Annotated in this window: 102 protein-coding genes (2 of these 102 running past the window's edge); 20 read left to right on the forward strand and 82 right to left on the reverse strand. The window is 50.1% G+C overall.

Translation table 11 applies throughout. The features are described from left to right. From CLFS41_RS17405 to CLFS41_RS17435, 7 genes are all read right to left on the reverse strand, one after another. Positions 1-1,472, reverse strand: partial view of an L-fucose isomerase gene (locus CLFS41_RS17405; protein WP_045092991.1) — the 5' portion only. Its footprint begins 322 nt before the window's first position; 1,472 of the gene's 1,794 nt are visible here — the first part of the coding sequence; it begins with the start codon at positions 1,470-1,472; the stop codon falls past the left edge of the window. 13 nt (positions 1,473-1,485) lie between these two features. Beyond that, positions 1,486-1,944 (reverse strand): YhcH/YjgK/YiaL family protein, encoded by a 459-nt coding sequence (locus CLFS41_RS17410; RefSeq protein ID WP_045092992.1) that lies wholly within the window; start codon positions 1,942-1,944, stop codon positions 1,486-1,488. A 1-nt stretch (position 1,945) separates the two neighbouring features. Beyond that, positions 1,946-5,038 carry a glycosyl hydrolase gene (locus CLFS41_RS17415; protein WP_082082621.1) on the reverse strand — a complete coding sequence of 1,031 codons (3,093 nt, stop codon included), beginning with the start codon at positions 5,036-5,038 and terminating at the stop codon, positions 1,946-1,948. A gap of 43 nt (positions 5,039-5,081) precedes the next feature. Further along, positions 5,082-6,368, reverse strand: a complete 1,287-nt coding sequence (locus tag CLFS41_RS17420) for a TRAP transporter large permease (protein WP_045092993.1) — start codon at positions 6,366-6,368, stop codon at positions 5,082-5,084. Between the two features lies 1 nt (position 6,369). After that, positions 6,370-6,867 (reverse strand): TRAP transporter small permease subunit, encoded by a 498-nt coding sequence (locus tag CLFS41_RS17425; protein WP_007861784.1) that lies wholly within the window; start codon positions 6,865-6,867, stop codon positions 6,370-6,372. Between the two features lie 83 nt (positions 6,868-6,950). Continuing rightward, positions 6,951-8,054 (reverse strand): sialic acid TRAP transporter substrate-binding protein SiaP, encoded by a 1,104-nt coding sequence (locus tag CLFS41_RS17430; protein WP_007861786.1) that lies wholly within the window; start codon positions 8,052-8,054, stop codon positions 6,951-6,953. A 39-nt stretch (positions 8,055-8,093) separates the two neighbouring features. Continuing rightward, on the reverse strand, positions 8,094-9,014 hold the full coding sequence (locus tag CLFS41_RS17435) for a dihydrodipicolinate synthase family protein (protein ID WP_007861788.1): 921 nt from the start codon (positions 9,012-9,014) through the stop codon (positions 8,094-8,096). Between the two features lie 166 nt (positions 9,015-9,180). Here CLFS41_RS17435 and CLFS41_RS29080 point away from each other — a divergent pair, with 166 nt between their 5' ends. Then, on the forward strand, positions 9,181-10,107 hold the full coding sequence (locus tag CLFS41_RS29080) for an AraC family transcriptional regulator (RefSeq protein ID WP_007861790.1): 927 nt from the start codon (positions 9,181-9,183) through the stop codon (positions 10,105-10,107). A 182-nt stretch (positions 10,108-10,289) separates the two neighbouring features. Here the strand turns inward: CLFS41_RS29080 and CLFS41_RS17445 are convergent, their stop codons facing one another. After that, positions 10,290-11,900, reverse strand: coding sequence for a mannitol dehydrogenase family protein (locus CLFS41_RS17445; protein WP_007861792.1), 1,611 nt, complete (start codon positions 11,898-11,900; stop codon positions 10,290-10,292). A 260-nt stretch (positions 11,901-12,160) separates the two neighbouring features. Here CLFS41_RS17445 and CLFS41_RS17450 point away from each other — a divergent pair, with 260 nt between their 5' ends. Then, positions 12,161-13,183: a zinc-binding alcohol dehydrogenase family protein gene (locus CLFS41_RS17450; RefSeq protein ID WP_007861793.1), complete on the forward strand. Its 1,023-nt coding sequence runs from the start codon at positions 12,161-12,163 to the stop codon at positions 13,181-13,183. Positions 13,184-13,231: 48 nt separating this feature from the next. Beyond that, positions 13,232-13,906: a GntR family transcriptional regulator gene (locus CLFS41_RS17455; RefSeq protein WP_045092994.1), complete on the forward strand. Its 675-nt coding sequence runs from the start codon at positions 13,232-13,234 to the stop codon at positions 13,904-13,906. Positions 13,907-13,939: 33 nt separating this feature from the next. On the opposite strand, the gene CLFS41_RS17460 is transcribed toward CLFS41_RS17455, so the two are convergent. From CLFS41_RS17460 to CLFS41_RS17495, 8 genes are all read right to left on the reverse strand, one after another. After that, a complete protein-coding gene (locus CLFS41_RS17460) occupies positions 13,940-14,272 on the reverse strand; it encodes a CGGC domain-containing protein (RefSeq protein ID WP_007861796.1) in 333 nt (110 codons plus the stop codon). After that, entirely contained in the window at positions 14,269-15,027 is a 759-nt protein-coding gene (locus CLFS41_RS17465; RefSeq protein WP_007861798.1) for a hypothetical protein, read from the reverse strand. Before CLFS41_RS17465 ends, CLFS41_RS17460 begins: the two co-directional genes overlap by 4 nt. Before the next feature lie 100 nt (positions 15,028-15,127). Then, positions 15,128-16,150, reverse strand: coding sequence for a zinc-binding alcohol dehydrogenase family protein (locus CLFS41_RS17470; protein ID WP_045093066.1), 1,023 nt, complete (start codon positions 16,148-16,150; stop codon positions 15,128-15,130). A gap of 28 nt (positions 16,151-16,178) precedes the next feature. Then, on the reverse strand, positions 16,179-17,072 hold the full coding sequence (locus CLFS41_RS17475) for an SDR family NAD(P)-dependent oxidoreductase (protein WP_007861801.1): 894 nt from the start codon (positions 17,070-17,072) through the stop codon (positions 16,179-16,181). 28 nt (positions 17,073-17,100) lie between these two features. Continuing rightward, positions 17,101-18,372, reverse strand: a complete 1,272-nt coding sequence (locus tag CLFS41_RS17480) for a TRAP transporter large permease (RefSeq protein WP_007861803.1) — start codon at positions 18,370-18,372, stop codon at positions 17,101-17,103. 3 nt (positions 18,373-18,375) lie between these two features. Continuing rightward, entirely contained in the window at positions 18,376-18,855 is a 480-nt protein-coding gene (locus CLFS41_RS17485) for a TRAP transporter small permease subunit (protein WP_007861805.1), read from the reverse strand. Positions 18,856-18,943: 88 nt separating this feature from the next. Next, entirely contained in the window at positions 18,944-20,035 is a 1,092-nt protein-coding gene (locus tag CLFS41_RS17490) for a TRAP transporter substrate-binding protein (protein ID WP_007861807.1), read from the reverse strand. Between the two features lie 38 nt (positions 20,036-20,073). Next, positions 20,074-20,757, reverse strand: a complete 684-nt coding sequence (locus tag CLFS41_RS17495) for a ribulose-phosphate 3-epimerase (RefSeq protein ID WP_227162123.1) — start codon at positions 20,755-20,757, stop codon at positions 20,074-20,076. Between the two features lie 465 nt (positions 20,758-21,222). Between CLFS41_RS17495 and CLFS41_RS17500 the strand changes: the two genes are divergently transcribed. Further along, the gene (locus CLFS41_RS17500; RefSeq protein ID WP_007861809.1) at positions 21,223-21,903 is read left to right on the forward strand and encodes a GntR family transcriptional regulator; all 681 of its coding nucleotides are present in this window, start codon (positions 21,223-21,225) and stop codon (positions 21,901-21,903) included. A 115-nt stretch (positions 21,904-22,018) separates the two neighbouring features. On the opposite strand, the gene CLFS41_RS17505 is transcribed toward CLFS41_RS17500, so the two are convergent. From CLFS41_RS17505 to CLFS41_RS17535, 7 genes are all read right to left on the reverse strand, one after another. Beyond that, positions 22,019-22,861 carry a class II fructose-bisphosphate aldolase gene (locus CLFS41_RS17505; RefSeq protein ID WP_007861810.1) on the reverse strand — a complete coding sequence of 281 codons (843 nt, stop codon included), beginning with the start codon at positions 22,859-22,861 and terminating at the stop codon, positions 22,019-22,021. A 12-nt stretch (positions 22,862-22,873) separates the two neighbouring features. Further along, complete coding sequence (locus CLFS41_RS17510; protein WP_045092995.1) at positions 22,874-23,194, reverse strand: hypothetical protein; 321 nt, start codon at positions 23,192-23,194, stop codon at positions 22,874-22,876. A 30-nt stretch (positions 23,195-23,224) separates the two neighbouring features. Continuing rightward, positions 23,225-24,223, reverse strand: coding sequence for a dihydroxyacetone kinase subunit DhaK (locus CLFS41_RS17515; protein ID WP_007861812.1), 999 nt, complete (start codon positions 24,221-24,223; stop codon positions 23,225-23,227). A gap of 16 nt (positions 24,224-24,239) precedes the next feature. Beyond that, complete coding sequence (locus CLFS41_RS17520) at positions 24,240-24,860, reverse strand: DAK2 domain-containing protein (RefSeq protein WP_007861814.1); 621 nt, start codon at positions 24,858-24,860, stop codon at positions 24,240-24,242. 216 nt (positions 24,861-25,076) lie between these two features. Further along, positions 25,077-26,024 (reverse strand): sugar-binding domain-containing protein, encoded by a 948-nt coding sequence (locus CLFS41_RS17525; RefSeq protein ID WP_045092996.1) that lies wholly within the window; start codon positions 26,022-26,024, stop codon positions 25,077-25,079. Positions 26,025-26,030: 6 nt separating this feature from the next. After that, positions 26,031-26,465 (reverse strand): DUF2809 domain-containing protein, encoded by a 435-nt coding sequence (locus CLFS41_RS17530; protein ID WP_161797494.1) that lies wholly within the window; start codon positions 26,463-26,465, stop codon positions 26,031-26,033. Positions 26,466-26,512: 47 nt separating this feature from the next. Continuing rightward, a complete protein-coding gene (locus tag CLFS41_RS17535) occupies positions 26,513-27,919 on the reverse strand; it encodes a deoxyguanosinetriphosphate triphosphohydrolase (protein WP_045092997.1) in 1,407 nt (468 codons plus the stop codon). 360 nt (positions 27,920-28,279) lie between these two features. Here CLFS41_RS17535 and CLFS41_RS17540 point away from each other — a divergent pair, with 360 nt between their 5' ends. The 3 genes from CLFS41_RS17540 to zwf all read left to right on the forward strand — a co-directional run bounded on the left by CLFS41_RS17540 (position 28,280) and on the right by zwf (position 32,145). Further along, a complete protein-coding gene (locus CLFS41_RS17540) occupies positions 28,280-29,251 on the forward strand; it encodes a beta-propeller fold lactonase family protein (RefSeq protein ID WP_007861818.1) in 972 nt (323 codons plus the stop codon). A gap of 91 nt (positions 29,252-29,342) precedes the next feature. Then, complete coding sequence (gene gndA / locus CLFS41_RS17545; protein WP_007861819.1) at positions 29,343-30,761, forward strand: NADP-dependent phosphogluconate dehydrogenase; 1,419 nt, start codon at positions 29,343-29,345, stop codon at positions 30,759-30,761. Next, on the forward strand, positions 30,751-32,145 hold the full coding sequence (gene zwf, locus CLFS41_RS17550; protein ID WP_045092998.1) for a glucose-6-phosphate dehydrogenase: 1,395 nt from the start codon (positions 30,751-30,753) through the stop codon (positions 32,143-32,145). The genes gndA and zwf overlap by 11 nt, the downstream gene beginning before the upstream one ends. 23 nt (positions 32,146-32,168) lie before the next feature. Here the strand turns inward: zwf and CLFS41_RS17555 are convergent, their stop codons facing one another. From CLFS41_RS17555 to CLFS41_RS17565, 3 genes are read right to left on the reverse strand one after another with little or no spacing between them, the layout of a single operon-like run. Beyond that, positions 32,169-33,497, reverse strand: coding sequence for an MATE family efflux transporter (locus tag CLFS41_RS17555; RefSeq protein ID WP_007861822.1), 1,329 nt, complete (start codon positions 33,495-33,497; stop codon positions 32,169-32,171). A gap of 1 nt (position 33,498) precedes the next feature. Beyond that, positions 33,499-34,206 carry a gamma-glutamyl-gamma-aminobutyrate hydrolase family protein gene (locus CLFS41_RS17560; RefSeq protein WP_045092999.1) on the reverse strand — a complete coding sequence of 236 codons (708 nt, stop codon included), beginning with the start codon at positions 34,204-34,206 and terminating at the stop codon, positions 33,499-33,501. A 22-nt stretch (positions 34,207-34,228) separates the two neighbouring features. Further along, positions 34,229-35,047: a hypothetical protein gene (locus CLFS41_RS17565; protein WP_347468593.1), complete on the reverse strand. Its 819-nt coding sequence runs from the start codon at positions 35,045-35,047 to the stop codon at positions 34,229-34,231. A 265-nt stretch (positions 35,048-35,312) separates the two neighbouring features. Here CLFS41_RS17565 and CLFS41_RS17570 point away from each other — a divergent pair, with 265 nt between their 5' ends. Then, on the forward strand, positions 35,313-35,942 hold the full coding sequence (locus tag CLFS41_RS17570) for a flavin reductase (RefSeq protein WP_045093001.1): 630 nt from the start codon (positions 35,313-35,315) through the stop codon (positions 35,940-35,942). Between the two features lie 161 nt (positions 35,943-36,103). On the opposite strand, the gene CLFS41_RS17575 is transcribed toward CLFS41_RS17570, so the two are convergent. The 12 genes from CLFS41_RS17575 to CLFS41_RS17625 form a co-directional block, all read right to left on the reverse strand. Next, positions 36,104-36,838 (reverse strand): ElyC/SanA/YdcF family protein, encoded by a 735-nt coding sequence (locus CLFS41_RS17575; protein ID WP_045093002.1) that lies wholly within the window; start codon positions 36,836-36,838, stop codon positions 36,104-36,106. A 116-nt stretch (positions 36,839-36,954) separates the two neighbouring features. Further along, positions 36,955-37,323 (reverse strand): RidA family protein, encoded by a 369-nt coding sequence (locus CLFS41_RS17580; protein ID WP_007861832.1) that lies wholly within the window; start codon positions 37,321-37,323, stop codon positions 36,955-36,957. Positions 37,324-37,475: 152 nt separating this feature from the next. Then, complete coding sequence (locus tag CLFS41_RS17585) at positions 37,476-38,765, reverse strand: CCA tRNA nucleotidyltransferase (RefSeq protein WP_045093003.1); 1,290 nt, start codon at positions 38,763-38,765, stop codon at positions 37,476-37,478. A 148-nt stretch (positions 38,766-38,913) separates the two neighbouring features. Then, positions 38,914-40,272: a D-serine ammonia-lyase gene (locus CLFS41_RS17590; protein ID WP_045093004.1), complete on the reverse strand. Its 1,359-nt coding sequence runs from the start codon at positions 40,270-40,272 to the stop codon at positions 38,914-38,916. Positions 40,273-40,354: 82 nt separating this feature from the next. Then, entirely contained in the window at positions 40,355-41,119 is a 765-nt protein-coding gene (locus tag CLFS41_RS17595) for an alpha/beta fold hydrolase (protein ID WP_045093005.1), read from the reverse strand. A gap of 18 nt (positions 41,120-41,137) precedes the next feature. Beyond that, on the reverse strand, positions 41,138-42,589 hold the full coding sequence (locus CLFS41_RS17600; RefSeq protein ID WP_045093006.1) for a Na+/H+ antiporter NhaC family protein: 1,452 nt from the start codon (positions 42,587-42,589) through the stop codon (positions 41,138-41,140). A 217-nt stretch (positions 42,590-42,806) separates the two neighbouring features. Continuing rightward, a complete protein-coding gene (locus tag CLFS41_RS17605; protein ID WP_082082623.1) occupies positions 42,807-43,361 on the reverse strand; it encodes a cupin domain-containing protein in 555 nt (184 codons plus the stop codon). A gap of 218 nt (positions 43,362-43,579) precedes the next feature. Next, entirely contained in the window at positions 43,580-45,019 is a 1,440-nt protein-coding gene (gene proS, locus CLFS41_RS17610; RefSeq protein ID WP_045093007.1) for a proline--tRNA ligase, read from the reverse strand. 35 nt (positions 45,020-45,054) lie between these two features. Continuing rightward, positions 45,055-45,234, reverse strand: a complete 180-nt coding sequence (locus CLFS41_RS30115; protein WP_147329427.1) for a hypothetical protein — start codon at positions 45,232-45,234, stop codon at positions 45,055-45,057. Between the two features lie 319 nt (positions 45,235-45,553). Then, positions 45,554-46,627 carry an AI-2E family transporter gene (locus tag CLFS41_RS17615; protein WP_045093008.1) on the reverse strand — a complete coding sequence of 358 codons (1,074 nt, stop codon included), beginning with the start codon at positions 46,625-46,627 and terminating at the stop codon, positions 45,554-45,556. 109 nt (positions 46,628-46,736) lie between these two features. Continuing rightward, complete coding sequence (gene ilvD / locus CLFS41_RS17620) at positions 46,737-48,452, reverse strand: dihydroxy-acid dehydratase (RefSeq protein ID WP_347468613.1); 1,716 nt, start codon at positions 48,450-48,452, stop codon at positions 46,737-46,739. A gap of 301 nt (positions 48,453-48,753) precedes the next feature. After that, on the reverse strand, positions 48,754-49,449 hold the full coding sequence (locus tag CLFS41_RS17625) for a FadR/GntR family transcriptional regulator (protein WP_007861845.1): 696 nt from the start codon (positions 49,447-49,449) through the stop codon (positions 48,754-48,756). 270 nt (positions 49,450-49,719) lie between these two features. On the opposite strand from CLFS41_RS17625, the gene CLFS41_RS17630 reads away from it, so the two are divergent. Continuing rightward, positions 49,720-52,125: an ATP-binding protein gene (locus CLFS41_RS17630; RefSeq protein ID WP_045093010.1), complete on the forward strand. Its 2,406-nt coding sequence runs from the start codon at positions 49,720-49,722 to the stop codon at positions 52,123-52,125. A gap of 74 nt (positions 52,126-52,199) precedes the next feature. Here CLFS41_RS17630 and CLFS41_RS17635 read toward each other — a convergent pair whose 3' ends face one another. Further along, positions 52,200-52,748 (reverse strand): nitroreductase family protein, encoded by a 549-nt coding sequence (locus CLFS41_RS17635; protein WP_007861851.1) that lies wholly within the window; start codon positions 52,746-52,748, stop codon positions 52,200-52,202. A gap of 120 nt (positions 52,749-52,868) precedes the next feature. Here CLFS41_RS17635 and CLFS41_RS17640 point away from each other — a divergent pair, with 120 nt between their 5' ends. Then, complete coding sequence (locus CLFS41_RS17640) at positions 52,869-53,183, forward strand: helix-turn-helix domain-containing protein (protein WP_007861852.1); 315 nt, start codon at positions 52,869-52,871, stop codon at positions 53,181-53,183. A 436-nt stretch (positions 53,184-53,619) separates the two neighbouring features. On the opposite strand, the gene guaA is transcribed toward CLFS41_RS17640, so the two are convergent. The 7 genes from guaA to CLFS41_RS17675 form a co-directional block, all read right to left on the reverse strand. After that, positions 53,620-54,918: a glutamine-hydrolyzing GMP synthase gene (gene guaA / locus CLFS41_RS17645; protein ID WP_045093011.1), complete on the reverse strand. Its 1,299-nt coding sequence runs from the start codon at positions 54,916-54,918 to the stop codon at positions 53,620-53,622. A 162-nt stretch (positions 54,919-55,080) separates the two neighbouring features. Then, entirely contained in the window at positions 55,081-55,686 is a 606-nt protein-coding gene (locus CLFS41_RS17650; protein ID WP_007861855.1) for a cytidylate kinase-like family protein, read from the reverse strand. An 89-nt stretch (positions 55,687-55,775) separates the two neighbouring features. After that, complete coding sequence (locus CLFS41_RS17655; protein WP_045093012.1) at positions 55,776-58,385, reverse strand: cation-translocating P-type ATPase; 2,610 nt, start codon at positions 58,383-58,385, stop codon at positions 55,776-55,778. A gap of 309 nt (positions 58,386-58,694) precedes the next feature. Beyond that, positions 58,695-59,306, reverse strand: a complete 612-nt coding sequence (locus tag CLFS41_RS17660) for a 5-formyltetrahydrofolate cyclo-ligase (RefSeq protein ID WP_007861857.1) — start codon at positions 59,304-59,306, stop codon at positions 58,695-58,697. 121 nt (positions 59,307-59,427) lie between these two features. Next, complete coding sequence (locus CLFS41_RS17665; RefSeq protein ID WP_045093013.1) at positions 59,428-59,769, reverse strand: ArsC family transcriptional regulator; 342 nt, start codon at positions 59,767-59,769, stop codon at positions 59,428-59,430. Positions 59,770-59,881: 112 nt separating this feature from the next. Beyond that, positions 59,882-60,991, reverse strand: coding sequence for a 16S rRNA (cytosine(1402)-N(4))-methyltransferase RsmH (gene rsmH, locus CLFS41_RS17670; protein ID WP_045093014.1), 1,110 nt, complete (start codon positions 60,989-60,991; stop codon positions 59,882-59,884). Positions 60,992-61,058: 67 nt separating this feature from the next. Further along, positions 61,059-61,670, reverse strand: a complete 612-nt coding sequence (locus tag CLFS41_RS17675) for a hypothetical protein (protein ID WP_045093015.1) — start codon at positions 61,668-61,670, stop codon at positions 61,059-61,061. Between the two features lie 141 nt (positions 61,671-61,811). Between CLFS41_RS17675 and CLFS41_RS17680 the strand changes: the two genes are divergently transcribed. The 4 genes from CLFS41_RS17680 to CLFS41_RS17695 all read left to right on the forward strand — a co-directional run bounded on the left by CLFS41_RS17680 (position 61,812) and on the right by CLFS41_RS17695 (position 66,687). Next, positions 61,812-63,368 carry an ABC-F family ATP-binding cassette domain-containing protein gene (locus CLFS41_RS17680; protein WP_045093016.1) on the forward strand — a complete coding sequence of 519 codons (1,557 nt, stop codon included), beginning with the start codon at positions 61,812-61,814 and terminating at the stop codon, positions 63,366-63,368. 208 nt (positions 63,369-63,576) lie between these two features. Further along, positions 63,577-64,623: an LCP family protein gene (locus tag CLFS41_RS17685; RefSeq protein WP_045093017.1), complete on the forward strand. Its 1,047-nt coding sequence runs from the start codon at positions 63,577-63,579 to the stop codon at positions 64,621-64,623. Positions 64,624-64,636: 13 nt separating this feature from the next. Continuing rightward, positions 64,637-65,365 carry a LytTR family DNA-binding domain-containing protein gene (locus CLFS41_RS17690; RefSeq protein ID WP_045093018.1) on the forward strand — a complete coding sequence of 243 codons (729 nt, stop codon included), beginning with the start codon at positions 64,637-64,639 and terminating at the stop codon, positions 65,363-65,365. Next, positions 65,362-66,687, forward strand: a complete 1,326-nt coding sequence (locus CLFS41_RS17695) for a sensor histidine kinase (RefSeq protein WP_045093019.1) — start codon at positions 65,362-65,364, stop codon at positions 66,685-66,687. The genes CLFS41_RS17690 and CLFS41_RS17695 overlap by 4 nt, the downstream gene beginning before the upstream one ends. Before the next feature lie 48 nt (positions 66,688-66,735). On the opposite strand, the gene CLFS41_RS17700 is transcribed toward CLFS41_RS17695, so the two are convergent. From CLFS41_RS17700 to CLFS41_RS17735, 8 genes are read right to left on the reverse strand one after another with little or no spacing between them, the layout of a single operon-like run. Next, positions 66,736-67,500: an RluA family pseudouridine synthase gene (locus CLFS41_RS17700; RefSeq protein ID WP_045093020.1), complete on the reverse strand. Its 765-nt coding sequence runs from the start codon at positions 67,498-67,500 to the stop codon at positions 66,736-66,738. A 36-nt stretch (positions 67,501-67,536) separates the two neighbouring features. Further along, positions 67,537-69,303 carry a histidine kinase gene (locus tag CLFS41_RS17705; protein ID WP_045093021.1) on the reverse strand — a complete coding sequence of 589 codons (1,767 nt, stop codon included), beginning with the start codon at positions 69,301-69,303 and terminating at the stop codon, positions 67,537-67,539. 2 nt (positions 69,304-69,305) lie between these two features. Then, the gene (locus tag CLFS41_RS17710) at positions 69,306-70,772 is read right to left on the reverse strand and encodes a response regulator (RefSeq protein WP_007861887.1); all 1,467 of its coding nucleotides are present in this window, start codon (positions 70,770-70,772) and stop codon (positions 69,306-69,308) included. Positions 70,773-70,801: 29 nt separating this feature from the next. Beyond that, positions 70,802-71,653 carry a carbohydrate ABC transporter permease gene (locus CLFS41_RS17715; protein WP_007861888.1) on the reverse strand — a complete coding sequence of 284 codons (852 nt, stop codon included), beginning with the start codon at positions 71,651-71,653 and terminating at the stop codon, positions 70,802-70,804. Next, positions 71,650-72,519 carry a sugar ABC transporter permease gene (locus CLFS41_RS17720; protein ID WP_045093022.1) on the reverse strand — a complete coding sequence of 290 codons (870 nt, stop codon included), beginning with the start codon at positions 72,517-72,519 and terminating at the stop codon, positions 71,650-71,652. The genes CLFS41_RS17715 and CLFS41_RS17720 overlap by 4 nt, the downstream gene beginning before the upstream one ends. A 23-nt stretch (positions 72,520-72,542) precedes the next feature. Beyond that, entirely contained in the window at positions 72,543-73,547 is a 1,005-nt protein-coding gene (locus CLFS41_RS17725) for an aldo/keto reductase (protein WP_045093023.1), read from the reverse strand. 30 nt (positions 73,548-73,577) lie between these two features. Next, positions 73,578-74,531 (reverse strand): uroporphyrinogen decarboxylase family protein, encoded by a 954-nt coding sequence (locus CLFS41_RS17730; protein WP_045093024.1) that lies wholly within the window; start codon positions 74,529-74,531, stop codon positions 73,578-73,580. Between the two features lie 23 nt (positions 74,532-74,554). Continuing rightward, entirely contained in the window at positions 74,555-75,985 is a 1,431-nt protein-coding gene (locus CLFS41_RS17735; RefSeq protein ID WP_007861894.1) for an extracellular solute-binding protein, read from the reverse strand. Positions 75,986-76,454: 469 nt separating this feature from the next. On the opposite strand from CLFS41_RS17735, the gene CLFS41_RS17740 reads away from it, so the two are divergent. Next, positions 76,455-77,126, forward strand: coding sequence for a hemolysin III family protein (locus tag CLFS41_RS17740; protein ID WP_007861896.1), 672 nt, complete (start codon positions 76,455-76,457; stop codon positions 77,124-77,126). A 185-nt stretch (positions 77,127-77,311) separates the two neighbouring features. On the opposite strand, the gene CLFS41_RS17745 is transcribed toward CLFS41_RS17740, so the two are convergent. From CLFS41_RS17745 to CLFS41_RS17785, 9 genes are all read right to left on the reverse strand, one after another. Further along, positions 77,312-77,581, reverse strand: a complete 270-nt coding sequence (locus tag CLFS41_RS17745) for a GIY-YIG nuclease family protein (RefSeq protein WP_040416006.1) — start codon at positions 77,579-77,581, stop codon at positions 77,312-77,314. 255 nt (positions 77,582-77,836) lie between these two features. Further along, positions 77,837-78,745, reverse strand: coding sequence for a TPM domain-containing protein (locus CLFS41_RS17750; RefSeq protein WP_082082624.1), 909 nt, complete (start codon positions 78,743-78,745; stop codon positions 77,837-77,839). A gap of 2 nt (positions 78,746-78,747) precedes the next feature. Beyond that, entirely contained in the window at positions 78,748-79,821 is a 1,074-nt protein-coding gene (locus CLFS41_RS17755; RefSeq protein ID WP_045093025.1) for a hypothetical protein, read from the reverse strand. 44 nt (positions 79,822-79,865) lie between these two features. After that, complete coding sequence (locus CLFS41_RS17760) at positions 79,866-81,182, reverse strand: SPFH domain-containing protein (protein WP_045093026.1); 1,317 nt, start codon at positions 81,180-81,182, stop codon at positions 79,866-79,868. After that, positions 81,169-82,107 (reverse strand): ABC transporter permease subunit, encoded by a 939-nt coding sequence (locus tag CLFS41_RS17765; protein ID WP_007861902.1) that lies wholly within the window; start codon positions 82,105-82,107, stop codon positions 81,169-81,171. The genes CLFS41_RS17760 and CLFS41_RS17765 overlap by 14 nt, the downstream gene beginning before the upstream one ends. Continuing rightward, positions 82,085-83,047, reverse strand: coding sequence for an ABC transporter ATP-binding protein (locus tag CLFS41_RS17770; protein ID WP_007861904.1), 963 nt, complete (start codon positions 83,045-83,047; stop codon positions 82,085-82,087). The genes CLFS41_RS17765 and CLFS41_RS17770 overlap by 23 nt, the downstream gene beginning before the upstream one ends. Beyond that, the gene (locus CLFS41_RS17775; protein ID WP_045093027.1) at positions 83,047-85,623 is read right to left on the reverse strand and encodes a DUF4350 domain-containing protein; all 2,577 of its coding nucleotides are present in this window, start codon (positions 85,621-85,623) and stop codon (positions 83,047-83,049) included. The genes CLFS41_RS17770 and CLFS41_RS17775 overlap by 1 nt, the downstream gene beginning before the upstream one ends. 71 nt (positions 85,624-85,694) lie before the next feature. Then, positions 85,695-86,831 carry a HAMP domain-containing sensor histidine kinase gene (locus CLFS41_RS17780; protein WP_007861908.1) on the reverse strand — a complete coding sequence of 379 codons (1,137 nt, stop codon included), beginning with the start codon at positions 86,829-86,831 and terminating at the stop codon, positions 85,695-85,697. After that, positions 86,821-87,525 (reverse strand): response regulator transcription factor, encoded by a 705-nt coding sequence (locus tag CLFS41_RS17785; RefSeq protein WP_007861910.1) that lies wholly within the window; start codon positions 87,523-87,525, stop codon positions 86,821-86,823. Before CLFS41_RS17785 ends, CLFS41_RS17780 begins: the two co-directional genes overlap by 11 nt. Before the next feature lie 306 nt (positions 87,526-87,831). On the opposite strand from CLFS41_RS17785, the gene CLFS41_RS17790 reads away from it, so the two are divergent. Then, entirely contained in the window at positions 87,832-88,665 is an 834-nt protein-coding gene (locus CLFS41_RS17790) for an MBL fold metallo-hydrolase (protein ID WP_242856888.1), read from the forward strand. A 105-nt stretch (positions 88,666-88,770) separates the two neighbouring features. Here CLFS41_RS17790 and CLFS41_RS17795 read toward each other — a convergent pair whose 3' ends face one another. From CLFS41_RS17795 to CLFS41_RS17845, 11 genes are all read right to left on the reverse strand, one after another. Next, positions 88,771-90,291 (reverse strand): amino acid adenylation domain-containing protein, encoded by a 1,521-nt coding sequence (locus tag CLFS41_RS17795; protein ID WP_045093029.1) that lies wholly within the window; start codon positions 90,289-90,291, stop codon positions 88,771-88,773. Next, positions 90,272-91,282, reverse strand: coding sequence for an electron transfer flavoprotein subunit alpha/FixB family protein (locus CLFS41_RS17800; protein ID WP_045093030.1), 1,011 nt, complete (start codon positions 91,280-91,282; stop codon positions 90,272-90,274). Before CLFS41_RS17800 ends, CLFS41_RS17795 begins: the two co-directional genes overlap by 20 nt. Before the next feature lie 21 nt (positions 91,283-91,303). Then, positions 91,304-92,089: an electron transfer flavoprotein subunit beta gene (gene etfB / locus CLFS41_RS17805; protein WP_007861918.1), complete on the reverse strand. Its 786-nt coding sequence runs from the start codon at positions 92,087-92,089 to the stop codon at positions 91,304-91,306. Positions 92,090-92,108: 19 nt separating this feature from the next. Further along, a complete protein-coding gene (locus CLFS41_RS17810; RefSeq protein WP_045093031.1) occupies positions 92,109-93,242 on the reverse strand; it encodes an acyl-CoA dehydrogenase family protein in 1,134 nt (377 codons plus the stop codon). 34 nt (positions 93,243-93,276) lie between these two features. After that, positions 93,277-93,822 carry a hypothetical protein gene (locus CLFS41_RS30445; protein WP_007861922.1) on the reverse strand — a complete coding sequence of 182 codons (546 nt, stop codon included), beginning with the start codon at positions 93,820-93,822 and terminating at the stop codon, positions 93,277-93,279. A gap of 222 nt (positions 93,823-94,044) precedes the next feature. Then, positions 94,045-95,466, reverse strand: a complete 1,422-nt coding sequence (locus tag CLFS41_RS17820; protein WP_045093032.1) for a sigma-54-dependent Fis family transcriptional regulator — start codon at positions 95,464-95,466, stop codon at positions 94,045-94,047. Between the two features lie 213 nt (positions 95,467-95,679). Beyond that, positions 95,680-96,516 (reverse strand): SDR family oxidoreductase, encoded by an 837-nt coding sequence (locus CLFS41_RS17825; protein WP_045093033.1) that lies wholly within the window; start codon positions 96,514-96,516, stop codon positions 95,680-95,682. A gap of 15 nt (positions 96,517-96,531) precedes the next feature. Next, positions 96,532-97,242: a hypothetical protein gene (locus tag CLFS41_RS17830; protein ID WP_007861928.1), complete on the reverse strand. Its 711-nt coding sequence runs from the start codon at positions 97,240-97,242 to the stop codon at positions 96,532-96,534. Between the two features lie 10 nt (positions 97,243-97,252). Continuing rightward, positions 97,253-97,993, reverse strand: coding sequence for a DUF5058 family protein (locus CLFS41_RS17835; RefSeq protein WP_007861929.1), 741 nt, complete (start codon positions 97,991-97,993; stop codon positions 97,253-97,255). Between the two features lie 59 nt (positions 97,994-98,052). Further along, positions 98,053-99,342 (reverse strand): CoA transferase, encoded by a 1,290-nt coding sequence (locus tag CLFS41_RS17840; RefSeq protein ID WP_007861931.1) that lies wholly within the window; start codon positions 99,340-99,342, stop codon positions 98,053-98,055. A 245-nt stretch (positions 99,343-99,587) separates the two neighbouring features. Next, a complete protein-coding gene (locus tag CLFS41_RS17845; RefSeq protein WP_045093034.1) occupies positions 99,588-100,232 on the reverse strand; it encodes a DUF6198 family protein in 645 nt (214 codons plus the stop codon). Positions 100,233-100,509: 277 nt separating this feature from the next. Between CLFS41_RS17845 and CLFS41_RS17850 the strand changes: the two genes are divergently transcribed. The 4 genes from CLFS41_RS17850 to CLFS41_RS17865 all read left to right on the forward strand — a co-directional run bounded on the left by CLFS41_RS17850 (position 100,510) and on the right by CLFS41_RS17865 (position 105,300). Continuing rightward, entirely contained in the window at positions 100,510-102,126 is a 1,617-nt protein-coding gene (locus CLFS41_RS17850) for a 4-hydroxyphenylacetate 3-hydroxylase N-terminal domain-containing protein (protein WP_045093035.1), read from the forward strand. A gap of 35 nt (positions 102,127-102,161) precedes the next feature. Beyond that, positions 102,162-103,781, forward strand: coding sequence for a 4-hydroxyphenylacetate 3-hydroxylase N-terminal domain-containing protein (locus tag CLFS41_RS17855; RefSeq protein ID WP_045093036.1), 1,620 nt, complete (start codon positions 102,162-102,164; stop codon positions 103,779-103,781). A 60-nt stretch (positions 103,782-103,841) separates the two neighbouring features. Then, positions 103,842-104,165 (forward strand): NifU family protein, encoded by a 324-nt coding sequence (locus CLFS41_RS17860; protein WP_007861938.1) that lies wholly within the window; start codon positions 103,842-103,844, stop codon positions 104,163-104,165. 169 nt (positions 104,166-104,334) lie between these two features. After that, positions 104,335-105,300 (forward strand): nitronate monooxygenase, encoded by a 966-nt coding sequence (locus tag CLFS41_RS17865; protein WP_052665800.1) that lies wholly within the window; start codon positions 104,335-104,337, stop codon positions 105,298-105,300. 152 nt (positions 105,301-105,452) lie between these two features. Here the strand turns inward: CLFS41_RS17865 and CLFS41_RS17870 are convergent, their stop codons facing one another. From CLFS41_RS17870 to CLFS41_RS17905, 8 genes are all read right to left on the reverse strand, one after another. Next, complete coding sequence (locus CLFS41_RS17870; RefSeq protein ID WP_007861942.1) at positions 105,453-107,717, reverse strand: RNA degradosome polyphosphate kinase; 2,265 nt, start codon at positions 107,715-107,717, stop codon at positions 105,453-105,455. Positions 107,718-107,719: 2 nt separating this feature from the next. Continuing rightward, complete coding sequence (locus CLFS41_RS17875) at positions 107,720-109,285, reverse strand: exopolyphosphatase (protein WP_007861944.1); 1,566 nt, start codon at positions 109,283-109,285, stop codon at positions 107,720-107,722. A 95-nt stretch (positions 109,286-109,380) separates the two neighbouring features. Then, positions 109,381-110,658: an ATP-binding protein gene (locus CLFS41_RS17880; protein ID WP_007861945.1), complete on the reverse strand. Its 1,278-nt coding sequence runs from the start codon at positions 110,656-110,658 to the stop codon at positions 109,381-109,383. Between the two features lie 56 nt (positions 110,659-110,714). Further along, on the reverse strand, positions 110,715-111,851 hold the full coding sequence (locus CLFS41_RS17885) for a bifunctional chorismate mutase/prephenate dehydratase (RefSeq protein ID WP_007861948.1): 1,137 nt from the start codon (positions 111,849-111,851) through the stop codon (positions 110,715-110,717). 84 nt (positions 111,852-111,935) lie between these two features. Then, positions 111,936-112,697 carry a lysophospholipid acyltransferase family protein gene (locus tag CLFS41_RS17890; protein ID WP_007861949.1) on the reverse strand — a complete coding sequence of 254 codons (762 nt, stop codon included), beginning with the start codon at positions 112,695-112,697 and terminating at the stop codon, positions 111,936-111,938. 206 nt (positions 112,698-112,903) lie between these two features. After that, a complete protein-coding gene (locus CLFS41_RS17895; protein ID WP_007861951.1) occupies positions 112,904-113,407 on the reverse strand; it encodes a hypothetical protein in 504 nt (167 codons plus the stop codon). Positions 113,408-113,536: 129 nt separating this feature from the next. After that, positions 113,537-115,069 carry a cardiolipin synthase gene (cls, locus tag CLFS41_RS17900; protein ID WP_007861953.1) on the reverse strand — a complete coding sequence of 511 codons (1,533 nt, stop codon included), beginning with the start codon at positions 115,067-115,069 and terminating at the stop codon, positions 113,537-113,539. A 37-nt stretch (positions 115,070-115,106) separates the two neighbouring features. After that, positions 115,107-115,343, reverse strand: the 3' portion of a protein-coding gene (locus CLFS41_RS17905) for a prepilin-type N-terminal cleavage/methylation domain-containing protein (protein WP_242849205.1). 210 nt of this gene lie beyond the right edge of the window; only the last 237 of its 447 coding nucleotides appear in the window; the start codon falls outside the window, past its right edge; the stop codon is at positions 115,107-115,109.

Consider the following 115,343-nt stretch of genomic DNA (forward strand, 5'->3'; position numbering starts at 1 on the left):
GGAAGCTCCACGCTCCATCCTTCTGCAATCTGTACCACCGGACCGATCCCTTTTATTATGTTCAGCCGGATCATGGTCATAGGCATCTCGCATTTAGTCTCAAAGCGTGAAGAATAGCCTCCTCCCCGGAAGTATCCCAGATCCGCCTCACACCAGGTTGTGGCCTTCAGGCAGGCATCCACGTCCTCCTTTGACATTTCCCAGAAAGGTTTGATCACCGGTTTTCCCGATCCATCCCTTGCCTCTGCGCATGCATCCAGACAGCAGGCCCCGGAATTGATCAGATGGATGAAACCGTCAGCCTCCTTTGCATGTCCTTCCAGTTCATATCCCGTAACCCGTCTGACCCCATCCCCCGACCAGCAGGTGCGCACATCGGCAAACATCTGGGCGCGGTTTGTCAGAAGTTTTAAGAACAGCATACTGGCCCCGTTTAACGTATCATTTTCTGTGGCCAGGATATACGGTTCGCGGGCTCCGTTCCAGTCAAAGGAGGAGTTGAGGATCGCTTCCGGGAAATCCGTATTGGGAAGATAATCCGTCCACTGCCTCTGCCCCTGAAAACCGGCTGCCAGTGCATTGTGGCCCAGCATCTCCTCTGAACAGCCCTGTGCAAGTCTTTTGTTTCCGTTCATCAGATCCTTGATTACCAGGGCGCATTTCACTGTAAATTCCCAGTTTTTCTCCTTCTGCTCCCTGGTATGCCTTGCATGTTCCGGATTCTTGTCAAACCCTTCCGGGCACTTTTCCTTGGTCCATGCCAGGGCCTTCTCATATTCCTTCTGATCGTAGATCTCCAGTTCGATCCGGCGCAGCACCTCTACCTCATCCACGGATTCCACCCTCATACCCAGATATTCCTCAAAAAAGTCAGGGTCAATGGCGGAACCGGAAATACCCATGCAGGCAGCGCCGATCTGCAGGTAGGATTTTCCTCTCATGGTGGCTGCGGCCACTGCGGCACGTCCGAAACGCAGAAGCTTCTCCTGCACGTCCCTTGGGATCTCTGTGTCATCCGCATCCTGTACATCCTTCCCATAGATTCCAAAAGCGGGCAGCCCCTTTCTCCCGTATCCGGCCAGCACAGAGGCCAGATAAACGGCCCCGGGGCGCTCTGTGGCATTCAGGCCCCACACACCTTTGATCGTCATGGGGTCCATATCCATGGTCTCGGACCCGTAACACCAGCAGGGGGTTACGGAAAGGGTAATATCCACCCCTTCCTTTTTGAACTTCTCCGCACATGCAGCGCTCTCCGCCACACGTCCAATGGTCTGGTCCGCAATGATCACTCTCACCGGACTGCCGTCCGTATATTTTAAATTCGTTTCCAGCAGCTGCTTTGCCGCCTGGGCCATTGCCATGGTCTGTCCCTCAAGGGAGCCCCTCACATCCAGAATCCCCTTTCTGGCATCTATGATGGGACGGATGCCGATCACCGGGTAATCTCCTATCAATCTCTTTTCCGACATTACATATCCTCCTTTAGATCATTTTAATTTTAAATACCACCTTTATCACATCACAGCTGTTCAGATACGTTATGCAGGGCATATGGGCGTCCTGGGGTTCGTAGTATCCGAACATTCCGCTTTTTAAGACATCCGCACCGCTGTCCCTTCTGGGTTCATAAAAGAGGATGTCTTCCTCCGGAGTACGGTCCTCCGCAAGCACCAGTTCCTCCACACGGTCCGTATAGATCATCTCTTCCCCTTTGTGGATATACTGCAGGTCCGCGTATTTTTTATGTGATTCCATGCGTGAAGAATCCTTGTCCCTGGTATGGTACTTCTGGACAAGGGCAATGAGTGTGTCCTCCCTCAGCACATACCGTCCTTCCTCCAACTCCTGCATATCCAGCGCTTTGATAAACTCCTCAATTTCCTTTTGGTATTTTTCAAGCTGCGGATAGCTTCCCAGGTTTTCAATTTTATCAGTCACCATCTTACACCTCATATAATGTTATTTGTTCCATCAGCCCGTAGGGTTCCAGCACATAGCCGCTGCAGTGGTACATTCCTTCTGTCCGGAAATCCTTCCAGCTGATCCTGGTGCAGCCGGTGTATGCCTGATGGAAAGGACCAAACATGTTTCTGGGGCTTCCCACCACCTCAATATCCAGATGGTTTTCCTTTTCCCCCAGATGATCCGTAATATCCAGATCCCTGTAGCACTTGCCCATGAGATATCCTGCCTTTTTACCGTTTACCAGTATTCCTGCCAGTGTTCCCCTGTATTGGCCCAGATGGAGTATGATCCGTTTGCTGTCTTTCATTTTCCCCGGCAGGTCAAAATGGTAGACCATGCTGCCTGCATAATGGTAATATCCCTGGAAACACCAGTCTCCAAAATGGATCCGTTCCGGTTCTGCGGTAATGGCTCTCTGTGGATTCACACCAAAATCACCTATGATATAACTGTCTTCCAGTTCCACCTTCCGGCCGTATTTCCCGGTTATCTCAAGGATGTTTTTTCCGGTTTTTAATCCATTCAGCCGAATCTTTTTCATATCACGGTCCATAAAATATCCGTCTGCCAATTCACATCCCATACCGTTGCAGGTTACCAAATAGCCCTCCGGCTTTTCGATCACCCCATAACATACCGTTTCCGGCAGGGCTTCCACTGAAAACTCAAACCGCAGGGCAAATGCAGTACCGTCCGTTTTGCAGGGATCATTGATCCACATGTATCTTTGGGGCGCTCCGTTGTAATATACCTGCTGCATGTTAAGCTGTTCCCTGATCCGGCGCTGGGCCTGCCACACCTCCATTTCATCCGACCACTCTCCATGGTCCAGGCAATAGCGGCAACGGTCCAGGGTCAGTACATTGGGAGCGGTCCGGGAAAACGCCGCCTCCGGCCCCAGTGCGGCAAAAACAGGATCCGTATAATGGGGATGGCGGTATGGAAATGCCTGTTTCCCCTCTTTGGGCGCTTCTTTGGTATGGATCAGATAGATCCTGCTCATGGCGGGGCGGAATGTATCCACAAACGCCATGCCGGCGCCGGATCGTTCCACCTCTTTTTCCCACTTTTCCCCGGTCCATAAATCTAACACTTCCACTTTGCCCCGGACTGATAAGGAAAACGTGACGGGATGTTCCCCCTCCCGGTCATGATTGACCGCAAACACCAGGTATCCGTCCTCTGTTTTCCTCAGCATGGTAAGGATCTGCGTATCCTCCCCGCCCTCCTTTTTTTCCACCCGCACTTCCCTGGGCTGTACCTGTTCCAGTACTCCTAACAGTTCTTCAAAGGATGTGCACCTGAAAATGGGCGCGTTTCCAAATACATGTTCCGCCAGACAGCCGGGCCTTCCCTCAATCATGCGCGGAAATGCTCCCACCCAGATGAGACGGCCTCCCGCCTTTACAAATCCTTCCAAAAGATCCACTGTGGTCTTAAACAGGGACAAAACCCCGGGCACCACCACTGTGTCATACCTGCGGATGCCCACCCGCAGCATTTTGTTGTCAACCGATGCATTTTCCCCCAGGATGATCTCATCTCCAAAATCAAAATCCCAGTGGGCTCCCAACAGCATGTTTGCCAGCCGGTTATACTCCTCACCCAAGCGGTTCAGATCCGTAATATGGCTGTCCAGCCATCCCATATTCATCTCTATGTGGTCCAGATCCTCCTCCGGGCTGCTTTTACACATGGTCCACAGCGAGGTAATGGGATGAAGTACCAAAACATGCCTTACCACCTCCCCCGTGGTGACACATGCGGACAGGCGGGCAAAATATGTTTCCATCAGATGGTTGTGCTCCCACCAGGTTGTCTGGTAGTTAAACACAGGAGGATAATCCCTTTTCCTGCATCCTGTGATGGAATACTGGGCCAGATGCTGGCACCTTCTGGTCACTCCCATTACAAACTGCCAGTCTCCCAGCCACTTCTGACCCTCGAAGGTGAACTCCCACCCCGTACAGCCATAAGTCTCTGAGAGAACCATGGTGCGTCCATATTGGTTCGCCACACTGGTGCACTGCTTTACGGTGAGATACTCCCGGGTCTGTTCCCCCAGGATATCGATCCCCGGGCAATGCATGAACCGGTACAAAGGCATGGCCGCGCCGCAGACCCGGATGTTATAGCCCAGATCATTTTCATACAGCACATGCCCTGTCATGGACAGGCTGTTTTCATCGCACCACTGATACAGCTGCTTCATGTAACTCTCGGAGAAAAGCTCCGTGACCGTGCGCCAGTAATCGTGGCGGATCCTGCTGCTCTCCTTGCCTTCTATAAACAGATAGGGCAGATATTCCATGGGGCTGTAACCCCTTTTTTCCTCAAATACCCGGGGGAAATCTTCCGTCCACACAAGCCAGGGCCGTCCCTTTGTAAATACACTGAAAAAATCACAGCAGTTGGGCTCGTCTGTGAAAAAACCTTTGATCCGTTTTCCAAATTCTGCTCCAAACCGCTGCTTATACCGGCCGTGGGTCATTTGTATAAATTCACTCACCGCCTGGGGGTTCAGGTTATCCGTGGGGGCGTATCCGTTGTACCATTCGCTGGCGCCGGAACGCTCCATCCTCAGGACCAGGACCATCCCCTCCACCACGTTGTCATAGATTCCCAGGATCTTCCCGTCCACAGCTGCTTCTTCCCCGGAAAGCCCCAGGCTTCCGGCCTCTTTACAGGGCAGGATCTCCGGGGGCAGGATCTCCAGGGTAAGTCCCTTGGCGGCGTATTGGTCCGGATTCCTGCGGCTGACCATTCCCCCGGCAGAACCGGAGGGCCACTTATCCTCATCATAGATCCAGACCTCCAGATCCTCCTCCGATGCCTTGTCCACGCACAGTGCCAGCGCATCCATCCATTCCCCGGAGAGGTATGGGGTCTCCAGCCCCTCTCTGGAATGGACAAAGAAACCGCCCATTCCTTCTTTCTTCATCTCACCGATCTGAAACTCCAGATTCTCCCGGTCAAGGAAGGCGTTCCACCCCCAAAAGGGGGCGCTCCTGAACTCTTTGTCCGGATGTTCCCATTGAGCCAGGAGCGTATGTAAGTCTGCTATCTTCATCTGCGTTATGCCTCCCAGGCTTTATTTCCAAACATCTGTCCATTTACATAAATGTATTTGGAATAAACAGTATGATATCGGGTACATAGGTCACAAGGAACAGCAATCCGATCATGATCAGCACCATGGGCAGGATCTCCCTTATGACACCGGCGATCCTGGTTTTCCCCAGTCCGGCTACAATAAACAGCAGCATGCCAAAGGGCGGGGTGGATAGCCCGATCATCATATTCAGGCAGATCACAACGCCAAAGTGGACCAGGTCGATCCCAAACGCCTTAACCAGCGGAAGCACCATGGGGACAAATACCAGCTGGATCGTACTCACATCCAGCACACAGCCCAGGAGCAAAAATACAATGTTGACCACAAACAGGAAAATGTATTTGTTGTCCGTGATTCCTGTAACAACCGTTGCCACAGCTGCCGGAACCTGCTCCAGTGAAATGATATAGGAGAACAGCATGGAGGTTCCGCACAAAAGCGCCAGGGCAGCTGTATTGGCAGCGGATTTCCTGATGATACCAATCAGTTTCTTAAGACCAAGGGTACGGTAGATCAGCAGGGAGATAAGAAGGGCGTAGGCGGAGGCGATGGCGCCGGCTTCCGTGGGTGTGCACACGCCTGTATAGATGCCTCCCAGAAGAAGAATAACTGTAAACAGGGCCGGAAACGCAATAATGGTGGCTTTCCCAAACTGGCGCAGGGTCATCACCACACCGGCAGGATAATTGCGCTTGTGGGAAATGTATGCCACATAGATCATCAGTAAAACTGCCAGCAGTACCCCCGGAACCATGCCTCCCATAAAAAGCTTGCCCACCGATGCCCCGGACAGCATGGCGTAAATGACCATGGGAATGGACGGCGGGAAAATGGGTCCGATGGTGGCGGACGCCGCGGTAATGGCGCAGCTGAACTCCGGGTCATACCCCTCTTTTTTCATCTGCTCGATCTCCATCAGGCCGATGCCGGAAGCATCCGCTATGGCCGATCCTGTCATTCCCGAGAAGATAAGGGAGATAAATACGTTGACCTGGGCCGTACCGCCCTTCAGGCGCCCCAGCAGGCCGTTGCAGAATGAAAACAGTTTGTCGGTGACCTCCCCCTCGTTAAGCACATTGGCCATAAAGATAAACAGGGGAGCCGCCAGCATGGTATAATTGGAAAACATATTTCCGGTTATGACGGTAAATACCTGCCCCACCTTATCAGGCGCTGCAAGCAGATAATAGGTAATTGACGCTGCAAGCATGGAAAATGATACCGGCATACGGATAATGAAACAAATTGCAAGTACAACAAATAACATGATAATAGGAATATTCATTTTATGCCGCCCCTTCCTTGATCTGCTTATAATCCTTTACGGTTTTTACGATATTGATGACAGTGCGCACGATCACCTCTGCCAGCATGTACACAAAGGGAGCGAATACCACTGTGTAGGGCAGTTTAAGCACTCCTGTCACCATCTGCCTGCCCAGCAGGGCCTGTACGCACGGGACAAAACAAAACAGCAGAAGGGCCAGCAGGAAAATGTTATAGACCATTTTGCACATGAATTGCCCAAAAGGCTTTAATGTATCGTAGACCAGTCCAAACACTACGTGTTCGTCCGCTTCAATTGCCTTACCCACGCCGAAAAACATGGTCCACATATATCCCAGAACGGACACTTCATAACTCCAGGTCACCGCGCTTCTGAAAAAATACCTGGAACAGATGGAGATCATAAATGTGATGAATATCATTATAAACGATATGCTGGGCACAACGATCCCCATGAAATCCACCACGGCTTTTCCCGCCTTTTTCAAGTTATCCAAAATAAATCCTCCTTTCACAAACAGGGAATAGGTATGGCCTACTCCCTGCCTATCAGCACATGGTCAGAAATCAGCACAGCTTCCTAGTTGGCCATTGCCTGGATCCTGTCATACAGATCCATATCCCATGTTTCCGTCTGTTCCGGATGGTTTGTATAGTAAGCCTGAACCTTTTCCTTAAACTCCACCAGGTCAGGGTATGTGATGGTACAGCCCTTTTCCTCAAGGAAGGCAATGTCCTTTTCCTCCTCCTCAATCCTGGCATCATCATTTACGCTTCTTGCGTATTCCATGGCCTCTGTCACCGCTGCCTTCTGTGCATCGGTCATGCTGTTCCAGGTATCCGTATTGATACAGGGAAGAATGGAATCGATCACATGATTGGTGATGGCTATATAGGGCGCCACCTCATAGAACGCGGCGCTGACATCCGTGGGAAGGGGATTCTCCTGGGCATCCACTGCGCCTGTCTGCAGCGCGGTATACAGTTCGGAAAAGGAAAGAGGGGTGGGGTTGGCTCCCAGGGCCTCGCCCAGGTTCAGCCAAGTCTCGGAGTTGGGCATCCTGAGCAGTATCCCGCTCATATCCTCGTAGGTGTTGATCTCTTTATTTCTTGTATTCACCACACGGCTTCCCAGATAAAAAGCGGACATTGGGATACAGTTGATCTGGCTCTGGATGTTTCCAAAGATCTCCTCCCCAAGCTCTCCGTTCAGCGTATTGGTCATATGGTCATAGGAACTCCAGAAATACCCCGATGCCACCATGGAGCACCATTCCAGGCCCGACTGTGTGGCCAGTGTGGGGAAGGATATGTAGGCCAGATCCGCATCCCCGGACAGCAGGGCATCAAATTCATTCTCAGATGAGAACAGAGTACCGTCTGAGTATGTTTTACAGGTGACGGAGCCTCCGGACAGTTCCTTTACCTTTTCTGCAAATGCCGTCATGGCAATGGTATGGGAATCGCCTGTCACGGACACTGAGGTAAAGATCAAATCCACGGACGGATCCGCCGAGGCGTCCGCCGTCCCCTGGGAACCGGCTTGTCCCTCTGATTCCTTTGACGCATCAGCCGCCGGCGCCTGGGCCGGTGCTGTCTCTTTTCCTGAACTGCCTGAGCAGCCTGTTAAAGCGCCTGCTGCCAGTGATGCTGAAAGTACCATTGCTATCAATCTCTTCTTCATAAATGTAATCCTCCTATACATTTCCATTGTTAACGTGACTTATACTCCAAAAAACCTGTTCCTGTACACCTGTGTAATGGCATGAAACTGTTCAATCTCCATCCTCTTGCTCTCTGTCAGAAGGGATGCATCCTTTGATCGGGTCACCAGGCTCATATCCACGCCCTCCAGCTGCATGTGATACTTACAGTTGACAGGGTAAACCTGGCACTCCACCATGGAGGCGGCTCCCAGGAAATCCATGAGCTCCTTTGCCCGCTCCGGTTCCTTATGGTAATTGCTGCACATCCATGCATACAGATCCCCATGGAAGTTGGCCATGACTCCAGAATATCCTGCGCACCCCATTTTCAGGCTTTCCAACAGGGTTGCCGCATTGGCGTTAAAGATCTTAAGAGCGGTTCCCTTTACTGCCTCACACTTTGCCTTCAGCTGTTTCAGGTCACAGCATGTATCCTTTAAGAACGCAAATTTTCCTGTCTGGGCGCACCACCTTAATAATTCAGGGGAGAGCAGGCGCTTATAGGGGGCCGGGCATTCGTAAACCCCAAAGCTGTCAGCCTCAACATGGTCCAGCAGATATTCAATGTTCTTTTTTGCTATGTCCTCACTCTCCCCCTCCTTTGCAAACTGGTTTGAGATAAACACATAAGACTCCGCCCCCGCATCAATGATCGCCTGGGCTTCCCGTACCTGATCCTCCATCTTTTCAGCCACATGTCCGGAGGCAATGACACCCATATGCTTTGGTGTATTACGGATCACAAACCTTGCCAGCTCTAACCGCTCCTCCTTATCCAGGAAAAACATCTCGCTGGACTGGCAAACCGCGAAAATTCCTGTTACATTCATCCTCTCATACCACTGGATGATCCTCAGGACCGCATCATAATCAACCTTGTTGTCGGCAGTGAAAGGCGTGATCATGACCGGCCATACGCCACTTGCTATTTCTTTCATCTCATTCCTCCATTTTGATTTTTTATGTCAGACATAGTATAATGTTTTTAGGTTTGAATTGCATCCAATATAATATCTAGTACTATTTCATACTTTTTGTGAACTGGATCAAATTCTTATTGTGTTTTCAGAAATAGTCTCACTAAAGCAAAGGAGGGTCCCAACAATGCCTGAAATTTTTGATGATTACTGCTGGCAGAAGCATAAGCAGGTCATAACACGGGAAAAGCATCATATTCCAGGCCTGGCGAACTTTGCCCACTGGCGTATGAATTCATCCATCCCCCCAAGCCCCACCCATTACCACTCGGATATATGGGAAATCCACTGTATGATCAAAGGAAAGAGGATTTCCTTTTTAGAACAGATGGATGGACGTGTCTCCTACACCATCACCGGAAACGAAGCCTTTATCACCTTCCCCTATGAACTCCATGGGAACGGCAACCTGCCCCAGATGCCCTGTGAGTTTTACGCGTTCCAGATCGATATGAAGGAGCGCAATAACCTTCTCTGTCTGAACAAGGAGTACAGCAACGCTCTCTGTGACTATCTGCTTTCCATCAAGCACCGCCATCTGCAGATGTCAACCACCGAAATCCAGCTCATACGCATGGCCTTCAACTTATTTTCCAGTGAAAATATACAGGATGTGAGAAACGGGGTTTTATTTTTAAGCTGTTTCCTCTCCAATCTGTGCTATATGCTTCCAGTGGAAAAAGGAGCGATCCATCCCTTTAACCCTAACATCCAGCAATCCATTGATTACATCCGGGAAAACATCAGCAGGTCCCTGTCCCTTCAGGAACTGGCTGAAGCCTCAGGCTATTCCCTGTCCAGGTTTAAGACAAAATTTAAGGAGGAGGTGGGCATCACCCCCAATGAATATATCCTGCTCCAGAAAATGGAACAGGCCAAGCACATGCTGGAAACCAGCGATATCCAGATCACAAAGCTGGCTTACGAACTGGGCTTTTCCTCCAGCAATTATTTTTCCTCAGTTTTCAAAAAGCTGTTAAACTGTAATCCAATGGAATATAGAAAGAATTTTAACTCTTATCTGCAAAACTATGCCTCCAAACATACACTGTAAAACGTGGTATGGAAAGTGCAGCAATAATATAAAAGGAAGAAACGGCAAAAAAACGGCCCGGCAGAACGCCCGGACCGCAGAATGCAGACAAACTAATTTTTGTTTTAGGGTTCGAGGGGAAAGCCCCTCGGACTGATTTCCTTATGGTGTATGCCTATAATATTTCCCTATGGTATCTGAAACTATCCAACATACTTCTTAAGTGTGGCTCTCACAGCCCCCGGGCCTGCAATCTCCTCCTGGAACATTGCCTCCACCGTCTCGCCGATGCCGGCCTCATAAAGGTCGATTCCAAAGATATTGGCATTGGAAAGGATGGGCTTTAACTGTCCCGTGTAGGACTCAGGCGTTCCAACCTGGATTCCCTTTAACGCAGCTGTCAGCTCAGGCACCATGGGATCGGCTGAAAGCTCAAATGCATTGCCCTCATCATCCACTGCCAGCAGATACCTGCACCAGCCCGCAAGGGCCAGGGGAATGGCCTTCAGCTTCTTTGCATCGCCATACTTTTCAACATAAGCCTTGATGGTCTCGCCATAGCGGATCCCAACCTTTTGTGAGGTGTCAGTGGCGATCCTCTGTGGCGTATCAGGCATAAAGGGGTTGGGGATCCTCACATTGATGACTTCATTTACAAAGTCTTCAGGGGACAGGATGCCGGGGTCTGTCACAACAGGCATTCCCTCCACCGGACCGATCTCATGGACCAGCCTGTTCAGCTGCTCATCCTTCATCTCATCCGCGATCAAGGTATATCCCAGCACGCAGCCGTATACGGCCAGAGCTGTGTGAAGAGGGTTCAGGCAGGTGGTTACCTTCATCCGCTCCACCTTGTTGACCGTATCCCTGTCAGTCATATATACGCCGGCCTTTTCCAGGGCAGGCCTGCCATTGGGGAACTTGTCCTCGATCACCAGGTACTGAGGTCCCTCTGCGTTTACAAATGGAGCAATATAAGTCTTCTTGGAGGTGATGACCGGGGCCATATCCTCCACACCGGCCTTCTCCAACTCAGCGCATACGGAATCCGCGGGGCGTGGGGTGATCTTATCGATCATGGACCAGGGGAAGGAAACCTGGTTCTCATCAGAGAGATAGGCAATGAATCCGTCCTCCACATATCCCTTCTGGTTCCATTCCTTTGCCATGGTAAGGATGGAGCTTTGAAGCTTCTCACCATTGTGGGAGCAGTTATCCATGGATACCACTGCCAGCGGAGCCTTGCATGCCTTATATCTCTCATATAAGAGAGCGCATACAACTGCCATGGCAGATACGGCCTTGTCCGGACCATTGTCAATGTCCGCCTGTATAAATGGGAAATAAGTTCCGTCCGATCCCTTCAGGGCATAGCCCTTTTCCGTTATGGTAAAGGAGATCATCTGAAGCACCGGATTGATAAAAATCTCCTTTAAACGGTCCCACTCCTCTTTCACCCCTGACTGGGCCTTCAGGGCCTCGGTAAGAGATCCGATGACCTTCTTGTCCGTGGAACCGTCAGCCTTTAAGGTAACTGCCAGCACCAGGTTATCATAGGGCTTATATATCTGATCAATCACATCAAAATCAAAGGTTTCCACGCAGGTGATGCCCTTGCTGCTCTCCCCGCTCTCGATCAGCCTGTCCGCCAGTCCGCCGATAAATATACGGAAAATGTTCCCTGCTCCAAAGTGCACCCACACAGGCGCCTGCTTTGTCTCTTCCGCCACTGCACGGGTATCGTATTTAGGAAGTCCGATACCGGCTGCTTCCCACAAACTCTTGTCTTTTAATCCTTCCAATGTTAGTTTCATCTGATTACCCTTTCCTTTTGAAATAAGAATATTGATAGATTACAAATAAAGCAAGTCTCACTAGTATGGTAGTATATGGAAGCTTTATTTTCAATATGTAATTTTTCACAATATTTATTATGTATTTTTATGAAAAACGCTCATATTTTTCCATTTTATTTTCCGCCATTGACAATTCCGTCAAGGGGCATTAGTATACTTGTATGGTAGTTGATGTGATGCAATAACACAGAAAATCAATGAATTAAAGGAGAATGATTATGAAAGCCGTACAGATTGTGAAACCCAATGAATTAAAGCTGATCGACATTGAAAAGCCCGTGATCACAGAAAAGGACAATGTTCTTGTTAAGATGACCGCTGCAGGGATCTGCGGTTCCGATGTGGGTATTTATCACGGGACCAACGCGGCAGCCACTTACCCCAGGATCATTGGTCATGAGATGGTGGGCAGGGTCGAGGAAGCGGGCCCTGGCGTAGCCAACCTGAAAGTAGGCGACAGGGTTATCATCAATCAGGTCACCAGCTGCGGGCACTGCTACCCCTGTAAGATCGGCAGAGGAAATGTATGTGACAGCCTGGCTGTACGGGGCGTGCATATTGACGGCGGTTACAGGGAATATATTGCTGTTCCGGAATCAGACTGTTATATCCTTCCTGAATCCCTGTCCGACCAGGATGCTGTCATGATCGAGCCCACCACCATCGGTATCCAGTCCTGCACCAGAGCGGATCTTGAAAAGGACGACCTGCTGCTGATCTATGGTTCCGGCGCCCTGGGCAGCTCTATCTTAAAGATCGCACGCCTTCTCTGCGACCACATCATTGTTGCCGATGTGGTGGATGATAAGCTGGAAGCGGCAAAGGCCAACGGAGCCACCCACACCATCAACGTGCTGAAGGAAAACCTGATCGAAAAAGTAAAGGAATACACCTATGGCCACGGCGCCACTGTATCCATCGATGCGGTGTGCAACAAGGATTCCCTGATCAATCTGCTCCAGGCCACAGGCAATGCGGGCCGCGTTATGACCATGGGCTTTTCCACTGCTCCCACAGAGATCAACCAGTTCCTGATCACCTCCAAAGAGCTGGACGTTAGAGGCTCCAGGCTTCAGAACAAAATGTTCGGCAAAGCCATTGAGCTGGTAAATGAGGGCAAGCTGGACCTTACAAACTCCATCTCCCACACCTTCCCCCTGACCAAAGCCCAGGAAGCGTTTGACTTTGTGGACAGCCACGACCCATCCATCCGCAAGATCGTACTGACCTTTGATTTTTAAAATAATGGAAATGAACCAGAATATGTAATAGATCAGCGAGGATATGATATGGAACTATTAGACAGGCAGCCATCTGAAAACGCGCGCTCCTATGCGCTGCGTGTTCTTCTGTACAACATCATCACCCTTGAACTGGCGCCGGGCAGCGCTGTCAGCGAAAACGAGCTCTCCCTTTTGTTAAAGCTTTCCCGCACTCCGGTGCGGGAGGCCCTTATTGAGCTGAGTAAAATGGGCCTGGTGGACATACAGCCCCAGCGCGGCAGCTACATTGCCAAAATTGACTACGAACTCATTGAGGAGTCCCGTTTCATGCGCCTGGTGTTGGAGAACGCGGTGTTAAAGCTTGTGTGCGAAGGCATTTCCCAGGAATATGAGACATTGCTGAAAGCAAACCTGGAGGATGAGATACGGTATCTGAACGCAGTCGACTATACCCGGCTGTTTGAACTGGACACGGACTTTCACAGGCTGTTATTCCTGTCCGTGGGCAAGGGACGCACCTACGAGGTCATCCATTCCCAGATGGTGCATTTTGACCGGCTCAGGGCCTTGTCCCTGAAATCCCTTAAGCCGGATAAGATCGTGGAGGACCATGAAAATATCCTGTATGCCATTGGCCGCCGCGACAGCGAACTGGCCGAAATGCTCATGACCCGGCACCTTACAAGGCACCGGGTGGAAAAATCAGAACTGGTGAAGCGTTATCCCGGCTACTTTGCGTGAACCGGAACGTTGCCGCGATCCATATTCGGGATCTCAGTGTGTGAAATCCAGATACTTTACCGTATCCGGCAGATCCATCTGTATGACTTCCTTCATTCTTTTTGCAAAGGGACACGGATATCCAATGGGTGTCCCTTTTTGTATGCAGGATGCAAATACAATGGTATCCGCTCCCCGCTTCACAAGCTCCCGCGCCCTGAGCACGGCCTTTTTCCCCGGACATCCGCCGCAATTGATAAAACCAATGACCTCAATCTCCTCGTCAATTCCCTCAAACGCCCCCTTTTTCTCCCGTATCATCCTGAAATCCGTGGTTCCCGGGCAGTAATCCTCGGTCTGCATACATCTTATGATCCCCGCTTTCATTCCCTTTTCTCCCCCTTACGCGTTTTAGATAACCTTCCCCTTGATGCCCTTTTCTCTTGGATTTTGGCCAGCTTTGCAAGGATCCTGGTCGTATCAGCCACATCCAGGTCCCCTGTTTTAAGGAGCTCCGTGTTTTTCAGATACTCCATAAACTGCTTCTGGGTAAAGACAGAATCAGAAGGGCCGTACAAAAGGTTCACACGTGGATTGGTAAACACGGTTACAATGTTCAGATCCCCGTTGATCCCCTCCTCATCCATGGCAGCGCGCACCAGGTCATACTGCTCCTGGCAGAACACCCGCGGATTGGTGAACATCAGGTCCTTTCCGTTCATATGCTGGTTCCAGGGTTTGGATCCCTCCCCAGGGGTAATGGTGCCTCCGAATCCCACGCAGTGGATGCCCGTCACACCGTGAGGCGCCACCAGGAGAGCCACCAGAAGGGCCGTCTTTCCCTGGTATTCCACCATACCTGGCGCCACAACACTCATACCGTTCTTGCCTGCAAACTTCAAAAGCTGGGAAACAAATATGGTGAGGTCGCCTTGGGTGCCATTCTTCTGTTTTGGCTCCCGGCCCCTGCTTTTCTCCGCAGTCCGCCCCTCTTCCCCCTGCTTTTCCTTCTTCTTGTTAATGCCCAATAACAGCTCCGACATACTCTTTCCTGTCCGTGACTGTATCCTTGGCAGCACGACCAAAAACAGGGCCGCTATTACTGCGATCAATACGATCTGCCCTGTGGAACTATCCTGCATGGTATTACTCCTCTCTCAAAACTTATTTATCAGCCAGTATCTGTTTATTATACCATGTCAGCGGGCAACCAGCAATGTTGGTTTTTAGGTCGTTCCAACCTCAGTCAAATGTGAGGACCACCTTGCCCGCACCGCTGCCCTTATCAGCCAGCACGGCAAATGCCTCCTCGTATTTTTCAGCCGGGAACACATGGGTTATAAGCCGGTCCACCCGGTCCAGGCGGTTTGGAAGCTGTTCCAGCGTTTCCGGGAATTTTTCCATCTGGTGCCTGGTCCCCAGGATGGTGAGTTCCTTTGCATTGACCGCCTTAAAGTCGATTGCAATGGGTGTCTGGCCAAATGTCATGGCCACCAGGCGGCCGGCCGGTGACAGGATCTTTACGGCGTGTTCCAGAAGAGCCGGGATCCCCGCTGCCTCAAACACCACATTGACCCCCTCTCCCTTTGTCACCTCCATGATCAGTGCGTCCAGATCCTCCTTCATGGGATTGACCATGTGATCCGCCCCAAACCCGGCTGCCATGGCAAGCCTGTTTTCATTTGGCTCGGATACGATCACCACCGCTCCCCGGCTCTTAGCCACATCCGCTACGATCAGGCCGATAGGCCCTGCCCCGTGGACCAGGACCACGTCCCCGGGCCTGACATTGCCGCGCCAATTGGACTGGGATCCAATGGTGTAGGGTTCACACAGGGCTGCCTGGACATAACTCATTTTACGTTTATCATATTGGTACACCTGGGACCGCTTTACCACTGCATACTCCCTGAATGTCCCGTCCACAATACATCCCAGAACCTTAAGATCCCTGCACACATTGTGGTGGCCGCTGCGGCAGGCATAACATTTTCCGCAGTATGTAATGGGCTCAAATACCACCCCGTCTCCCACCTTAATATCCTTCACCGCCGTTCCGGCCGCCTCCACTTCTCCGGCCGCCTCATGCCCGATCACCCTTGGGTATACCGCATAAGGATTGCTTCCATGGGCCACATGCACATCGGACCCGCATATCCCCGCGGCACGGATCCGCACCAGGACCTGGTCCGGTTCGGTGATAACAGGCTTCTCTATGTCCAGCATCTCCATGTGGTTTGGTCCAATTACCGTAATTGCTTTCATTTTTCCGTCCTTTCCATCCATTCTGTCCTTAAATACCGGGGCAGGACAGGAATCCTCCGTCCACTGCGATCACCTGCCCCGTAATGTAGCCCGACATATCAGGATCTGCAAAAAACCGCAGCGCTCCCACCAGTTCCCTGGAATCCCCCAGCCTGCCCATGGGCGTGCGGTGGATCACATTGTAGTAGCGCTGGGTGTAGGTTCCGTCAGGATTCACGTACATGTCATGGTTTAAAGGTGTGAGGAAGTATCCGGGAGCAACTGCATTGACCCTTACCTTACCGAATTCATTGGACAGGTAATTGGACAGCCACCGGGTGAACATATCCACGGCAGCCTTGCTGGACGCATAGGCAGGCACCATGCTGAGGGCGTCATAGGCCGCCATGGAGGTGATGTTGATAATGGAATTTCCCTCCACTCCTACAAGGTCCACTGCAAATACCTGGCTGGCGATCACAGTCCCCAGCCAATTCACATTCATGACCCCCATCATCTTTTCAGCGTCAATGTTAAACAGGGTACGGCTCTTTCCCAGCAGTTCCCGGGCAGCTCCCCTGCTGTCCGGGCTGTCCGGATCAGCCTTTGATACCTGCGTATCCATCTCCTCCCCCTGCCTGTATGCTTCCACAGTCGTCTTGGCAAGGGGGTCCTGGATTCCGGCACAGTTGATCAGCACATTGCACTTTCCCAGTTTTTCCCTCACCTCCCGGCGGGCCTGTTCCATGGAATTTTTGTCCACCACATTACAGCGGACCGCAGCCGCAGTCCCGCCCTGTTCCCTGATTTTTGCCGCCACCCTTTGGGCAGCCTCCATATCATAATCCAGCACAGCGATCAGCTTACCGTCTTTGGCAAGCTCCACGGCAAACACACTGCCAAGGCCGCCGCCTGCGCCGGTTATAACAACAACCTGTCCCATTTTCCTCATCCTCCAACTACTTATAGTGTTAATTTAAAATGCTTGGTATCCACAGGGTAAGCTGGGGTACAAATGATACCAGCATCAGTACAAAAAGGCTCGTGGCCAGGAATGGAATCGTGGCCCTGAAAGCCTTAAAAGCAGAAATTTTTCCTATTTGGGCGCCTGTGCACACGCACATGCCCACCGGCGGTGTTGTCAGCCCCAGCATCAGGTTCAGGATCGCCATCAGCGCAAAGTGGACCGGATCCATCCCCACCGCGGTTGCCACTGGAAGCAGTACCGGAAAGGTGATCAGGATCGCCGCAAGGCTTTCCATGAACATACCCACAAACAGCAGCACCACATTGATGAGAAGGATCACCACAATGCGGTTATCCGTGATGCTGAGTATGCTGTTGGCCACCATCTGCGGAATGCGTTCCGCTGTCAGGATATAGGCAAATACATTGGCCAGGCCAATGAGCACGATAATGCTGGCGCAGGCCCTTATATTTTCCCACACAATCCTGGGCACATCCGTGATCTTGATCTCCTTATATACAAAGACTCCTACGATCAGTGCGTATACGCAGGTGACAATGGATGCCTCCGTGGGTGTAAACACACCGGAAAGGATCCCCCCAAGAAGGATGACCGGCATCAACATGGCCCAAATCGCGTCCTTGGTCGTCTGAGCACGCACCTTCCAGTCAGCCCTCTCATGCCTTGGATAATCGCGCTTTACGGAAATGATATAGGTGGGTACACAGAGGGCCAGGCCCAGCAGTATTCCCGGAATGATACCTGCCTGGAACATTTTCCCCACGGAAATACTTACGCAGGAACCAGCTATGACCATGGGCACGCTGGGCGGGATAATGGGACCCACCACCGAAGATGCCGCGGTCACCGCCACGGAAAAATCATCATCATAACCATCCTCCACCATGGCCGGGATCAACATGCTTCCCAGGCTGCACACATCGGCAATGGCGGTGCCGGAAATGCCGGCAAACACCATGCTTGCCACAATGTTTACCAGTGCAAGGCTTCCGCGGAAATGCCCCAGGAAGGAGTTACAGAAATTCAGGATGCGCTTTGTGATCCCTCCCCCGTTCATCAATGCGCCTGCCAGCATAAATCCCGGAATGCAGAGCAGGGTAAAGGAGTCCATGCCGGCATAAAACTTCTGGGCGATGACGGTCAGCGGTATTCCGTTTGCAAACAGATAAAACAGGGATGAAAACCCCAGTGAAAATGCAATGGGCACTCCCAATATCAGCAGTACAAGAAATATGATAAACATCATTGCAACCATATTTTATTCTTCCCCCTTTCCCATTTCCAGGATCTCCCTGATGATTCCGGAGACACAGTATACGGATGTCAGGGCGAATATCCCTACCGGAACCAGGTAGAAGATGCCCATGTTGATCCTCAGTGAAGTGGATACGGTCCTGAGACCTGTTTTCCAGAATATATGGGCCTGTTTTGTGCCTGCCACACCCACAACGCATATGAACACATAATCCAAAATGTTTATGATATGCCTGAACGGGCCATGCATATTGTTTGTCACAATATCGATAACCGCGTACTCGCTGTATTTGATGGCCATGGGCGCACCGAACATAATTGTGTACATAAAAAATAACCTTGTCATTTCGTCTGTCCAGGGAGCCGAGATCCCCGGTGTATACCGTGTGATGACCTGGACCAGAACGCAGATACTTACCAGGCCAAAGGAGAGGGCCGTAAGGTAGTGGAATATCTCATCCAGTATGTCAGTAATTTTCTTCATCGCTATCCCCCGACTGAAATCAAATTTATTAGCTGCGCTTTTATAAAACGCCGCCTGCTGCCCGCAAGCGGCGTCTAAAACCATCCTGTTATTTTGCATTGGCCTCGGACATTTCACAGATCTTCTGATACATATCCCAGAGTTCTGCCCCCTGGTCCTCCAGATAGGACTGGATCACCGGGCTCATGGCTTCCCTGACGGCCTCCCGGTCCACCTCTGTGTTAATTATCATGCCTGCGTCTATACACTTCTGGCGGTAATCATCCTTGTGCTCATAGTAGTAATCATTGGTCCACTGCTGCATTTCCCGGGATGTCTCTTCCAGCCAGCCCTTCATCTCATCATCCAGCCCATTGTAAAGGTCGGCCGAGATCAGATTGAGGATTGTTGAATATACATGGTTTGTCTCATTCACATACGTTTGTACTTCATAAAAGCTGTTGTCATAGATCATGTCATAAGGATTCTCCTGCATCTCCACAACCCCCTGGCTCAATGCGTTAAAGGTCTCTCCCAGGGCAATGGATGAGCACACAGCGCCTGCACTGTTCCACATATTGGTGTGCAGCGTGTTGCCGGACATACGCATCTTTCGTCCGCTCAGGTCAGCGGGGGTGTTGATCGGCACATTGGAAGTCAGCTGGCGGGCGCCGCGCAGCTGATACCACAGCACATGAAAGCCCGCTGTCTCAAAGTCGTTTTTGATGGAAGTTCCGATCTCACTCTCAACCATGTTCTGTACATCTTCCTCCGAGTTGTAAGCCCAGGGCGCTTCCAAAAGAGTGGCGCTGGGCGCATATCCGTTAAAGGATCCTCCGGACATGGTCATATCCGTTGTGCCCACCAGCATACCCGCCAGGGAATCCGCCTCTGAACCGGATGAACTGGAGGGATAGATTTCTACCACAAAGCGTCCGCCTGACTTTTCCTCCAGACGCTTCTTAAACTCGGTCGCCGCCTGCCCCCACGGATGGTCCAGGGATACGGTCAGATCATACTTCAGCTTTACGGTCTCCCCTGCGGCAGCCGCTTCCTTGCTGCCGGCAGCCGCTGCCTGAGTGTCCTTGCCCCCTGCCTCTGCCGCCTGGGTGGCAGGCGTGGCGCCCGAACCCGAACCGCATCCAAAGAGCATACTTGCACTTAATACCACGGAAATGATGACTGCTAATCTTTTTTTCATTCAATGATCCTCCTGTATTTATGTTTGTTTTTACTGTTTTAATAAGCCCGGATCCTGTCTATGCAGGCCGCATAATCCTCCTCCTGGAAAAACAGTTCCTGTTTTCCCAATACAAACCCCTCCACTCCGCAGTTATGGTACAGGTCGCTGATAATCTCCTTTGTGGCTCCCCCATCCAGCAGAAGGTGATAATCAAGTCCATGTTCCTCCCTGTAGCTGTTGAGTTCAATAAACTTCTGACGGGTATAGGGCATAAATTCCCTGCCTGCAAATCCGGGATTTACCGCCATGATCATGACATAATCCGTAATCGGAAGCATATCCTTCACACGTTCCAGCGCGGTACAGGGATTCAGGATAAGACCGGTCTTCTTGCCCTGCATCTGGATCAGCTCAAGGGTGGCGGACGGAATCAGTTCTGATTCCGGGTGGATATAAATGATATCAGCTCCTGCCTGGGCTACCTTTTCTATGTAGTTGTGCGGATTCATGACCATCATATGGCAGTCAATTAATTTGCGGGCCCCCCGGTCCGTAACCCTCCGGATCATCTCCAGTTCACGTACAGACATTCCAAAGTTTGGAACAAATGTCCCATCCATCAGGTCCACATGATAAATATCCATATCCGTGGCATCCAGTTTCTCAACCTCTTCCCTGATATTGTCGATGGCCAGATTTAATATGGACGGACACAATAATTTCGGCCTCATTTCCATCATGATAAGCTCCTTTTTAATGATTCCTTATTTGCGCTCTTAAAATGTATACTAGTATAACATCTGAGGCAAGTATAATACGATGTATATATAAAGTCAATGGGTTTTGTGATTTTTTATGTTTTTTACAACTTTATCTCTCCCTTATAGTGCTATTTTAACATATTTAATTGCTCATCATGTCTTTCACTATAAAATATTTTTAGTTTAACTCCATATTTTTTTACATATTATTACATTTATTTACTAATAATATATTTTATTCCATTCAATCTGGTATACATTTTTTTGAATTTCGGACGACTGTTTCAAATGAAATTTTATGGCATATTTACGTATAACACCAATTTTTAACAGTATAATATATTGAATTATTTGGGGTTATGTTATAGAATGTATACTAGATATTGTCATCTGGATATTACCAAATACCAAAAATATTGATTCATCTGACAGACAGGAGTAACTATGATCGAAACCATTCAGACACCGTCTAACCTTACCCAAATCATTTACCAGCATCTGTGGCATGAGATTGCTTCCCTTCACCTGATGCCGGGAGAAAAGCTCAGCGAGGTTAAACTGGCAAAAGAATTCAACTGCAGCCGTATTCCGGTCCGGGAAGCAGTGCATCTTTTAGCAGCTGAAAACGCACTGGAAGCCCGTCCTCAGAGAGGCAGCTACGTGACCCTGATCAATGTGCAGCAGCTGGAACAAATCCGTTATCTGCGTGAAGCTCTGGAATACAAGATCATGATGGATGGCTACCACACTGGATGTTTTGAATCCATTGTCCCATATCTGGAGTCCCTGGTAGCACGTCAGGAGGAGCTTCTGAATGCATCCGCATATGAACTGGCGTTTCAGCTGGATACGGAATTTCATAAGATATTTTATAATATGACACATAAGGAATTTGTGCTGGAACACACCGGTGAACGGGATATCCACTACATGCGGGCCCGTCTTCTTGCTCTCCGCCTGGAAAATCCCATTATGATGCCCCATCAGCACCGCGCCATTGTGGAATCCATTAAAAACCATGATGAGATCGGACTTCAAAAGGCAATTTATGGTCATCTGAATAATGTGAATATCATGTTTAATACCCTTCAGCCTGATCTGGAGCAGTACATCTGCCGAAATTAAAGACAGACGCCGCGCACAAAAAAACGTATGGTTCCCCGGTTGTTGTCTCCAAGGAACCATACGTTCTATCACATATGCGTTTATTCACTCCATTCCGGCAATGGATCCCATCCCCTCACTCCAGTGCAAACATGGCCATGGCCTTAAGTACGTCCGCCTCCATGGCATCCACTGCCGCCTTGGCCAGGTCATGGAAATACTTCACCTCTTTTTCCTCCAAAAGCTTCTTTACCGCCTTAACGCCTGCGTTTGACATGTAGGAAAAGTAATTGATCTTCCTGATACCGCAGCGGATGGCCTTTTGGGTATCCTCCACGCTGATCCCTGATCCGCCGTGCATTACAAGAGGAATGCCTGTGAGTTCTCTGATCTTTACGATCCGTTCAAAATCCAGGTTGGGCTTGGTGGTATAAAAGCCGTGTACCGTGCCCACGGATGCCGCCAGGGCATCGATCCCCGTATCCTTTACATACCTTGCAGCCAGGTCCGGATCCGTATACGCCTCGCTCACTTCCTTAAGGCCAAATTCCCGCCCCTCATGCCCGGTCACGATCCCGATCTCCGCCTCCACATCCGCGCCCGCTGCCTTTGCCAGGGCCACTACCTCCTTTGTCATACGGACATTTTCCTCATAGGAAAGGGAGGACCCATCGTACATAACAGCGCTGAAACCAATGTCCAGGGCCCGTTTCACATACTCTATATCCTCGCCGTGGTCCAGCATTACACACACGGGTACCTGGGCATCCTTTGCCATACGCACCATAATTGGGCCGATCACGTCAATGGACGTCTCGCACTCATGCAGCTGGGCGTGCTGGATAATAACGGGCTCGTTCCGCTTTTCGGCCGCCCCCAATACTGCCATCAGTATCTCCAGATTAGGTGTGTCAAAGGCTCCGATACAGCACCGGCGGTCCTCTGCATACTGCAGGACCTGATTCATATTGACTAACATCCGGCTATCTCCTTACTTTTCCTCATAAAGTTCAATAATGGCATCATCCCAAATCACAAATGCAAGCCTCACCCCGGGCCCCAGGTCCAGGGGACCAAATATCACCTGCTGTGCCAAGGCCGCATAGTGGTCCAGGTCATCTACCTTATAAGCCACATGAGGCTGCTTGGAAAGGATCTCAGGAAAGGGAGTCCCCTCCTCAAATTTCAGGTATTCGATTTTAAAATCATAGTCATCCACATTGCTGACCCAGAATTTCATGGCCTCGTTATAGGTCATTCCCTCTTTTTTGTTCAGGACCGGAATTCCAATGTGCATATATTCAGCCGCCATATCATATCCTCCTTGGTGCGGACACCTGTATTATTTTTTCATATAAGGGGTGTTGCAGGGTGCATTCCAGTAGTGGAGCAGCTCATCATCCATCCTTGCCATAAACATCTGGAATCCGGCCTGCTCCTGTACTGTCAGCAGCTCACCCACATGGTTGGCAACGATCTCTATATTCTTACCCTTGAGATATTCCACGCATTTGCGGTAAATAATAAACAGTTCCATCAGGGTGGTGGCCCCGGTACCGTTGAGGATCAGCATAACCTTCTCCCCTTCCTTGATATCCAGGTCAGCGATCAGGCCGTCCAGCATGATGACCGCTGTCTCATCCGCTGACTTCATGGGCTGGCGTCCTCCGCCGCCCTCCCCGTGCTGCCCCATGCCGATCTCCATCTCATCCTCACCCAGATCTGCCAGCAGGCTTCCGGTTGCAGGATGGGTCGCACCTGAAACAGCCACTGCCAGGGTGGCCATGTTGTCGGCAAAGCGCTGTGCCACTGCCGCCACCTCTTCCAGGCTCTTGCCCTCGGCGGCAGCCGCTCCCGCTATCTTGTAGGTGGGGATACAGCCAACCAGGCCGCGCCTGTCATCCGCATTGGACCTGGGCGCATTGGCAATGTCCTCCTGGGTCACTACCTTGATCACGTTCAGGCCTTCCTTGGCGCACTTTTTCATGGTCAGGTTGCCGGTCAGCATATCCCCCGCATGGTTCAGTACAATATAAAGTACGCCCTTTCCCTTGTCAGCCAGCTTGATGGCATCCAGGCATGCCTGCGGCCCGGGAGCAGCGAACACATCGCCCACAACCGACACATCCACCATACCCTCCCCCACAAAACCGCTGATGGCCGGCTCATGACCGGAGCCGCCCTGGGTCACAATGGTCACACGGTCCGCCTGGGCCAGCTTGTTATTGATGACCATACGGCTCTCCCCCAGGGAAACAAGATCCTTGTTTGCCAGTACAAAGCCCTCCAAAAGCTCAGGTGTCAGGTTCTCGGGATTGTTAATAAATTTTTTCATTTTCATACATGATACCTCTCTCCTATTTTAATCCGTCACACAGACCGGTGAAGAACAGCGATGTGCTCACTGCACCTGCGTCCGGTGTGCCAATGGTCTGTTCCTTATAGCTTCTGGCCCTTCCGTATTTGGAAATGTACTGTTCGCTCTCCTTTGCTCCCCTGACGGCCGCTTCCTTTGCAGCTTCCAGTATGGACATGATATCGTCCTCCGCCTTCTGCGCGGCTTCCACCGCCGGGATCAGGGCGTCCATCATGGTCTTATCGCCAATGCCCGCAGTGGTGATATCCTCCATGGCGGACTGGCACTCGGTAAACATTTCCTTTAAAGTCTTTGCATCAATGGGCTTACTGCCTTCCAATGGTCCTGAAAGGCCTCCGATCATGGTCCCATACAGGGGACCTGCGCTGCCCCCGCCGATCTCCATGGTGTTGTCCCCCAGGTCCTCGATAAACGTCTCCATGTCGTCATCTTCCCAGGCATTCATGCTTTTTTCCATCAGTCCGGCAATCTTCCCAATGGTTACGCCATGGTCCCCGTCCCCAAACCTGGAATCGATCTCACTGAGATAATCCTTGTTCTCGTTCCACAATTGGGCGATCTTTGTGAACATTTGTATAATCTCCGGTTTGCTTAGTAACATATGTAACCTCCTTTCACGCATTTTTTCCACATTACCCATGATTTTAGATTATCATTTTCTGACATTCTTGTCAATTTAATCTGTCTGCGATTCTATATTTTTAATATACTGCACAAAAAATGCGCAAGTTCTATGACAAACTGCGCATTTTAAGTTACATATGTAACTTTATTTTTCTTACGTATGACACCCGGCGCCGCCTTCCCGGGCCTTTGCCTATTGCTCCAGCATATCCCTTACCACATGCTCCGGGGCAAGGATATGGCCCAAATACCCTGTCTTCAGGGCTCCCCTTAAGGCCTTGGGGCTGGTATTGGCCGAACAGATCCCCACCACATGTTTTACCCGGGCCAGCAGTTCCAGGGGAATCTGTATGGCATAATCCGTCTTTGACCGGATCACGCGGCCTTCCACATCAATATAATAATTGAGGATCCTGCCCACCGCCTTCTGCTTCATCAGCTGGTCGCCGTACCTGGCCTCGGACGCAAAATCCGGCGTGGACGGAAAGTTTCCTATATTCACCAGAGCTACATCCAATTTCTCCCATGCCCGAAGGATCTCATGGTAATGGTCCAATGCCTTCATCAGCTTCAGCTCCTGCTCCGACAGCACGCAGGCGGGCGAATAGATAAATTGGGGCTGGGCCCCGCTGTGCTCCGCTATGGTGCGGACCAGTTCATTGGAGTGATAGTTCTTAAGCCCCACACCGCCGTTTCCGATCAGGGGGCAGACAGCCTGACACACGGGGACAAGGCGGTTTCTCTGCTCAATATGCCTTACCACATCCCCGATCACATGGCCCCATCCGATTCCAAGAGTGCCTTCTCCCAGGTTTTCCAGATAGCGGACAGCCGTCTCAGCCACCGCATCATTGGTGGTATGGTCATTCGGTCCGTCCCGCACCACCACTCCCTCGTAAATGCCGAATTTTCTGCCCACCTGCTCCATCAGGGATATCTGGCCGCTGTCCTTTGCCCCCGGCGCCTGGATGCGGATCGTCACGATCCCCACATCCCTGGCTTCCTTTAAAAGCTTGCTGACCATGGGCCTGGATATGCCGTACCGGACCGCGATCTCACTCTGGGTCCTGTCCTGTTCGTAATACATCCTGGCCACATCCACCAGGCGTTCTATCTTTTTTTCCGATTCTGCAGTACTCATACCCGGTCAGCTCCTGTCTCCCAATCTAATGTCATCCGGATCCCCCTGTTTTGTATCTCTGTATTTTGGTCCTATGTGCTCCATCCATTGCAGGATCAGGCATCCCGCCCCATAGCAGGCAATGTCCTTCCAGTCAAACACAGAACCCAGGATGATCCTGGCCGCTCCGCATCCCTCAAGTCCCAGGATCTCCACCAGGCGGAAATACTGCAGTACCTCCACGCAGACTGCAAACAGGAATACATAGGCCGGCAGATGCCGGATCCCTTCCGGCCGGAAGATCCGCACAAAGCAGTAGACCAGGACCACCACCAGCACATCCCCCATATAAGGCCGCACAAACCGGTCGTGGACCCATATGGCAATCGCCCCTTCTATGAGGAACAGGACCGCAAATGCAGCCATCCAGCGTCCCCTCCCATTTCCCCTGTGTTTCTCCATCACGATCTCCTCTCCGTATGCCAGCGGGACCCAAAAGGCTTTGCCTTCTAAACGATCCCGTTCAGTTCCTGATACATATCCTTGGCATAGCTGTCTGTCATTCCGCAAATATAATCCGTGACCAGCAGCAGGCGCAGATACAGTTTTTCCTCCTCGCTCCTGCCCTTTGAGCAGAGGGAGTATATCTTCTTATAATTATCGGAAATAAGGGAAACCATCTTTCTCTGCACCTGTGTCATGGCCAGGTCCGTATCCCACGGGATCACCCCGTCCACGAACCGGTCCAAAAGGAAGCTAAAGATGGTTTGTGCCGCGATCTCCAGCTTCAGGATGGGCCTGGTATCAAAGGCATACCTGTAGGCAATGTCCCCCAATGCCTCCATCAGTAGCTCCACATCGGTTCCCGCAAACATATCTTTTCCATAGGTACCATCCATGATGGCCCCGTAATGCTCCGTAAAACAGTCCGTTACCCCTGCGATCATCTGTCCCTGGGCGCTTATGATCCAGTTTTGTACCGCATACTGGTCCGGGCCGCTGTAGCCCCGCTCCACACCCTTGTGGTAGCGCTCCTCCAGCCAGGATACGATCTGCCGGTACCGGTCCGTCTGCCTGTCCGCACAGAATCCCTTCAGCTCCGCCAAAAGGCGGTCATAGGAAATGCAGCCCTTTTTCACCGCATCCTCTATATCCGCTGTCTTATATGCAATATCATCCGCCGCTTCCAGAAGAAAGGTGAGGGGATGGCGCCTGCCGCAGGTACCCGTGGACTGCTGCACGTCCTCAAAGTTGTCTTTATCTGCATAGAAATATCCCATTTTCTTGGTCCGGATATCGCCGCTGTCCTTACAGATCTCCAGGGAAGATACCGGATACTTGATAATGGTTCCCAGCAGGGCCTTTGTCAGGTTCATACCGTGCTCATCCACCAAAAAATGCAGCCGCGTAACCACACGGAACGCCTGGGTATTGCCCTCAAAGTTAAAAAAATCAAGGAGCATCTGGGGTTCCAGTATCTGGCTGATGGGTCTTCCCTTAAAATTGAGCCTGCTCAGATTCTGTTTAAACCAGTCCTGAATAGAAGTCTCCCCAAAATGTCCAAAGGGCGGGTTTCCAATGTCATGGATCAGCCCGGCGCACTGAAGTATGTCGCACACAGCGGCCTTGTGTTCAGGCAAAAATGTCTCGTCCTTGATCCTGGTACGGATGCTCTCGGAAATATTCTGTCCCAGGGACTTGGCCAGGGAGGACACCTCCAGGGAGTGGGTAAGCCTTGTCCTCACAAAATCACTCCTGTCCAGCGGAAACACCTGGGTCTTGTCCTGAAGGCGGCGGAAGGAGGCGCTTCCGATGATGCGGTGGTAATCCTTCTCAAACTCCGTGCGCAGGTCTGTGGATGATATTTTTTTATAACTCCGGATTCTGTCATCACAGAGCAGTGTATTCCAGTTCATGGCCTGTCTCCTTTTTGTTTTCTATCTCTATTATCAACAAATTAAGGAAAAATGCAAATAGTATTGGAAAAGAATTTCTAACTTTCCATAAACAGCGGATACCGGTTCTCCCTGCCGCACTCCCCTTCCTTTACCAGCAGCATCTCATCCTCAGGGTAATGCTTTTATTCAGAAAATTTCTCAACAGGACTCCGTGCAAAAGGCACATAACCCTGTAAATATCAGGGAATACTGGATTATCGGCTGAATGTTACATTTTTAATATTTCATTTGGCTCTTGACATATGTTACTGTAACTTTTATAATTACAATTAGTAACTGTAAAGTAATCAGTAACAGATAGCATAGAAAGGATCTCACATGAATAAACTCACCGGTTATCTGGGCACTTACGCCTCACCTGAAAGTCTGGGCATATACCGTTTCTCCCTTGACCTGAAGGATGGCTCCCTGTCCCGGCCCGAACTCTATTATAATGCCCCGGACTGTAAGTACCTGTCCCTGGACGGCACAATGCTGGCCGCCCCGGAGAAAAGAGGCGGCCTTGCAGGGGTCTGCCTGCTGGACATCAGCGCTAAGGAGCCTGTTCTTATAGGGGAAGCCTTCCACGAAACAGCGCCTGCTTGTTATGTAACACAGGATTGCGGACACCTGTACACTGCCAATTACCACGAAGGCTCTGTTCTGGTATATGACAGATCTCCCGAGGGGATCAAGCTGGCAAAGCGTATCCATATTGCACCCAAAGCCGGCTGTCACCAGATTCTCCTCTATGACCATTATATGCTGGTTCCCTGTCTGTTACTTGACTCAGTGAAAATATATGACTGCGACAGGGACTATTCCCTTGTGGGAGAGCTGACATTTCCAAGGGGCACAGGCCCCCGCCATGGAATATTTGATCCCTTCCATCATAGACTGTTCCTGGTCAGCGAACTGAGCAATCAGGTGTTCCTGTACCAGGCAGGAGAAACCGATCCACGGGAAGTATACCCCATCCTGCCCCAGGGAGCAGTATACCGTGACCCCCCTGCATCAGCAGCAGTCCGGTTGTCCCCGGACGGGCGCTTCCTGTATGTATCCACCCGTTTTGCCGACCTGATCACTGTCTATTCCATAGACGGATCCGGACTGCACCAAATCCAGCAGGCCGGCTGCGGCGGGGTCCATCCCCGGGATATCATCCTTACACCGGACGGCAGGTACCTGCTTTCCGTGAACCGTACCAGGGGAGGCCTTGTATGCTTTGGCCTTGACCCTGAAAGCGGACGCATCCTTGGCCTGTGTTCCCGTGTTCCCGCCCCGGAGGCGGTATCCGTGGTGCTTGCATAAGATGCCGCTGCATTGATGGCTGAAAAACAGCCGCAAAGATAGATGCTTGGGAGCCCCCAAGAGTACAAATAAATAATATGGAGGAATTAACATGACAAAGATTGATATTGGAATTATCGGCCTGTCCGTTATGGGGCGCAGCCTTGCCCTTAATATGGCGGACCATGGATTTAAAGTTGGAGGTTACAACCGCAGCGCTGCTGTCACAAAACAGGTGGTACAAGAGCATCCCCATGAGAACCTGGTCCCATTTTATGACCTGGAGGCACTTATATCCTCCCTCACCCCTCCCAGAAGGGTCATGCTGATGATCCAGGCCGGCAAACCTGTGGACGCGGTCATCGGCCAGCTGGCGCCGCTCCTGGAGCAGGGTGACATCATTATGGATGGAGGCAACTCCTTTTACGGGGATACCGTGAGACGGGCCAGGGAATTGGAAGAAAAAGGGATCCACTATCTGGGTGTGGGCATTTCCGGAGGGGAAGAAGGAGCAAGATTCGGTCCATCCATCATGCCCGGAGGCAATGGGGAGGCCTATGAGTCCGTACGTCCCATCCTGGAAGCCATTGCGGCCAGGGCAATGGGAGAACCCTGCTGCGCCTACATCGGGCCGGATGGCGCCGGACATTATGTAAAAATGGTCCACAACGGCATTGAATACGCCGACATGCAGCTGATCGCGGAATCCTATCTTCTCCTGAAATATGTGGGCGGCTTTACCAACGAGGAGCTGGCGGACACCTTCCATTCCTGGGATCAGGGTGAACTGCACAGTTATCTCATCGGCATCACCGCTGATATTTTCAGGGAGCAGGATGACCTGGGCCAGGGCCGGCTCATCGATTCCATCCTGGACAGCGCCAAGCAGAAGGGCACAGGAAGATGGGCCAGCATAGAAGCCTTAAAGCAGGGTGTGGACATCTCCATGATCACCTCCGCCTGCGCGGCCCGCATCATGTCCAACCACCTGGAATCAAGGGAAAAGGCCGCCCGGCTGATCCCTTCCCCTGATCTGCGGATTGCACAGGACAAAAAAGCATTTGCCCACATGGTCCGCGCAGCCTTATATACCGGAAAGATCATCGCATATGCCCAGGGGTTTGCCCTGATGCAGGATGCTTCCAGTCAGTATGGGTGGAATCTGGACTTAGGCAGGATCGCTGCCATTTTCCGGGCCGGATGCATTATCCAGGCCGCCTTCCTGAATGATATCACCCACGCATTTGAGGCAGAGGATAAGCCGGAGAACCTGATATTCGACACCTTTTTCCTGTCCAGGGTCAATGAGCACCAGGACAGCCTGCGCACAGCGGTATCCACAGGCGTGTTAAACGGACTTCCCGTTCCCGCCCTCTGCAACGCGGTATCCTATCTGGATGCGTTCCGGGCAAAGGCTGCAGGAGCCAACCTGATCCAGGCCCAGCGGGACTGTTTTGGCGCCCACACCTATGAAAGGACGGACCGCCAAGGCACATTCCACCACCAATGGAGGAAAACAGATGAAAATTGACACAAATATTACCATTTTCGGCGGCACCGGAGACCTGACGTTCCGCAAGCTTCTTCCCGCGCTGTACACCATGGTTCTCACGGGCAAGCTTCCGAATGCCAGCCGAATCGTCATCATCGGACGCCGGGATTATGACAGCGGCAGCTACCGCAGGGCGGCCAGGGACTGGGTGGAGAAATTCACCCGGCTCCCCTTTAAGGAAGACAGCTTTTTGCAGTTTGCAGAAAAACTGTATTACTATCAAATGAATTTTTCTGATATCAATGCCTACCAGGGCCTGGATGCATATTACAGGGAGCAGGATATTGGTTCCCACATCTTTTATTACGCGGTGGCTCCCCGCTTTTTCAGCGTCATCACCCAGGGACTCAAGGAAGTAAAAGGCTCTGAGAACGGCAAGGTCATCCTGGAAAAACCCTTTGGCGAAAACCTGGCCTCGGCAGCGGCCCTGAACAAGGAACTGGAAGCTCACTTCGGAGCCAGGGGGATCTACCGGATCGACCACTATCTGGGCAAGGAAATGGTCCGCAACATCCAGGCTATCCGGTTTGCGAACCCCATCTTCACAGATGTGTGGAACTCACGTTACATTGAGTCCGTACAGATTTCAGCCCTGGAGGATATGGGCGTGGAGACCCGCGGCGGATACTATGACGCCAGCGGCGCGCTAAAGGACATGGTGCAGAACCATCTGCTGCAGATCCTGTCCATCATGGCCATGGAAGAACCCGGTGAAATGACCCCAAAGGGGCTGCACGATGCCCAGCTGGATGTATTCACATCCCTGCGTCAGGCTGATGAGGAGTCCATCAGCGACATGCTGGTACTTGGCCAGTATGACGGCTACCGGCAGGAACCGCTTGTCAAACCGGATTCCAAAACCGAAACCTTTGCGGCCTTAAAGCTGTTTATTGACAACACCCGCTGGAAAGGGACCCCATTTTATATACGCACGGGCAAAAAGACAGGGATGCGGGAGATTGAACTTTCCGTGATCTTCCGCCGGCCATACGCCCAGGTGGAGCCCAATGTGCTGATCATCAAGATCCAGCCCACCGAGGGCGTCTACCTGCAGTTTAATATCAAGCGGCCCGGGGATACGGACGATATCATTCCCACCAAAATGGACTTTTGCCAGAACTGCAACCTGGTCCATCAGCTTAACACGCCTGAGGCATATGAGCGCCTGATCACTGCCTGCATTAAGGGTGAAAGCTCCTGGTTCTCCCAGTGGGACCAGATCGAACTCTGCTGGAATTATGTGAGCAGGCTGAAGAAGCTGTATTCAGATACGGACCTGCCTTTGTACTCCTATGTTCCGGGAACCCCCGGGCCCGGGGAAGCTGAGAGGATGCTTGGGCAGGGGGAGCATTGGCTTTTGTAGGATTGGATACGCGGCATTCCTTCCTACAGTTCCTTGCGTACCCTCCCGTAATATAAAAATCCAGCCAGATCCGCCAGGATCCATCCAATGGGAACCGAGACCCAGATCCCGGTCACCCCAATGGATGGGACGGATGCCAGCGCATAAGCCAGCGCCACCCTGGTTCCCAGGGAGATCACGGTGAGGACCACGGACATCCCCGGCCTTCTGACAGCCCTGTACAGGCCATACAAAAGGAACAGGCATCCGATGCCCCAATAAAATGCCCCCTCGATCCTGAGATATCCCACGCCCACGGCCAGTATCTCCGTCTCCTGGGGCTGGACAAAGATCAGCATCAGCTGTTTTGCAAATATCCATACAATGGCTGATATAAAAAGACAGAAGGAAATGGATACAATAACCGCGCTTTTGATCCCGGCCTTGATCCTGTCCCGTTTGCCGGCTCCGTAATTTTGGGCTATGAATGTGGAAAAGGCATTTCCAAAGTCCTGCACCGGCATATAGGCAAAGGAATCTATTTTTACAGCTGCCGCAAATGCAGCCATTACCACGGTCCCAAAACTGTTTACAAGGCCCTGCACCATCAGTATGCCGAAGTTCATCACCGACTGCTGGGCGCAGGTAAGAAATGAAAACTGGGATATTTCCCCAAGGACACGGCGGTCCATTCTCATATGGCTTTTTCCGATCCTGAACTCGGGCATTTTTACAAACGTATAGATTCCGATACCGACCCCTGACACAAACTGGGCGATCACCGTTGCCCCGGCCGCGCCCCCAACGCCCCAGTGGAATACCAGGACAAAGACCAGGTCCAGGATTACGTTGAGCACTGCCGCAATGCCTAAAAACACCAGCGGGATAAAGGAATTTCCCACCGCGCGCAAAAGGGATGCAAAAAAATTATACAGGAATACTGCAAATATCCCATAAAATATGATCCACAGATACTCCCGCATCAGGGCATACAGTTCACCCGGCACACACAAAAGCCTCATGATCGGGTCGATGAACAGAAACACACCTGCATTTACCGCCAATGCAACTGCCGCTATCATAACAAAGGAGACAAATATGCTGTTCTTAAGCATATCCGAATTTTTCTCCCCGAACCGGAGGGAAAACACGGCCCCGCTCCCCATACTCAGTCCCAGAAGGATAGAGGTAAGAAATGTCATCAGCGCATAGGCCGCTCCCACGGCAGCCAATGCATTCGCCCCCAGATAACGCCCTACGATCAGGGTATCCGCTATGTTATAAAATTGCTGCAAAAGATTGCCCAATATCATGGGCAGTGCAAACCGCAGCATGGTTCCTGTAATGCTTCCCACTGTCAAGTCTCTATGCATGTCACTTACATCCTTCAACAAATTCTCTGAATATTTTCCCCGAGTCCCGGTCTTCCTGACCCATAAACTCCGGGTGCCACTGAATGGCCTGTATGTATCTCTTATCCCGGGCATAGATTCCTTCCACCAGCCCGTCCTCGGCCACGGCCGAGATTCCCAGTCCAGGCGCCAGCTTTTTGATCCCCTGATGGTGATAACTGTTTACTCCCAGTTCCTCCTTTTCCAGCAGCCGGAAAAGAGGTCCCTCCTCTGTCAGTTTCACCTGATGGCAGGGCCTGTCATAAGGAGGGCACATATGATGCTCTATCTCCTTTGACCCTTGAAACTGTGACGGCAGATCCTGGTACAAGGTTCCTCCCATGAGCACATTGATAAGCTGCAGGCCGCGGCAGATGCCCAGAACTGCCTTATCATCGTTCCATGCCAAATGAAAAATATATGTTTCCAGCTGATCCCTCTGACGGTTGGCAGGGCCGCAAAGGCTGCTTTCCGTCTCGCCGTACAGTTTAGGCGCCACATCATGTCCCCCGGTAAACAGGTAGCCCCTGCACATGCTGTTGATTTGTTCTAAATCTCCCTTTTCCCATGTCAGGGGAAGCATCATGGGAATACCTCCCGCCCGGCGGATTCCCTCCATGTATCCCGGCACCATCCAGATACTGTCTTTTTTATCATCAAACAGGGGTATGACTCCAATTACAGGCTTCATCCGCATTGCCTCCATTCCTTTTTTATGACACTATACCACATTTTTCCATAAAGCAACAGATAAGTTCCCTGTTTGTTTGATTATTAATGGAAATGTCCTCCCTGGCTTTTGCACTCTCCCTGTCTCCTTCCGGATCTTCGCCGCACACGTCCATGCCTATGATCCGGCGGCAGGAGGCGGCCGCACTGATACAGTCCAATAAAACGGAACGTTTTGTACTCCCCTGGTTCCAGTTCGTCCTGGCATGATCCCGGCTCAGCACGTCTTTATCCACGGAAATATACAGGGGAAGGGAGGAGCTGCCCATCTGTTTCTTCCAAAAGCCCAGATCCGTCATATCATCCTCGCTGATCCACACCACCCTGACCTCTGCCATCCCTGATGCCGGCCCCGGCAGCGGCCCTGATGCCGCCCAGCTCTCCCCTGCAATCTCCCTCACGGCCTGGGCAGGCGGCCCTGCCAGCCACACGCGTTTCACCCTGGGATTATGCTCCAGTACTGTTTTGATCCATCCCCCGCAGGACAGGATATCCCCGAACATGGGGAGCTGCATATCCGTATGATGGTCAAACACAAGAAGTTCCATATCTTCCTCCACCTGGTCCAGCCAGATCTTGCTCAGATAATGGTAATTGCCTGAATCCAGGAAATGGATCCCCTCTTTCAGCTGTTTATCCCTGATCCGTTCCCCGATCCGCGCCTCTGCCTCCTCATCACAGTAGCAGTTTGTCCCCAGTATATCCCTGCAGTCGATCCACAGGTGCTGCATGTCCTTATAGAAATCCTCTTTTTCGTACACCCCGGAAAAGTTCATAATAACCAGTTTTTTCCTATTTTTCACGGCAGCCATTATCTCCCTTCTCTTTACTGTTTACATTTCTGCTAAACATGCCATTTTGTGTTAAAAAGATGTTATAATAATAGTAATTATTATTGATTTAATCCATTTTATGTGATATAATATAAACATATACATATTATCAAATGAACGTGGTAAAATCAAACTATACCCTCAACGGACAAGGGGGACACACGCCCCTTGTCCGCTGAGGATAGCAAACAGAATGTACCAAGTGCATCATATCCAAAACAGGAGGGTTATATTTATGGATCCAAAAGCATTTTTCAAATTAAATTATGGGGTTTACATTGTATCCAGCAGTGCTGACGGAAAGGACGGCGGATGCGTGATCAATACCATGGCCCAGGTAACATCATCACCGGCCAGGCTTTCCATTGCGCTGAACAAAAACAATTATACATTGAAGCTGATCGAGACGTCCGGTACATTTTCCGGCGTTGTCCTGTCCGAGGATGTGGAGATGGAGCAGATCAAGCGGTTCGGTTTCCAGTCGGGCAAGAATGTGGATAAGTATGACGGCATTCCCCAGGGACGCGACAGCCTGAGCAATCCATACCCCACCGAAGGGGTCTGCGCCCGTTTTGCCTGCCGCGTGATCTCCACCCTGGATGTGGGGACCCATGTGATCGTCATTGGTGAAGTAGTGGAAGCGGAGGTTATGGATTCTGCCTCCCCATCTCTCACCTACGCCAACTATCATGTAAAGAAAAACGGAACCACACCGCCTAACGCCCCTTCCTACCAGGAGAATACCGAAAAGGCGGCGGGCTACCGCTGCACCGTGTGCGGCTACATCCTGGAGTCAGACACGCTGCCCGATGACTTTATCTGCCCGGTATGCGGCAAGGACGCCAGCTATTTTGTAAAATTATAATATTGCTATATTTTCTTTTACCATATAGATAAAACGGTATGTGCACGGCCTGTGCATTGCTTCGGACCATTACGGACCGGAGCAGACCAATACCCCCATATCCTGCTCCCCAAATATAGCAGGGTATGGGGGTATTTTATGATGAGATAAACGGAAATCCCTTACTCATTCTCCTGGGGAACCGCTGTTGCGGAAACTGCCCGCTTACGGTTCTCATCCTTGTCATTGGTCACATTGCCGTCCCCGCTCACCGGAATGGAGTCTCCAAGGTAGGTGGGTTTTGGCATCACAATGGTGTAGATCAGGTCCTTTGGCCGTGCCAGAAGTTCCCTCACATCCCTCATCCGCTGCCCCCCGTAGGTTCTGGGGTCCGAGGCCACGCCGTAAGCCTCCATGCCCATGGACTGAGCCACATAGAGGGCGCGGTACATATGGTAGCGCTGGGTCACGATCACAATCTTCTTCACCTGGAAAATGTCCCTGGCGCGGTACATGCTCTCATAGGTGGAAAAACCTGCATGGTCCATAAAAATATTCTCAGAGGGAACCGCCCTGTCAATGGCAAACTGTTTCATCAGGTTCACCTCGTCATAGTTGACCTTTCCGTGGTCACCGCTCATGAGAAGTTTGTCCGATACATGTTCATCATAAAGCCGGATCCCCTGATCCAGCCGGTCGCTCAGCATACCCGATGGAGTACCGTCAGGCCTGACGCCGCAGCCCAGCACCATAATACAGTCCACATCCTCCAGTTCCCCGGCCTGGTCCGCGGTCAGGATATACTTTTCCTCTTTGCGGATCATATACAGATTCACCAAAAACATCACCAGGCATCCTGCCAATCCCAAAACCAGCAGCACTCTGACCGTCTTCCTCACAAATGACCTTATCTTCATCCCGCAAGCCTTCCTTTCCCGCCATCTCCCCCGGCATGTTTATATATCAGCAAAGCCGCACTTCCCGTGCATGACTACGGGAAAATGCGGCTTTTATGATCTTATCTGGTAATCCCTTATTTAACAGCGATTGCTTCGATCTCACACAGCACGCCCTTTGGAAGGGTCTTAACAGCCACACAGCTTCTGGCTGGCTTGGAAGTGAAATACTTAGCATATACTTCGTTAAATGCAGCAAAGTCACCCATATCTGCCAGGAAGCAGGTGGTCTTAAATACCTTGTCAAAGCCGCTGCCTGCTGCTTCCAGGATGGCGCCCACATTTTTGCAGCTCTGCTCAGCCTGTGCTGCAATGCCCTCAGGAGTAGTGCCGTCTGCCGGGTTTACAGGAATCTGCCCGGAAGTATAAACCATTCCGTTTACTTCAAATCCCTGAGAATATGGTCCAATTGCGCCTGGTGCTTTTTCTGTACTGATTACGTTCATTGTAAATCCTCCTTAATTTAGGGGAAATGTCCGTACGTTCATATATTCCCCATATTATTATTTTTCATTCTTACGCGTTCACACGAACCCCATAGCCATTATATCCAATTATTGAAAATGTTGCAATAGCTTTGTTATCTATGGCGGATCTGTTATTGCCCGGATCCAAGATACTGCAAAAGAATCTCCCTTGTGTTCCGCTTTGGATCCTCCAGCACAAACTCCAGAAGCCCGGCCAGCGCTGCGCCCACTTCCTTTCCCGGCTTCACGCCCGCCTCCATGATATCGTGTCCGCTGACTGCCAAAGTTTTCAGGCTGATGCAGTCCCCCCGGCAGCGGATCTCCTCCGCCAGCCGGGCAATGAGTTCCAGTTCCTCCCCTGTCTCCGGCCGGGGTTCCCCTGTCTTAAGATCCGGTTCGGCCAGACACATTTTCAGCGACAGCAGATCATCAAACAAATCCGGTTCCATCCGGCTCATCACAACCCGGATCGAATGTTTGTCCGGTGTAATCCTGGTTCCCTGCCAGTGAACAAGGGTCTTTGCCTTGTTTATAGTATCATTATCCAGTTTCAGATCTTTTAGCACGGCCTCCGCATGGTCCGGCGTGCATCTGCGCAGAAAGCCTGCCCAGCGCATGTGCTTTTCAGGAGCAATGGACGCGGGGATCAGGGGAACCCTGCGGTCCGTCCGTTCCACTGCGCTCTGAAAAGAGGCCGGAACCTTTCCGGCTTCCTCTTCTCTCCAGTATGCCCGGTGAAATGCGTCAGACACATAGGAACTGATCCCCGTATCATACACCAGCTCCATATGCCCCGGATGGCTGCTTAAAAGCAGCTTTGTAAGTTCGGTCTGGATACGCTCCTTGCTCACATGGACCATGTTGGGAGCGATCTTCCTGATGGCCTCATAAGTCCTGTCCTCAATTAAAAACCCTAACTGGGCGGAAAAACGGATGGCCCGCAGGATCCTCAGGGCATCCTCTGTAAAGCGGTCCATGGGTTCCCCCACACATCGGATGATCCCTTTCTTCAGGTCCTCCGCACCGCCAAATTCATCCACAAAACCGGTCCGGCTGTTGTATGCCATGGCATTGATCGTGAAGTCCCGGCGCTTTAGATCCTCCGCCAGGTTGGGGGTGAATTCCACATGGTTGGGATGGCGTCCGTCAGAGTACTCCCCGTCAATGCGGTATGTGGTGACCTCATAGCCCTCATTCCCCATCATCACAGTCACAGTGCCGTGCTGGATCCCTGTGTCCACCGTGCGGCGGAACACCTGCTTCACCTGGTCAGGCAGGGCACTGGTGGTGATATCCCAGTCTCCCGGCTCCCGCCCCAGCATCATATCCCTGACACAGCCGCCAACAACATATGCCTCATATCCATATTCATTCAGTTTACCGATGATCTCCTCTGCGGGAGCAGGTATGCTAATCTTCATATTATGGTTCCATTCCTTATAGTTTGTCTCTACCTGCTCTATTTTACCAGCTTTTTATTGCATTTTCCAGTCCGGATTATGCAGCATTTTGCCGTGCATCTTACTGTGTGTCTTGCTGTGCACCTTGCTGTGTGTCTTGCTGTGTGTCTTACTGTGTGTCTTGCTGTGCCCTAAGTTTCCTGCTCTTCTCGTAGTACTGTCTGCGCACATCCTGGGGTACAAGGTTTCCTCCTGTGGCCCAGGCGATGTGAACGGCCTGCGCCATCTGACCCTCAAGTCCGTGTTCCTTCAGGAACTTTCTTCCCTCAGGACTGGAACACAGTTTGGCCGGTCCCTGGAAGGCAGCACAGGAGCTGGGCTCTATGAAGATCCCCTCCTCGTCCATGAGCGCACCCATGAACCGGTACAGATTGTCATCCCCTATGGTAAACTCTCCTGCCAGCATATGTGCAATGGTCTTTCCCACAAATTTGGACGGCCGCCCCACTGCCAGCCCATCCGCCGCAGTCTGACCGGAAAGCCCGATGTCCTGGACACAAATATCATTGTGAAGCCCTGTCATAACCCCCAGAAGCATACATGGGGCCTGCACCGGTTCCTCAAAGAAACAGTATACATGATCCCCAAAAACCTGTTTTAACCCAAATGCCACGCCTCCGGGGGCGCCTCCCACTCCGCAGGGAATGTATACAAACAGAGGATGTTCCCCATCCACCGTCACACCTGTCCCGTCCAGCTGCGTTTTCAGGCGCTTGGCTGCTACGGAGTACCCCAGGAACAGATTCACGGAATTCTCATCATCCACAAAATAGCTCATTGGATCCTCCTTTGCCAATTTCCTCCCCTGTTTTACAGCTTCGCTGTAATCGGAAGCATATTCCATCACGTGGACACCCTTTTGCCGCAGCAGATCCTTTTTCCACTGCTTCGCATCCATGGACATATGTACAGTCACATTATATCCCAGGGCAGCGCTAATGATTCCGATGGACAGCCCCAGATTTCCGGTGGATCCCACATGGATGGAATGCCTGTGAAAAAATTCCCGGAACCGGGGAAGGGCAAATTTCTCATAGTTGTCCTCCCTTGTGATCATTCCCTGCTCCAATGCCAGGTCCTCAGAATGCTTCAGTATTTCATAGATACCGCCTCTTGCCTTTACCGAACCGGCCACTGCCAGGTTGCTGTCCATTTTTAACATCAGACGGCCCTCCAGCCCGGCCCTCCATTGTGTGTTCAGGCAGTCTTTCATTTTACCGATTTCCTTCAGGGGCGATTCGATCAATCCTCCCCACTCCACTGTTTCAGGAAATTCCCTCTCAATAAAAGGGGCAAAACGTGTCCATCTGCGCTCTGCATCATCTATATCATCCACGGAAAGGGTCAGCCCCTCCATGGCAGATTTCGTATCCATCAGGCCTTCATTCATCCATATGACCGCTTTGGCCTGTTCCATATCCTTTATTAAAGGATACTTGTTTTTTAACTCCTGTACATTTACCACCATATCAGATTCGTCCTTTCAATAATACCGGACCGCCCTGAGGCGGGATGCGCCGCAGGGCCGGACCTTTTAATGCAGGGAAAGCCTAATCTCCCATTATATCTTTTACAAACCTTTTTGTATAATCCAAAAGTTCCCTTTGCCAGGATACCCTGTCATAACCATGGGTTGCGCCGGAGATCACATGGCGCACAGCCTTTGGCACTGTCTCCTGATATCTGCGGGAATTATATACCGGCACGTCTTTATCGCCATCTCCCTGTATCAGCCTCAATGGCTTTTTAAAATTCCGTATGGCGGCCAGAGGGTCAATCTGCGGTGCGTCCAGCCCCTCAAAAAATTCATGGGAAACCAAGTCGCCCATAAAGTCCACATCATTTCCCTGAAGTCCTTTTTCAAATAATTCCTCCCCCAGCAGATGGCGGAAATTGGCATAGGGTTCACTGCATGGGCTCCACAGCAAAATACCATCCAACGGAACCTCATTGCACAGCACAGATGTGACAATGCCTCCCATGCTGTAGCCCAGTATCATAAATTTATCCGGCTTCACCTGCTCTTCAATCCAATGCAGGACCACCTTTGTATCTTCAATCTCCCCGTAAATGGTAGTGTAATGGCTGTCCCCTTCGCTGTCCCCTGCGCCCACACAGTCAAAGCGGCAGATGGTATAGCCCTCCTCCTGAAGCTCATGGCCAGCATTCACCATGATGCGGTGAGGCGTTATCTTGTTTCCAAAAAATCCATGTTTATAAAGGATCACTTTCTTCCCCCGCGCAGCCGGGTCCTTGTATTCCAGCAGGCAGACCATATCCTTTCCCCTGCTCTTTAATGTAAATGCCTCAATCATAAATTATTCCCTCCTTTGTCAGTCCTTTGGTTCTTCCTTCACCGGCTCTCCATTCTCTCCCTCAAAAATACGACCCCAACCAATCAGGATTGCAAACAGCATCACAAACCACAGGATGCATGGATAGAAGCAGGTAAAAAGAAATGCGTTAGGAGACAACACTTCCACAAAATCATAGGTTGTGGACAGTGTCTTCATGATTCCCAGCAAAAGCAGTACACTGCCGCCAAAGGGCATGCAGGCGTTAAAGGAATCACACGCCACAGCCAGGAAGTTGGCTCTGCGGTACGGGTGAAGCTTTGCCTTCTGTCCCACTGCATTTACCAGTGGCGATGCGCAGATGTTTGGAATGGTGTTGATCGCACTGATCAGAACGGAGAACACACTGCTGAACAGGAAGATGAGAAGCTCCGCCCCCCTGGTGGTTTTAATGTTCCTGCTGAGATGCTCCACCAGTTCTTCCATATATCCGCTGGAAATGAGCAGGGAACCCATGGAAACTACAACCATCAAAAGAATACACACGCTAAGCATTCCAGCCACGCCGTCCGGAAATGCTCCCATAGCTGCTCCATTTTCAATGCGGAACAGGTCTGAAAATCCAAATAATCCTCCTCCCAAACCTACAGCTACTGCAATGATAATCCCTACAGGAAGGGTAACAAACAGGTTGTTCCCCATAACCGCCATTCCGATAACAATCACAGTGGGGACCAACATAAGAAGTCCGGCAGGATTCTGGTTCTCAGCAAGCAGGGCCGCCGCCACACCAGTGTCCAGTCCCTGTCCCGACTTGGCTCCCCCGAATATGGCATACAGCACAATTGAAATAAGGAACGTGACTATAACGTATTTGGAACGGTCCTTAACAGCGCCGCCGATTTCCGCACTTCCTGACTTTTTTGTGTAAGTCTGGCCTGTGGTAGATACAATGGTCGTGTCTGAGACAGGTGCAATATTATCTCCAAAAATAGCTCCCGATATAATAGCGCCTCCCAGCACTGCAGGATTGCATCCCATAAGGATGCCAACAGGATACAAAATATAACTCATGGCTGCCACGGTACCAAAAGCAGCGCCTGTGGCCAGGGCAAATGTAGCTGAAAATAAAAAGGTTGCCACACAAAAGCCTGCTCCTGATAAATGCAGCTTAACACTGAGCCACACCAGTCCCTCTACCAAATGCCCTGATTTTAGTACAGAGCCATAAATGCCCACTATCAGCCAGATAAGAACCGCTGTCATGGCCATCTTATCCCCCAGGCCTTCCAACACAATGTCCCAGTATCTTGGCTTGTCCTTTACCAGCAGCATACCAACAATAAGACCGATTACACCAGAGGCGATCATCATGTTAAGATCCGCCGCATTGATAAATGATAACCCGATTGTAATCACAATGAATACAATGAAGGGCACCAATGACATCCCATTGCCTCCGTAAAACTCCAATTTTTTAGCCTTTTCCATACCGCTTCTCCTTTCGCTTTTGTTTAATGATTGTTAATTGTAACTTAACCATATATTAATATATACTTTACATTTTGTAAAGTACTTTTTATCTATTTTTTATATTTTTACTATGATATTAGCTATTCAATGTATATATGCAACAAAAAAGCTGCGATCATAGTTAATCACAGCTTAACGCATATTATTATTACATTTTGCTTATATCAACTTGCATTTAAAAACTGGGGGGTGTGATCGCAAATATTACCTGCACAATGGTCCCTCCCTGATTGTTCCACTGATGAGGAGTTAAAGGAGGTATACGGATACTGTCTCCCTCCTCCAGCCGGTAAGGAACCCCGGCAACGGTAATCTCCACACTGCCATTGATGACATATGCCACTTCCTCACCCGCATGTTCCTGAGGATTTCTTCCCGAAGTTAATCCCGGCGGTATGGACATCATACAGAATTCAATGCTTCCCCTTACATCCGGGGTCAAAAGAGTATAAGCCAGATCTGCATCCGGATGTCCGATCGTCTTGTTCTCCCCCCTCCTTACAATCATCTGTACCTGTGGCAGATCCTCCTTAAAAAACTTGAACATGGGCACTTCCAGCGCCTGGGCTATAGCCTTTAGCGTACTTATGGAAGGGTTTACCAAGTCCCTTTCTATCTGGCTGAGCATAGAGGCAGTCATGCCAGCGCGTTTAGCCAGTTCCCGAAGGCTCATGCCTCTCATGTTGCGGAAATCCTGGACTTTTTTTCCTAAGTTAATTTCTTCCATCATTCAATAACTCCCCGTGACTCACTTGTAAAACATTGGTCTTGCTTTATCATATCACAGTTTCCTATTTTATTGTACTATTTATCTATTCTTTAGAACTATCGCCAAAAAGGACATGAGGTATCATTCCCCATGCCCTTCCCTTTGACAATGCCTTTTTCTTAATGCCTGCATCACAATGTCCGCCTTATAAAGTCTGTTTCACAGCATACAGCCAGTCATTAATATGCCCGTCCCCAGTAAACCATCTTCTTGGCAGGTTTTCCGCAGCACACACAGTGGCCGGACAGGCTCTCCTGTACAAATGGCATGCATCTGGAGGTGGCCCCTGTCTCTTCCTTGATCTTATCCTCGCACTCCTGGCATCCGCACCACATGGCCTTTACAAAGCCCGGCTTGCTGTCCACTGTCTTTGCAAACTCATCCCACTCTGTTGCCGCATACGTGTGGGCATCCCTGTGGGCCTTTGCCTTCTCGTACATGGCCTTCTGAATGGTTTCAAGCATTTCTGAAACCTTTGCCTCCAGCTCATCCAGGGAAATAAAGGTCTTTTCATGGGTATCACGGCGTACCAGAACCGCCTGGTTCTTTTCCATATCCTTTGGTCCGATCTCCACACGAAGGGGGATCCCGCGCATCTCGCAATCGGCAAACTTCCAGCCCGGGCTCTTCTCGGAATCATCCGTCTTTACAGAGAAACCAGCCTTCTTAAGGCGGTCCTCCAGTTCAAACGCCTTGTCAAGAACCCCTTCCTTCTGCTGCTGTACCGGCACGATCATCACCTGGACCGGAGCGATTCTGGGAGGAAGCACCAGCCCGTTGTCATCACCGTGTACCATGATCAGGGCGCCGATCATACGTGTGGTCATACCCCAGGATGTCTGGTGTACGTACTTTAGTGTATTGTCCTTGTCCGTGAACTGAATGTCAAAGGCCTTTGCAAATCCATCTCCAAAATTATGGCTGGTCCCTGACTGAAGGGCCTTTCCGTCATGCATCAGAGATTCTATGGTATATGTCGCCTCAGCGCCTGCGAACTTCTCTTTGTCGGTCTTCTGTCCTTTGACCACAGGGATTGCCAGAACTTCCTCGCAGAAATCCGCGTATACGTTCAGCATCTGGATGGTTCTGGCCTCCGCTTCCTCAGCGGTTGCATGGGCCGTATGGCCTTCCTGCCACAAAAATTCCCTGGAGCGCAGGAACGGACGGGTGGTCTTCTCCCAGCGCACAACGGAACACCACTGGTTGTATACCCTTGGCAGGTCACGGTAGGAGTGGATATCCTTTGAATAGAAATCACAGAACAGGGTTTCGGAAGTAGGCCTTACACACATACGCTCCTGGAGGGGCTCCAGACCGCCGTGGGTCACCCACGCAACCTCAGGCGCAAATCCCTCCACATGATCCTTTTCCTTTTCAAGCAGGCTCTCGGGAATAAAGATAGGCATGTATACATTCTGTACACCTGTCTCCTTAAATCTCCGGTCCAGCTCATTCTGGATATTCTCCCAGATTGCATACCCTGCGGGCTTGATCACCATACATCCCTTAACGCTGGCGTAATCGCACAGCTCAGCCTTCTTTACCACATCCGTATACCACTGGGCAAAATCCTCATCCATGGATGTGATGGCTTCCACCATTTTCTTATTGTCTGCCATGACTTTTCTCCTTTTCTTCATCATTGATCAGTTTATCACCTGATCAGCTGGTTCAATGCTTCATTCACTGTTTTACGCAAAAAGAGCCATCCGATCCCATGCATTATATTGTGCAAGGGACCGAATGACTCGGCGGTACCACCCAAGTTAGCGTCCTGTCCATCACTGCCCAGGGTCTGTCCCCGGCAGCCGTTAAACACGAACCGCTCTCTCATAATCCGTTAACGCCGGACTTACGTTGCATTCATCATACAAAGCTCCAGGGCTGGTTGGGCATGTGCTGGCGTAAGGACCTTCCACCGTGAGTCCTCTCTCTGTGACGTGCATCAGGCTTACTATTCCCCTTCAACGCTGTCTGTCATCTATTCATATAACATCATGGTAGGGCGTGTTTAGAACACGCTCCGGATCATTTCTTTCACGTATTGTTGATTTTACGCCAGAAACACTACTTTGTCAATGCTTAAAAGCAAACAATATGCAGGACGTCTCTTATCCCCATCTCTTATCCCCATCTCTTATCTCCATCTTTCATCACCCCATTGGCTCCCTGGTCCATACCTCTACCAGATCCTCCACCAAAAGCAGACCCAGAGGACCCAGTATAAAGCCAAAGAATCCAAACAGTTCCAGCCCCACATACACGGAAGCCAGGGTCTCAAGGGGCGACAGCCCCACCTGTCCGCCCATCATACGCACCTCCATGATCTGGCGGACAAAGTAGCATACCAGATACAGGACCGTGAGAATGACGGCCTGTTTCCAGTCTCCCATGAGCAGTTCCAGCACGGCCCATGGGATCAGAACAGTACCCGTGCCGAATATAGGCAGGGCGTCCAGTATGCCGATCCCAATACCGGCCATGATGTAATAAGGATTTTTGATCAGGAACATTCCCCCGATACACAGTCCGGTGGTTATGAACAGTATAATTCCCTGGCTCCTAAACCACGCCTTGCCTGTCTGTACCAGCCTTCCGCCTATGAGGTTAAACTCCTTTCTGAAGGTGGACTGATCCCTCCTCACCCTCAGATCCTCCATCTCCTGAAGACTTAAGATAGCTGCCAGGAACACCACCAGACTGACAATTGCCCCCTTTGCAAGGCAGCTGATAATGGACAGGGAATTGGTCATAAGAAAGGGCATGGCTGCAGCCTTTCCCGTGTCTACCAGATTATAAAGCATTTCCCCGGCCATGTCCGCCACACAGTCATACCGCAGTCCAAAGGCAGCCTCCACCCGGTGGCAGCTGCCTGTAAGCCATATGTCAAAGCGGTCGATCCACACAGGAAGCCGCATCATGAGCATTTTTCCCTCTGCACACAGCTTCACTGCTCCCAGATACAGTCCTGTTCCCAGGATAGATACCAATATGAGAAATTCCACGCCTCCGATCACTCCAATAGGCATGTGGTATCTCTTTCCCTTCACAGTAACCCTCATCCGGTATGCCAGGAAACGGGCGGACGGGCGAAGGAGCAATGCAAAAATATAACCCACGAAAAAAGGAGCCACGAGGGGCAGCAGGTATTTAAACCCGGCATACACCGCTCCCGTGGTTCCTGTTATGATTAATAATTTCTTCAGTTTCTTACCGGGCTTTTCCATGGACTCACCTGTTTCTGATTCGTACTTCCTTTGTACCCTCTTAGTATGAGCCGATGGTTGGAAAATATACCAGCCACTTTTTTCTAATATTCAATCAAAAGTAACTTCATTAAACCATGTATCCGCCCTTCATAGGGGACACTGCATGTTCAGAGAAGATCTTAAGCACACCCTTTGTATACTTAGGCGGCATTGGCTTCCAGGCTTTCTTTCTCTCTGCCAGGATCCGGCCGATCTCCTCCTTGGGAAGTTCCTCTCCCTTAACGCCAATGATCTCCAGTACCCGGGCCGGGATATCGATGCGGATCAGGTCATCCTCCTCCACCAGGGCAATGGGACCTCCCTGGGCTGCTTCCGGTGACACATGACCGATGGCCGGCCCCTTGGATGCGCCTGAGAACCGTCCGTCCGTGATCAGGGCAATGGTCTTGCCAAGTTCAGGGTCAGAGGAAATAGCCTCTGTGGTATAGAACATTTCCGGCATGCCGGAGCCCTTAGGTCCTTCATAGCGGATGAATACAGCATCCCCCGGCTTGATCCTCTTGGAAATAACAGCCTCAATGGCATCCTCCTCACAGTTAAAGGGCCTTGCCCTGAGAACTGCCTGGAACATTTCCTTTGGAACCGCAGAGTGTTTTACAACAGCCCCTTCCGGCGCAAGGTTGCCCCTTAATATGGCAACGGTCCCGTCTGCTCCAATGGGCTGGTCAAATGTACGGATCACATCCGTGCGCTTTAGCCCCCATTGCTTCAGGTATCCCTCACATTTATCATAAAAACCGTTGTTCTTCAGCTCTTCCAGGTTTTCTCCCAGGGTCTTGCCTGTTACGGTCATCACATCCAGGTGAAGCATGGATTTAATCTCCTCCATCACCGCAGGAACACCGCCTGCATAATAGAAGAACTGAGCCGGCCACTTTCCCGCGGGCCTGATATCCAGCAGATAGTGGGCGCCCCTGTGCATGCGGTCAAAGGTATCCCCATCTATCTCCAGGCCGAACTCGTGGGCAATAGCGGGAATGTGGAGCAGTGAGTTGGTGGAACCGGAAATAGCTGCGTGTACCATGATCGCATTCTCAAATGACTTCATAGTCACAATATCGCTGGCCTTAATGCCTTTTCGTGCCAGCTCCATCACCTGTACCCCTGCCTTATAAGCCATTTCCTTTAAGTCCCCACAGGTGGCCGGCATTAAAGCGGAGCCGGGAAGCATAAGGCCCAGGGCCTCTGCCGTCACCTGCATGGTGGAAGCAGTCCCCATAAATGAACAGGCGCCGCAGGAGGGACATGCATGGTGTTTGTAGTAAGTCAGTTTTTCCTCTGTGATCTCCCCTCTCTGGCACATGGCAGAGTAGGCGCCGATCTGTTCCAGGGTCAGCAGGTCCGGGCCTGCATCCATCACCCCTCCGGTGACAACAATGGATGGCATGTCCAGGCGGCCAAGCCCCATGAGACATGCGGGAACGGATTTATCACAGCTGGCAATAAACACACCGCCGTCAAAACCAGTGGACTTTCCATGTATTTCAATCATATTGGCGATCATATCCCGGTGTGCCAGGGAGTAGTTGATCCCATCATGCCCCTGGGAAATACCATCGCAGATATCCGTGGTAAAATACCGGGCGCCCTTTCCTCCGGCGTCAGCAATCCCTTTCAGTGCCTGGTTTACAAACTGGTCCAGATGAGCGCTTCCCGGATGGCTGTCTCCAAAGGTGCTCTCCACCATGATCTGCGGTTTATCCAGATCCTCAACCGTCCACCCCATTCCAATCTTTAATGGATCATTCTCAGGAGCAAGCGCTCTCACTTTCTGGCTGTTCAATTCCATGATCATACCTCCTCAGTATAATAATTCATCAGATGTTTTCTGGTTTTATAGTAGCATTATTCATTATTTTTTTCAAGTCATCAGACTACATTTCCATTTTTTCATTAAAATATGCCTATTTAGATTGTGCATTTTATACAAACCTCGTAACAGTTCAGGACGGCGTGAACAGTTACCAAACTTCCTTAGAATAAAAAACATCCACAGATAAACTCCCCATTGCCGGCCTTAAGCCGCTCTCAAGGTTTTATCCATAGATGTCATCAGACTGCTTTTTATCACAGCACGTATTTATTTACTGCTTCATCATGTCCTTTATCATATTCCTGTTAAATGTCATATGCATCATCATGGCCGACTTTGCTCCCATGGGATCCCTTTCCGCAATGGCATCGGTCACGGCCCGATGGGTCATGATGGTTTCCTGGGTCAGTTTTCTGTGAGTTACATTTACAAACATCATAACAGCCGTATCAATGATAGGTACCAGCTGTTCCACCACCATATTGCCGGAACACTTTGCCACCGCTGTGTGGAAAGCGATGTCCTCCTCAATATAGTTTTCCCCTGTTTCAATCTTTTGCTCAATGACGGCGCACAGTTCCCTGAGGCGTTCCACATCCCGGGCTGTTGCATTCATGGCAGCCATCTCCGCTATGCCTGGCTCTAATATCATTCGGACATTCACAAGATCCATGGCCAGGGCCATCTTATCCTCCACCGCCCCCAGCCCCAAAGGATCCAGATCCATGGGCGTGGTGCTGACCACGTAAGTACCGGAGCCTCTGCGCACCTCCAGGATTCCTCTTGATATAAGAAGCTTTACCGCTTCCCTGATCGTGCTTCTGCCAACCCCAAACTTTTCCCCCAGTTCAAACTCATTCGGCAGCTTGGCCCCTATGGCAATAGGGGTATTCAGTATGTACTGGTATATCTGTTCCTGAACCTGCTCCGCAAGCAGCTTGCTTTTTAAGTGAGACAGTTCTCCCATAACGTTATGTACCGGTGCAATTACTGCAGCAATCCTTTCCTAGAATATGTTTAAAAATTGTCCCCCGCCGGCTGTACGCCGCAATTTTACATATTCTAAATTCTCTCCAGACTATTGTACCAAAAATTACCCATTGGTACAAGTCCAACCACAATCACCCTCTTTCTATTTTTTCCTGTTGGTTGTATAATGAATGTAATTTATGCACATACAACGGACCGGCCAATGGGCTGTATGTATCAGGCCCTATGATAATGAGGAGAGGCAATTATGTCTGCTGACAATCTGATGAATCTGCTAAATGCGCTGACTGAGACAAGCGTTTATGTCATCGATGAAAGGAACCACCAGCTGCTGTATTTTAACCGGCGATGTAAGGATACCGGGCGCGGGAAAGCTGCCCTTGGAATGAGGTGCAATGAGGTATGGCCCGAGGTATGCGCCAATTGTCCCCTGGATGCCCTGAAGGACGGTCCGTCCAGCCATATTGTATGTTACGACCCCCTGCTGGGATCCACGGTAGATGTTACTGCCAACCGGATCGCATGGGATGGCCGTATCCCCGCCGTGGTGGTGACCGCCACGCCCCACCGCCTTAACTTTGAGGAGGAACAGGGCGTCCATAAGATAAGGCAGATGTATGCCCAAAGCCTTGTGACCGTCTTTGACGAGTGCATCATTGCCAACCTGACCGCGGACTATTATGTAAACTGCCAAAAGGACGCTATGTGGAGCCATATTCCGGAACAGGGGAATTTTGGCGCCGAAAACAGAAAATATGCCCAGAAAACCCTGCATCCCGATGATCTGGAGGCGTTTAACCAGGCGTTTTCCCGGGAAGCAATGATTAAGTTATTCGGGGAAGGAAAAAGACATATTACAAGACGGCTGCGCCGCATACTCAGTGACGGGACCTACCACATGGTAGAATTCTCAGCCGCTCTCCTTGATTCAAAGGAGGACCGGCAGGAGAACCGGGACATTTGGTGTGTCCTGGTCTTCCGGGACATACAGGACGAATTTTTGCTGGAAATACAGCGGAATCTTGAAGTCAGCCAGCTGGCCACAGCTGCCCGGGCTGCCTATCATATGCTGATCGCTGTGAACCTGACCCAGAATACATATAAAATGCTGGAGTACAACCGTTTTCCGGTAAAGCGCCCCGGCAGCCACGGTTGCTTTGATGATCTGATCCAATCTGAATGTGCCACGGTCCATCCGGATTACCGCCAGGAATTCCTGGACAAATTCCTGCGAAGCCATCTGACCCGGACCTTTCTTCAGGGCGAACGCATTGTCTCCATGAAAGTCCCCCATCTGGGTGAGGACGGAATCTATCACTGGAATTTCACCCAGGTAGTGCGGGTGATCAGTCCTTATACGGACGACATCATTGAAATCACTCTTTCCAGGAATATTGATGATGAACGCCGTATGCAGGAGGAAGCCCTGGAAAAAGAGCGTCAGGCCAAACAGCTTCTGGAGGAGGCCCTGGAAAAGGCAAAAAAAGCCAGCCAGGCCAAAAGCGACTTCCTGTCTAAGATGAGCCACGACATCCGCACCCCCATGAACGCAATTGTAGGAATGACCGAGCTGGCCCGCCTCCATGTGGATGAGGAAGAAAAGATACGGGATTACCTTGAAAAAATAGCCAGCTCCGGAGCCCATCTTCTCAGCCTGATCAATGAGGTGCTGGACGTGAGCAAGATTGAAAGCGGCGCCGCGGAACTTGCGGAACGTGAACTTGACCTGAGAAGCCTTGTGATGAATGCGGTGGAAATCGTGCGCATTCCCATGGACAACAAACATCAGACCCTGTCCGTCCATATAGATAAAGAACTTTATCCCCATGTAACAGGGGATGAGATGCGCCTCAAACAGGTACTGGTCAATATCCTTGAAAATGCCTCCAAATACACAGGGGAAAACGGCAGAATCTCCATTTCCCTAAGTGAGATCAAGCCTTTGGACCAGCACGCGGGAACCTACCGCTTTGTTATTGAGGACACGGGCAGCGGAATGAAACCCGAGTATTTAAAGCATATCTTTGAACCCTTCAGCCGGGCGGATGACAGCAGGACCAGTAAAATTCCCGGAACCGGGCTGGGGATGACCATTGTAAAGAATATCATCTCCATGATGGGCGGAGAGATTTCAGTGGAAAGCGAATATGGAAAAGGATCACGATTTATCATAACACTTTACCTGGCCAAATGCGGTACAGGCTATTCCCTGACCCGGAAAAAGGAAATTCCCCCCGTGGAATCCTTCCCTGAATTCCGTGTGCTTTTGGTGGAAGATAATGAGATCAACCGCCAGATCGCGACAGAGATGCTGGAAATGCTGGGCGCCACCGTGGAAATTGCTGTGAACGGGCGCCAGGCCGTGGATGCCGTGTGTTCCCACCCCGCCCTGTACTACGATATCGTGTTCATGGACATACAAATGCCTGTACTGAACGGCTATGATGCCGCCAGGGAGATCCGCAGTTCAGGAATGGAACGCATCAATGAACTCCCCATTATCGCCATGACAGCGGACGCATTTGCCGAGGATGCAAATCGGGCCCATCTGGCCGGTATGGACGGTCATCTGGCCAAGCCTGTTTCCATCGACCAGCTGAAGCAGGCCCTTTCCAGATGTCTTGTTTGGAAGCGGGAAAACCGGGTACAGTAGCTGCACTAACATATTCCGGGGAGATGCGCAGGCGTATGCGGGAGATTTCTGCATGTTGAGGGATACTGTTTTCTTTATTTTAGCCAGGTCACATTGTCAGGTTCCCTCCGCTCATTTACGGAGAGAGGCTGCGCCGGGTAACCTGCCAGTATGCCCACAAGAGGAACATCCCCTTCAGGAATCTGAGCTTTTTCAGCCACTTCATCCTTGGAAAAGGCAATCATAGGGCCCATGATAAAGCATGAACCCAAACCCAGTTCCGTGGCCTCCACAATCATATTCTCCGCCGCACAGGCAGCATTAGCCATTTGAAAACCATGTTCATCATTACCGCCAGGCACTGACAGGACAAACATTACCCCGGCGCCGTAGAGAGGCTGATAGCCCTCTATGGCTGCCTGATTTTCCATGAACCCGTTTCCGGAGTGTTTCATCATATCCAGAGTAATATCATTGATTTCCCGGAGCAGATCCTGATTTTCGATCACAGTGATATGGAACCGGCCAAATACCGGCGCCAGATTACCTGCCCGGATCATGGCCTTTAACTTTTCTTCTTCAATTCTCTCCTCCGTGTAGGACCGCACACTTTTTCTCATTTCAATTGCTTTTAGAATATTCATAAGCAGATCTCCTTTACTTTTTTTCAGTTTATACTTATGATTATAAATAATGGTAAATAAAGTTCAAGTACGCAATTTTTATTAATTTACTAAGCAAAAACTAAGTAAAGGGGTATTATAATGGAAGAGTGTCCTGTAAAGTATGCTTTAGGATTGCTAAACGGAAAATGGAAGCTACGAATCATCTGGGAACTGAACCAGCAGGAAACCATTCGTTTCAATGAGTTACAGAGGCGCCTGACCGGTATCTCCAGCGTCATGCTCTCCAAAAGCCTGGAGGAGCTGGAACAAAGCAAGCTGGTAAACCGGGTACAGTACAATGAGATCCCACCCAGGGTAGAATACTCCCTCACCCCGCTGGGAAAAGCTATCCACCCTGCCCTGAAGGAGTTAGGCCAGTGGGGGGAACAGGCTTATCATACGATCCATCCATGAACTTAGGTCCATTGTAAAGGGCCGTTTGTTCCCTGTTTCTTTCCTGCCAACTGATGACTCCCTGTCAGGGACGAGCGGGCGGAGCAAAGGCAAGGGGTGCTGTTCCCTGGTGCCGACAATGTGCTTAAGCCAACCCATACTCCCCAACGGTTGTATTTTAGAAAAGATGCCATATATCCAATACTGAATACTGGCATCTCACCTGTTAATAACATTGCTTAAAATAAAGGGGATAGGGACGATGAATTGAGAGATGATATTCTATTTGAACAGCGTGTCAGCATCCAAGCTGCAGCCTACACTATTTATTTAGAATTAACACCTAACAATAAGAAACCCCTTACGCCACGAGAATTTCAAGACAAGTTTATTGATAACTGGGAAATTTTCGGGATTACTTTAACGGCTCTACAGCCGGGGAAGTGCTTCTGCGGAATTATTCCCACTCAATCGTAGCCGTTGGCTTCGGACTCAAGTCATAACACACCCGGTTCACATTCTTTACTTCATTTAAGATCCTGTCCGTAATCTTCTGCAGAACCTCATAATCGATCCGCTCAATGCTGGCTGTCATGGCATCCACCGTGTTTACAGCCCGGATGATCACTGGATAATCAAAGCAGCGGGCATTGTCCCTTACGCCCACGGATTTAAAGTCGGGAACAATGGTAAAGTACTGCCATACCTTCTTGTCCAGGCCTGCATTTGCAAATTCCCCGCGGAGGATGGCATCAGATTCCCTGACTGCCTCAAGGCGTTCCCTTGTGATGGCCCCAAGGCAGCGCACGCCCAATCCCGGGCCGGGGAATGGCTGACGGTATACCATGGCATAGGGAAGTCCCAGTTCCAGGCCGCAGGCACGGACCTCGTCCTTAAACAGCTGGCGCAGCGGCTCTACCAGGGTAAAATCCAGGTCCTCGGGAAGGCCGCCCACATTGTGGTGGGACTTGACCACCTTGGCGGTCTTGGTTCCGCTCTCCACAATATCAGGGTAAATGGTCCCCTGTGCCAGGAAATCAATTCCCTCCAGTTTCCTGGCCTCCTCCTCAAACACGCGGATGAACTCGGCGCCAATGATCTTGCGCTTCTGTTCAGGGTCAGCTACTCCGTCCAGTTTTCCAAGGAAACGTTCTGTGGCATCCACATACACAAGGTTGGCCTCCATCTGATCCTTGAACACCTCGATCACGCTCTCAGATTCTCCTTTTCTCATCAGGCCATGATTTACATGGACACAGGTGAGCTGCTTCCCAATGGCTTTGATCAGAAGAGCGGCCACAACAGAACTGTCCACCCCGCCCGAAAGCGCCAGGAGGACCTTCCTGTCTCCCACCTGCTGGCGGATCAGTTCCACCTGGTCAGATATGAAGTTTTTCATATTCCAGTTAGGCTGGGCGCCGCATGTGTCAAAGACAAAGGAGCGGAGCACCTGATCACCATTCTCATCCCAGCTGCCAATGGAACGTTCACAGGCCGCAGGCCCATGACCTGCCGCCATCACGGGATAGCCTGCCCCGTAAATCTCCGGCAGCACGTCAATAGCTGTTCCATCCACTATATTGTTAGGACCTCCATTGATGATGATACCCTTGACATTGGGCAGTGCCTTCAGTTCCTCTGCTGTAATATCGTGGGGATAAATCTCACTGTAAACTCCCATCTCCCTGATGTCTCTGGCCAGCTTGGTGTTCTCAGAGCTTCCCAGATCCAGAATCACTATCATATCCTGTTTCATCTTTTGCCTCCTAATGGTATTTTATAGAATAGAGCATTGTTTCCTACATTATACTATGCACAGGCCTGGGACACAAGCAGGAATGTCCCTGCTGCGCGCACAAAAAGCGCCCTGCCTTTTAACCGGCAGGACGCCCTGTACTGCGTCTTAAACCATATTAAACTATATCTTATCTTCTTCGCCCAGGTAAGCCAGAACAGCTTTAAGGCATCCATCCACTCCAACCGGACCGCTGTCCAGGCACAGATGGTAATTCTGGGCACGTCCCCAGGTGTTGCCCGTGTAATACTGGTAATATTCCTTGCGCTTTCGGTCCACCTCACGGATCCGGCGTTCCATCTCTTTCCCGTCTGATTCCGCCTCTGATTCCAGTTCCAGCATCCTCTTGATCCTGTCCTTCATCTTGGCATAGATGAACAGGTTCAGGCTGTCCGTAAGGATCATATCCGCACAGCGTCCCACAATGATGCAGGGACCATGGGAAGCCAGCCTTCTGATCACATTGGACTGGGCCACAAATATCTGGTCCGACATGGGAATCTGATACACATCTGAAAATGCATGGTAGTACTGTCTGTCCAGGGGATCATACACCACGATATGCTCGTCATAGTGGCGGAATGCTTCCTCCGCAATGTTGATATCGTCTGCTGCCATGGAAATCAGTTCCTTGTCATAAAAGGGAATCCCCAGCTTATCCGCCAGCTTTACTCCCAATTCACGGCCTCCGCTTCCAAATTCACGGCTTATTGTAATAACCTTATCCATAAAGCACCGCCCCTTTCTCCTGCTGGTCTGCAGCGCCCGAACTTCCGGCACTGCGTTTGCCTATGTGGACATTATATCACATATACCGGTTAATTCCTATGGCTAAAATCTCTTAAGATTTTCGATACCTGGATGATCACGGTAGGGATCACAGCCAGCAGGCATACCTCTCCCATCTGTGCGGATGACAGCGGTGTGACTGAGAACAGTTTCTGTAGAAACGGTACGAACATTACAAGCCCCAGCAGACAGACACCGGCTGCAAACGCTCCCAGGCTGTACCAGTTGCTGGAAAAGCCCAGCCTGAAGATATTGTGTTTGCTTCTGCAGTTAAATCCGTGGAACAGACGCGCCAGGGTCAGGGTGGAGAATGCCATGGTACTGGCAATTCCCGTATCCCCGCCGGAAAGTCCCATATGGAAAGCGATCATGGTACAGACTGCAATGATTCCGCCCTGTGTCAGGATCGTGAGCATAAAGTCCTTTGTAAGGATGCCGGTTTTTGGATTTCTGGGTGCCTCTGCCAGCAGATCCTTCTCAGCCGGTTCCATACCGATGGCAATGGCGGGCAGTGAGTCTGTCAACAGGTTGATAAACAGCAGGTGGACCGGTGCAAAGGGCACGGGCAATGCTGCCAGTGAGGTGTACAAAACGGACAGGATGCCTGCCATGTTGCCTGACAGCAGGAACTTGATGGCGTTCTTAATATTGCGGTACACGTTACGTCCATTTGCCACGGCCTTGATGATGGTGGCAAAGTTGTCATCAGTCAGGATCATGGCAGCCGCATCTTTGGAAACTTCCGTTCCTGTGATGCCCATGGCAACGCCGATATCCGCCTTTTTCAGTGCGGGCGCATCATTGACCCCATCGCCTGTCATGGCTGTAATGGATCCTCTTCTCTGCCATGCATCCACAATACGGATCTTATTTTCAGGTGAAACCCTGGCATACACGGAAATACTGGTAATGCTCCGGTCTAACTCCTCCTCTGTCATGGCATCCAGTTCACGGCCTGTCATGGCAATATCGCCGTCCTCAAATATGCCGATCTGCTTTGCAATGGCCGTGGCCGTTATCTTGTGGTCTCCGGTTATCATCACAGGCTTGATGCCGGCTCTTTTGGCGTCAGCAACCGCTGCCTTGGATTCTTCCCTTGGAGGATCCATCATGGAGATCAGGCCCAGGAAAATGAAGTCATTTTCATTGTCCAGGGACAGGGTATAATTTTCAGGAACTTCCTTATAACCAAAAGCCAGCACCCGAAGGCCTTCCTGGGAAAATTCCAGGTTTTTCTGCAGGATGGCATCCTTATCCTCCTGGGTAATGTCCCTGACCCCGGATTCCATGCGGATCTTGACGGTCCGGTCCAAAAGCACATCCAGGGCACCCTTTGTAAGTACGGTTGGAATGTCGTGAAGCTCATATTTAGTACTCATCAGCTTTCTGTCGGAGTCAAAGGGAATCTCCTCCAGACGGGGCATCAGTTCCCGAAGCAGTTTTTCATCCACCGTGGCTTTGCGGCCCATTTCCACAAGGGCAAACTCCGTGGGATCGCCAATCCCCTTGCCGTCCACAATGGAGGAATCGTTGGTAAGGATCGCATCATAAAGCAAGTAGCGGTGAAGCTGGTTGCGCAGATTCAGCTGGTTTATGGAAATGATCTCCTGGTTAATATAAATGTTCTGTACAGTCATCTTGTTCTGAGTCAGCGTCCCTGTCTTATCAGAGCAGATGACCGATACACAGCCCAAGCTCTCCACTGCCTTCAGTTCCTTGATGATGGCGTGTTCCTTTGCCATTTTCTGAGTTCCCATGGCCTGCACAATGGTGACAATAGAGCTCAGGGCCTCCGGAATGGCAGCCACTGCAAGGGCCACTGCAAACATCAGGGAATCCAGAACAGGCATATCACGGTACAGGCTCAGCAGGAATACCAGGCCGCAGATGACCATAATGCCCATGGCCAGACGGCTTCCAAACTGGTCCAGACTGATCTGAAGGGGTGTTTTCTTTTCCTTGGTTGCATTCATGAGAGCCGCGATCTTTCCGATTTCCGTCCCCATGCCGGTGGAGGTTACAAGAACCACCGCCCTTCCGTAGGTTACAAGACCGCTGGAATACACCATATTGGCGCGGTCGGCCAGGGCACAGTCATCATGGATCAGCCCATCGCTTTTATCTACATTGGTGGACTCACCGGTAAGGGAACTTTCATTCACCTGAAGGGAATAATTTTCCAGGACCCTGCCGTCCGCCACCACCAGATCGCCTGCCTCCAGGTACAGGATATCACCGGGAACCACCTGGGCGGAAGGGATCTCAATCTTTTGCCCGTCCCTTAGTACCTTTGCGTTGGGGGATGACAGGGATTTAAGGCTGTCCAGTGACTTTTCCGCTTTTGCATGCTGCACGGTTCCCAGGATCGCGTTAAGTACAATGACTGCAATGATGACAATGGTGCTCTCCACATTGCCGGACACCATGGAAATAAGAGCTGCAATGATCAGGATCACCACCAGCAGGTCGCAAAACTGCTCAAAAAATACCTGAAGGGTGCTTTTGCGCTTTCCCTCCTCCAGGACATTTTCCCCGTATTCAACCAGGCGCTTTTTCGACTCCTCACCGGACAGTCCATGTCCCGTGACATGAAACTGCTGCAGCAACTCTTCTTTTGTTTGTTGATAAAATTCTTTCATATGCTCTCCTCCTTGATCAGTCCATCTTCTGCGCCAGCAACCGTCTTTTTAGTATCAGCATTAAAAAAGACTTCCATGAATGGCTTGCCAGAATATGTAAATATCTGCAAACCACACATAAAAGTCTTGTAACCATGACGGTATATATTGCCAGATTCCTTACGAATCGAGTATGTTGACAATATATCTAAACTACTCCCTTTCGAGCTGTGTCGCAATGCTTATGAAGTTTTAATGAGTTTATCCCTTTTTTCTCAACTTGTCAAGGGGAAATCCGTGATTTCATAGAACTTTAACTATTTTAACTATTTAACTATTTCCCCCTGACACAAAAAGATCATTTTCCCCTAGTCTCCATATGTTTTCTTCGCAGATCACCAGGTCCACATCCTGGTCATGGTCCTCCACAGGAATATCATCCCTCATAATCTGTCTCCTGCATATAACAGCCTTCAGGCCTGTCACATGTTCCAGGTACCGGTCATAGTATCCGCCGCCGTAACCCAAGCGCTTTCCACTGCTGCTGCAGGACAGGCAGGGTATGATGGCCAGGTCCACCTTCTCCGGCCCGAGACAGGGAGCATATTCATCCGGCTCCATAATCCCGTAAAACCCAACCCTGAGATCTGACAGGGACTGGATCAGGCGTGCATCCATGATGCCTTTGGACCTGCATTTTGGCACAGCCACTTGTTTGCCCAGGCTTAGGGCATGGTTTATGATGGGGGCCGTGTCGATCTCCCCCTTGGTGCCCACAAAACAGAAAATAGCCTTCCCCTGTTTGTATGCCTCCAGTTCTGTCACCTGTTTAAAAATGTCCCGGTCCGCCTGTATACAGTATTCAGGATCCAAACTTTCTATCTTTGCCCTGATTTCTTTTCGCAGGATCTTTTTCAGTTCCTTTGCATCACAGCGTTCCATTTTCCCATACCTCCGCCTCACATCCCGATATTGCGAACCATCATCCTGTTGGCATCACTTTCCAAAACCGTCTCCCGGCATTGTACATTTCTTATATACGCCCTATTCCCAGGTATATGCCCTATTCCCAGGTTTTCCATATCTCCGGGTGATATCCCACCGTAGCCTGGGATGCGTTTCTCACAATGGGGGGTTTCAACACCTTCTGGTTCTCAAACACCTTCTCTTCCCTGTCTTCCTGGGCAATGTACTGTATCAAAGCCAGCAGATCCCGGTCCCTGCATGCCTGGTCGATCATGTTCTCCAGGCCGCCCACCGCCTGCTTCACACGGGTAAATTCTCCCCTGCTCATCTCTTTCTCATTCAGGTTTATGGACTGGAATCTAATCCCTCGCTCTTTAAAATACCGCTCCGCCTTCTTTGTTTCAAAGCACTTGCTTCTTCCAAATATCTGTATATTCATGGCTGTGTCTCCCTGTTCCTGTCATATATGTTCCGATTCATATATGCCCTGTTTCACTTGTTCCGTTTTATTATACCAAAAGCAGGCGTACCCGGCAAATGACGGGGACCTTCTACGCCTTCACAGCCCATCTCATCTTTGTTGACCTGGCGCGGCTGTTGATGCCGCACTCCTCCGCGGAAGGACGCACCACATCTGAGGCGATCTCGCTGTAGATCCCCGCCTTGTGCAGCTGCTTAAAAGATTTCTTAACAATTCTGTCCTCCCCGGAATGAAAGGTGAGAATGGCAACACGTCCCCCCGGCGCCAGGACATCCGGCAGTTTTTCCAGAAACTGGTATAAAACCTCAAATTCGCTGTTGATGTCAATACGCAGGGCCTGGAACGTTCTCTGGCAGGATTTCTTAACAGCCTCTTTCCGGTCCGCCTCAGGGATAAAGGAAAGGGCAGTCTCAATGACCTCCCTCAGCCTGGTGGTAGTGGTTATCTCATTTCCCCTTTTGATCTCATTCACAATAGCCTTTGCAATCTCCTCCGCGTAGGGTTCGTCTGAATTCTCAATTAACATTCCCTGAAGCTCCTCACGTGAAATGGTCATGAGGCGCTGGGATGCTGGGATCCCTTTTTCAGAATCCAGGCGCAGGTCCAACGGCCCGTCCTTTTTAAAAGAAAATCCTCTCTCCGGGTTATCGATCTGCATGGATGAAACGCCCAGGTCCGCCAATATAAAATCAAAGGGTCCCGCCTCCGCGGCCACCTGGTCAATATGGGCAAAGTTCAGCTGCCTGATGGTAAGGATCTCCGGCCCATATCCCAGCTTTAAAAGGCGCTCTCTGGTTTTGGCCATCTCGATGGTATCCACATCCAGGGCGTACAGATGCCCCTTTGACTGCAGGCACTTTAACATTTCCTGGGTATGCCCGCCGTATCCCAGAGTGGCGTCCAAGCCTTTCTGTCCCGGCTGGATCTGAAGAAACTCCAGTATCTCCTTTACCATGATGGAAATGTGCATACCTACGGGAGTACTCCCCTTACTGATCACCTTTGCCACTGTCTCCGGATATTTTTCCGGCTGCAGTTCTTTGTATTTCTCATTATATTTCTTTGGATGGGTGCCTTTATAGCGGACCCGCCTCTTATGTCCCTGCTCCTGGTATCCCTGCTTTTGATTCTCCTGCTTTTGATTCTCCTGCTTTTGATTCTCCTGCCCTTGATGTTCCACAATTTCCTCCTGATCATGGTTATGTACTCTCTGATTCCGAGAGTACACCGTTGTAATTCTCTGTCTGCTATTTCCCGGTTGCCTTTTGGATCAGCCTGGCGATCCCATCCTCCGGGTAGGACAAAAGGAGTCCAAATTCCACGGCCAGTTCATAACGCGCCTGTGCCGTGTACCCATTATCCCTGATAAGGCATCTCTGCCTTTCCTTTAATGCCATATACTGTTCCAATACATCCTCTGTTCGGAAAAACAGGTAATTAAACTTGTCCTTATTCGCCCGTTCCGGGAACAGGTCTGTTATCAATGCCTGGTCCTCGGGGTAATACCGGATCCCATACTCGGTGCAGAGCCTTTGCACCTGGCCAAGATAGGAATCGCGCTCCGCCCTTGTATCACAGGGGTGGCTCATGGCAAGCTTCTTAAGTCCGCTGGACACCATTTCGCAGAAACAATCCATGACGCCCACCTCATAGGAGTAGGCGTCAATGGGATGTGGGGGCTGTCCCTCATCCTTCAGCACTTCATATTCATCCCTGTCCAGGGACAGAGGGATTCCCGACACACTGGTCACATTCACTCCGCCATACCAGGTGCTGTCCACGGTAAAAATATCACCGGGCTGGTATTCCATGGAGTATTCATCATTCTTTTTAATAATGCGGATCTTCTGTTTATCCATCCTGTCAGCTCCTGATCTCATTCTTTGCCTATGAGTATAACACAGGGAAGATAAAATGATAAGGGTATTTCCGTTTTAAGCTTGTCAGAATCCCCAATGTCATGTAGAATAATACCATTAATCAAAGGAGTTTTAAGACAAATGAGTATTTTAAATGTTGAACATTTAAGCCACGGCTTTGGGGACCGCGCAATTTTCCATGATGTTTCCTTCCGCCTGTTAAAGGGTGAGCACATTGGCCTCATCGGAGCTAACGGCGAGGGAAAATCTACGTTTATGAACATTATTACGGATAAACTCATGCCGGACGAAGGCAAGGTGGAGTGGGCTAAGAACGTCCGCGTAGGATACCTGGACCAGCACACGGCGCTGGAAAAGGGAATGACGGTCAGAGATGTGTTAAAAAGCGCCTTTGCTTTTCTTTTTGAGATGGAGGAGCAGATGAACCATATCTGCGACAACATGGGGAATGCCAGTGAAGAGGAGATGAATGCCATGATGGAGGAACTGGGTACGATCCAGGACCTGCTGATGGCACATGATTTTTATATCATTGACTCCAAGGTGGAGGAAGTGGGCCGCGCCCTGGGCCTGAACGACATTGGCATGGACAAGGATGTGACCGAACTTTCCGGGGGCCAGAGGACCAAGGTGCTCCTGGGAAAGCTGCTGCTCCAAAAACCCGATATCCTCCTTCTGGACGAGCCCACCAACTACCTGGATGCGGTGCATATCGAATGGCTGAAGCGCTATCTTCAGGAATATGAGAATGCATTTATCCTTATTTCCCACGATATCCCCTTTCTCAACAGCGTAATTAACCTGATCTATCACATGGAGAACCAGAGTCTGGACCGCTATGTGGGGGACTATGATAAATTCCAGGAAGTATATGCAGCTAAAAAGGCGCAGCTGGAGGCAGCCTACAAGCGCCAGCAGCAGGAGATCTCAGAGTTGGAAGATTTTGTGGCCCGCAACAAGGCCAGGGTGGCTACCAGGAACATGGCCATGTCCCGCCAGAAAAAGCTGGATAAGATGGACGTGATCGAACTTGCAAGGGAAAAACCAAAGCCGGAATTCCATTTTCTCAACGCACGCACGGCAGGCAAATATATCTTTGAGACCACCGACCTGATCATTGGCTATGACGAACCCCTTTCACGCCCCCTGAACCTGGTGATGGAACGCGGTCAGAAGGTAGTGCTGGTGGGCGCCAACGGTATTGGAAAGACCACCCTGTTAAAGAGTATTCTTGGTATCACCCCTGCCCTGAACGGAAGCGTGGAGCTGGGTGATTACCTGTCCATCGGCTACTTTGAACAGGAGATGGCTCCCGGCAATACCAGCACATGCCTGGAAGAGATCTGGAAGGAGTTTCCATCCTACACCCAGTACCAGGTGCGCTCCGCCCTTGCAAAATGCGGACTGACTACCAAGCACATCGAAAGCCAGGTGCGTGTCCTAAGCGGCGGAGAACAGGCCAAGGTTAGATTATGTAAACTGATCAACAGGGAGTCCAATGTCCTTCTTCTGGACGAGCCAACAAACCATCTGGATGTGGATGCAAAGGAGGAGCTGAAACGGGCCCTGAAGGAATACAAGGGAAGCATTCTGCTCATCTGCCACGAACCGGAGTTCTATGAAGGGCTGGCCACGGACGTGTGGGATTGCAAGGAATGGGCCTTGAGGTTGTCCTGATCAGCAGCAATGATTTGAAAGCGGGGCATGACTACCCGCTTTTTTTATTTCTGTACATGGATTGCACGGCCCTGCCCTGCATTTCTCTCGCTAACGGACTAAATCCACCCGTTTAAGGACACTTCTTTCCTCCCGTCCCCCAGGGTGCTATAATTATGCTCATAAAACAGTTCCGAGCTGCAGCAGGAGAAGAAAAGGGGAAACCTATATGAATTTAATATTTAAAACCGTACTGAAAAAAGCAGGCATGCTCTGCCTGTCTACCCTATTGTTTGCACTGTGCTCTGTGCTCATCTATATGACAAAAATCACTGGCAGCGTACAGCGCCTTCCTGATACACCTGAATTGCCCGCTATGACTGCCAATCCAAACCTGGATGAAAAGACCCTGGAACAGTTGGACGGATACTGGACTGTGGCAGTATTTGGTCTGGACAGCCGCAATGGCAGCGTAGACAAGGGTAATAATGCGGATGTGCAGATGCTCTGTTCCATTAACCGCACAACAGGCGATATCCGTCTCGTATCTGTATATCGGGACACCTACCTTATGAACAATACCACCCGTAACACCTATGGGAAATTAAGCTGGTCCTACATGGACCAGGGCCCGGCCGGAAATGTGGCCGTCCTCAGTACCAACCTGGACATCGCCATTGATGACTATGCCGCATTTAACTGGAAGTCTGTGGCAGATTCCATTAACCTTTTGGGCGGAGTGGACATTGAATTAAGTAAAGCTGAGTTTTACTATATCAATGCATTTATAACAGAAACTGCGGATATAACAGGCTTACCATCCAGTCATTTAGAGGAGTACGGAATGCAGCATCTGGACGGAGTACAAGCTGTTTCCTATATGCGTCTGCGTAAAATGGACACGGATTTTAATAGGACCGAACGGCAAAGAACCGTCATCAGCCAGGTGTTTGATAAAGCAAAAAAAGCAGATCTTAAAACCTTGATGAAGGTGCTTGAAACAGTGCTTCCCCAGATTGGGATCTCCATGGACCAGGAATCCCTGCTGGAAATAGCGCGCAATATAAACAAATATAATATCAGCGCTGCCACGGGATTTCCTTTCACCTACCAACAGGCTTCTCTTGGGAAAAGCGGGGACTGTGTCATCCCTAATACCCTGGAGTCCAATGTAAAGCAACTCCATTCCTTTCTCTATAACAATGAGGAATATAACTGTTCCGACCGGGTAAAGGAGATCAGCAGAGACATAATCAAAGATGCAGTGAGAAATTGAGAGGAAGGAAACAATGATACGGATTGCTGTTTGTGACGATGAACACTGTTTTGTGGCACAAATCCACACCATACTTACATCACAGGCCAAGAGCCTCCCCTGTGCCATACACATTTCCACCTATTTAAGCAGCAGCCAGCTGCTTTATGACGTGGAGGAGGGGAGGCACTTTGATCTTCTGTTTTTGGACATAGAAATGCCGGAAAACAACGGAATGAACCTGGCGTCCGCCATAGGTAAGCTCCTTCCCCTGGCACTGACCGTCTTTGTCACATCTCATACAAAATATGCGGTCAAGGCTTATGAACTGTCTGTTTTCCGTTATATCCCCAAATCGGAACTGGAAACCTGCCTGCCCCTGGCCCTGTCAGATGCCTGCGGACTTTTGACAAGAAATTCCCACGACACTTATGTAATAGAGTCCTCCCGCATGATGAGGAAGATAGCAGCGGATGACATCCTTTATATCTACAAAGACCAGAAATATGCGGTCATTGTGCTTGAACACGAGAAGATTCTTCACCGTAAATCCCTGGATCAGGTCCTTGGGGAGTTGTGTGCCCCCAAAAGGGAGGGAGGATTCCTAATGGTGGAGAGGGGTTATATTGTGAACCTGTTCCACGTGGAAAAAATGGAGGGTAGTGAGCTGTTCCTGGATAACGGAGCCGTTATTCCAGTCAGCCGCAGGAACCAGAAGGAAGTGCGCAATACCATCACTTCATACTGGAGGAAAAAATTATGAGCCAGGCAACCATCAACCAAGTATACACTGGAATGGAATTGTGCTCTAATCTTGTAGAGGCATGGTTATGTTACCATTATATTGGAATCTTCCTGCCGGACAGAATCCGAGGACGCCTGCCCTTTTTTCTTCTGTCCCTGCTCCTGGTGGGCTCTGTGAGGGCTATGGACCATTTTGGAATCGATCCCCTGATCTCCACCCTATGGTTTGTGTTTTTTATCTGCATGACTACGGTTGTACTGTTTCACGTGGATCTGTTTTACGCGGTTTCCCTGGTGAGTTTTTATTTCCTCTGTATGTATATCATCAACTACTTCTGTATGTCGGTCATGGGTGTTATGGCAGGCAACCAGGAATTTGCCCGGTTTATTTTAAACCAGCTGTCCCTGTGGAGATGCGTTTACCTTGCCGTTGACAAAGCCATGCTGTTTCTATTTTATCTGATGGCGCGCAGAGCATTTCGTGAAACCCTATTTTACAATCCAAGGATGGTATTTTTCGTATCCCTATTCGGCATTCTAGGTACAGGTTATCTATCCATGTTTACCTTGAAGGAAATATCGGTCCTCACCCTGTTCAGCTGGGGACTCTGTCTGGTCATCCTCCTTTGTCTCTGCCTGATCATGCTCTTTTACGCCAATTATATTAAGGAGCGGGAAATGCGCAGTATCCTGGAATTTAAGGACAGGTTGATACAACAGGAATACGGGATGATGCAGCAAATACAGAAGGAACAGGAGATTCTTTCCCACAACTTAAAAAACCATCTGCTGATCCTGGATGGCATGGTAAGACAGGGCGATACGGAAAATGCCGGCGCTTACATCAGCCAACTAAGAGCCCCCCTGGACCACCTGACACCTGATGTGTGGACCGGAACGCCTACTCTGGATGTGCTTTTAAACCATACCAAAGGCCGGACAAAACGGGCCGGTATCCGTTTTACCATACAGGCAGATGCCCTGAACCTCTATCCCATGGAGGACCAGGATATCTGTAGTTTGTTTTCCAATCTTCTCGACAATGCCTACGAGGCAAGCGCCCGGATGCCCCATGGCCAAGGCTGGATCCTTGTCAAAATACGCCGTATGAGGGAAATGATCTTTTTTGACATTTCCAATTCATCCCCCAATGCCCCCTGCTGCAAAAATGGAAGACTTATATCCGGCAAGCGCGACCGGATGCTTCACGGAATCGGCCTAAGCAGCGCCTCCCTGTGCGCCCAAAAATATGGAGGACAGCTAGATCATGAATATGCGGACTGCGTATTCTCTGTGCATGTCTGCTTTCTAGGAGGTATCAAAACAATATCCGGCAGTTAATCGGGCAGATAGCAGCAACATTAATATTAGCCTCCATAGATGCTACGCCTATTTTAATGATGAAAACAAGTCAAATGCACCGCCGGAAGGCTTGATCTCAAAGCACATCCTCTCCCCTGCAGCGGGGTGGGGAAATGCCAGGCGGTATGCGCACAGGGCAAGGGCCGGAGATTGGCCGGAGATCCTCCCTGAAGGCTTCTCCTTTATGTCAACCTTTGTGGATATGTGTATACCATACCGCCCATCCCCATAGAGGGGGGTGCCATGACCGGCAAACTGCACCCTTATCTGGTGGTGCCTCCCTGTAAGGAGCTCAATATCTATTAATGAGAGGAATTTTTCTCCGTCCCCAGGGTTGTGGATAACTTCCATCTCCCTGTAGTTAAGGACCGCTTTCCGGCTGTCTTTCACCGACTTATCCACAATAGACGAAGTGTTGTTTTTCTTGTCCTGCCGTAGATAATCCACATATGCCCCCTGTTTATCCACAAGTTTTCCACATACCACCGCCATGTATGACTTTTCCACTTTTTTGTCCTGTAAAGCGGCGCTTAAGGATGCTGCCGACTTCTGGTTTTTGGCATATACCATAATACCGCCCACGGGCTTGTCCAGTCTGTGGATAACTCCCACATACGGGGGCTGGGACCCGGAATTAGCTGTGGTTAGCTTGTGGATATCCTGTGGATTGTGGAGATGGCGGCGTATCTCACTGACCATATCCGGGGCAAATCCGCGGGCTGACTGGGATTCCACGCCCGGGGGTTTTTGTACTACGATAATATCCTGATCTTCATATAATATAGAAATCATGGTCTATCCTCTCTTATCTTTTTTCCTGTTTATCCATTATAAACCAGGTCCGTGGGATACACAATGGGGTGGCACTGTGATCGTCACAATTGTCCCGGATCCGCTGCTTTCAATAGACAGCCTGCCCTCATCCCCATAGAGCAGGAAAAGGCGCTCCGTGATGTTGGCCAGCCCGATCCCGGAATGGGCCCCCTTTCCCTGCCTGGATTCACTGAGGCTTCCGCATACCTCCTCCCTGATCCCATTTCCGTTATCCTCTATGGTGATTCGGACATGATCCCCAGCCTGTCCTGCCTTCAGGCGGATCACAAACAGCTCCTCAACGGAACGCATACCATGGACAAAACAATTTTCCACAATGGGCTGGAGGATCATGGTGGGGATCTTTACATCTTTCAGCTCCTGGGGATAATCGATCTCCACCTTTAGATTATTCTCCTGGATATAATGATAGATCTCCATGTATATTTCCAGTGAACTGAACGCTTCCTTCAGGGTGATAAACTGCTGGTCTGAATAGGCGGTTATGCTCCTGAAATACTTGCCGATGAGCTGGATGGCCTTGCTGATCTGGGGCGCTTTATTGATCTTGGCAACCGCATTCACTGTCTCTAAAGCATTGTATATAAAATGTGGGTTGATCTGGGTCTGCAAAAAACGATACCGGTACTCCAGGGCTTCCAGTTCCGCCTTGTTTTTCAGGCGCTCCTCTGCCACGATCCGGTCCAGCAGCTTAGAAATCCTCTGGTTCATATTGTTGAAGCACTCTGTCAGCTGTCCGATATCGTCATGGCAGTAAACAGGGGTCACCACCCCCACACTGCCCTCGGACACATAAGCCATGGAGTTTGTCAGCGCCTCCAGCTGAAGGCTTACCTTGCGGGTCAGGTAGTGCATCAGCCCGCTTCCCAGAACCATGGATATGAGTCCCAGCAGGATCCCGCTTACCACCACGCTGCGCCCCATTCCCGTAATGCTGACCATGGGAATGATACCCGCAATATGCCATCCCCCGGCGCTCTCCTTTTCTATGGCATAATACGCCTTGCGATCCCAACTCTGGCCGCCCTCCATGTGTCCCCCGGCCTCCAGCTGCTCCAGGACAGCTGCCTGCAGCGGTTCCTCCATGCCTTCCGTATAGATGCATTTCCTTCCCCTGTTGTAAAACAGCAGGGCTATGTCATGTTTGTCATCCTTAAGCATTTCCACTGACTGTCTCTTTACCCGCGCCACCGCATACCCCACATGCTTCAGGGATGTGATCTTTCTCACTGCATGGAGGATATAGACGTGGTTCCGCTCATCCGATGCCCACATATAACCCTGCTTTAACACAGCGTCCTTGGACTCCTCAACAAACCTTCCTGCAAATTCCACTGCCTCATCTCCCCCGGACGCCATTTTCTGGGATGTATCGGCGGTATATCCTTTATTGGTCTCAACATATACAAAATCAAAGGGTGATACGGTGGACACCAGCTGGTTGGCCATGTATCCCAATTCCTGGCCTGCATAGCTGCTTTTGTCCCCGTCCATTTTGGACATGTAGTCCGGGATCTGGAACATGCTTATGGTGTTAAACAGCTGCATTTCCGTGTCCGATACCCTGCGCTCAAAATTATCAGCCACCTGTTTTGTGACCACATCCAGGTTATTGATATAATTCTTTTTTAATATGTTGATACAGAATACCACTAGCAGGCAGATGGATAAGAACAGGCTTGTAATAAGGGAAATGCAATATACCAGGATCAGCTTTTGTTTGAATTTAAGATTGTCAAATTTCTTTACGGAATCCAGCATATCTACTCCCTTTTCCTCATTCTGTATTCACTGGGCGTGATCCCTTCCAGGCGTTTGAACGCATTATAAAAGCTCACATAGTTTTCATATCCCACCGCGTAGGCGATCTCCTCCACCCTCATCCTTGTGTCGTCCAGCATCTGCTTGGACACTGCCATTTTATTTTTCATCATATGCTGCTGAAAGGTGATGCCTGTCTCCTTGCTGATCAGCGAAGACAGGTAATTGGGACTGACATAAAACTCCGAGGCCACCTGCTCCAGCTTGATATTCTCCAATGTATGGATCTCCATATAGCGGAGCACGTTCAGTACCAGCTCCGACTTTCCTTTTCCCTGGTCCCTGGCCTGGTCCACGGCCTTTAGAAATGACTTCAGCCATTTTCCAAACATCTCAATGGACGTGTTCTGGATCGCGCTGTAGATGGCGGAATCCAGGTACACAGCCCATTGCTTGTGCTTTTGGATCACCTTGGTGCAATAGATCACCGACATTACCTGAAGGGAAATGATACTGCCCCCGGTGCACCGCTCAAAGGCGGCATATGTCTTTTCGTAATCCTCGGTCCCCCTGATATCCTGGGCCAGCATGGCCGCCTCGGCCTGCAGGTCGGCCGCTTTCCCATAGCGGATGTCTGTCTTTGCCATTTCTCCCGGTCTTGTAACCCCATACCCCTCCAGCATATTCTCATATGCCTCCAGATACAGATCCTTCACCGAATCCTTCAACCCATAGACCCGGCTCGTCCCGATCCGGACCGTTCTGTCGCTTTCACATAAAACAGCGCTGATTTCTTTTAACTGTATCTCCCAGGATATGTCCTCTTCCTCTGAAGTGCACAAGATCACAAGCTTTTCCTCCAACAGGGTGGATATGGTTCTGCCGGTGATCCGCTGTTCTGAATATTCCACCCTCTGGAGAAGGGGCTGGGAAAATCCGTCATTGGCATAGGCAACAAGCATGGCACAGCTGCCTTTACAGATCTGTATGTCGCTCACCAGGGACCACACAGGCAGGTCCCGGCCGGACATCAAGGCCAGTATCAGCCGGCCCTTTAATACGCCTGTCACCTGCCGGTTAACATTTCTGTCTTTTTGAATGCTTTTAACCGCTCTTTCCAGAGCGGTTAAAAGTTCGTCATCATCAATTGGTTTCAGTATATAGTCAAATACGGACAGCTTGATGGCACGGCTTGCATATTGAAATTTGTCGTATCCGGTGATCACGATCACCTTGCTGCCCAGATCCTGGTCCAGGGAGGTCTCCACCATGCTGAGTCCGTCCATATAGGGCATGTTGATGTCCGTAATTACAATGTCCGGCTTTTTTTCTTCCATCAGCCGCTTCCCCTGCTCTCCGTCATAGGCGGTTCCCGCCACCTCCAGATTCAACGCTCCCCAGTCAACACCATATAACAGCGACTTCACTGTGTTATGGTTATCATCCACAATAATTACTTTATATGCCATATCTTCCCCCTGTGCCTGTCTGTACCCGCCTACCCCTTGACCGCTCCCATCATTATACCACTGACCACATACTTCTGCATACAGAAGTAAAGGATCAGGATAGGCAGCATTGCCAGGATAAAAAAGGCAAATGCCAGGTTAAGTTCTGATGTGTATTCGTTAAAATATGCCATCTGGGCCAGGAGAAGCGTCCTGGATTCCACCTTGCGCAGAAGAATGACCGCAGTGGTGTAATCATTCCATATAAACAAGGTATTCAGTACAAGCTGTGTTGCGTTCACCGGCTTCATAAGCGGAAAAACGATCTTCCAGAACATGGTAAAACGGTTGCATCCGTCTATCCTGGCCGCTTCCTCCAGATCAAGGGGCACTGTTTTTACAAACCCGGTCACTACCAATATGCTGATGGGTATCTGAAGCCCTGTCCTGGCAATGACAAAACCAAGGTTGGAATTGGTAAGTCCCAGGCGGAAGAAGTTAAGGTACAGCGGCAGCATGATACACTGGATAGGGATCAGGATCCCGGACACAAATATCATGTAAACGCTTCTGTAAAACCTGCCGTTAAACCTTGCCAGGACATAAGCTGCCATAGAGGTTGCCGTCATCAGGATCAGGACCGCTGGTATGGTGGTAAGGATGCTGTTCTTATACCCGGTGATAAACTGCTCATTTTCCGTGATCACCTTTACAAAGTTGTTAATGGTGGGATGCTGCGGCCAGGCCAGGCGGTTTACGGATATATCAGAGCTGTCCTTTAACGCGTATATGACGCTGACGTAAAACGGCGCGATCACTGCTGTCATTACCAGGAAGATCGTGATGATCTTAATACAGGTTAGGATCTTCTGCCGGTATCTTCTGTCAATCATGCCTGTCATTCCTCCACCTCCAGCCTGTTGCAGACAGCCGTTATGGCATATGTCAGGATCACCAGCACCACGGTTATGATGATCGCAGCAGCCTGCCCCAGTCCTGCTTTATTGAATCCGAAGATATTGTCATACACATACATGGCCGCTGTCTGGGCCGCTTCCATGTTTCTTGCAACCGCCATGGGATAATCAAAACATTTCAGCCCCCATGCCACCAGAAGGGTCACATTGGATATGATGGCCGGGACGATCAGGGGAAATGTGATCCCCTTTACCCTCTGCCACCAGTTGGCCCCGTCCACCTTGGCCGCATCGTAGTAATCATCGGGAATGGACTGCAGGGCGGCAATGTAGATCATCATACAGTATCCCATATCCCTCCATATGGCGATCACTGCCATTGCCGGAATGACCTGGCTGGAGACTCCAAGAGGGCTTACAATGTTAAACAGCGGGGAAATGATATCCGTATACACATAGCTCCATACAATGGCGCCGCTTGTGAGGGCCACTGTAAAGGGGATGAATACCACGGTCCTTGCAATATTTGTGTACCATTTGGATCTGTTCAGCAGCAGAGCCAGGCCAAGCCCCAGGACATTGGCGCCAGTCACATAGATCGCAGTAAACTGGAAGGTATGTAAAAATGCCTGCTGAAAATACCTGTTCCTGATCAAAGTAATGTAATTGCTGAATCCCACGTAGTCATAGTTTGTGCTGATGACGCTCTTCCAGTTGGTAAAGGAATAGGGGATCCCCTGTAGGAAAGGCAATATCACAACAAATGCAAACAGGGCAAATGCAGGAAGCAGGAATAACAGGTTTGTACCATGTATCCTGGCCTGCTTCATGGATATCTTAGGTGGTTTCATCTGAACAGCTCCCTTCTGCCGCTTTATTTGCTGATCCTGTCTATTTCATCCAGCTCTGCCTGGGAAAAATGGGTATTGCCGACAATCCCCAGATTTTCAATGATCTGTTCCGGCCTGGATGCCCCGATCAGGACACTGGTCACGACCCCGTCCTTTAATACCCAGGATAACGCCATCTGAGCCAATGTCTGCCCCCTCTCCCTGGCTATTGCATCCAGTCTGCGTATCTGTTCCACCCGCTCCGTTGTGAGATCGGACGCGTGGAGGAACCTTCCGTCCCTTGCAATGCGGCTGTCCGCAGGAATACCGTTTATATACTTTTCCGTCAGCATTCCCTGGGCCAGAGGGCTGAATGCAATGATCCCCATACCGTCCCGGGCCGCATATTCCTTTAGTCCGTTTTCTTCAATGGTCCTGTTAAAAATACTATAGCTGTTCTGATTGATCACAAGGGGGAGGCGGACTTCCCGGGCAATCCTCATTGCCTCCCGGGCATGCTCCCCGTCATAGTTGGAGATTCCTGCGTAAAGTGCCTTGCCGCTTCTTACAATCTGCTCCAGGGCCAGGACGGTCTCCTCCACCGGGGTATCAGGATCCATGCGGTGGTGATAGAAAATATCCACATAATCCAGTTTCATCCTTTTAAGAGATGCGTCCAGGCTTGAGATCAGGTATTTGCGGCTTCCTCCATCCCCATATGGCCCGGGCCACATATCATAGCCTGCTTTTGTGCTGATCAGCAGTTCTTCCCTGTAGGGCTTAAGGCAGTTCTCCATGATCCGCCCGAAGTTCTCTTCCGCGCTGCCATATACAGGGCCATAGTTATTTGCCAGATCAAAGTGGGTGACACCATGGTCAAACGCGGTAAAGCACATGGCCTTCATGGTATCATAATTATCCTTGCTTCCAAAGTTATGCCACAGGCCCAGGGAAACGCACGGAAGCTTCAGGCCGCTTTTTCCGCAGCGGCCGTATTCCATATGTTCATATCTTTCCTTGTCTGCCTGGTATTCATTTGCTACGTACATAAAATCTCTCCTTCCAGCAGAGCCACTCTGCTAAACAGACCTTGCTGTCTCCACCACCCACCGGATCCTCTCAAGGGGCAGTTCGTCATGGATGCTGCAGTCCGGCCCTATAATGAACCCCCGTTTTCCCCCTTCCTCTATAAGGGCTTTTGTCTCCGCCTGGATCTCTTCCTTTGTGCCGCTGTACAAAAGGCTTCCCAGGCGGTTGTCAAACCCGCCCCACACCGTGCGTTTAAATGTATCCTTTGCCTGGCTGACGCCCAGGCCGTCAATATAACGTGACCAGCTCACCACCGCCGAGTCATAGTCAGACCAGTCTTCCAGCCTGTTATTGATCTCCTCCCATGCGCAGCAGTGCAGGGCATTCATGTCGCTGAGGGTATTGGCATAATCCAGGACTTCCTTGTCGCTGGGCGTTACCCATTCCCTGTACTCCTCATATGTAAAACGGTTTACTTCCCCATTCTGTACACTGTAAAAGATCCCATCACATCCGGCTTCCTCTATGATCCCCCTGACCAGGAGCTTTACATCCCCTGCAATCACGCGGCAGGCATGTTTTACCGCTTCCGGATCCTCCCTGATCAGTTCCATCATCCTGGGATAACCGATCTCCAGCCTCAGATAGGAAAGGGGGCAGAATATCAGATACAGGCAGCAACATTCATCCTTAAGGGTTGAAACGATTTTTTTGGTGCGGTGGATCTGCTCCCTGATAAACGGATGATCCGGCCCAAAGGCTTTCATTTGATACAGGTCTTTTGCCTGTTCCAGTTTTCCAAGCGCCGGGGCCGGCCAGCCGAAATACCCGTCCGCTGACAGCTTTACAAAATCCACATCCGTCTTTTTGTAAAAGTCAACCTGTGCCTCAATAAATTTGTCTTCCTGCCATAACTCCTGGGGTACATGCTTCCAGAAGCAGACCGGCACATGGTCTGTCTCCAGACCATGGAACGCGGCCCTGACCCGTTCTCTTTTCGTCATATGATTCTGCTCCTTTTACCTTTTTAATTTGTGGCAATGATATCGTCAAACATGGACTGGATATTTGCAATGCACTCTTCATGGGTCATGGGCTTTCCTGTGACCACACTTTCCGCATAGCTTATAAGCGCTTTTCTCCAGGCATTGGTAAACTCAGTGTTCATAGGTTTGGTAAATGCGCCCTGAGATACGTAATTGCCTGATTTTTTCACCTCGGCAATGGTCTGGACAACGGGCAGGAGCTTGTCGGAGCTTTCGCCTGTGATCAGCGGCATCAGTGTGCCCTCAGACCAGGTTAAAGCGCCGTCCGTAACCCAATACTCCAGAAATCCCAAAGACTCATCCAGGGCATCGGCGTTAGGATTCACCATAAAGCACTGGTCCACCAGCACTCCCATCTTTCCTGAGTTTTCCGTATCATCAATGGGCGGTACAAAGAAATCAAACTCAAATCCCTGGTCCTTTCCCCTGGCTTCGATCTCGCCGATATTCCAGTTGCCTGTAAAGATCATGGCGCCTTCCCCTGCTATGAATAATTCCAGGGCCTTGTCCTGGTTATTGGCCATGGCGTCCGTGCGCGGATACAGCATCCTGTCGTCCCACACAGACAGCGCCTCCTCCACATACGGATAATCCGCTACCCCTGCCTTCCCGCTCATCCATTGATCAAAGATATCCAGATCCCCTGCTGCAATTGCCCTGGGCCATATGGTGGAACGTGTTTCCAGATCGCCGGTGGAGCCTTCCCCGTACACATCGATAAAGGGATCGATCCCTGCATCATGAAGCTTTTGTATCACTTCCTTAAACTGGGTCCTTGTCTTCGGCACTTCTATTCCCTGCTCCTCAAATATCTTTTTGTTATAAAAGATACCTGATGTCTTAAAGTCAATGGGAACAGCATATACTTTTCCGTCTGCGGACACATCGTTTAGATCATACTGGTCAAGCCCCATATTCCTGATGACCTCATTATCCGACAGGTCCATTGCATAACCGTTTTCAATGAGGTCCGGGTACATGGCCGGATTTCCCATGATAATGTCAGGCTGTTCCCCGGAAGCCAGAGCGGTTGACAGCTGCGGAAAATAATCCGTGCCCTGGTTGTAGAATACGTTTTCAAAGGTAATTTCAGGATGCGCCTCCATGTACGCCTCCTCCAGCTTAACCAGGGAATCCTGCTTTACGGACTGCCCCATGTAGTGGAATACGGTGATCACCTTGCTTTCCCCCGACTGCGCCTGGGCTGCGGACGTCCCCGCCTGATCATCTTTACCCTGGGCCGCCTTGTCCTGGCCCCCCTTATCCTGAGCCCCTTTATCCTGGGTCTCTTTTCCCTGCGTCTCCTTGTTCTGAGGCGCCCCGTTTCCCCCCTTGGCGCCGCCGCACCCGCTGATACTGGCCATCGCCATGATCAGACTGATTCCTATTGCCACGTGTTTTCTCAAATACATAACGTTCCCTCCCTCTCCAGAGTCTATTTACGCTTCGTACTCATATTATAGTTTTTATAGCAGTTCTCCACAATTAACGAAACTTACTAAATCATTAACAAAAGTTACTGTTTTATTTCTTTGCTTTCATATTTCTTATTAAAGGTCTAAGAAGATATATGTAACAGTTCAGACGGCGGGAAAATTGGTGCAGAGGCGGGCGCTAAGCTGGCTTATAAGACTGATTCTGCACCAGTTTTCACATCGGATGGACATCCGCAGCTTCTTTACCGTCTTTTCCGTTCAGGAAGCTGCGCCGTCTGGACTGTAACAGAGATACACATTTGAATCTAAGGTTTTTTCAAAAAGTGTTGCATAATTTTAAGGATAGGTGTATAGTATATAATACAAACAGATGTAGTAATCGAAACTACATATCAAAGTAACAGTAAATTATTGTCAGTTTTTTAATAGAAGGAGGCTGGTATATATGACAGCAAAACTGAAACGAAATCTTACAAAGGTGAAAGATCCGGGCAGTGCCCTGACACACTTTATCGCCATGGTAATGGCCATCATAGCGGCCATGCCCCTGCTTTTAAAGGCCGCCCGTGACTCCGGCTATCTCCACGTAAGCGCACTGACCATCTTCATACTGAGTATGATAGGGCTGTATGCGGCCAGCACCATCTACCACACCCTGGACATTTCCCCTAAGATCAACCAGATGCTGAGGAAGATTGACCATATGATGATCTTTATCCTCATTGCCGGAACTTATACCCCGGTTTGTATGATCGTCCTGGGTGACAAGACCGGCTGGTCTCTCCTGACCCTGGTCTGGGGAATCGCCGCTGCCGGGATCCTTATAAACGCGCTGTGGATCACCTGTCCCAAGTGGTTTTCTTCCCTCATATACATTGCCATGGGCTGGGTGTGCGTGCTTGCCATTACAAAGATCCTCAGCTCCATGCCCAAAGCCGGGTTTATGTGGATGCTGGCCGGAGGCATCATCTATACCGTAGGCGGCATTATCTACGCACTGAAGCTGCCCATCTTCAACTCCAGGCATAAAAACTTTGGCTCCCATGAGATCTTCCACCTGTTTGTCATGGGAGGGAGTATCTGCCATTATGTGATGATGTACCGTTTTGTGGCCTAGAGGCATTGTAATGCAGCCTGAATGGCGCCTGAAATGTAAAATAACTGAATGATAATAACAAAAAACATCTGTCCCGGAACTGGATCAATATGCTCCGGGGCAGATGTTTTTATATATAACTTTATTTGTAACTTTATATGTGGCTATATATCTGTTTTATGTATGATGGCAGGATCGCTCCAATATCAGCCTCCCATACCCTGCCCTAAGCCGCCGTCCCTGCGCATCAGCATCTCCTTCTGCTTTCTGGTCAGATGTTTGATGGCGTATTCCCGTTTCATGGCTTCTGCCTTTGTCTCAAATGCCTCATAATAGGAAAGCACCACCGGTCTTCTGGGCCTGGTATACTTGGCTCCCCTGCCTGAGTTATGGGCTTTCAGACGCTTGTCCAGATTATTGGTCCAGCCGCAGTACAGGGTTCCGTCCGCACAGGTTAGGATATACGTGTAATTCATTTTCATAACTTCCTCTGTATCAAAGATAGCTGGCTATGTAAACGGCAACAACGCTTTCACTGCGTTATCACCGCCCAGGTTGCCCTGTAATCTATTATAAAGCACCAGCTGGATGCGCGACACAACGATCAGGCCATTGCATAAGCCAGAGAAGATATATCTGAATCATATCTATACTCTATTATATCGCACATACCCTTAAAATGTGCATAAAACCTGATTTATATTCCCAGACATACCCAATTCCATGTAGAATCAGAATCTACGGCCTCCTCCGCCATGGCTGTGGCCGCCGCTGGAGGTATGGGTGGAGCTGCGGCCTGATGAGCTGTGCCCGCCTCCCGAACCGCCTGATCCCCCGGTGTTCCTTGGAATCGGCACACTGGTCACAAATTTATTTAACAGCAAGTCATTACAATTACTGAACATGAATCTTGTATCAGCGCGGTATGCCAGCAGGGCATTGGAGCGGTCCCTCTGCGACTGTTTCATGGAGTAACGTCCCTTTACCCCCAGGCATACACTGCCTGCGATCATGGCCGGTACAATGAGGGCAAACGCAGCTTCATACCACCGTATGCTTTTGTACACACTGATCTCTCCTGTTTCCGTATCATAATTGTACTGGCCCCGCTGGATCCCCTGGTCCACATAATATTCAATGTCCTCAGCAAACCGCATGAAGGCGCCGCTGTAATCCATATATCTGAGATACTCGGCCATATCATCCTGAATGGCTTCAATGCGGCTGTCCGTAAGGATACGGATCATATTACCGCTGGTGGATATCCAGCTCTCCCCGCCCCGCTGGCCCGGCGCGTCCATGTAGAGCAGGACCAGGACGCCGCTTTTCTTGCTGCCTGTCCCATACCCGTTCTGGTCATAGAAATCATCCGCATACTCCATGGCCGAACGTTTTCCGTCATGAAACGCAGTCACGGCCACCACATCCATACCGGTCTTTTTACGGCTGGAGGCAATGGATTCCTCCACCTTGTCCTTTTCCTCATCTGATAAAAGTCCGGCCATGTCAAAGACCCGCTGCTCTGCAGCGCTGCCGCTCTCAGACTGCGCTCCAAAGGCCGTCATACCGCAGACAAAAGTCCAGAATACCATGAACACTGTCACAAGAGCGGCCAGACGCATTTTCCTATTATATCCCATTATCACAGCAGATACCCTCCTATCAGAAACAGAATGCACAGCGGCAGGAAAATGGACAGGAACAGTCTAGCCAGCTTCCTGTTGTCCACAGGCAGCTGACCGCAGACTTTGCCGGTCTGGCCATTGAGGGCAAAGTAATAGATCTTGCCTCTTGCCTTGTCATTATAGGTCAGAGTCCACACCGGAAGCAGGGCATAACTCCATTCTTCTTCCCTGAATTGGGCATCCTTTCGCCGGATCTGCAGGGAATTATAAGAACCTGCCTGGGACTGGAGGCTTTGAAGGGCAAATGTCTTGACCTCGGTCTTCACATCCGTGACAAACTGGTCCTTTTCCATATCCCTGTTCTCTGCCATAAAGCCTGACAGATATCCCATGGAAAACGGCTTCTTTTCCTCCATCCGAAAGGGCAGCACCCCGTCTATAAGCTGCCTGTTTGCCTTTCTCAGTCCGTTTCTGGCCACATTATCCACATCCATGGTCCCCTGGCGCTGGATGTCATAGACTTGGGTCTCCGTGTAACGCATATTGCCGGTATCCCACGTCCTCAGCTTTTTCCCCTGGGCGTCCAGCACGCCGTCCACCTTGCAGCCGTAGAGCCAGTAGGGGAAATATACCCCTGTCATGCTCTCCACCTGTTTACTGGAATAAAATTCATCCACGACATACTTTTTCTTCTTGATCCACTGGGCAAATATCTCCTTCGCCTTGTCTCTGTCGATCTGAAAGGGGATCACATGATCAGGGGCGAATTCCCCGGACAGCCGCCCTGACAGTACCACGGGATTGTGGCAGTAATAGCAGAATGTGGCCGCCGTGGTCTCATCCGTCACGATCTGCGCCCCGCAGCTGGGACAATTATACAGCACGGCCTGGCTGTGTTCCTGATTCTGGCTGTGTTCCTGATCCTGGCTGTACTCCGGCTCCCGGCCGTGATCCGGCCCCTGGCTGTATTCCTGATCCAACTCCTCCTGGGTAAAGTTGGAGAGACAAAATTCGCAGTGGTATTTCTGGGACGAAGGGTCGAAGACCAGACCTCCATCGCAGTTTGGGCATTTATATGTTATAACTCCCATCTGTTATCTCCTGTAAGCATGATATGTGATGCAGCCGGATCAGCCTATGGTCTTGGCTTCCCGCATTCACTGCAGAACTTGCCCGTATTGGTGGTGCCGCAGCTGCAGGTCCATCCCCCCGCCGGTCTTGGACTTCCGCACTCGCCGCAGAATTTGCCTGTATTGGCAGTGCCGCAGTTGGTGCAGTACCAGCTGTCCGGCCCACTGTGAGCGCCTGAAGCCGTGCTTCCCATGGGCTGTGCTCCCGCGGCCGGAGTTCCCATGGCCGGAGTTCCCATGGCCGGAGTTCCCATGGCCTGGGCTCCCGCTCCCTGGTTTCCCATGGACTGGCCGCCGCCATTTCCCTGCATCTGCCCGGCCTGGTTCATCTGCATCTGCTGCATATTGGTGTTGGATGCAGCTCCCATAAAGCCGCCTCCGGTCTGCATGCCAAATCCCATGCCCATGAAGCCTGCCAGGGAACCTGCGGAATTGCCTCCCGCGTTCTTTAGTCCCTCAGCAATGGTGCTCTGCACATATCCCTCGCGGATGCCCGGGTCCCCCATCATGGCGCCCTTGTTCCTTAAGTTGATCAGGTTCTGGGACTCCTCATCATAGGTGATGCTGGCAATACCCACGGCCTGAATCTCCATGCCCCTGAGCTTGTTCCACTCCTCATCCAGGGTGTCCGCCATATACCGTCCCAGCTCCCTGCTCTTGGAGGTCACAAAGGAAATTCTGGTGCCGTCCGCGGACATCTGGTTTACCGATGTTTGGAATGCCTCCAGGAACTCGGACAGATACTGCTCATTCACGGAATCGATCTCCACCTTGTCCGCATTCTTGGGGATCACCTCAGCGTAAAACTTAAGCGGGTCCGTCACCTTGATGGAATAAGTCCCATGAGCCCGCAAAAACAGCTCCGCATTGTAGAAGTTGTCAAAATAATTGATCGGATTGCGGGTGCCGAACTTGATCCCCTTGATCTCCTGGAGATTGATATAATAAACCTTCTGAGCCCCGGGTGTTATGCCGCCAAACCGGATCCTGTTAAAGGATTCCTTTAATGCCTCCCCAAACTGGCCGTTAAACATGGAGGGCGCGGATGAGTGGTCAATGGTGTAGTAACCCTCCTCCGCAGTATAGTCCACCACCTTGCCTCCGTCCACCAGCATCATAAACTGGTTCGGATACACGTGGATCACGGATCCGTTGGACACAAGGTCGGAGGATCCCTTTGTGTTGGATCCCTTTCCCCTGCGCACCTGTACCCCGCGCACAAAGACGGTCTTGTCTCCCATATCATCAGGTTCCACGGCCTCCAGCCATTGGTCTGCCAGAACTCCCCCTATTGCGGATGTAACTGCTTTAATAATTCCCATGATTTACCCCTTTCTTGCCATTCTTACGCCTGCGCTTTACAGGCTCTACGCACCTGACCGCTATATAGATCATCAGGATCGCCAGCGCCAGCTGGATCAGGATACTCACCATAATCCAATTGTCCGTTATAAAATTTGTGGTCGTCATGCCAAAATAGCTTCTTATTTTGGTCAGCGGCGCGCTTCCCCCCACCTGGCCGTTGAGAATGGCCAAAAAGGTGGCCGCCGGGTTCAGAAGCAAAAGATAAAATGCTCCGCCGGAAGTGGCCTTTACCGCGTTTTCCCCAAATCCGTATGCCGCCACGGAGTTATTGATATTCATGGAGGAAAGGGACAGGGTGAATTTGTTGATAAAGTAAGTCCCGGCCACCACGGCTACCAGTACCCCGTAGGTTACCACCGTGGATATGGTGGAGCGCTTAAACAGCGCTGAGAAACACAGCCCCACGCTGCCTGCAAAAAAGGCCACTGTGATGTAGCACAAAAGCAGGGAAACCGCATCTCCCCAGGTGATGCCCCCGTACACAAACACCATGGCCACTGCCGGGAAGCTGGATACGATCAGGAGCAGAAGGGTGCTGAGTGCACTCATCAGTTTTCCTATCACCACCTGGAACGCAGTCATCTGGGTGGTCAGCATCAGCTCCAGGGTCTGGCGTTCCCGCTCCCCGCTGATACTGGAGGCGGTCACGGCCGGCACAATGAACATCAGCAGTATAAATTCAATGGTGGTCACAAACTCATACATATCCATAAAGCTGCTGTACTGAATGGCAGCCGTTGTCCTGACCTGGGCCACGGCAGAATACATATTAAGAAGTGTTACCAGGGACAGGATACCGTTAAACAAAAGGATGATCACAGGAAGCCTCACGCTTCTGGAATTCACCTTCATCTCACGGCTAAAAACCGGATTCCGCATCATATGACACCACCACCTTTTCTTCTTCATGTTCTGTCAGCTGCATGAACACTGACTCCAGGCTGCCCTTTTCCCTGGTAAACCCATTGACCAGCACATCACTGTCAATGAGCTGCTGGAGCAGCAGGGCCTCATCCTGGGCATCCCCGCTAAAGCGCACACAGATATCCTGTTCCCGGAGGGAAATGGTCTGTACGCAGGGATGGCTCTTGAGAATGGACAGGGCCTTTTCCAGGTTGCTGAAAACCGTTATCACCAGCGGGTTGGATGTGTTGACCCTGGAAAGGATATCGTCAATGTTCCCCTCCAGCACCATCCTGCCCTGGTCTATGATCCCAATATCCGTACACAGCTCCGACAATTCCGACAGCACGTGGGAGCTGATGACAATGGTCTTGCCGGACTCCTGCAGCTCCTTTAATATTTCCTTGAATTCAAACCTGGTCCTTGGGTCCAGACCCGAGGTAGGCTCGTCCAGTATCAGTATGGACGGATCGTGGATCAGGGCCCTTGCCAGGCACAGCCTCTGCTTCATGCCCCGCGAAAGACCGTCCACATAAAAATCCAGCTTATCCTCCAGGCCCACCTGCTCCAGCAGGGCCGTATACCGTTTTCTGGCCACAAGCCCGTCCAGGTGGTGGCAGGAGGCAAAAAATTCCATGTATTCCGACACTGTAAGGTTGTCGTAGACCCCGAAAAAATCCGGCACATATCCGATCCTGGCCTTCAGGTCCTTAAGGTCCCTTAAGGCATTGATCCCGTCTATGGTGATCTTGCCCTCATCTGCCGTGAGCAGGCCTGCCATGATCTTAATGGTAGTGGTCTTTCCGGCACCATTGGGCCCCACAAATCCGTACAGGGCACCTGAGGATACATTCATGTCCAGGCCGCTTAGGGCATGGTACTTACCGTATATCTTATGTAATCCTTTGATCTCCAGCATTATTTACTCCTCCCTGTAACGGTCAGCACGGGCAGCATGATATTCCAGGTATAGTCACCGGTCGCGTCATATACATATTTTACAGTCAGCGTATTGCCTGGTGATAAATAGGGCTCCAGATCCTCCCTGACATATTCTGTGACATTGGTATCAAAGGAATCATAGCTTCCCGTGTTGTAATTATAGAAATACATGTTTCCGCTGAAGGGCACCGTGTAATAATACCGCATGCTCTTGGCAACCTCATCACTGAGATGATAGAAGTTCAGTTTTTCCACCTCTATATTATTCCCCAGATAGTATTCCAGCATAACAGGCGACATTCCATACATGGTATTATTCTGCGCGTAGTATTCTCCGGACAGCACATTGGGCTGCTTCTGCATGGCGGACTGGTAGATCATCCCATCCTTCTCATAATTCACATCAATGGATGAGGTGAGCAGGGTGGAACCATATGTCTCATACCCTGATGATTTTAAAAATCCAGTCTCGTCCTTATCCTTGCTGAACGCCACCACCCTGGCCTCGGAATGATATCCGGACAGATAGTTGCTCATATAGAAGGAGAGCAGGTTGGTCCTTTCCAGCGCCCCCACATAGGCGGCATCCCCAATATCCTTATCCTCTTTATACCTGGAAGCCCCGGTGATCTGCTCCGCCATGGCATAACCGAAATTGGTGGCCCCATATACCATCTTCATATCATCCAGGTCCAGGGTCTCACCCGGATCCATATGGCCCACATACATCATCTGGTTGTACAGGAGGATGGCTACATTTTCCACTTCCTTGCTGTAATTATTAGTAAGGGTACCTGTCACCTTGCCGTCAAAGCAGTTGATATCCCCTGTGAACCCCACTCCCTCCTGATTGGAGGTGTGCTTTTCCATCATAAAGAATTTGGAGTTGAACGCCCCTACATTATCGGCTTTGATGCTGGTCCCGTCCTTGCCGTAATGGATGGTGATGGCGGGCGGCTCCTCCCCTGTGAACTTGGGGACAGGCGTCATGTTGTAGTAGACATTTCCCGTAAGGGGATAAAGGGTGTAATCCTGGTTCAGATTGACAAAATACGGCTTATTATAAGGCGCCCTCATATTGATAAAGGTGGTCTCCGACACGCCCTCACTGTCCGCGTCCTGAATGGAGGCATAGGTGAAAAACGGGCCCGTGAACCTGGTGGTCATTCCCATGAGAAGGACCATTCCCGTACAGCACAGGGAGAGGATCCCCACGGAAGGCATGTAATAGCGCAGCATTCCCCGGTGTTTCATGAAAAAGTAGAGGCCCGGCCCGGCCAGGACCACATAGGCCACTGCCAGGGTCACATACAGCCCCACCTTTGGAAGTTTGGTAAGGTTTCCTGTATTGATCAGGGACTGTACAGACCAGTACTGGTTATAGTTGCCCCCGTCCATGGCGCTGCTCAGGCTGTTGATCCGGCTCTCTCCCAGCAGGGTGGCAAAGAGATTGTCTATATAGGAGATATTCTGCTGGCAAAACTCCCCGATATCCGCGAAGTCATACATGGATACGGCAACGATCCCCTTTCCCGCAGAAACGGAGGAGAGCACGGACAGTTCATCGCTGGAAAGCACCTCGCTGCCGCCCTTTAACAGCACATCCGTACAAGTGAGGGGAATGGAAGCGCCTTCCGGCCCATCCACCGCATACTCCACCCCCATATTGATCACATACTGGTCGGGCTGCGGCACCGGCTCCTCCAGTATATCGCCTGCAAAGGCCCTAAGAGTCTCACTTCCCCTGGCCCCTGTTCCTATGAGCAGTACGCCCCCCTTCTGCACCCAGTCCCATACGGCCTGGATCTGCTGGCCGGAAAGCCTGCCTGTATCAAAGTCAGATATAAGAAGCACGTCCAGCTGGTCCAGCCCCAGTTCGCTGGAAGGCAGGGTGGCGGCAGTCATTTCAATGGACCTGGTGCGCAGGGTACTGTAATTGATCCCCACCCCATTGAGATACAGAAGCTTTTCAGGATCATCGCTGAGAACACCGATAAAAAGCTCCGCCGTATCCATGTTCAGGTTCAGCTTCAGCCGTTTCTGCCCCACCTGGTTCCCGCTCTCATCCAGCAGGCGGACATACATCTGATCCACCCTGGCCCCCAGGGAGACGCTGAGCATCTCCGTGACGCTGCCCGAGGCAGGTATCTCCATCGGATACTCATACCGGTATACATCATAGTCCAGATCCATACTGTATCCCTGAAGATCGCTTTCCATGGCCAGTACACACAGGGTTCCCGTAAATGCCCGGTCCGCAGTATTTTTAAGGTCCACCCTAAGGGGCAGGAAACGTCCGCTCTTAGCAATGTTCTTATACCCGTACACCACATCCATGGTAATGGGGGAGGCTGTAAGCCCCTCCTCCGGCAGCGTATCCTGGGGCGCTTCCCGGTCCGCTTCCCGGGCCGTGTCCTTGGCCGTGTCCCGGCCCATGTCCTGAGCCGTTTCCCCTGCGGCCCCAAAAGCCTGTACGGTCATGGCCGCTGCCAGAATTAAGCCAAAAAGGGAGCTTTTCAGCACCCTTTTTATATTCCTTGGAAATATCCTCATGTTACAAGTCCTCATTGTACTCTCCCGGGGCGTGTCTCATCATTTATTCCCACAATCCTTACGCCCGAATATCAGTTAATCGTTCCAAAGTTCTCTTTGTTAATATCAAAATGTACCTGCAGCTTCACAGTGAACACGGTTCCGTTAAGATCACTGGCCACCTGGATGGTGCCGCCGTGCATGTCCACGATCTCCTTTGCAATGGCAAGGCCCAGGCCCGTACCTCCCGTGGTGCTGGAACGGGACTGCTCCACCCGGTAAAATTTGTTAAATATAAGGGGCAGCTCATCCGGCGGGATCACATAACCGTAGTTAGTAACGGACACGGTCACCAATTCATCATCCGCATGCAGCTTTACCAGCACGCGCTTTCCGTCCGCCCCATACTTAATGGCATTGCCGATCAGGTTGTCAAACAGCCTGGCCAGCAGATTTCCGTCCGCGGTGATGATTTTGGCCGGAACATTGCTCTGAAGGTCATAGGAAAGGTTCTTTTCCACAAAGTTAGGATAAGCCTCCTCCAAAAGCTGTCCCAGCAGCTTCACCACGTCCAGCTGAGCCACATGCATGGAAATCTTCCCATAGTTCAGCTTTGTGAATCCGAACAGGTCCTCGATCAGTTTTTCCAGGCGCCTTGCCTTGCCGTATGCGATCTCTATGTATTTGTGCTGCATGTCCGCCGGTATCCTGGTATTGCCGGCCAGCAGTTCCAGGTATCCGATAATGGAGGTCAGCGGAGTCCTGAGATCATGGGCCACATTGGTGATCAGCTCATTCTTGGTCCTCTCCGACTCCCTCTCCTTATCCATAAGTCCCTTGATATCTTCCACCATCTTGTTCAGGTTAGCTGCCATGCTGGAAAACTCATCATCTCCGATCACATCAATGGTGGTGTTTAAATTCCCTTCGGAAATGCTCTGCACCGCATCTGAAATCTTACTGATATACCGTATATAGGGTTCCTGAAGGATCATAAATGTTACGGCAAACAGCGCCAGGCCAAAGATCACATAGACCAGCACCACAGCCACATGATAGTCCAGTACTGCCTGAATCAGGCCGTTCATCCGCCCTGATTCCTCCATGTACCTGGCGATCATGGAAACATTGGTCACCAGAAATATTTCCACCAGACAGGAAATAATGGCACTGTATATGATATTGGTAATGACCCGCGTGTGATATCGCCTGCTCATGTCACTTTTCAATTTTGTATCCTACTCCCCATACAGTGGTAATGATCTTATTCTGTCTGGTGTCTTCCTTCATCTTGCCCCTCAGGCGTCTGATATGTACCATTACCGTGTTGTTGGCTTCATATACCTTCTCATTCCAAACACGCTCAAAGATCTCATCCGTACTGAATACCTTTCCGGGATTGGATGCCAGAAGGTACAGAATATCAAATTCAATGGGAGTGAGCTTAATCTCCTCATCATCCACCACCACCTTGTGATTGTCCTTGTTGATGATCATTCCCTTGATGGTGATCTCATTATTGGTCTTGTCCTGGGCCGCGCTGTTGGGATTTAGCTGTGTATAGCGGCGCAGATGGGATTTGACCCTGGCGGTCAGCTCCAGGGGATTAAAAGGCTTCACCACATAATCGTCCGCCCCTGTTCCCAGTCCCAGTATCTTATCCAGATCCGTGGACTTGGCGCTGAGCATGATAATGGGAATATTATTGGTCTCCCTGATCTTCTTGCACATCTCAAGTCCGTTCATTCCCGGCATCATGATATCCAAAAGCACCAGATGGATGTCCTCCTTTGTAAGGATCTCCAGTCCCTTGGCAGCATTTTCCGCCTTAAACACTTTATAGCCATCGCTGACAAGATAAATTTCAATCAGATCCGCAATCTCTTTTTCATCATCTACAACCAAGATATTAATATCGGGCATGATATCCCCTCCTCTTACGTTAACTTATATGTATGCCATGCAGCGCTTATTTTATGCCGCATTGAACCTTAATACCTATTCTAACATAATACATCAAGGTTTTCCTTACTTTTTTCTTGAAATATTGTGGGAATTTCTGTTACAATGCATGGTTCTTTCCTCATATACCAAAAGCAGGATACTGTGGTATAATACCGGTATCATAAATATTTCAGTAAAGTGTACGCATTTGTGTTCGGCTGACAAAAAACCAGCCGCAAAGACAGGTGACGGGAAAACTCCGGGAGTACACGAAACTGGCAGGAGGTGGAAGCCATTAAGATCACAACATTAATGGATAATCTCATGGGCGGACGCAAGGACTTTACGGCGGAGCACGGGTTATCCCTCTACGTAGAAACAGGACATACGCGCATCCTATTTGACTTTGGAGCAGGCGCGCACACATTTGAGAATGGACAAAAAATAAAAATACGGCCAGACAGGATCGATTTTGCCGTGTGCAGCCATGGACATTACGACCATGGAGGAGGGTACAGGGAATTTGTTAAAAACGGACTTCAATGCCCTTTGGTGACAGGAAAAGGATTTTTTACAGAAAAGTATGCTGTCAGCGGCATCAAGTCATCCTATCTGGGACCCGGATTTGACCAGGAGTTCCTCACGGAAAACCACATTACTCATATGGAATGCCATGGCCTTACCCCCCTTGCACCCGGCTGCTGGGTCATGGGTGATATACGGCGCACCTATGAGTTTGAGTCCATCCCCGGCAGGTTCGTGCTCCGGGAGCAGGACGCCTGGGTACAGGACAAGTTTTGTGATGAGATCTGCCTGATCATTGAGGAACAGGGGGAGCTGGTGGTGATCGTGGGCTGCAGCCACCCGGGAATCCTGAACATCCTTACCACGGTAAAGGAACATTTTTCACAGCCCATCAAGGCGGTGATCGGGGGAACCCACCTCATGGAAGTGGACGAAGCACGGATCCGTCAGACAGTGGAGATAATGAAGGACATGGGGATCCGTCTTCTGGGATTCAACCACTGCTCCGGAGAACTCTTCAGAAACATGATGGAACAGGAGGAGACTCTCTCCACCGTGTATCTGGGGGCTGGCGACTGCCTGTTCCTGACGTAGGGATACCCTCAGTGGACAAGGAGACTGATGTTTCCTGTTATTTTAAAAGCCATTGGAAGCATAGCACAAACAGCGCTTCCAATGGCTTTTAATAGGTGTGTTACCTTAATATAGTTTTTCCAGTAATTTGTGGTTGTTTAATTCCTTTGGCGGCATGATTGCCTTTCTGTCTATTTTTGAATTTATATTCAAAGGAAATGCATCTAACTGGATCAGGCAGGTGGGGACCATGTAGTACGGGATCTTCTCTTTCATCCGTTCTTTTATGGCCTTCACATCCAGTTTCTTATCCGCGGTAAAATATACGCAGAGGATATTGCATCCGCCCTCGTCCATAAACACCTTTGCCACCACCTCCTTAACAGGCGCGCATTCCATAATTGCCTGCTCTATTGCTGTATTTTCCACGCGGAATCCCCGTATTTTAAAAACATTGTCCTTACGACAGACAAACTGGTAATTGCCATCTTCCAATTCTCTGAGAATATCATTTGTTTTAAATACACGTTCATATCCTGTTTCATCTGAAAACGGATTTTTGATGTAATGGGTTTTTGTAATCTCCGGAAGTTTATAATATCCCCTGCTTACTTGGGCACCGGCCAGCCATAGTTCACCTTCTTCTCCCCGCCGCACCAGCTTCCCGTCATCCGAAACCAGATACCCCTTCAGCCCTGCCTTCAGTTTTCCAACCGGACAGACCTCACCGGAAATCGCATCTGTTATTTCATAATGGGAAATCATGGAACACATCTCTGATGCTCCGTATACATTTAAGACCCTGAAAGGGGCATTTCCCAGATTCCGTACTGTTTCACTTCCCACCAGAAGAAGACGCAGCGGTATCTCCGACAGGTCCATGTTTAATAACTTCCTGGCCATATGAGGAGGCAGAAACGTAATCTTAATATTATGCCTTATATAATATTCCACAAGAGCATTTATATTTCTGCGTATGCCACTTGGAATAATATCGACCACCGAACCGGCGGCCAGTGTTGAATACAGATCGCTGACAGACGCCACAAAGCTAAAACCCGGAAATACCCCAAAATGCTCCCCCTTTTTCAATTCAAACACCTGGAAGTTGTACATTGCGGCAACTACATTCTTGTGTTCCAGCATAACGCCCTTGGGCCTGGATGTGGAACCGGATGTATAGACAATCAATGCTAACCCCTCTGCCTTTGAATAGTCTATCTCCGGAAGATCGTTTTCTTTGTCAATATCCTCCCACCATGCTGGATCCAGTATGATCCTGCATTCACACTCATGCAGTATGCTCTCTTCCCGCGCTTTGGGATATGCCCTGTCGAGGTATACGTAAGCCCCTCCTGCTTTCCATATACCGATCATTCCTGCAACGGTTTCAATGGTCCTGCCGGTGCGGATTGCCACAACTTCCTCCTCACGGATCCCCTGCGCAGCAAGCTTATGCGCCACAGCCTCCGACCATCTCAGAAGCTCTCCATAGGTCACTGTCTGTCCTTCGGAACATACAGCAGCCTGATCGGGATATGCATGGCACGTATCACAAAAAGCGCAGCAAAATGTTTCCCGCATCACCTCATCCTTATGTTCCGCCAAATATTCAGCCCGGCTGGCTTCATTCGTTATTTTTCTCATTTTCAAATGCTTCCGTCAACATTGGAACTATTTCAAAGAGATCCCCCACCAAACCATAATCCGCTATCTCAAAAATCGGTGCCCTTGGGTTTTTATTAACTGCTATGATCATATTGGAAGACTGCATACCGGCCAGGTGCTGGATTGCTCCGGATATGCCGCAGGCGATATAAATCTTAGGTTTAACCGTGGTGCCGGTCTGACCAACCTGGTGGGAATGATCAATCCATCCTGCATCAACTGCCGCTCTGGAAGCGCCCACTACGCCGCCCATGGCATCTGCCAGCTTTTGGATCACCTTAAAACCGTCTGCATTTCCAAGTCCTCTGCCTCCAGATACAATAACATCCGCATCTGTCAGAGAAACAATTTCCTTTGTGCTTTTGACGATCTCCAAAATTTTAGTTCTTACATCTGATTCGCTCAGACTTACCTCCATTCGGATCACTTCGCCTGCTTTAGTATCATCCGGCTCCAGCTTCTGCATTACACCCGGACGCACCGTAGACATTTGTGGACGGTGCTCCGGACACACGATCGTTGCCATCAGGTTTCCTCCAAAGGCCGGCCTTGTCTGCATGATTTTCTTGTCTGCCGGGTCGATCTCCAGCTTTGTGCAGTCCGCCGTCAATCCCGTATTCACCCTTGCGGCAATCCTTGGTGCCAGGTCCCTCCCAATATGGGTGGCGCCATACAGCAGGATTTCAGGCTTATACTGTTCAATAGCATCGGTAATAACCTTAGTATAGCCGTCCGTGGTATAATTTTCAAGAAGGGGGTGTTCTGCGATATACACCTTATCAGCACCGTAACGGATCAATTCCTTTTCCAGCCCGCTGACACTTCCCCCCAATAGAACTGCACACAATTCACATCCTATTTCTCCCGCCAGCCGTTTTCCTTCTCCCAGCAGTTCCCTCACCACAGGTGTAATAACCCCCTGTCTCTGCTCCGCATATACCCATACATTTTTATATTGACTCAAATCCATGGTTTACCTCCTGTTTTCGTTTTAGATGACATGTCTTTCTTTTAAACTGCCTATTAATTGAGCAACCTGGTCCTTGGAAGTCCCATTCAGCATAACTCCGGCTCCCTTTGGTTCCGGTGTAAATGAGCGGAATACCCTTGTGGGTGATGCCTTAAGTCCTACTTTCTCCTGGGGTACATCCAGATCGCTAAATCCCCATACCTTGATATCCTTTTCAAAGGCATTATAAATTCCCTTCATGGTCATATATCTGGGTTTATTTAATTCCTTTACAGCAGTAAGCAAGCACGGCATTTTTACGCTGACAACTTCATATCCATCTTCAAGCTGCCGCTGCACGATCACCTCATTGTCTTTGATCTCAAACCCCTGTACGTATGTAACCTGAGGAATCCCAAGTTTTTCGGATATCTGCGGACCTACCTGCGCAGTGTCTCCATCAATTGCCTGGCGTCCTGCAAAAATAAGATCAAAATCCCCCACCTTCCTTAAAGCTGATGAGATGGCATTGGAGGTTGCCCATGTATCAGACCCGCCGAACTCCCTTCCGCTTACAAGAACCGCCTCATCTGCTCCCATTGCCAGACATTCCCTCAGCATATCCTCTGCCTGCTGTGGTCCCATGGAAATAACAGTAACCGTCACATTTTCAAATTTATCTTTCAATTTTAACGCCTCTTCCAAGGCATTGGCATCATCCGGATTTAAAATACTCTCCACCCCATCACGGATTAATGTCCCCTTAACAGGGTCTATCTTAACTTCATTCGTATTGGGAACCTGCTTTGCACAAACTAATACTTTCATATGATCCTCCTGTCCTTATTTACTTACCAATTATATGATTTGCAATTACAACTCTCTGTATCTCGGATGTACCTTCGTAAATAGCGACAAGCCGTGCGTCCCTGTACATTCTCTCGATAGGATAATCCTTCATGTACCCATAGCCTCCATGAAGCTGCAATGCCCGGTAGGTGATATCGTTACAGAGATCTCCGCAATAATACTTGGCCATTGCGGCATTTAAAGAATAGGGCTGCCCGGCGTCCTTTAGTTCTGCCGCATGATAGACAAGCTGTCTTCCACACTCAACTTTTGTTGCCATATCCGCAATCTCAAACTGCGTATTCTGCAAACGCGCAATCGGCTTTCCAAACTGCACCCTCTCTTTTACATATTTAACTGCCTCATCCAATGCCCCCTGTGCAATCCCCAGGCCCTGTGTGGCAACCGTAATGCGGCCTGAGTCCAGTGTCTTCATACATATCTTAAATCCCTGCCCCTCCCCGCCAAGCAGGTTTTCTTTAGGCACACGTACATTTTCAAAGATCAAGTCACAGGTTGGCGAACCATGCATGCCCATCTTTTTTTCAATAGCTCCAACGGAAAAACCTTCCCAGCCGGATTCCACAATAAATGCACTGATTCCCTTTACGCCTTTGGCGTTCAGGTCCGTCTTTGCAAATACCGTTACAAAATCACAGTTCGGCCCCTGGGTTATAAAGCATTTGCGCCCATTCAGTATATAGGTATCACCATCCTTTTCTGCTGTCGTGGATATGGCTGACGTATCCGAGCCTGCTCCCGGCTCTGTAACGGCGAATGCACCCACTTTGGTTCCCTCCGCCATTGCCCGGAGATATTTTTGTTTCTGGTCCTCATTGCCGAACATCATCAGCGCTCCGCCGGACAAAGAATTGGGCATCAGTAAAGACGAGGAGCTGGCATCCACTTTTGTAAACTCCTCAGTCACTATGGTAGATGACAAGGTGTCCCCGCCGCATCCTCCATACTCCTTTGGAATTGTAATGGCATGGAATCCCGCCCGTATCACCTTCTCAACCAGTTCTTTTGGATATTCCCCTGTCTCGTCCACCTGCGCCGCAAAAGGCGCAAGTTCGTTCTCCGCAAACTCTTTTGCCAGCTTTTTGATCAATTCATGTTTTTTGCTAAGCATCTTGTTTCCTCCTTGTACAATGAATATATTGATATTAATTTTCTTTAAATATATGGGTTGGCATTTGTTTCAGGTTTTCACTGAATAGCGGGGTAAATTCCATCTGATCCAGAATATCCTTCTGGATATCAGCGCCCGGAGCGATCTCCGTAAGCAAAAGGCCTTCCCCTGTCAGTTCAAACACACACCGCTCTGTCACATAGATGATTTGTCCGCCCTGTTCCAACAATATTCTCCCGTTAAAGGAAATGCTGTCTACCTGACCTACAAACCGTCTCAGGTTTCCTTCTTTTAAAACCTTGATATGGCCTTCGCCTATTTCATATATGGGCTCCTCCCCCGGATGGAGGCCACTGGTAAAAGTAGCGGTAAATACCGCCTTGCCTGCTTTGGCGGCATGTTTCAGCAGTACATCTGGTTCCTGTATCCTTTCTTTATCTGTCTTTATATTAACATTTCCATAAGAATCAATCTGAAATACATTCATTCTTACAGCGCTTTCCTCTGTCAGCTCCATTGCCGCCCTTCTTGCAATTATATTTTCAATGCTCAACAACTCATCGAAACATATTTTCTGCATTTGCCTGACTCCCTTCTGTGCTGATTTTATACAAAACACGGCTCTACCTATAATACTAGCAATCACTATGCCAATTTTGCATCCTGTTAAATAAAAACAGAAAAACAGGCTGCAAAAAGATTTTATTTCTTTCTGCAGCCTGCTGATCCGGCATGTCTTCTTTGTGTATTTAAGGATAGAAAGGATATACTTAGATCTATTCGTTGTATATCTTTTATACAATCATTTTAGCTGATACTTTTCCAGCTTCTCATAAAAGGCACGTCTTGAAAGACCCAGTTCCGAGATTGCCATGCTTTTATTTCCATTGTTCCGCTCCAAAGCTTCCTTTATCATCCTTTTCTCAAGGTTTTCCACCGCCGGTTTCAGCTTGAGCCCATCGGATCCCGCCGTCTCCTCTGTGTAAATATCACCTCTAAGATATTGGGGAAGGTCTTTTATTTCGATCATGTTTCCGGTATGTATGATCATGGCATATTCTATTACATTCTGAAGTTCACGCACATTTCCAGGCCAGTCATATTCGGAAAGGATACAGACAGCTCCCGGTGTCAGGTCTGTATCATCCTCTCCCCCATAATACTTAATAAAATAGCGGACCAACGGCATGATGTCTTCTTTTCTCTGACGAAGAGGAGGAATCATAATGGGAATCACATGCAGCCGGTAGTACAGATCCTGACGGAATTCCTTGTTCTCGATCATCTCCTCCAGATCCCTGTTGGTAGATGCGATTACCCTGACGTCAATGGGGATCGTCTTTGTGCCTCCCACACGTTCCAGCTCACGTTCCTGCAATACGCGCAAAAGCTTTGCCTGCATGGTCAAGCTCATGTCTCCAATCTCGTCCAAAAGAATCGTACTTTTATTAGCCAGCTCAAACTTTCCTAATTTACCGCCCTTTTTAGCCCCTGTAAACGCACCGTCCTCATATCCGAAGAGTTCGCTTTCCAACAGGTTCTCTGGAATTGAGGCGCAGTTGATCTTTACCATTGGAAGATCTTTGCGGTTGCTGGCATTATGAATACATTTTGCCATTACTTCCTTTCCCACACCACTCTCACCCTGGATCAATACAGTACAGTTAGTTGGCGACACCTTTGCCGCCAGACTTAATGTCTTTTGCAGTTCTCTGTTCCGACTGATATAAGACTGGAAGGATATAGGAAGTTCAGAGGCTTCCAGCTGTGAAGAAAGATAACGGATCATTTCTCTGGATTTTTGCAGATGTCTGGTAAGCTCGATCACCTCTGTCACATCCTTAAAGATTGCGCATCCCCCCACCTTTTCCCCTTTGCTGTTAAACAGCGGGATTGCATAACCGATGGAATCCATTTTTAAAGATTTAATATACTCAACTGCCTCAACATCCTGATCCGTCTCAATACTGCATCCCGGCCCTTCAGCCTGCTCCATTACTTTTAACAGCTTTGTGTTCGGCTCAATATCATGCAAGCTTTTTCCAAGGATCTGCTCTGCCTTGATGCCAATCCGTTCTTCATAAAACTGGTTGATATATACAATCGTACCTTCACGGTCAATTATAATGATCGCATCCTGCGCTTTTCCGAGGATATCCAGCAGAACACTCAGCTCCCATGACTTAAAATATTTTGTTGTATATAACCCGGCCTCCAGTGTCATATGTAACTCCTCTCCCCCATCGGCGCTCTCCACGAACCACCATATATTATTTAAGTATAGCTTTTTTCCGCTTCAAATTCAAGCCTGCATGTCAATCTTTTGTCAATCCCCGCCTCCCCTTCCCCTTGCCATTATCCATATCTTTGCATTAAGAAAAGCCCCAGTTGGGGGCTTTTCCTATCCTGTTTTTTATCCTATTTTGGCAGCCTTTGATCAGCGTCCAATTGTCTGTCCGCCATCCAGAACAAGGTAAGATCCTGTCATATAATTGAAACTGTCAGACGCCATGGCCAAAACCGGTCCGGCAACCTCTTCTATTGTGCCCAGACGGCGCAGAGCCGTATTCTTTGCAGACAGGTCATAAACCTTCGACCATCCGCCTGTTTCCGGATCTATAAATACATCCTCGTTTAAAGGAGTTACCACATACCCTGGACAAACAGCCGTCACAGTGATATTTTCCCTGCCCAGTTCATTTGCAAAGGTCTTTGTCAGGGATAAGGCCCCTGCCTTGGATGCCCCATAGGCCACTACTCCAGGACCTCCTACCAGACCGCCTACTGATGCAATATTAATGATCTTTCCCCCCTTTTTCCCGTTCACGGCATTTTGCTTTACCATCTGGGCCGCTGCAGCTTTATCAAACAGGAACATGCCCTTAAGGTTGATATCGACCACATGTTCAAAATTCGCTTCATTGCATTCGTCTGTAAGGATTTTAGCAGTTTTCCCGGAAATTCCTGCATTATTTACAAATACATTCAGTTCGCCAAAGGTATCAATGGTTTTAGAGATTACCATATCAATTTCCTCCTGCTTGCCGGAATCGGCAGGGATCCCAAGGCATTTTCCTCCCTTACAGTAATTCTCATTCAGATCGCGTTCTGCATCTTCTACTTTTGATACAGTACGGGCAGTGATCACAACATTGGCGCCATATGCACAGAAGGCAGCGGCAATCCCAAATCCCAGACCCTGGCTTCCTCCGGTCACTATTACAGTCTTGCCCGTCATATCAAAAGACGGTATGGAAATCTTTCGGTTTGGCATAAAATCATCCTTTCTTTAAATAGACGTTTCAGTTTTCTTCTTAAATGACAGGCGTGCATAGATGATGGAGCCGAATACAGCCAAAAGGGTAACGACCCATGTATGGGATTTGCCAGGAATAAAGCTGAAAGCACCGACTTTAAGCAATACCCAGCCAATAAAGGCTAAAAACATACCGCAACAGAGCATCTTCGGCTGTCCCTTTGTCATTCGTGCCAGAAGGGCTGCATGAAGCGCAGGCAGCACATACCCCAGCGCTACAATAAGGACATTTGGCAGATAGCTAAGCAGAGCCGCTCCGCCGATACAGGCAATGCTCAGTGCCAGCAGGCAGATAGTTGCGGATACGGCGCAGGAAATCGTAACAACAATACCGCCCTCATCAGATCCCAGTTTAACACCTGCCGCATCCTGTGCAATTGCAGCCACGGGTACTTTTAAATTAGCCGTATTACCTGACAGATGGGCCATGTAAATCCCCGGTATTCCTAAGATCGGGAAATACGCAATGGGATCGGAAAACCACATGACGCCTACAACGCTGACAGTTGAAACAAGACCGATTCCCAGTTCAGTCACCCCGGGCACATATCCGAAATACCACATAACCACAGCCACAGGTACAAAGGAGATCAACACAGCATATAGATTGGTGATACGCCCCCATTTAATAACATAAGGGATAAATTCTTTTTTGTACAGACTTGTCTCTCCGTTTTTCATCATTTCCCCCTCCTCATCTAAAGAAAATAAGCGCGATAACCGGCCCTGTCAGCATAGCTATGGTGATTCCCCACTCCCGTACCCATACTGCACCTTTTTTATCTTCCAGAACATTTAAAAGCTTCATTACCACAAATCCCATCACAACACAAACCGCTCGTTTGACAGCAACGGGATTTGTCCAAACAGTTGCCCCATCCACTGTTAAATAGGAAAAATAATGGTCAAATGATAAAAAAGCAAACGCACCGGACATTGCAGCGGCAGATATAACAGGCATCAACTCCACTGTTCCGGCCAGTTTTTTTGTAATCCCATCCAATTTATCGGTAAGAAATGCTGTGGATACCAGCCAGCCCGATGCTCCAAACCACATACAGAAGAAGCTGCAGGCCAATGCATAGCCATCATACCCTTCCCCTCCTAATGTGGTTCCATAAGCTGCAGCGCCAAAACCAGCAGTTGAAAGTTCATATCCCACTGATCCGATAAATCCCAGACGAAGCCATGCAATAGCACCTCCCATTGCCAGTATCAAAGGCAAAACACCAGCTACCACTGACAGAGTCGGCCCTATGGAAGATATAGTTGAAACCTTTGCCACCTCCACAAACTGCTTTTTCGTCATTCCCATCTTAATGCCAACTGAGTATGCCTTTTTTGTAAAAATAAAGGCCTGTATAAAAACCGTGATTACCGCTATTCCACAGGTCGCCCAGACGATTGGGCTATTGGCAACTTCAAGATAACTCATCTTATTACCCTCCCACTTTTTTAGTGTATTGTTTTAGCCAGCATTCATTGACTGTATTTTTAATCAATAATCCCCTTGCCTTTTAAAGCAGCTATATCTTCTGGGGTATAATCAAGGAGTTTTGTCAGAACAGCTTCTGTGTCCTGACCCAGATACGGCGCCCCCCTCCATACCTGTCCTGGTGTTTCTGATAATTTTGGTACAAAACCGAAAGCCGTAATCTCCCGTCCAAGCGTCTGATCCTCATATTTGACCCAGTCGCCGCGCTTTTGCCAATGAGGTTCACTCATAACATCTTCACAGTCAGCGATTACTGCAACGCCTACACGCTGCTCCATCAGCAGATCTGCCGCCTCCTTTGCAGTGTGGGACATAAAGAATTCCTCAAACTTTTTGTCCAACTCCCTGCCAAGACCGCTTTCCAACGCTTCCTTGCTGCCCCCGGCCGCTTCGTAGGTATATACATTGGCATCAAAACCAAATGCCTGAATAACCTTATCAAATGCATTTTTTCCATAAGCGCCCAGATTAATGAATTTTCCATCTTTGGTTGGGAATATCCCTCCCGGCTGATAGGTAGATTGTTTAACCCCCTGCCTCTGCTTTTGGATCCTGCTTTCCGCCCACAGACAATAATTATCATCCATAACACGCATCCAGCTCTCCACCAGGGTAGCATCGATCACCTGTCCCTTTCCCGTTATTTCCCGGCTGCGAAGGGCCATTAATATGCCGTTCACTGCAAACAGGCCTGATAGATAGTCCCCCACATACTGCTGTGCATAATATGGCGGCTTATCCGGGAATCCCTGCAGCAGGCACCATCCGGATTCAGCCTGAGCCAGAGGATCATAACAGGCCCTGGACAGCTGCCTCTCCTCGCCGCCAAAAGCCTCGGTTCCGTACCCGCTCACATGGCATATGATCAGACCGGGGTTAACTTCCAACAGCAGTTCATCCGTTATTCCCAGCTTTTTTACCCAGACCATGTTTTCAATCCACACATCACAGTTCTTAATAAGGGAAAGAAAAATCTCTTTTGCCTCCTCCTTATTAAGATTTGTCTCCAGCATTACGCTAAGTTTATTTCTGGCATTCTGCATCCAGGCCCCACTAATATGACTGCCATCCTCTCCTGCAATCTGTGGTTTCTGGTGGCGTGCAGAATCGCCTCCAACCTTTGCCCGTTCCAGTGCAATCACTTCCGCACCAAAATCACTCATCATAGTCGCGGCAAAGGGAGCCGCCACCACGGATCCATTCAGCAATACCCGTATCCCGGATAACGGACCAAACTCCGGAACAAACATTGGCGCCGGTTTCTTCTTAAGCGTTTCCCATCTGTTCATGTTTTCACTCCTTTTAATTGACATTAATTTGACAATATAATATAGAGCAATTTCTCTGCCAACTTACGGTTAACCCATTTATTCTATTTTAAGCCCAAAACTCATGCTTTTGGTTAGTCTCTTGTTTTTTAACTATTTACTTTTTATACACTTCCCAAACTGTCATATATCTTTATTATACAAATTTGGCAACAGTTCAGGGCGCCCATTTTCACATCGGATGTCCTGAACTGTTACCAAAATTCCTAAATTAAAAACCCTTTCAGCCACGGCCCCAGAAACCGTCCTATGTACCTTGAAAACCATCCGATCATAAAGGCGGATATCAATGTCCCTTCCCTTACACCCTCAATCCTACCCAGGCATATCAGGGAAATGATTAAAGCCAGGACCACCATAGAGCTGTCAAACAAGATTTTGCATATGCCAAATTCCAGGCGGGTAAGCCTTTGGATACAGACTGCCACCCCTTCTCCGGGCAGCATCCCAAATTCAGACATTACCACGCCACAGACCCCGGCTGCCAGTACAAAACAGCCAAATATCAGGTACAACATCCTGAACAAATAGCTTTGTGGAACAAACCCCCCAAACATGAAACCGGTAAGGTCAATGAGTACTGCAAACACCGAGCTTAAAATAAACTGGGTCAAAAACCTGGACAGCGTATATTCCTTTTTCATTACCAGCTTCTGCATGATATAAAAGATTACATTAAAGTACATGGTACATGCCCCCAGCGATTGTCCTACTACAAAGGAAAATGCATAAGGCGCGGATGTGATAGGTGAAATTCCCAGATTACATACCTTTACTACGGTTATACCTGAAGCGTATACAAAAGAACCTGCAAAACATATGGACATTTTTTTAAATAAATTCTTCTCCATCGGATACCTCCTCTTTATTTGTACATTTAAATTTCTGCCCGGGAATTATTATCAGCAATTTAAATGCCAATGGATTTTACTGTATGTTTTCTATACATTAATTTTTATAATCATTCCATATCTATACAATCATCTTTTCATGATCCCCCATATTTCACGTTTTAAATAACTGGCACAGTTCTTGCTCTTTAAATGCATTGAAAAGGGGATACGGTTATTCCGCCCCATAAATGGTAATTTTTTAACAAGCAAATAAATTTTAAGGAGGATTTACTTTATGGCAATTGGAACTTATGAACAATATAAGGAACGGCTTCTCAAAATGAAACCCAATGTCTACCTGAACGGGAAATGTGTGGACCGTTCCAATGGCAAAGAGGGCGAGGAGAGAGACCTGGCGGACTGGATCAAGGGAGGCACCTATGTCATGAAGCAGTGCTATGACGTGGCCAACAACCCCAAGTATGAGGATGTCTGTGTGACCACATCTCATATCAATGGTGAAAGGATCAACCGCTGCACCCATATCCACCACAGCATGGATGACCTGCTGAAGAAACAGCTGATGACACGCCTGATCTGCCAGCATGTGGGCGGATGTATGCAGCGCTGTATGGGAACGGACGCCATGAACGCCCTGTACTCCGTGACATATGACTGTGATGAAGCCTGCGGCACCGAGTACCACAAGCGCCTGCTTGCCTATATTGAGTACTGCCAGAAATATGACCTGATCTGCAACTGTGCCCAGACCGATGTAAAGGGTTCCCGCAATCCAAAATACAAACGCGCCCACATGCAGCCTGATCCCGACTCCTTTGTACATGTGGTGGAGACAGACGTGGACGGCACCGGTGTGGACGGCAAACCGTGCAAGGGCATTATCGTGCGGGGTGCAAAGATCTGTAACTCCTGCGCGCCTTACGTAGATGAGATCATTGTAAACCCAACCAAGTTCATGAGCCAGGATGACAGCGACTACGCGGTTGCATTTGCCCTTCCGGCCGACTGGGACGGCGTAAAGCTGATGGCCCTTCCGGGACTGCACCACAAACGCACCCACCTGGACGCGCCCTATGCGCAGATCGGAGATGTGGAAAGCCTTACCATTTTTGACGACTGTTTTGTACCATATGACCGCGTATTTATGTGCGGCCGCGACCACGAGGGCGTTGCCCGCTACGCAGGCTATCTGGCTCTGATGTTTGCACACTATCACCGCCATTCCTACACCGGATGTAAAACCGCCGTATCCGAGGTGATCGCTTCCCAGGCAGCCCTTGTGGCCGATGTGAACGACATTGCAAGGGAATCCCATGTACGTGAGAAGATCTGCGATATCATCCAGACAGCAGAGCTGGTATTTGCCGCAGGCGAGGCCGCCGCCCACCACGCAATGGAATTTCCGTCCGGTCAGTGGGTCCCCGATGAGGTTCTGACCAATGCCGGGCGCCGTCTGGCAGGACACAACATGTACCATGAGTATGAGACACTGGCTGACCTGACCGGCGGAGTCTGCGCATCCCTGCCCACCGAGGAGAGCTTCTTTGCCCCGGAGACAGCCGAGCTGTGCAACAAATACATCCGCCGCAACCCGGCCTACAGCGCAGAGGACACCCACCGAGTCATGCGCATGATGGAAAATAAGCTGTGCGATTCCTACGAAGCCGCCCAGGCCGTGGCAGGCGTACACGGAGGCGGTTCCCCATTAATGGAAACCATCACACTCATGAGCCGTTATGACCTGGAGGAATTGAAAAAGATCGCAAAATACCTGGCCGGTATTCCCGGTTATGAGAAATGTCCGCGCTACGAGCGCAGCGCCCACACGGCAACACCAAGGGCAATGCTTGCCAAATTTGACGCCATTTTGTCTAAAAAAGAAAATAAATAAAAAAAGTAAATAAAAAGAAAAGGAAGGTATAAGCCATGGCAATCGGTACATATGAACAGTATAAAGAGCGTCTCCTGAAAATGAAACCCAACGTATATCTCAACGGAACATGCGTGGACCGTTCCAATGGAAAGGAAGGTCCGGAACGTGATCTGGCCGACTGGATCAAGGGCGGCACCTATGTAATGAAGCAGTGTTATGATGTGGCCAATGATCCCGACTATGCGGATGTATGCATCACCACCTCCCACATAACCGGGGAAAAGATCAACCGATGCACCCATATCCACCACAGCCAGGAGGATCTGTTAAAAAAGCAGCTGATGACGCGTCTGATCTGCCACCGCGTGGGCGGATGCATGCAGCGCTGTATGGGAACGGACGCCATGAACGCCCTGTTCTCCGTCACCTATGACTGTGACCAGGCCTGCGGCACCGAGTACCATCAACGTCTGTTAAACTATATTGAATACTGCCAGAAATACGACCTGATCTGCAACTGTGCCCAGACCGATGTAAAGGGCTCCCGCAATCCAAAATACAAACGCGCCTACATGCAGCCGGATCCTGATTCCTTTGTACATGTGGTGGATACGGATGTGGACGGCATTGGAGTGGACGGAAAACCTTGTAAGGGCATTATCGTCCGCGGCGCAAAGATCTGTAACTCCAATGCCCCCTACGTGGATGAGATCATTGTTAACCCGACCAAATTCATGGGACCGGATGATGCGGACTATGCGGTTGCATTTGCCCTTCCCGGAGACTGGGACGGTGTGAAGCTTATGGCCCTTCCGGGACTTCACCACAAACGCACCCACCTGGAAGCTCCCTTTGCAAAGATCGGCGATGTGGAAAGCCTTACCATCTTTGATGACTGCTTTGTACCCTATGACCGCGTATTTATGTGCGGCCGCGACAATGAGGGAGTACCGCGCTACGCAGGCTATCTGGCGCTGATGTTTGCACACTACCACCGCCATTCCTACACCGGATGCAAGACTGCTGTTTCCGAAGTGATCGCTTCCCAGGCAGCTCTTGTAGCCGATGTGAACGACATTGCAAGAGAATCCCACGTACGCGAAAAACTCTGCGATATCATCCAGACAGCAGAGCTGGTATTTGCCGCAGGAGAAGCCTCCGCTTACCACGCGACCCAGTTCCCCTCCGGACAGTGGGTGCCGGATGAGGTTCTGACCAATGCGGGGCGCCGACTGGCGGGACACAACATTTACCATGAGTATGAGACACTGGCCGACCTAACCGGAGGCGTCTGCGCATCCCTGCCCACCGAGGAAAGCTTCTTTGCACCGGAGACAGCCGAGCTGTGCAACAAATACATCCGCCGCAATCCTGCCTACAGCGCAGAGGACACCCACCGCGTTATGCGTATGATGGAAAATAAGCTCTGCGATTCCTACGAGGCCGCACAGGCCGTGGCCGGGGTTCACGGCGGTGGATCCCCGCTGATGGAGACCATCACCATGATGAGCCGTTACGACCTGGAAGAGTTAAAAAAGATCGCAAAATACCTGGCAGGCATCCCGGGATACGGGGAGTGCCCGAGATATGAGCGAAGCGCCCACACAGCCACTCCGCGGGCCATGCTGGCAAAATTCGATGCTATGGCTGCCGCGAAAAAAGAAACAAAGTAAAAATCCGGACAAAACGCAGCAGAGGAAGCTAGGCAATAGAAACTGAGTAGGGGATAAACCATGGATGAAGAACTAAAAAAAGACATAGAAGCTGTTTTAAACTTGTTTGTACGGCCCCAGCTATCTAATCACGGCGGCGGACTGGAGGTCATTGACCTGGACCAGGACGGCATACTATGGATCGAAATGCAGGGCGAATGCGCGGGATGCCCGTCAGCCGATGAAACTGCCAAGAGCTTGGTTCAAAAGGAACTGGTAACCCGCATTCCACAGATCCGGGGAGTGGAAATCGACTCCGGGATCAGCGGTGAGATCATTGAGGAGGCCATGAAGCTTTTCACCCATGGCACAGACGGCCGTACAAATAAGAACCATAAAAGTTAAAACAATTACAATGATGTGATTTCTTCATTATCACTTAAGAACCGTTTTGTTTTAAAACCGGCAAAACCCCTGTATCCTGATTCCACAGGACAAGGGGTTTTGTCATCTCTTAAGGGAACGTTTCTTTGATGAGAATTTCCCGGAGAAAAGATTCCTGGAGGACAATTTGATGAAAACAAAAATAACAGAGATGCTTCACATTAAACACCCCATCATCCAGGGCGGAATGCAAAATATCGCATATCCCGTCCTTGCCGCGGCCGTCTCCAACGCAGGAGGCCTGGGCACCATCAACGCCACCAATTACAAGACCCCGGATTCCTTCCATGAGGCCATCCGGGAGATGAAGCAGCTCACGGACAAACCCTTCTGTGTCAACATAAGCATTCTGCCTGACCTGGATGCCGGGGATCATGTGCGGCAGTTCATCCACATCTGCGGCATGGAACAGGTAGCGGCAATCGAGACAGCCGGCACAAAGCCGGACAAACTGGTCCCCCTCATCCATGATGCCGGCATCATCCATATCCATAAGGTTCCCGCGGCCCGCTACGGAGTCAGCGCCCAATCCTGCGGAGTGGATGCCGTAACCGCGGTGGGCTATGAATGCGGCGGCCATCCCGGCATGGACGGCATTGGAACTATGGTCCTGGCCAACGAAGCCTCCCGGAGCCTGCATATTCCCGTGATCGCGGGCGGCGGGATCGTGGACGGGCGGGGCATTGCAGCCGCCCTTGCCCTGGGGGCTGAAGCCGTTGTCATGGGAACCCGTTTCCTGGCTACCACTGAAGCGCCCATCAGCCAAAACCACAAAGAATGGATTACCCATTCCACGGAGACCAGCACCATCCTGATCCAAAAAAGTATCCGCAACATGATGCGCGCCGCAGACAACAACGCCGCCCGCACATGCCTTGACATGGAGGATCAGGGTGCTTCCCTGCAGGAACTCATGTCCGTGATATCCGGCGCCAAAGGCAAAGAAGCGTACAAGACCGGCAGGCTGGAGGACGGTATATTCCCCATAGGGATGGGATGCTGCCTGATCCGGGATATAAAACCAGTGGGTGAGGTAATGAAGGAACTGGTGGAAGAAATGGGGCATGCGCTCGGGTCCGTGGCGGAGCGGATGTAGGGTGGAAAATCTAAGGCCGCGGGATTTTGCTAAAAAGACGAAACGTGCCAAAACTCCTTCTGCTCAAACAATGGCACGTTTCACCTTAACGCAAAATCCCGGCAGCCTAAAATTCTCAGTCCCTGCAAATGCAAACCGTCTTCTCGGTTCTATCAGACTCCGCTGCTCTCTATGGGCTTAAACACCCTGGCCCTGGCCGGATCTTCCTCCTCCATGGACGCTTTTGCCGCTGCCATGGCCTCCCGGCAGAACTGCTCCTGGGAGTTGACCAGCACTTTGCCGCGTTTGTCCTCTTTTTCATAGGTACCGTCAGGCTGCAGGATATGCGCTTTTACATTGTCCTCCAGCTCCAGTTCCAGGATATGGATAACATTTTCACGTAATTCCTCGTTTTCCACCGGGAACATGATCTCCACACGGCGGTCCAGGTTCCTGGGCATCCAGTCGGCGCTGCCCATGTATACCTCAGGGCTTCCATCGTTAAGGAAATAGAAAATCCTGCTGTGTTCCAGGAAGTTGCCCACAATGGAGCGGACCGATATATTCTCACTTAAGCCCGGTACGCCTGCTTTCAGACAGCAGATGCCCCTGATGATCATCTCGATCTTGACGCCGGCGCAGGATGCCTCGTACAATGCGGTTATGATCTCCTTGTCGCAAAGGGAGTTCATCTTTGCCATGATGTGGGCCGGACGTCCCTCCCTGGCATGGTCGGCCTCCCTGCGTATCATGCGCAGGAACCGTGCCCGAAGCCACAGGGGTGCCACCGAAAGCTTATTCCAGGCCAATGGCTCAGAATAGCCTGACAGCATGTTAAACACAGCGGTTGCATCCTCCCCGATCTGCGGGTCGCAGGTGAGGATACCGCAGTCAGTATACAGCTTGGCTGTGGAGTCATTGTAATTCCCCGTACCCAGATGGACGTAGCGCCGGATCCCCTCATCTTCCATCCTGACCACCAGGGTTATCTTGCTGTGGGTCTTAAGGCCCACCAGCCCGTAGATCACATGACAGCCTGCTTTTTCCAGCATCTTGGCCCAGTTAATGTTGTTCTCCTCATCAAAACGCGCCTTCAGCTCCACCAGGACCGAAACCTGCTTTCCATTATCCGCCGCCTCTGCAAGGGCGGCAATAATGGGCGAATTGCCGCTGACACGGTACAGGGTCTGCTTGATAGCCAGAACCTCGGGATCCCTGGCAGCGCTTCGCACAAAGCCCACCACCGGGTCAAAACTCTGATATGGATGGTGAAGGAGGATATCTCCTTTTCTTATGTTGGTAAATATATCGTCATCATTCATCAGCGCAGGAACCGGCTGGGGAATGTATCTGGGGGCTTTAAAATGCTCAAAACCATCCAGCCCGTACATTTTCATAAGGAAGGTGAGATCCAGGGGGCCGTTGATTCCAAATATATCCTGATTGCTGATGGACAGTTCCTTTTTGAGGATCTTCAGAAGCCTTTTATCCACATTGTCCTCTATCTCCAGACGGATCGCTTCGCCCCATTGGCGCTTTTTCAGCTGTTTCTGGATCTCCTCCAAAAGGTCCACCGCCTCTTCCTCGTCAATGGTGAGATCCGCATTCCTCATAATACGGAATGGATGGGATACCACAATGCCGTAATTGAGGAAAAGGGCGGGCATGTTCCGCTCAATAATCTCCTCCAGAAGAATGACCACCCGCTGCTCCTTTCCGTCCCCATCCACCTTTCGCGGAAGTTCCACGATCCGTGGGATAACGGAAGGCACCTGGACCATTGCAAACTCCAGTTCCTCTTCTGTCTGTTCCGCTTTTTTCTTTCTCAGAAGCGCCGCGATGTTAAGGGTCTTGTTGCGGATCAGGGGAAACGGCCTGGACGAATCAAACGCCATGGGAGTCAGTACCGGGTACACATTCTTTTTAAAGTATTCGTCTGCAAATGCAGCCTCATCCTCTGAGAGTTCCTCATGCTCTGTGATCACCCGGAGGCCGTTGGCCTTGAGAGTGGGAAGCAGGGAACGGTTGTAGGTAGAATACTGCATATCCACCAGCTGATGTGTCTTTTCGCTGATCTGGTCCAGCTGTTCCTGGGGAGTCAGGCCCGCAATGTCCGGTTTTGTGTATTTTGCATGGACCATGTCCTTTAAGGAAGCCACCCGGACCATATAGAATTCGTCCAGGTTCGAGGCTGTGATACTCAGGAATTTAAGGCGCTCGAACAAAGGCAGTGTCTTATCCCTGGCCTCGCTGAGCACCCTGTAGTTAAACTCCAGCCAGCTCAGTTCACGGTTTACATAATTATTGGAATCCGCCGCAAAATCCACCGCAGCGGTCTCAGGTACGGCTGTTTTTGTTTTGGCTGCCTTTGGCTTTCCGGTCTGCTGTTTTCCGGCAGACTGCTTTCCACTCTGCTGTTTTCCAACTGATTCTGCCATAATTACATCCTCCTCTTCTGCTTTAACACAGGTCTTACGCCGAATATCTCTTCAAAGAAATCTGCTTTCTGGTCAAAGGAGGATGTCTCCAGTGCCATATCCCCCGTATATCCCGTTGTGATCACCAGTTCATTGTCCCTTACAGCCATGCGGCAGTCCGCCAGCTTTGCCCTGTGGCTTCTGTCCATGGAATTGGCCAGCCGCAGGATGGCTGTAAGCTTGGCGATCAGGATGGTGATGGAGCTGCGGCTGTAGCCCGGAACATTTTCCTGAAGGAGCTGTGTCTCCAGCTGAACCTTGTCATAGTCAAAGTCCCTGATATTGTAACGGACCACATTGGCAATGATCTCCCGCTCCAGATGGCTGAGGCCGATGATCTCCGTGGACATGATAATATTATAGGAACACTCATTGGAATTTCTGATACTGATGAATTTGCCGCATGCGTGAAGCAGGACCGCGATCTGAAGGAGCAGACGCTCACGGCTGCCAAGGCCATGGTATTTTTTCATGCTGTCAAAGATTCCAAGGGCATATTGTTCCAGCACCTGGTTATGGCTGGTGTGGCACTTGTAGCGCTTGGCCATGTTCCTGGACGCTGCCAGGATATCATTTTCAAAATTATGGCTGAACTTCACCAGCTTGTTGTCCTGGGCATATTCCGCCGCAATCCCGTCACACAGGCGGATACCTGGCACCCAGAACATCTCGGCTCCGGTCAGTTCCAGAATGCGTTTGTACACTACCACACTTGGAAGAAGAAGGGAGGCATACTCACTGTTTACACCGAACTTTTCCTCTATCTGATCCGTGGTCAGCTGGCACAGCCTGTCATAAAACCGGTTCATGGCGGCGGCATCGATCTTATCCCCATATGCCTTCAAGTCCATACGGTTGATAATATAGAGGATATTCTCTCCGATTCCGATCAGATTATTGATCTCCCTGTCCTTCAGGTACATTTTGCGGAAGGTAAAGAGCTCATTGTCCACAATCTCCTCTATCTGCTCCCGGTGTTCGCTGACAGTGGCAGGGATCTTAGCCAGAAGGCTTCGGACACGCAGGGTGCCCAGGGGCAGGTTCTGGGTGGTGACAAGGGCGTCTTTGTCAAACAGGGACAGCTGGGCGCTGCCAAAGCCAACGTCCACAATGGCCGTCCCCTTTTGGATCACTTTATTAAATTCACCTGCCATGGCGGCAATGGCCTTGTAACTGATGAAGCGCTGCTCTGAATTGCTGATGATGCGCACATTCAGCCCTGTCCTGACCCTGATCTGTTCCAGTATGATCTGATTGTTGCGGGCCTCCCTCATGGCGCTGGTCGCATAAGCCCTGTAATCCTTTACCCGATAGGTCTTCATGATCTGGACAAACTCTCCCAGGACCTGGCACATCTCCTCCACCAGGCCATAGCTGATCTTGCCTTCGCTGTACGTATCCTTTCCCAAGGCAATTACGTGCCGGATGTGGTCAACACGCCGGATTCCCGTCTTGTACGACATCTCGTAAATACCCATCTCCAGCTCAAACGAGCCCACATCAATTGCTGCAAATGTCCGAATAGCCACCTTTATCACTCCTTTTGACCGATATTATAAACGGGTCCGCCTGCTTTTACATGTAATTTCAGTAAATCCCATGTAAAATCCCTGTAAAGTCAGTACTAATCCATACGCTGCCGCCCCAAAAGATGGGTTATGAACTGAGAGGCCGTGCGTCCCGACAGACCGCCGTGGCTCAGTTCCCACTTGTTGGCTTCCCTGTACAGCTCATCCTCCGGCATATCCAGATGGCAGCGGTCTGCCAGCGCTTTCACAATTGTCTCAAACTGCCGCTTGTCCGGTGAACCAAAGTAAATAGTTACCCCAAACCGGGATGCAAGGGACAGCTTTTCCTGCACCGTGTCATTGTTGTGCAGCTCATCATCCAGCTCCCTCTTATCGCTGAATTTTTCCCGGATCAGATGGCGCCGGTTGGAGGTAGCGTATATCAGCACATTGTCTGGCCGCTTTCCAAGCCCTCCCTCCAGAATGGCCTTCAGATACTTGTATTCCAGCTCATAATCCTCAAAAGAGAGGTCGTCCATATAGATAATGAACTTATAGTTTCTGTCCTTGATCTGCTCCAGCACATCTGACAACGCCTTAAACTGGTGCTTGTATACCTCAATGATACGCAGTCCTCTGGAGTAATATTCATTGAGCACTGCCTTGACGCTGGAAGACTTGCCCGTGCCTGCGTCTCCGAACAGGAGCACATTGTTGGCTTCCCTTCCCTCCACAAATGCCTCCGTGTTCTCGATCAGCTTTTGTTTCTGGAGTTCGTACCCCACAATGTCTTTAAAATATACATGTTCCACATTGATGATAGGGTCGATCAGTACGGTCTGCCCCTCATCCTTTTCCACAATGCGGAACGCCTTGTTCAGTCCGAATTTCCCCACGCCGAACTCCCTGTAAAACTCCGATACATGGCTCTGGAACTCCTCCACATCCCCGGACTCCTCCAGCTGGACGGCCAGGTTCACAATACGGTCTCTGATACGCTTATTAAACACCCGGCTGCCCTTTCCCGCGGGCCTGTAGGCGGAGAGCTGTCTCCACATCCCGGACGGTTCAAGCTTTAATATGTCGTAGTCAAACAGAGCCTTAAAAATACCGAAATCCTCCCTGGCCAGCTCATCCAGGGAACCGCCTGCCGCCCCTGTGATCTCGCAGGTGGTGGTATAGGCATTTTCATTGTTAGCCAGGCAGAATGCCAGAAAACAATGCCACAGATTTCCCTCAAAGCCGTAATTCACGGCCAGTTCGACCAGCCTTCCCCCGCAGTGGAATGCATCCGGCTTTTCCTCACGGGAAGCGTATCCCATAAGGCATGCCATCTCTTCAAACAGTTCCTGGTGCTCCAGGTTCCTGTATATAACCAGTTCATTGATATCCATTTGTCCAAGCCTCCCTGTATGCCCAAATCCCAACGGACTGTACCATTGGTAAAATACTAATAATTTCCCAGGATCCGCATGCTCACGGCTTCCTCCGAGATTCCCTTTAACGCGTTCTGTATGGATGCATCGCCAAGACATCCTTCCACATCCACAAAGAACCGGTACTCCCAGCTGCGTCCCACAATGGGACGGGACTCGATCATGAGCATGTTCACATCATTATAGATAAAGTTGCCCAGCATGTTGTAAAGAGATCCGCTTTTATGTAAACCTTCAAAACAGATACTCACCTTACCGGCGCCTTTCCTGTACACGGGATGCCTGGACAGGATGATAAACCTGGTGGTATTATCCTTGTCATGGTTGATCGCCCGCTTCAGGACCTGAAGTCCGTAGATCCTGCCCGCCGTCTCGCTGGCCACGGCCGCCTGGGAAATATCCTGGTCCTCCAGCACTTTTTTTGCAGCCCCGGCTGTATTCTCCACACTGAACTGAGTCCACTGCCGGTTGGCATTCAGGTACGGGGAACACTGCATCAATCCCTGGGGATGGGAATACACCCGCTTAATATCTGAAAGCCGGGCCCCCTTAAGCCCCAGCAGGGCATGGGTGACGGAGACTTCCGTCTCGCCCACGATGTACAGATTGTGTCTCACAAGATTGTCATAATTGTCGCTGACAGCCCCGGCCGAGGAGTTCTCTATGGGAAGCACGGCGTAATCCGCCCTGCCTTCCTCCACCTCCACCATGGCGTCCTCAAAGATCGCCACATGGTACATATCCGCATCCTCGCCAAAAAACTGTATGGCAGCCCCATGGCTGTAGGCGCCCTCCACACCCTGGTAAACGATCCTGACACCCTCCCGCTTCAGTTCATCCACCATGGTAAAACCCGTATCCAATCCAAGTCCGTGCCGTGCCAAAAGCCCATACTGGTACTTGCGGCTTATGGTCATAAGCTGTGTGAACAGTTCATACATGCTCTGCCTGTTAAAATCCCCCTGGACCATGTCCATGACTGACTGAAGCTTCTGTTTTTCCCGCTCCCCGTCATAGACCGGTTTGCCGGTCCCGATTTTAAACTCCGCCACATCCCCGCACAGCTTCATCCTCTGCTCAATTAATTTTACCAGCTGTTGGTCGATCTCATCCAGCTGTCCCCTGATCTCCTGTAAATCCAGATTTTCCATGGTCCTTCTATACTCCTGTTCTATCTTTCGGTGCTGTCTTTCGGTTCTGTCTTTCGGTTCTATCTTTTGGTGATATTTTTCGGTTTAGGCTTTTTTATCCCCTAAGTCCTGCGCCTGATTCATTTCCCTCAACATACCGGAAATAATATTCCTTGTATAAGATCCCGGGAACTTGCGGCCCTCAGGCGGAAGCTCCTTGATATAAATAGGCTCTCCATACCGTATGATCACATGGCTCGGCTTGATCAGGGGCAAATGCTGCTCGAAAATAGGGGCCGTCCCTGTAATGGCCACGGGGATCACCGGGCATCCGCTCTTTTGCGCGATCTTCAGGCTGCCTTCATGAAAGGGCAGCAGCTCTGTCATATCCTCATTCTCATTGCGCGTCCCCTCCGGGAAGATCCAGATGGAAATGCCTGACTTTACCTTATCAATGCCCTCCAGGATCGTCTTTAACCCTTCCTTGATGTCCACCCGGTCCAGGAACAGGCAGTTCACCTTGTGCATCCAGTCCCGCAAAAGGGGCGCCTTCAGCATCTCCTTCTTGGCCACAAACCCCGTAAGCCCCGGAACAGTCACATACCCGATCAGTATATCAAAATAGCTTCTGTGGTTTCCCACGTACAGGACAGCCCGGTCCCTGGGTATATTCTCCAATCCCTGAACCTCATATGTAACCCCTGCCAGCTTTAATATAAAGCGGAACACCCCCTGCACCGTGTGCAGGCTTTTGGCCTGAACCTGCCCCGGGTTCCTTTTTTCCTGTATTCCCAGCACCACCAGCATGGGTATGCTGAAAATAAGGAACAGCACCACGGTCAGTGCCACCAAAATTATCCGTATCATTCCCGTTCTCCTTTGATTTATGCAGATATTTATTTCAATCGCAACAGTTCAGGACGGCGGGAAAATGGGTGCAAAAGCGGGCGTTAAGCTTGCTTATAAGTCCGTTTTTGCACCCATTTTCATATCGGATGTCCTGAACAGTTACTTTCAGTCTATTATATAAAAAGAGCGGATTAAATACAATACCCTGCATCCAGGTTTGACATTTAATATCCACTCTTTTTACGTGTCAGATACTCAAATAAAAGCCCTGTTCCAAACCACAGGGGGGCAAACTTCAGACGGATGACCCCGCCCACATTATCCGGCCACAGAGAGTAATCCCATGGACAGATTCCCAGGCTTGTAAGCCAGATCCCTGTAATATATTCCGCAATGAATATGAGGACCATATAGATCAGCCCATGGCGTACAGCCCGGGCCAGGCGGGAGATCCGGTCCGCTCCCGCATCCTCAAAGCCCGGCAGCCCGGCCAGCCAGCTGTCTATCAAGCGGCTGATGGGAAACAAAAGCGCCCCCATCCCATAGATCGGAAACATGATCAGGGAGGTGCGTCCCATAAGTCTCCAGTCGCCTGCCATAATGGAGTCCACCGAGGTGAACATCACCTCCAGGCACCATCCGGCTATACCGCACCGGCAAAAGTTCAACAGCAGCTCTGTTATTCTGTTTGTTTGATGGGTTGATTCTGTCTGTGCTCTCATAGACATTAGTATGAAAGTCCTGCCATTGTTTTATTCGCACAGTGGTATTTTTCCAGAACTTTCCCAAATCAGTGAACCCCTCTGCAATCCGCCGGCGGCTTCATCCCCGAAGCGGCTTGATGGACGGATCCTTTTTTACAGCAGTGGTGAAAGCAGGCGGCTGCACTGCTCCTTCACACGTATCCAAAGGCTTCTGTCCATGTAATCCTCCTTGGTGATCTCACAGCAGTGGGGAAGGTCATTCATAAATGCCTCCTCCAGTTCCCCGGTCACTTCCTCATCATAGATAGTGGCATTGACCTCAAAATTCAGTTCAAAACTCCGGATATCCATATTGGCCGTGCCGTAGCAGCTGACCCTTCCGTCTATGGTAATACCCTTGGAATGGAGGAATCCGTTCTCATATATATACACCCTGGCTCCGTAATCCAGAAGTTCTCCCGCATAGGAGCAGGTGGCCCAGTATACAAAGGGGTGGTCCGGCTTGCAGGGAATCATAAGCCTTACATCCACGCCGGACAGGGCTGCTATCTTAAGGGCTGAGAATATGGCATCATCCGGAATAAAATAGGGTGTCTGGATATAGATATTGTGTTTTGCCTTGTGGAACAGCTCCAGATAGTTATTTCTGATGTGAGGTTCCCTGGTATCAGGCCCGCTGGTGATGATCTGCATGGCCACCAGCTCATTGACCCGTTCAGGGTCCGGCCATATGGGGGACATCCTTCCATTTAAGCACCGGGTCACATACTGGGAATCATCACCAAAATACCGGACCTCCTTAAACAGGTTCTCCCCTGTGGCGTAATTCCAGTCCAGGGCAAACCGTATCTGCAAACTGATGGCAGCTTCCCCCATGATCTCCAGATGGGTGTCCCGCCAATAGCCGAATTTAGGGTCCTTTGAAATATACTCCCGTCCCACGTTAAACCCACCCACAAACCCGGTACAGCCGTCAATGACAACGATTTTCCTGTGGTTACGGTAATTCACACGCAGGTTCAGCCATCCCAGAAAGGGGGGAAAGAATACCCCGATCTTGATTCCCGCTTCCTTCATCTGTTCCCAGCGTTTTCCGGGCATAAACCTTCCGCCCATTCCGTCACACAGGATCCTTACCTCCACACCCTCCTTCACCTTTTCCAGAAGGATCGGCACAATGGAATCAAACAGCTCATCATTTTTAATGATATAGTACTGGATATGGATAAACCTGCGGGCCTGGCGCAGTTCATTCCTCAATGCCTCAAACTTCTCCTGCCCGTCCGTATAGACCTTTACCTTATTGTTTACAGTCAGGACAGAGCCTGATGTCTCCAGATTGTAGAGGATCAGGCTCTTATAATCCCTGGACATGGGATCCATCAGTTCCTCCGGCATATCGTCAGCCAGAAATATTTCCTCCTGGCTTTTAATAGGCAGGTTCAGCCGATCGCTGATCTCCTTTACCCTGAACATCCTGCTCTTTTTTAAATCCTGCCCAAACAAAAGGTAGAATACGATTCCGAACACCGGGAGGAAATTCAGGGCCAGAAGCCAGGTCCACACCACTTTGGGGTCGCGCCTCTGAAAAAATATAATGACGATTGAAAATAAAAGGTTAATGTATAACAGATGTTCCAGCAGCCACCCCCATACACTGATAACCGAATCCAAGACTAATTCCATCCTTCAACCTCTTCCTTGCCGGCCTTTCTCATGTTCCTCATTTTAATACTTCGTTCGTCCGGGTCCTTTTCCCATCCTTATCAATGGTTATCTTAACCGTATAATACTTTGATTCATAGGTCAGGGATTTAAGGAGTCCACTGGTTAAATCCACATCCATGGCAGTAAGCTTTGCTCCCTGCTGTCCTCCATAGAGGTAGTCGCTTAGTACCGTATCCGGATTACTCAGCTCCTGGTTCACCAGCTTTACGATTTTTCCCGCTGACAGCGTTCC

It is taken from the genome of Clostridium sp. FS41, assembly GCF_000954015.1.
GTDB classification, from domain to species: Bacteria; Bacillota; Clostridia; order Lachnospirales; family Lachnospiraceae; genus Enterocloster; species Enterocloster citroniae.

Coding starts and splice junctions, on each gene's coding strand:
- CLFS41_RS17410 (WP_045092992.1), bottom strand. CDS start 1,944: ATGGTGACTGATAAAATTGAAAACCTGGGAAGCTATCCGCAGCTTGAA.
- CLFS41_RS17415 (WP_082082621.1), bottom strand. CDS start 5,038: ATGAAGATAGCAGACTTACATACGCTCCTGGCTCAATGGGAACATCCG.
- CLFS41_RS17420 (WP_045092993.1), bottom strand. CDS start 6,368: ATGAATATTCCTATTATCATGTTATTTGTTGTACTTGCAATTTGTTTC.
- CLFS41_RS17430 (WP_007861786.1), bottom strand. CDS start 8,054: ATGAAGAAGAGATTGATAGCAATGGTACTTTCAGCATCACTGGCAGCA.
- CLFS41_RS17435 (WP_007861788.1), bottom strand. CDS start 9,014: ATGAAAGAAATAGCAAGTGGCGTATGGCCGGTCATGATCACGCCTTTC.
- CLFS41_RS29080 (WP_007861790.1), top strand. CDS start 9,181: ATGCCTGAAATTTTTGATGATTACTGCTGGCAGAAGCATAAGCAGGTC.
- CLFS41_RS17445 (WP_007861792.1), bottom strand. CDS start 11,900: ATGAAACTAACATTGGAAGGATTAAAAGACAAGAGTTTGTGGGAAGCA.
- CLFS41_RS17450 (WP_007861793.1), top strand. CDS start 12,161: ATGAAAGCCGTACAGATTGTGAAACCCAATGAATTAAAGCTGATCGAC.
- CLFS41_RS17455 (WP_045092994.1), top strand. CDS start 13,232: ATGGAACTATTAGACAGGCAGCCATCTGAAAACGCGCGCTCCTATGCG.
- CLFS41_RS17460 (WP_007861796.1), bottom strand. CDS start 14,272: ATGAAAGCGGGGATCATAAGATGTATGCAGACCGAGGATTACTGCCCG.
- CLFS41_RS17465 (WP_007861798.1), bottom strand. CDS start 15,027: ATGCAGGATAGTTCCACAGGGCAGATCGTATTGATCGCAGTAATAGCG.
- CLFS41_RS17470 (WP_045093066.1), bottom strand. CDS start 16,150: ATGAAAGCAATTACGGTAATTGGACCAAACCACATGGAGATGCTGGAC.
- CLFS41_RS17475 (WP_007861801.1), bottom strand. CDS start 17,072: ATGGGACAGGTTGTTGTTATAACCGGCGCAGGCGGCGGCCTTGGCAGT.
- CLFS41_RS17480 (WP_007861803.1), bottom strand. CDS start 18,372: ATGGTTGCAATGATGTTTATCATATTTCTTGTACTGCTGATATTGGGA.
- CLFS41_RS17485 (WP_007861805.1), bottom strand. CDS start 18,855: ATGAAGAAAATTACTGACATACTGGATGAGATATTCCACTACCTTACG.
- CLFS41_RS17490 (WP_007861807.1), bottom strand. CDS start 20,035: ATGAAAAAAAGATTAGCAGTCATCATTTCCGTGGTATTAAGTGCAAGT.
- CLFS41_RS17495 (WP_227162123.1), bottom strand. CDS start 20,757: ATGATGGAAATGAGGCCGAAATTATTGTGTCCGTCCATATTAAATCTG.
- CLFS41_RS17500 (WP_007861809.1), top strand. CDS start 21,223: ATGATCGAAACCATTCAGACACCGTCTAACCTTACCCAAATCATTTAC.
- CLFS41_RS17505 (WP_007861810.1), bottom strand. CDS start 22,861: ATGTTAGTCAATATGAATCAGGTCCTGCAGTATGCAGAGGACCGCCGG.
- CLFS41_RS17510 (WP_045092995.1), bottom strand. CDS start 23,194: ATGGCGGCTGAATATATGCACATTGGAATTCCGGTCCTGAACAAAAAA.
- CLFS41_RS17515 (WP_007861812.1), bottom strand. CDS start 24,223: ATGAAAATGAAAAAATTTATTAACAATCCCGAGAACCTGACACCTGAG.
- CLFS41_RS17520 (WP_007861814.1), bottom strand. CDS start 24,860: ATGTTACTAAGCAAACCGGAGATTATACAAATGTTCACAAAGATCGCC.
- CLFS41_RS17525 (WP_045092996.1), bottom strand. CDS start 26,024: ATGAGTACTGCAGAATCGGAAAAAAAGATAGAACGCCTGGTGGATGTG.
- CLFS41_RS17530 (WP_161797494.1), bottom strand. CDS start 26,465: ATGGAGAAACACAGGGGAAATGGGAGGGGACGCTGGATGGCTGCATTT.
- CLFS41_RS17535 (WP_045092997.1), bottom strand. CDS start 27,919: ATGAACTGGAATACACTGCTCTGTGATGACAGAATCCGGAGTTATAAA.
- CLFS41_RS17540 (WP_007861818.1), top strand. CDS start 28,280: ATGAATAAACTCACCGGTTATCTGGGCACTTACGCCTCACCTGAAAGT.
- gndA (WP_007861819.1), top strand. CDS start 29,343: ATGACAAAGATTGATATTGGAATTATCGGCCTGTCCGTTATGGGGCGC.
- zwf (WP_045092998.1), top strand. CDS start 30,751: ATGAAAATTGACACAAATATTACCATTTTCGGCGGCACCGGAGACCTG.
- CLFS41_RS17555 (WP_007861822.1), bottom strand. CDS start 33,497: ATGCATAGAGACTTGACAGTGGGAAGCATTACAGGAACCATGCTGCGG.
- CLFS41_RS17560 (WP_045092999.1), bottom strand. CDS start 34,206: ATGAAGCCTGTAATTGGAGTCATACCCCTGTTTGATGATAAAAAAGAC.
- CLFS41_RS17570 (WP_045093001.1), top strand. CDS start 35,313: ATGGATCCAAAAGCATTTTTCAAATTAAATTATGGGGTTTACATTGTA.
- CLFS41_RS17575 (WP_045093002.1), bottom strand. CDS start 36,838: ATGAAGATAAGGTCATTTGTGAGGAAGACGGTCAGAGTGCTGCTGGTT.
- CLFS41_RS17580 (WP_007861832.1), bottom strand. CDS start 37,323: ATGAACGTAATCAGTACAGAAAAAGCACCAGGCGCAATTGGACCATAT.
- CLFS41_RS17585 (WP_045093003.1), bottom strand. CDS start 38,765: ATGAAGATTAGCATACCTGCTCCCGCAGAGGAGATCATCGGTAAACTG.
- CLFS41_RS17590 (WP_045093004.1), bottom strand. CDS start 40,272: ATGGTGGTAAATGTACAGGAGTTAAAAAACAAGTATCCTTTAATAAAG.
- CLFS41_RS17595 (WP_045093005.1), bottom strand. CDS start 41,119: ATGATTGAGGCATTTACATTAAAGAGCAGGGGAAAGGATATGGTCTGC.
- CLFS41_RS17600 (WP_045093006.1), bottom strand. CDS start 42,589: ATGGAAAAGGCTAAAAAATTGGAGTTTTACGGAGGCAATGGGATGTCA.
- CLFS41_RS17605 (WP_082082623.1), bottom strand. CDS start 43,361: ATGATGGAAGAAATTAACTTAGGAAAAAAAGTCCAGGATTTCCGCAAC.
- proS (WP_045093007.1), bottom strand. CDS start 45,019: ATGGCAGACAATAAGAAAATGGTGGAAGCCATCACATCCATGGATGAG.
- CLFS41_RS30115 (WP_147329427.1), bottom strand. CDS start 45,234: ATGAGAGAGCGGTTCGTGTTTAACGGCTGCCGGGGACAGACCCTGGGC.
- CLFS41_RS17615 (WP_045093008.1), bottom strand. CDS start 46,627: ATGGAAAAGCCCGGTAAGAAACTGAAGAAATTATTAATCATAACAGGA.
- CLFS41_RS17625 (WP_007861845.1), bottom strand. CDS start 49,449: ATGGGAGAACTGTCTCACTTAAAAAGCAAGCTGCTTGCGGAGCAGGTT.
- CLFS41_RS17630 (WP_045093010.1), top strand. CDS start 49,720: ATGTCTGCTGACAATCTGATGAATCTGCTAAATGCGCTGACTGAGACA.
- CLFS41_RS17635 (WP_007861851.1), bottom strand. CDS start 52,748: ATGAATATTCTAAAAGCAATTGAAATGAGAAAAAGTGTGCGGTCCTAC.
- CLFS41_RS17640 (WP_007861852.1), top strand. CDS start 52,869: ATGGAAGAGTGTCCTGTAAAGTATGCTTTAGGATTGCTAAACGGAAAA.
- guaA (WP_045093011.1), bottom strand. CDS start 54,918: ATGAAACAGGATATGATAGTGATTCTGGATCTGGGAAGCTCTGAGAAC.
- CLFS41_RS17650 (WP_007861855.1), bottom strand. CDS start 55,686: ATGGATAAGGTTATTACAATAAGCCGTGAATTTGGAAGCGGAGGCCGT.
- CLFS41_RS17655 (WP_045093012.1), bottom strand. CDS start 58,385: ATGAAAGAATTTTATCAACAAACAAAAGAAGAGTTGCTGCAGCAGTTT.
- CLFS41_RS17660 (WP_007861857.1), bottom strand. CDS start 59,306: ATGGAACGCTGTGATGCAAAGGAACTGAAAAAGATCCTGCGAAAAGAA.
- CLFS41_RS17665 (WP_045093013.1), bottom strand. CDS start 59,769: ATGAATATACAGATATTTGGAAGAAGCAAGTGCTTTGAAACAAAGAAG.
- CLFS41_RS17675 (WP_045093015.1), bottom strand. CDS start 61,670: ATGGATAAACAGAAGATCCGCATTATTAAAAAGAATGATGAATACTCC.
- CLFS41_RS17680 (WP_045093016.1), top strand. CDS start 61,812: ATGAGTATTTTAAATGTTGAACATTTAAGCCACGGCTTTGGGGACCGC.
- CLFS41_RS17685 (WP_045093017.1), top strand. CDS start 63,577: ATGAATTTAATATTTAAAACCGTACTGAAAAAAGCAGGCATGCTCTGC.
- CLFS41_RS17690 (WP_045093018.1), top strand. CDS start 64,637: ATGATACGGATTGCTGTTTGTGACGATGAACACTGTTTTGTGGCACAA.
- CLFS41_RS17695 (WP_045093019.1), top strand. CDS start 65,362: ATGAGCCAGGCAACCATCAACCAAGTATACACTGGAATGGAATTGTGC.
- CLFS41_RS17700 (WP_045093020.1), bottom strand. CDS start 67,500: ATGATTTCTATATTATATGAAGATCAGGATATTATCGTAGTACAAAAA.
- CLFS41_RS17705 (WP_045093021.1), bottom strand. CDS start 69,303: ATGCTGGATTCCGTAAAGAAATTTGACAATCTTAAATTCAAACAAAAG.
- CLFS41_RS17710 (WP_007861887.1), bottom strand. CDS start 70,772: ATGGCATATAAAGTAATTATTGTGGATGATAACCATAACACAGTGAAG.
- CLFS41_RS17715 (WP_007861888.1), bottom strand. CDS start 71,653: ATGACAGGCATGATTGACAGAAGATACCGGCAGAAGATCCTAACCTGT.
- CLFS41_RS17720 (WP_045093022.1), bottom strand. CDS start 72,519: ATGAAACCACCTAAGATATCCATGAAGCAGGCCAGGATACATGGTACA.
- CLFS41_RS17725 (WP_045093023.1), bottom strand. CDS start 73,547: ATGTACGTAGCAAATGAATACCAGGCAGACAAGGAAAGATATGAACAT.
- CLFS41_RS17730 (WP_045093024.1), bottom strand. CDS start 74,531: ATGACGAAAAGAGAACGGGTCAGGGCCGCGTTCCATGGTCTGGAGACA.
- CLFS41_RS17735 (WP_007861894.1), bottom strand. CDS start 75,985: ATGTATTTGAGAAAACACGTGGCAATAGGAATCAGTCTGATCATGGCG.
- CLFS41_RS17740 (WP_007861896.1), top strand. CDS start 76,455: ATGACAGCAAAACTGAAACGAAATCTTACAAAGGTGAAAGATCCGGGC.
- CLFS41_RS17745 (WP_040416006.1), bottom strand. CDS start 77,581: ATGAATTACACGTATATCCTAACCTGTGCGGACGGAACCCTGTACTGC.
- CLFS41_RS17750 (WP_082082624.1), bottom strand. CDS start 78,745: ATGGGATATAATAGGAAAATGCGTCTGGCCGCTCTTGTGACAGTGTTC.
- CLFS41_RS17755 (WP_045093025.1), bottom strand. CDS start 79,821: ATGGGAGTTATAACATATAAATGCCCAAACTGCGATGGAGGTCTGGTC.
- CLFS41_RS17760 (WP_045093026.1), bottom strand. CDS start 81,182: ATGGGAATTATTAAAGCAGTTACATCCGCAATAGGGGGAGTTCTGGCA.
- CLFS41_RS17765 (WP_007861902.1), bottom strand. CDS start 82,107: ATGATGCGGAATCCGGTTTTTAGCCGTGAGATGAAGGTGAATTCCAGA.
- CLFS41_RS17770 (WP_007861904.1), bottom strand. CDS start 83,047: ATGCTGGAGATCAAAGGATTACATAAGATATACGGTAAGTACCATGCC.
- CLFS41_RS17775 (WP_045093027.1), bottom strand. CDS start 85,623: ATGAGGATATTTCCAAGGAATATAAAAAGGGTGCTGAAAAGCTCCCTT.
- CLFS41_RS17785 (WP_007861910.1), bottom strand. CDS start 87,525: ATGCCCGATATTAATATCTTGGTTGTAGATGATGAAAAAGAGATTGCG.
- CLFS41_RS17795 (WP_045093029.1), bottom strand. CDS start 90,291: ATGAGAAAAATAACGAATGAAGCCAGCCGGGCTGAATATTTGGCGGAA.
- CLFS41_RS17800 (WP_045093030.1), bottom strand. CDS start 91,282: ATGGATTTGAGTCAATATAAAAATGTATGGGTATATGCGGAGCAGAGA.
- etfB (WP_007861918.1), bottom strand. CDS start 92,089: ATGAAAGTATTAGTTTGTGCAAAGCAGGTTCCCAATACGAATGAAGTT.
- CLFS41_RS17810 (WP_045093031.1), bottom strand. CDS start 93,242: ATGCTTAGCAAAAAACATGAATTGATCAAAAAGCTGGCAAAAGAGTTT.
- CLFS41_RS30445 (WP_007861922.1), bottom strand. CDS start 93,822: ATGCAGAAAATATGTTTCGATGAGTTGTTGAGCATTGAAAATATAATT.
- CLFS41_RS17820 (WP_045093032.1), bottom strand. CDS start 95,466: ATGACACTGGAGGCCGGGTTATATACAACAAAATATTTTAAGTCATGG.
- CLFS41_RS17825 (WP_045093033.1), bottom strand. CDS start 96,516: ATGCCAAACCGAAAGATTTCCATACCGTCTTTTGATATGACGGGCAAG.
- CLFS41_RS17830 (WP_007861928.1), bottom strand. CDS start 97,242: ATGATGAAAAACGGAGAGACAAGTCTGTACAAAAAAGAATTTATCCCT.
- CLFS41_RS17835 (WP_007861929.1), bottom strand. CDS start 97,993: ATGAGTTATCTTGAAGTTGCCAATAGCCCAATCGTCTGGGCGACCTGT.
- CLFS41_RS17840 (WP_007861931.1), bottom strand. CDS start 99,342: ATGAACAGATGGGAAACGCTTAAGAAGAAACCGGCGCCAATGTTTGTT.
- CLFS41_RS17845 (WP_045093034.1), bottom strand. CDS start 100,232: ATGGAGAAGAATTTATTTAAAAAAATGTCCATATGTTTTGCAGGTTCT.
- CLFS41_RS17850 (WP_045093035.1), top strand. CDS start 100,510: ATGGCAATTGGAACTTATGAACAATATAAGGAACGGCTTCTCAAAATG.
- CLFS41_RS17855 (WP_045093036.1), top strand. CDS start 102,162: ATGGCAATCGGTACATATGAACAGTATAAAGAGCGTCTCCTGAAAATG.
- CLFS41_RS17860 (WP_007861938.1), top strand. CDS start 103,842: ATGGATGAAGAACTAAAAAAAGACATAGAAGCTGTTTTAAACTTGTTT.
- CLFS41_RS17865 (WP_052665800.1), top strand. CDS start 104,335: ATGAAAACAAAAATAACAGAGATGCTTCACATTAAACACCCCATCATC.
- CLFS41_RS17870 (WP_007861942.1), bottom strand. CDS start 107,717: ATGGCAGAATCAGTTGGAAAACAGCAGAGTGGAAAGCAGTCTGCCGGA.
- CLFS41_RS17880 (WP_007861945.1), bottom strand. CDS start 110,658: ATGGATATCAATGAACTGGTTATATACAGGAACCTGGAGCACCAGGAA.
- CLFS41_RS17885 (WP_007861948.1), bottom strand. CDS start 111,851: ATGGAAAATCTGGATTTACAGGAGATCAGGGGACAGCTGGATGAGATC.
- CLFS41_RS17890 (WP_007861949.1), bottom strand. CDS start 112,697: ATGATACGGATAATTTTGGTGGCACTGACCGTGGTGCTGTTCCTTATT.
- CLFS41_RS17895 (WP_007861951.1), bottom strand. CDS start 113,407: ATGTCTATGAGAGCACAGACAGAATCAACCCATCAAACAAACAGAATA.
- cls (WP_007861953.1), bottom strand. CDS start 115,069: ATGGAATTAGTCTTGGATTCGGTTATCAGTGTATGGGGGTGGCTGCTG.